Source organism: Henriciella pelagia (genome assembly GCF_002088945.1).
In the GTDB taxonomy this organism is placed as follows: Bacteria; Pseudomonadota; Alphaproteobacteria; order Caulobacterales; family Hyphomonadaceae; genus Henriciella; species Henriciella pelagia.
The window spans coordinates 115,344-229,161 of record NZ_NCSU01000006.1 but is presented as its reverse complement, the minus strand read 5'-3'; the positions used below and the strand labels follow the sequence as shown (position 1 = coordinate 229,161).

General features: G+C 60.0%; 109 protein-coding genes and 1 tRNA gene (1 of these 110 running past the window's edge). 51 read left to right on the top strand and 59 right to left on the bottom strand.

What is annotated here, in order from left to right:
- The first annotated feature begins 981 nt into the window (after positions 1-981).
- The 6 genes from B8746_RS17055 (at position 982) to B8746_RS02245 (ending at position 5,213) form a co-directional block, all read left to right on the top strand.
- Positions 982-1,143, top strand: a complete 162-nt coding sequence (locus tag B8746_RS17055; protein ID WP_158084515.1) for a hypothetical protein — start codon at positions 982-984, stop codon at positions 1,141-1,143.
- 158 nt (positions 1,144-1,301) lie between these two features.
- Entirely contained in the window at positions 1,302-1,478 is a 177-nt protein-coding gene (locus tag B8746_RS17050) for a hypothetical protein (RefSeq protein WP_158084514.1), read from the top strand.
- A 172-nt stretch (positions 1,479-1,650) separates the two neighbouring features.
- A complete protein-coding gene (locus B8746_RS02260) occupies positions 1,651-2,166 on the top strand; it encodes a GNAT family N-acetyltransferase (protein ID WP_084391600.1) in 516 nt (171 codons plus the stop codon).
- 184 nt (positions 2,167-2,350) lie between these two features.
- Positions 2,351-4,405 (top strand): hypothetical protein, encoded by a 2,055-nt coding sequence (locus B8746_RS02255; RefSeq protein WP_084391599.1) that lies wholly within the window; start codon positions 2,351-2,353, stop codon positions 4,403-4,405.
- Positions 4,406-4,439: 34 nt separating this feature from the next.
- The gene (locus B8746_RS02250) at positions 4,440-4,865 is read left to right on the top strand and encodes a DUF411 domain-containing protein (protein ID WP_084391598.1); all 426 of its coding nucleotides are present in this window, start codon (positions 4,440-4,442) and stop codon (positions 4,863-4,865) included.
- A gap of 9 nt (positions 4,866-4,874) precedes the next feature.
- Positions 4,875-5,213, top strand: a complete 339-nt coding sequence (locus B8746_RS02245) for a DUF6665 family protein (RefSeq protein WP_084391597.1) — start codon at positions 4,875-4,877, stop codon at positions 5,211-5,213.
- Positions 5,214-5,222: 9 nt separating this feature from the next.
- Here the strand turns inward: B8746_RS02245 and B8746_RS02240 are convergent, their stop codons facing one another.
- Positions 5,223-5,933: a hypothetical protein gene (locus B8746_RS02240; RefSeq protein WP_084391596.1), complete on the bottom strand. Its 711-nt coding sequence runs from the start codon at positions 5,931-5,933 to the stop codon at positions 5,223-5,225.
- Between the two features lie 103 nt (positions 5,934-6,036).
- Positions 6,037-7,638, bottom strand: coding sequence for a peptide chain release factor 3 (locus tag B8746_RS02235; protein WP_084391595.1), 1,602 nt, complete (start codon positions 7,636-7,638; stop codon positions 6,037-6,039).
- Positions 7,639-7,760: 122 nt separating this feature from the next.
- Between B8746_RS02235 and B8746_RS02230 the strand changes: the two genes are divergently transcribed.
- Positions 7,761-9,359 carry an AbgT family transporter gene (locus tag B8746_RS02230; protein WP_084391594.1) on the top strand — a complete coding sequence of 533 codons (1,599 nt, stop codon included), beginning with the start codon at positions 7,761-7,763 and terminating at the stop codon, positions 9,357-9,359.
- A gap of 8 nt (positions 9,360-9,367) precedes the next feature.
- Here the strand turns inward: B8746_RS02230 and B8746_RS02225 are convergent, their stop codons facing one another.
- Together B8746_RS02225 and gcvA are read right to left on the bottom strand one after the other, a co-directional pair.
- Positions 9,368-9,748 (bottom strand): hypothetical protein, encoded by a 381-nt coding sequence (locus tag B8746_RS02225; RefSeq protein ID WP_084391593.1) that lies wholly within the window; start codon positions 9,746-9,748, stop codon positions 9,368-9,370.
- Positions 9,749-9,844: 96 nt separating this feature from the next.
- Positions 9,845-10,780: a transcriptional regulator GcvA gene (gcvA, locus tag B8746_RS02220; protein ID WP_084391592.1), complete on the bottom strand. Its 936-nt coding sequence runs from the start codon at positions 10,778-10,780 to the stop codon at positions 9,845-9,847.
- 119 nt (positions 10,781-10,899) lie between these two features.
- On the opposite strand from gcvA, the gene cysG reads away from it, so the two are divergent.
- The 8 genes from cysG (at position 10,900) to B8746_RS02180 (ending at position 17,590) form a co-directional block, all read left to right on the top strand.
- Complete coding sequence (gene cysG / locus B8746_RS02215; protein WP_084391591.1) at positions 10,900-12,300, top strand: siroheme synthase CysG; 1,401 nt, start codon at positions 10,900-10,902, stop codon at positions 12,298-12,300.
- Positions 12,297-12,584, top strand: a complete 288-nt coding sequence (locus B8746_RS02210) for a DUF2849 domain-containing protein (RefSeq protein ID WP_084391590.1) — start codon at positions 12,297-12,299, stop codon at positions 12,582-12,584. The genes cysG and B8746_RS02210 overlap by 4 nt, the downstream gene beginning before the upstream one ends.
- Before the next feature lie 23 nt (positions 12,585-12,607).
- Positions 12,608-13,219, top strand: a complete 612-nt coding sequence (locus B8746_RS02205) for a glutathione S-transferase family protein (protein ID WP_084391589.1) — start codon at positions 12,608-12,610, stop codon at positions 13,217-13,219.
- Positions 13,212-14,873: a nitrite/sulfite reductase gene (locus B8746_RS02200; protein WP_084391588.1), complete on the top strand. Its 1,662-nt coding sequence runs from the start codon at positions 13,212-13,214 to the stop codon at positions 14,871-14,873. Before B8746_RS02205 ends, B8746_RS02200 begins: the two co-directional genes overlap by 8 nt.
- Positions 14,860-15,351, top strand: coding sequence for a DUF934 domain-containing protein (locus B8746_RS02195; RefSeq protein ID WP_084391587.1), 492 nt, complete (start codon positions 14,860-14,862; stop codon positions 15,349-15,351). Before B8746_RS02200 ends, B8746_RS02195 begins: the two co-directional genes overlap by 14 nt.
- Positions 15,352-15,360: 9 nt before the next feature.
- A complete protein-coding gene (locus B8746_RS02190; RefSeq protein WP_084391586.1) occupies positions 15,361-16,104 on the top strand; it encodes a phosphoadenylyl-sulfate reductase in 744 nt (247 codons plus the stop codon).
- 97 nt (positions 16,105-16,201) lie between these two features.
- Positions 16,202-16,873, top strand: a complete 672-nt coding sequence (locus B8746_RS02185; RefSeq protein WP_084391585.1) for a GOLPH3/VPS74 family protein — start codon at positions 16,202-16,204, stop codon at positions 16,871-16,873.
- Between the two features lie 84 nt (positions 16,874-16,957).
- Positions 16,958-17,590 carry a murein L,D-transpeptidase catalytic domain family protein gene (locus tag B8746_RS02180; RefSeq protein ID WP_084391584.1) on the top strand — a complete coding sequence of 211 codons (633 nt, stop codon included), beginning with the start codon at positions 16,958-16,960 and terminating at the stop codon, positions 17,588-17,590.
- Positions 17,591-17,610: 20 nt separating this feature from the next.
- On the opposite strand, the gene panC is transcribed toward B8746_RS02180, so the two are convergent.
- A complete protein-coding gene (gene panC, locus B8746_RS02175; protein ID WP_188657377.1) occupies positions 17,611-18,474 on the bottom strand; it encodes a pantoate--beta-alanine ligase in 864 nt (287 codons plus the stop codon).
- A gap of 82 nt (positions 18,475-18,556) precedes the next feature.
- Between panC and B8746_RS02170 the strand changes: the two genes are divergently transcribed.
- Positions 18,557-19,003 (top strand): hypothetical protein, encoded by a 447-nt coding sequence (locus B8746_RS02170; protein WP_084391583.1) that lies wholly within the window; start codon positions 18,557-18,559, stop codon positions 19,001-19,003.
- Between the two features lie 46 nt (positions 19,004-19,049).
- A complete protein-coding gene (locus B8746_RS02165) occupies positions 19,050-19,943 on the top strand; it encodes a division plane positioning ATPase MipZ (RefSeq protein WP_084391582.1) in 894 nt (297 codons plus the stop codon).
- Between the two features lie 105 nt (positions 19,944-20,048).
- On the opposite strand, the gene B8746_RS02160 is transcribed toward B8746_RS02165, so the two are convergent.
- Entirely contained in the window at positions 20,049-21,044 is a 996-nt protein-coding gene (locus B8746_RS02160) for a D-alanyl-D-alanine carboxypeptidase family protein (protein ID WP_084391581.1), read from the bottom strand.
- A gap of 204 nt (positions 21,045-21,248) precedes the next feature.
- On the opposite strand from B8746_RS02160, the gene B8746_RS02155 reads away from it, so the two are divergent.
- The 4 genes from B8746_RS02155 (at position 21,249) to clpA (ending at position 24,974) form a co-directional block, all read left to right on the top strand.
- Complete coding sequence (locus B8746_RS02155; protein ID WP_158084513.1) at positions 21,249-21,674, top strand: phasin family protein; 426 nt, start codon at positions 21,249-21,251, stop codon at positions 21,672-21,674.
- A gap of 128 nt (positions 21,675-21,802) precedes the next feature.
- Positions 21,803-22,213, top strand: coding sequence for a DUF1499 domain-containing protein (locus B8746_RS02150; protein WP_084391579.1), 411 nt, complete (start codon positions 21,803-21,805; stop codon positions 22,211-22,213).
- Positions 22,214-22,272: 59 nt separating this feature from the next.
- Positions 22,273-22,644, top strand: coding sequence for an ATP-dependent Clp protease adapter ClpS (gene clpS / locus B8746_RS02145; RefSeq protein WP_084391578.1), 372 nt, complete (start codon positions 22,273-22,275; stop codon positions 22,642-22,644).
- Between the two features lie 5 nt (positions 22,645-22,649).
- On the top strand, positions 22,650-24,974 hold the full coding sequence (gene clpA / locus B8746_RS02140; protein WP_084391577.1) for an ATP-dependent Clp protease ATP-binding subunit ClpA: 2,325 nt from the start codon (positions 22,650-22,652) through the stop codon (positions 24,972-24,974).
- Positions 24,975-25,093: 119 nt separating this feature from the next.
- Here the strand turns inward: clpA and B8746_RS02135 are convergent, their stop codons facing one another.
- The 4 genes from B8746_RS02135 to B8746_RS02120 form a co-directional block, all read right to left on the bottom strand.
- Positions 25,094-25,510 (bottom strand): DUF1489 family protein, encoded by a 417-nt coding sequence (locus B8746_RS02135; protein ID WP_084391576.1) that lies wholly within the window; start codon positions 25,508-25,510, stop codon positions 25,094-25,096.
- Between the two features lie 10 nt (positions 25,511-25,520).
- Positions 25,521-26,255 carry a hypothetical protein gene (locus B8746_RS02130; RefSeq protein WP_084391575.1) on the bottom strand — a complete coding sequence of 245 codons (735 nt, stop codon included), beginning with the start codon at positions 26,253-26,255 and terminating at the stop codon, positions 25,521-25,523.
- Between the two features lie 93 nt (positions 26,256-26,348).
- Positions 26,349-28,265 carry an acetyl/propionyl/methylcrotonyl-CoA carboxylase subunit alpha gene (locus B8746_RS02125; protein ID WP_084391574.1) on the bottom strand — a complete coding sequence of 639 codons (1,917 nt, stop codon included), beginning with the start codon at positions 28,263-28,265 and terminating at the stop codon, positions 26,349-26,351.
- Positions 28,231-29,112: a DUF817 domain-containing protein gene (locus B8746_RS02120; RefSeq protein ID WP_084391673.1), complete on the bottom strand. Its 882-nt coding sequence runs from the start codon at positions 29,110-29,112 to the stop codon at positions 28,231-28,233. The genes B8746_RS02125 and B8746_RS02120 overlap by 35 nt, the downstream gene beginning before the upstream one ends.
- Positions 29,113-29,232: 120 nt before the next feature.
- Here B8746_RS02120 and B8746_RS02115 point away from each other — a divergent pair, with 120 nt between their 5' ends.
- A complete protein-coding gene (locus tag B8746_RS02115) occupies positions 29,233-29,577 on the top strand; it encodes a hypothetical protein (protein ID WP_084391573.1) in 345 nt (114 codons plus the stop codon).
- On the opposite strand, the gene B8746_RS02110 is transcribed toward B8746_RS02115, so the two are convergent.
- The 5 genes from B8746_RS02110 to B8746_RS02090 form a co-directional block, all read right to left on the bottom strand.
- On the bottom strand, positions 29,578-30,372 hold the full coding sequence (locus tag B8746_RS02110; RefSeq protein WP_084391572.1) for an enoyl-CoA hydratase-related protein: 795 nt from the start codon (positions 30,370-30,372) through the stop codon (positions 29,578-29,580). It abuts the gene before it with no gap.
- Between the two features lie 56 nt (positions 30,373-30,428).
- Entirely contained in the window at positions 30,429-31,430 is a 1,002-nt protein-coding gene (locus tag B8746_RS02105) for an acyltransferase family protein (protein WP_084391571.1), read from the bottom strand.
- Between the two features lie 150 nt (positions 31,431-31,580).
- Positions 31,581-31,898: an EF-hand domain-containing protein gene (locus B8746_RS02100; protein ID WP_084391570.1), complete on the bottom strand. Its 318-nt coding sequence runs from the start codon at positions 31,896-31,898 to the stop codon at positions 31,581-31,583.
- Positions 31,899-32,112: 214 nt separating this feature from the next.
- Complete coding sequence (locus B8746_RS02095; protein ID WP_084391569.1) at positions 32,113-32,331, bottom strand: hypothetical protein; 219 nt, start codon at positions 32,329-32,331, stop codon at positions 32,113-32,115.
- Positions 32,332-32,438: 107 nt separating this feature from the next.
- Entirely contained in the window at positions 32,439-34,046 is a 1,608-nt protein-coding gene (locus B8746_RS02090) for a carboxyl transferase domain-containing protein (protein WP_084391568.1), read from the bottom strand.
- A 70-nt stretch (positions 34,047-34,116) separates the two neighbouring features.
- On the opposite strand from B8746_RS02090, the gene B8746_RS02085 reads away from it, so the two are divergent.
- Complete coding sequence (locus tag B8746_RS02085) at positions 34,117-36,015, top strand: patatin-like phospholipase family protein (protein WP_233123834.1); 1,899 nt, start codon at positions 34,117-34,119, stop codon at positions 36,013-36,015.
- A 13-nt stretch (positions 36,016-36,028) separates the two neighbouring features.
- On the opposite strand, the gene B8746_RS02080 is transcribed toward B8746_RS02085, so the two are convergent.
- Both B8746_RS02080 and B8746_RS02075 read right to left on the bottom strand, forming a co-directional pair.
- Positions 36,029-36,862 carry an aldo/keto reductase gene (locus B8746_RS02080; RefSeq protein ID WP_084391567.1) on the bottom strand — a complete coding sequence of 278 codons (834 nt, stop codon included), beginning with the start codon at positions 36,860-36,862 and terminating at the stop codon, positions 36,029-36,031.
- 77 nt (positions 36,863-36,939) lie between these two features.
- On the bottom strand, positions 36,940-37,305 hold the full coding sequence (locus B8746_RS02075) for an MmcQ/YjbR family DNA-binding protein (protein WP_084391566.1): 366 nt from the start codon (positions 37,303-37,305) through the stop codon (positions 36,940-36,942).
- 112 nt (positions 37,306-37,417) lie between these two features.
- Here B8746_RS02075 and B8746_RS02070 point away from each other — a divergent pair, with 112 nt between their 5' ends.
- Entirely contained in the window at positions 37,418-39,364 is a 1,947-nt protein-coding gene (locus B8746_RS02070; protein WP_084391565.1) for an ATP-binding protein, read from the top strand.
- Here B8746_RS02070 and B8746_RS02065 read toward each other — a convergent pair.
- The 4 genes from B8746_RS02065 to B8746_RS02050 all read right to left on the bottom strand — a co-directional run bounded on the left by B8746_RS02065 (position 39,361) and on the right by B8746_RS02050 (position 43,443).
- Positions 39,361-40,533, bottom strand: coding sequence for an isovaleryl-CoA dehydrogenase (locus B8746_RS02065; RefSeq protein WP_084391564.1), 1,173 nt, complete (start codon positions 40,531-40,533; stop codon positions 39,361-39,363). The two genes, B8746_RS02070 and B8746_RS02065, sit on opposite strands and share 4 nt — an antisense overlap.
- 59 nt (positions 40,534-40,592) lie before the next feature.
- On the bottom strand, positions 40,593-41,822 hold the full coding sequence (locus B8746_RS02060) for a lysozyme (RefSeq protein WP_084391563.1): 1,230 nt from the start codon (positions 41,820-41,822) through the stop codon (positions 40,593-40,595).
- Positions 41,823-41,904: 82 nt separating this feature from the next.
- Positions 41,905-43,296 carry a magnesium transporter gene (gene mgtE, locus B8746_RS02055; RefSeq protein ID WP_084391562.1) on the bottom strand — a complete coding sequence of 464 codons (1,392 nt, stop codon included), beginning with the start codon at positions 43,294-43,296 and terminating at the stop codon, positions 41,905-41,907.
- Positions 43,297-43,358: 62 nt separating this feature from the next.
- Positions 43,359-43,443 (bottom strand) — tRNA-Leu (locus B8746_RS02050).
- 83 nt (positions 43,444-43,526) lie between these two features.
- On the opposite strand from B8746_RS02050, the gene lipB reads away from it, so the two are divergent.
- Entirely contained in the window at positions 43,527-44,246 is a 720-nt protein-coding gene (gene lipB / locus B8746_RS02045) for a lipoyl(octanoyl) transferase LipB (protein WP_084391671.1), read from the top strand.
- On the opposite strand, the gene B8746_RS02040 is transcribed toward lipB, so the two are convergent.
- The 5 genes from B8746_RS02040 to B8746_RS02020 all read right to left on the bottom strand — a co-directional run bounded on the left by B8746_RS02040 (position 44,234) and on the right by B8746_RS02020 (position 49,359).
- Positions 44,234-45,028 carry a DUF805 domain-containing protein gene (locus B8746_RS02040; RefSeq protein ID WP_084391561.1) on the bottom strand — a complete coding sequence of 265 codons (795 nt, stop codon included), beginning with the start codon at positions 45,026-45,028 and terminating at the stop codon, positions 44,234-44,236. The genes lipB and B8746_RS02040 overlap by 13 nt on opposite strands.
- An 89-nt stretch (positions 45,029-45,117) precedes the next feature.
- Positions 45,118-45,654 (bottom strand): DUF805 domain-containing protein, encoded by a 537-nt coding sequence (locus B8746_RS02035; protein ID WP_084391560.1) that lies wholly within the window; start codon positions 45,652-45,654, stop codon positions 45,118-45,120.
- 60 nt (positions 45,655-45,714) lie between these two features.
- Entirely contained in the window at positions 45,715-47,712 is a 1,998-nt protein-coding gene (locus B8746_RS02030) for an acetyl-CoA carboxylase biotin carboxylase subunit (RefSeq protein ID WP_084391559.1), read from the bottom strand.
- Positions 47,713-47,847: 135 nt separating this feature from the next.
- Positions 47,848-48,840 carry a hypothetical protein gene (locus B8746_RS02025; protein WP_084391558.1) on the bottom strand — a complete coding sequence of 331 codons (993 nt, stop codon included), beginning with the start codon at positions 48,838-48,840 and terminating at the stop codon, positions 47,848-47,850.
- A 75-nt stretch (positions 48,841-48,915) separates the two neighbouring features.
- The gene (locus B8746_RS02020) at positions 48,916-49,359 is read right to left on the bottom strand and encodes a BLUF domain-containing protein (protein ID WP_233123831.1); all 444 of its coding nucleotides are present in this window, start codon (positions 49,357-49,359) and stop codon (positions 48,916-48,918) included.
- 235 nt (positions 49,360-49,594) lie between these two features.
- Here B8746_RS02020 and B8746_RS02015 point away from each other — a divergent pair, with 235 nt between their 5' ends.
- Both B8746_RS02015 and B8746_RS02010 read left to right on the top strand, forming a co-directional pair.
- The gene (locus B8746_RS02015) at positions 49,595-51,286 is read left to right on the top strand and encodes a class I adenylate-forming enzyme family protein (protein WP_084391557.1); all 1,692 of its coding nucleotides are present in this window, start codon (positions 49,595-49,597) and stop codon (positions 51,284-51,286) included.
- A gap of 278 nt (positions 51,287-51,564) precedes the next feature.
- On the top strand, positions 51,565-51,774 hold the full coding sequence (locus B8746_RS02010) for a cold-shock protein (protein ID WP_084391556.1): 210 nt from the start codon (positions 51,565-51,567) through the stop codon (positions 51,772-51,774).
- A 168-nt stretch (positions 51,775-51,942) separates the two neighbouring features.
- On the opposite strand, the gene B8746_RS02005 is transcribed toward B8746_RS02010, so the two are convergent.
- Entirely contained in the window at positions 51,943-52,332 is a 390-nt protein-coding gene (locus B8746_RS02005; protein ID WP_084391555.1) for a hypothetical protein, read from the bottom strand.
- Positions 52,333-53,144: 812 nt separating this feature from the next.
- Between B8746_RS02005 and B8746_RS01995 the strand changes: the two genes are divergently transcribed.
- A complete protein-coding gene (locus B8746_RS01995; RefSeq protein ID WP_084391553.1) occupies positions 53,145-55,934 on the top strand; it encodes a TrlF family AAA-like ATPase in 2,790 nt (929 codons plus the stop codon).
- Here the strand turns inward: B8746_RS01995 and B8746_RS01990 are convergent, their stop codons facing one another.
- The 9 genes from B8746_RS01990 to B8746_RS01955 all read right to left on the bottom strand — a co-directional run bounded on the left by B8746_RS01990 (position 55,935) and on the right by B8746_RS01955 (position 62,929).
- Complete coding sequence (locus B8746_RS01990; RefSeq protein WP_084391552.1) at positions 55,935-57,467, bottom strand: acyl-CoA carboxylase subunit beta; 1,533 nt, start codon at positions 57,465-57,467, stop codon at positions 55,935-55,937.
- A gap of 151 nt (positions 57,468-57,618) precedes the next feature.
- Positions 57,619-58,182 carry a hypothetical protein gene (locus B8746_RS01985; protein WP_143434503.1) on the bottom strand — a complete coding sequence of 188 codons (564 nt, stop codon included), beginning with the start codon at positions 58,180-58,182 and terminating at the stop codon, positions 57,619-57,621.
- Between the two features lie 152 nt (positions 58,183-58,334).
- Entirely contained in the window at positions 58,335-58,970 is a 636-nt protein-coding gene (locus tag B8746_RS01980) for a hypothetical protein (protein WP_084391550.1), read from the bottom strand.
- A 77-nt stretch (positions 58,971-59,047) separates the two neighbouring features.
- Positions 59,048-59,773: an ATP12 family chaperone protein gene (locus B8746_RS01975; RefSeq protein ID WP_084391549.1), complete on the bottom strand. Its 726-nt coding sequence runs from the start codon at positions 59,771-59,773 to the stop codon at positions 59,048-59,050.
- 52 nt (positions 59,774-59,825) lie between these two features.
- Complete coding sequence (locus B8746_RS01970; protein WP_143434502.1) at positions 59,826-60,269, bottom strand: hypothetical protein; 444 nt, start codon at positions 60,267-60,269, stop codon at positions 59,826-59,828.
- A 165-nt stretch (positions 60,270-60,434) separates the two neighbouring features.
- Positions 60,435-60,584 (bottom strand): hypothetical protein, encoded by a 150-nt coding sequence (locus tag B8746_RS17215; protein WP_188657379.1) that lies wholly within the window; start codon positions 60,582-60,584, stop codon positions 60,435-60,437.
- Between the two features lie 62 nt (positions 60,585-60,646).
- Entirely contained in the window at positions 60,647-61,321 is a 675-nt protein-coding gene (locus tag B8746_RS01965) for an HAD-IA family hydrolase (protein WP_084391547.1), read from the bottom strand.
- A 226-nt stretch (positions 61,322-61,547) separates the two neighbouring features.
- Positions 61,548-62,543: an RluA family pseudouridine synthase gene (locus B8746_RS01960; protein WP_084391546.1), complete on the bottom strand. Its 996-nt coding sequence runs from the start codon at positions 62,541-62,543 to the stop codon at positions 61,548-61,550.
- Entirely contained in the window at positions 62,540-62,929 is a 390-nt protein-coding gene (locus B8746_RS01955) for a fluoride efflux transporter FluC (RefSeq protein WP_084391669.1), read from the bottom strand. Before B8746_RS01955 ends, B8746_RS01960 begins: the two co-directional genes overlap by 4 nt.
- Positions 62,930-63,073: 144 nt before the next feature.
- Here B8746_RS01955 and B8746_RS01950 point away from each other — a divergent pair, with 144 nt between their 5' ends.
- Genes B8746_RS01950 through B8746_RS01940 form a run of 3 tightly spaced genes read left to right on the top strand, consistent with a single transcriptional unit; the run spans position 63,074 to position 65,743 of the window.
- Positions 63,074-64,303 carry an FAD-dependent oxidoreductase gene (locus tag B8746_RS01950; protein ID WP_233123829.1) on the top strand — a complete coding sequence of 410 codons (1,230 nt, stop codon included), beginning with the start codon at positions 63,074-63,076 and terminating at the stop codon, positions 64,301-64,303.
- Positions 64,300-64,674 (top strand): nuclear transport factor 2 family protein, encoded by a 375-nt coding sequence (locus B8746_RS01945; protein WP_233123827.1) that lies wholly within the window; start codon positions 64,300-64,302, stop codon positions 64,672-64,674. Before B8746_RS01950 ends, B8746_RS01945 begins: the two co-directional genes overlap by 4 nt.
- The gene (locus tag B8746_RS01940; protein WP_158084512.1) at positions 64,667-65,743 is read left to right on the top strand and encodes a phosphotransferase; all 1,077 of its coding nucleotides are present in this window, start codon (positions 64,667-64,669) and stop codon (positions 65,741-65,743) included. The genes B8746_RS01945 and B8746_RS01940 overlap by 8 nt, the downstream gene beginning before the upstream one ends.
- Before the next feature lie 25 nt (positions 65,744-65,768).
- On the opposite strand, the gene B8746_RS01935 is transcribed toward B8746_RS01940, so the two are convergent.
- From B8746_RS01935 to B8746_RS01920, 4 genes are all read right to left on the bottom strand, one after another.
- The gene (locus tag B8746_RS01935; protein ID WP_084391666.1) at positions 65,769-66,500 is read right to left on the bottom strand and encodes an RluA family pseudouridine synthase; all 732 of its coding nucleotides are present in this window, start codon (positions 66,498-66,500) and stop codon (positions 65,769-65,771) included.
- An 89-nt stretch (positions 66,501-66,589) separates the two neighbouring features.
- Positions 66,590-69,634, bottom strand: coding sequence for a TonB-dependent receptor domain-containing protein (locus B8746_RS01930; RefSeq protein ID WP_143434501.1), 3,045 nt, complete (start codon positions 69,632-69,634; stop codon positions 66,590-66,592).
- Positions 69,635-69,939: 305 nt separating this feature from the next.
- Positions 69,940-70,965: a DUF3667 domain-containing protein gene (locus B8746_RS01925; RefSeq protein ID WP_084391543.1), complete on the bottom strand. Its 1,026-nt coding sequence runs from the start codon at positions 70,963-70,965 to the stop codon at positions 69,940-69,942.
- Between the two features lie 24 nt (positions 70,966-70,989).
- The gene (locus B8746_RS01920; RefSeq protein ID WP_084391542.1) at positions 70,990-72,648 is read right to left on the bottom strand and encodes a peptide ABC transporter substrate-binding protein; all 1,659 of its coding nucleotides are present in this window, start codon (positions 72,646-72,648) and stop codon (positions 70,990-70,992) included.
- Positions 72,649-72,751: 103 nt separating this feature from the next.
- Here B8746_RS01920 and B8746_RS01915 point away from each other — a divergent pair, with 103 nt between their 5' ends.
- On the top strand, positions 72,752-73,285 hold the full coding sequence (locus tag B8746_RS01915; RefSeq protein WP_084391541.1) for a hypothetical protein: 534 nt from the start codon (positions 72,752-72,754) through the stop codon (positions 73,283-73,285).
- A gap of 24 nt (positions 73,286-73,309) precedes the next feature.
- On the opposite strand, the gene B8746_RS01910 is transcribed toward B8746_RS01915, so the two are convergent.
- The 3 genes from B8746_RS01910 to B8746_RS01900 all read right to left on the bottom strand — a co-directional run bounded on the left by B8746_RS01910 (position 73,310) and on the right by B8746_RS01900 (position 77,133).
- The gene (locus tag B8746_RS01910) at positions 73,310-73,963 is read right to left on the bottom strand and encodes a redoxin family protein (RefSeq protein ID WP_084391540.1); all 654 of its coding nucleotides are present in this window, start codon (positions 73,961-73,963) and stop codon (positions 73,310-73,312) included.
- Positions 73,964-73,974: 11 nt separating this feature from the next.
- Positions 73,975-76,119 (bottom strand): protein-disulfide reductase DsbD family protein, encoded by a 2,145-nt coding sequence (locus B8746_RS01905; RefSeq protein WP_158084511.1) that lies wholly within the window; start codon positions 76,117-76,119, stop codon positions 73,975-73,977.
- 171 nt (positions 76,120-76,290) lie between these two features.
- A complete protein-coding gene (locus B8746_RS01900; RefSeq protein WP_084391538.1) occupies positions 76,291-77,133 on the bottom strand; it encodes a SapC family protein in 843 nt (280 codons plus the stop codon).
- 131 nt (positions 77,134-77,264) lie between these two features.
- Here B8746_RS01900 and B8746_RS01895 point away from each other — a divergent pair, with 131 nt between their 5' ends.
- The gene (locus tag B8746_RS01895; RefSeq protein ID WP_158084510.1) at positions 77,265-79,163 is read left to right on the top strand and encodes a DUF885 domain-containing protein; all 1,899 of its coding nucleotides are present in this window, start codon (positions 77,265-77,267) and stop codon (positions 79,161-79,163) included.
- Positions 79,164-79,210: 47 nt separating this feature from the next.
- Here the strand turns inward: B8746_RS01895 and B8746_RS01890 are convergent, their stop codons facing one another.
- A complete protein-coding gene (locus B8746_RS01890) occupies positions 79,211-79,558 on the bottom strand; it encodes a hypothetical protein (RefSeq protein ID WP_084391536.1) in 348 nt (115 codons plus the stop codon).
- A 333-nt stretch (positions 79,559-79,891) separates the two neighbouring features.
- On the opposite strand from B8746_RS01890, the gene nadA reads away from it, so the two are divergent.
- From nadA to B8746_RS01855, 7 genes are all read left to right on the top strand, one after another.
- A complete protein-coding gene (gene nadA / locus B8746_RS01885; RefSeq protein ID WP_084391535.1) occupies positions 79,892-81,040 on the top strand; it encodes a quinolinate synthase NadA in 1,149 nt (382 codons plus the stop codon).
- An 81-nt stretch (positions 81,041-81,121) separates the two neighbouring features.
- Positions 81,122-81,577: a hypothetical protein gene (locus B8746_RS01880; protein ID WP_084391534.1), complete on the top strand. Its 456-nt coding sequence runs from the start codon at positions 81,122-81,124 to the stop codon at positions 81,575-81,577.
- The gene (locus B8746_RS01875; RefSeq protein WP_084391533.1) at positions 81,574-82,017 is read left to right on the top strand and encodes a hypothetical protein; all 444 of its coding nucleotides are present in this window, start codon (positions 81,574-81,576) and stop codon (positions 82,015-82,017) included. Before B8746_RS01880 ends, B8746_RS01875 begins: the two co-directional genes overlap by 4 nt.
- Positions 82,018-82,035: 18 nt before the next feature.
- Complete coding sequence (locus B8746_RS01870; protein ID WP_084391532.1) at positions 82,036-83,583, top strand: L-aspartate oxidase; 1,548 nt, start codon at positions 82,036-82,038, stop codon at positions 83,581-83,583.
- Positions 83,580-84,431: a carboxylating nicotinate-nucleotide diphosphorylase gene (nadC, locus tag B8746_RS01865; RefSeq protein ID WP_084391531.1), complete on the top strand. Its 852-nt coding sequence runs from the start codon at positions 83,580-83,582 to the stop codon at positions 84,429-84,431. The genes B8746_RS01870 and nadC overlap by 4 nt, the downstream gene beginning before the upstream one ends.
- 56 nt (positions 84,432-84,487) lie before the next feature.
- The gene (locus tag B8746_RS01860) at positions 84,488-85,297 is read left to right on the top strand and encodes an SDR family oxidoreductase (RefSeq protein ID WP_084391530.1); all 810 of its coding nucleotides are present in this window, start codon (positions 84,488-84,490) and stop codon (positions 85,295-85,297) included.
- Between the two features lie 96 nt (positions 85,298-85,393).
- Complete coding sequence (locus B8746_RS01855) at positions 85,394-86,611, top strand: hypothetical protein (RefSeq protein WP_084391529.1); 1,218 nt, start codon at positions 85,394-85,396, stop codon at positions 86,609-86,611.
- A 33-nt stretch (positions 86,612-86,644) separates the two neighbouring features.
- Here the strand turns inward: B8746_RS01855 and B8746_RS01850 are convergent, their stop codons facing one another.
- From B8746_RS01850 to B8746_RS01805, 11 genes are all read right to left on the bottom strand, one after another.
- Positions 86,645-87,304 (bottom strand): O-methyltransferase, encoded by a 660-nt coding sequence (locus B8746_RS01850; RefSeq protein ID WP_084391528.1) that lies wholly within the window; start codon positions 87,302-87,304, stop codon positions 86,645-86,647.
- A 12-nt stretch (positions 87,305-87,316) separates the two neighbouring features.
- On the bottom strand, positions 87,317-88,312 hold the full coding sequence (locus B8746_RS01845) for a cell wall hydrolase (protein WP_084391527.1): 996 nt from the start codon (positions 88,310-88,312) through the stop codon (positions 87,317-87,319).
- A 365-nt stretch (positions 88,313-88,677) separates the two neighbouring features.
- A complete protein-coding gene (gene ppdK / locus B8746_RS01840) occupies positions 88,678-91,371 on the bottom strand; it encodes a pyruvate, phosphate dikinase (protein ID WP_084391526.1) in 2,694 nt (897 codons plus the stop codon).
- Complete coding sequence (locus B8746_RS01835; RefSeq protein ID WP_084391525.1) at positions 91,364-91,771, bottom strand: hypothetical protein; 408 nt, start codon at positions 91,769-91,771, stop codon at positions 91,364-91,366. Before B8746_RS01835 ends, ppdK begins: the two co-directional genes overlap by 8 nt.
- 18 nt (positions 91,772-91,789) lie before the next feature.
- On the bottom strand, positions 91,790-94,312 hold the full coding sequence (glyS, locus tag B8746_RS01830; RefSeq protein WP_084391524.1) for a glycine--tRNA ligase subunit beta: 2,523 nt from the start codon (positions 94,310-94,312) through the stop codon (positions 91,790-91,792).
- Positions 94,313-94,360: 48 nt separating this feature from the next.
- On the bottom strand, positions 94,361-94,885 hold the full coding sequence (locus tag B8746_RS01825; RefSeq protein ID WP_143434500.1) for a hypothetical protein: 525 nt from the start codon (positions 94,883-94,885) through the stop codon (positions 94,361-94,363).
- Positions 94,878-95,351 (bottom strand): hypothetical protein, encoded by a 474-nt coding sequence (locus B8746_RS01820; RefSeq protein WP_084391522.1) that lies wholly within the window; start codon positions 95,349-95,351, stop codon positions 94,878-94,880. The genes B8746_RS01825 and B8746_RS01820 overlap by 8 nt, the downstream gene beginning before the upstream one ends.
- Positions 95,351-96,250, bottom strand: a complete 900-nt coding sequence (locus B8746_RS01815) for a glycine--tRNA ligase subunit alpha (protein WP_084391521.1) — start codon at positions 96,248-96,250, stop codon at positions 95,351-95,353. The genes B8746_RS01820 and B8746_RS01815 overlap by 1 nt, the downstream gene beginning before the upstream one ends.
- An 84-nt stretch (positions 96,251-96,334) precedes the next feature.
- Complete coding sequence (locus B8746_RS17045; RefSeq protein ID WP_158084509.1) at positions 96,335-96,478, bottom strand: hypothetical protein; 144 nt, start codon at positions 96,476-96,478, stop codon at positions 96,335-96,337.
- 192 nt (positions 96,479-96,670) lie between these two features.
- Positions 96,671-97,414, bottom strand: coding sequence for a tRNA1(Val) (adenine(37)-N6)-methyltransferase (locus B8746_RS01810; protein ID WP_084391520.1), 744 nt, complete (start codon positions 97,412-97,414; stop codon positions 96,671-96,673).
- Positions 97,407-97,616 (bottom strand): putative signal transducing protein, encoded by a 210-nt coding sequence (locus B8746_RS01805; RefSeq protein ID WP_084391519.1) that lies wholly within the window; start codon positions 97,614-97,616, stop codon positions 97,407-97,409. The genes B8746_RS01810 and B8746_RS01805 overlap by 8 nt, the downstream gene beginning before the upstream one ends.
- Positions 97,617-97,718: 102 nt before the next feature.
- Here B8746_RS01805 and B8746_RS01800 point away from each other — a divergent pair, with 102 nt between their 5' ends.
- The 5 genes from B8746_RS01800 to B8746_RS01780 all read left to right on the top strand — a co-directional run bounded on the left by B8746_RS01800 (position 97,719) and on the right by B8746_RS01780 (position 104,554).
- The gene (locus tag B8746_RS01800; protein WP_084391518.1) at positions 97,719-98,732 is read left to right on the top strand and encodes a polyprenyl synthetase family protein; all 1,014 of its coding nucleotides are present in this window, start codon (positions 97,719-97,721) and stop codon (positions 98,730-98,732) included.
- 130 nt (positions 98,733-98,862) lie between these two features.
- Entirely contained in the window at positions 98,863-100,812 is a 1,950-nt protein-coding gene (locus B8746_RS01795; RefSeq protein WP_084391517.1) for a tetratricopeptide repeat protein, read from the top strand.
- An 84-nt stretch (positions 100,813-100,896) separates the two neighbouring features.
- Positions 100,897-102,633 carry a tetratricopeptide repeat protein gene (locus tag B8746_RS01790; protein ID WP_084391516.1) on the top strand — a complete coding sequence of 579 codons (1,737 nt, stop codon included), beginning with the start codon at positions 100,897-100,899 and terminating at the stop codon, positions 102,631-102,633.
- Positions 102,633-103,502: a 4-(cytidine 5'-diphospho)-2-C-methyl-D-erythritol kinase gene (locus tag B8746_RS01785; protein ID WP_158084508.1), complete on the top strand. Its 870-nt coding sequence runs from the start codon at positions 102,633-102,635 to the stop codon at positions 103,500-103,502. The genes B8746_RS01790 and B8746_RS01785 overlap by 1 nt, the downstream gene beginning before the upstream one ends.
- Positions 103,499-104,554, top strand: a complete 1,056-nt coding sequence (locus B8746_RS01780; protein ID WP_158084507.1) for a glycosyltransferase family 4 protein — start codon at positions 103,499-103,501, stop codon at positions 104,552-104,554. The genes B8746_RS01785 and B8746_RS01780 overlap by 4 nt, the downstream gene beginning before the upstream one ends.
- Here B8746_RS01780 and B8746_RS01775 read toward each other — a convergent pair.
- Positions 104,450-105,061 carry a hypothetical protein gene (locus B8746_RS01775; protein WP_084391513.1) on the bottom strand — a complete coding sequence of 204 codons (612 nt, stop codon included), beginning with the start codon at positions 105,059-105,061 and terminating at the stop codon, positions 104,450-104,452. The two genes, B8746_RS01780 and B8746_RS01775, sit on opposite strands and share 105 nt — an antisense overlap.
- A 33-nt stretch (positions 105,062-105,094) precedes the next feature.
- On the bottom strand, positions 105,095-106,783 hold the full coding sequence (locus B8746_RS01770; RefSeq protein ID WP_084391512.1) for an electron transfer flavoprotein-ubiquinone oxidoreductase: 1,689 nt from the start codon (positions 106,781-106,783) through the stop codon (positions 105,095-105,097).
- 96 nt (positions 106,784-106,879) lie between these two features.
- Between B8746_RS01770 and B8746_RS01765 the strand changes: the two genes are divergently transcribed.
- The gene (locus B8746_RS01765; protein ID WP_084391511.1) at positions 106,880-107,674 is read left to right on the top strand and encodes a uracil-DNA glycosylase; all 795 of its coding nucleotides are present in this window, start codon (positions 106,880-106,882) and stop codon (positions 107,672-107,674) included.
- A 1,424-nt stretch (positions 107,675-109,098) separates the two neighbouring features.
- On the opposite strand, the gene B8746_RS01755 is transcribed toward B8746_RS01765, so the two are convergent.
- Positions 109,099-109,575: a hemerythrin domain-containing protein gene (locus B8746_RS01755; RefSeq protein ID WP_084391509.1), complete on the bottom strand. Its 477-nt coding sequence runs from the start codon at positions 109,573-109,575 to the stop codon at positions 109,099-109,101.
- Positions 109,576-109,688: 113 nt separating this feature from the next.
- Between B8746_RS01755 and B8746_RS01750 the strand changes: the two genes are divergently transcribed.
- Positions 109,689-110,372: a TIGR04283 family arsenosugar biosynthesis glycosyltransferase gene (locus B8746_RS01750; RefSeq protein ID WP_084391508.1), complete on the top strand. Its 684-nt coding sequence runs from the start codon at positions 109,689-109,691 to the stop codon at positions 110,370-110,372.
- Positions 110,373-110,472: 100 nt separating this feature from the next.
- On the top strand, positions 110,473-111,237 hold the full coding sequence (locus tag B8746_RS01745) for a hypothetical protein (protein ID WP_084391507.1): 765 nt from the start codon (positions 110,473-110,475) through the stop codon (positions 111,235-111,237).
- 68 nt (positions 111,238-111,305) lie between these two features.
- Here B8746_RS01745 and B8746_RS01740 read toward each other — a convergent pair whose 3' ends face one another.
- A complete protein-coding gene (locus B8746_RS01740) occupies positions 111,306-111,869 on the bottom strand; it encodes a hypothetical protein (RefSeq protein ID WP_084391506.1) in 564 nt (187 codons plus the stop codon).
- 62 nt (positions 111,870-111,931) lie between these two features.
- Between B8746_RS01740 and B8746_RS01735 the strand changes: the two genes are divergently transcribed.
- From B8746_RS01735 to B8746_RS01725, 3 genes are all read left to right on the top strand, one after another.
- On the top strand, positions 111,932-112,543 hold the full coding sequence (locus tag B8746_RS01735; RefSeq protein ID WP_084391505.1) for a TIGR04282 family arsenosugar biosynthesis glycosyltransferase: 612 nt from the start codon (positions 111,932-111,934) through the stop codon (positions 112,541-112,543).
- A 75-nt stretch (positions 112,544-112,618) separates the two neighbouring features.
- Positions 112,619-113,032, top strand: a complete 414-nt coding sequence (locus B8746_RS01730) for a BLUF domain-containing protein (RefSeq protein WP_158084506.1) — start codon at positions 112,619-112,621, stop codon at positions 113,030-113,032.
- Between the two features lie 92 nt (positions 113,033-113,124).
- Positions 113,125-113,818, top strand: the 5' portion of a protein-coding gene (locus B8746_RS01725) for a PA0069 family radical SAM protein (RefSeq protein WP_084391503.1). Its footprint extends 440 nt past the window's final position; the window shows 694 of its 1,134 coding nt (coding positions 1-694); its start codon is at positions 113,125-113,127; its stop codon lies off the right edge, out of view.

Here is a 113,818-nt window from a genome sequence, read left to right as displayed (position 1 = left end):
CGGACTCGCCTGAGACGCGAACTGGCTTGTCCACAGGCTTGTCTTAAATCTGTGAAATTTTGCTTGAAACGGCTCGACTCACCCCGGGTTTTAAGACATCGTTAATGAACGCCAACGCAAGCCGGGCGGGGAGCAGACCCCGCAAGATGGCACGCTGGCGAGACCATCGCCCCCGATGTGTCGATCAGGTCAGGAGCAAAGCGGCGAGAGCTGCAGCGTAAAGGGCCGGATGCAGGCAGGCGGGACAAAGCAGGTGATGGCCGCAGGCGGGTTTTCGAAGCCCAGAACTGCGGGGCCGTAAGTCGCGACCGGGGCACGATCCGAAGCGCGATGCCAAAGGCGGAACGAGCTTTCTTTAGAGAGCTTTGCCGGCGGCGGCCAAAGGACGTCGTTTCTCGCGAGACGGGAATCGGGCGCCGGAGGCGGACAGACGCAGCGCATCCAGTGCACAATGGGATACGAGGCGGATGAACGTCGAAGGTGGTCGACCCTGATCACAGAAGTTGATCGGCCCGCGGCACAGGCTAGCAGGGTGATGGCTCTGGAAAGCCGGACTGGATGCCAGGTCTTTGGACCGGCGGACGGAAAAGCGGACCAGAGGTGACCCAAAGGCCTGGAACGATCGGCATGCCGGCCCGGTGGGCCCAATTCCGGACCGGCCTGTCAGATCAAAAATGGGTAGCTGGATCTCGACCAGGCAGTCAGGCGTCAAAGCCTCAATGACTGGAAAAGGAAAAGGCGCCCAAGGTGCTCGGACCCGGGACGCCTCATATCGCTGTCACAGGCTGTGTGGTTAAACGATTCGAAGCACAATGGAAAGACGCGGAGTCCCGTCAAACGGACGACGCGTCTTTCTTCTTTTGGGGCAACCAGCCGGTTGCCGCGCGCCGGCCACCCGAAAATCCGCCTGCTGCGCGCAACCCGTTCCCGCATGGCGCGTTATTCGCTCATCTCAAACCCATGTGAAAAAGGATGAGCCACATGAAGATGACGAAAAGCCTTCTGCTGGCGGGCATTCTGGGAAGCAGTTTCCTCATGTCCGGTTGCGTCGCAGCCGCCCTCGGCGCCGCCTATGTGGTTGGCGAGGAAGTCAATGAGAATGATGGCGATTTCGACCCGCTTGACGAGATTGTCGACGGCTAGGACACCCCGCATCTCAGGCGCAAGGTGCGCCGAGACGATTGAACGGCCCGGACCCAGATCCCGGGCCGTTTCGCATTTCATGGACCTCTTTTAATCGAACAGAGCCGCGTCTTCCGCGTTGCATCTGTCAGGCTGACACAGACAGGAAAGGACGCCCCATGAAGATCGACCTGCAGACACTCGACCCGAAACCGCTGATCCTCGCCGGCATTCTCGGCGCCAGCGTCTCCCTCACCGGCTGCCTCGCGGCAGCGGCAGGCGCAGGCTATGTCGCCGGCGAAGAAATCTCTGAAGACGATGGCGATTTCGACCCGCTCGATGAAGTGGATGAGTAGGAAAGCACTCGCCAGACCTGAATGACCGAAAGGGCCCGGACATCCGGGCCCTTTGCATTAAAATCCCCCCATCTTGGTGGCTTCCTGCCCTTACAGCTATTCCATCTTGCGGAATCCGCGCTACAAAACCGCCCCGTCCTTTCCGTCCAACCAGAATGGTGGCTGCTGGTAGATGTTTGAACTTGTCGCGTTGCACGAGACCGATCCGAAACGGGTCGCGCATTTCCTTGAGATCAATCGCGAGCGGTTCCAGCCCTTCGCCCCGACGCGCACCGACCACTATTTCACCGACCGGCACTGGCGCGAGGCCTGCAAGCTCGCCAAGAGCGAGTGGAAGGAAGACCGGGCTTACCGCTTCTGCATCATTCACAAGGGCGAGGAAGTAATCGGCAAGGTCGATCTCGACCAGATCATCCGCGGCCCGTTCCAGTCGGCTGTGCTCGGCTACATGCTGGACCGGCGCCATGAGGGCCAGTCAGTCATGCGCCGCGCCCTCGACGATGTGCTGGACCTTGCCTTTGGCGAATTCGAGCTGCACCGCGTCCAGGCCGCGATCATGCCGCACAATGAGCGCTCGCGAACGCTGATCAAGCGGCTGGGTTTCCGTGAAATCGGTCTCGCCGAGCGCCACCTGCTGCTCGACGGCGAATGGAAAGATCACATACTTTACGAGAAAATCGCGCGCTAGATTCCCGTTTTGGGAGTAAAAAGCCCGAAATCACCCCGTTCAGCCCCCATTAAAGCGGCATAATGTATGCATGCATGGGTTGACCGCTCCGACCGTGACTGTCCAAATGGCAATTGAGGGACTGGGGCCATTGCCTGTGACTTTTTGGTCGCAGGTTTGTCGAGTATCGAGTAGATTGGCCGCCATGGATGACACCCGCCCCCCCCGCCCAGAGTCGCTCCCGACCGTGACGCCGATCCAGTCGGCGCCCGCCCCATCGCGCCATCTGGCCGCTCTGGAGGAGGCCCGCGACAGGGGCCGCGCCTTTGGCTGGCTTGGCCTGGGCCTTGCCCTGGCATGGTGGATCGCCGCCTTTGGTGGCGTCGTCGCGCTGGTCGGGCTCGACCAATTGTCGGAATATTCCGCTGCCGTTGTGGCCGCTGGCGCAGTTGCGCTCGCCATTCCGGGTTTCATGATCCTGCTGGCCGGCATGCTCGCGCGTGAGAATGCCCGCGCCGCTTCAACCAATGCCGTCGTGCTGGAAGCGGCTGCCCGCCTGCTGACACCGATGGAGAAAGCCGGGTCTGATGCGACGGTGTTTGCCGATCACATGAAGAAATCGGCCGCCGAAGTTGACCGGTCCATGGCGCACGCGCTCTCGGCCATGAAAGCGATGGCCGGCGAGATTTCCGATGAAAGACAACGCCTTGAGAGCGTTTCATACGTCACCGCGGATAATGCCAAGGATCTCTCCGGACGGCTTGGCGAAGAGCGCAAGGCGCTTGAAACGCTGGCGTCTGATATTCGCAAGCAGACCGAAATGATGGGCGAGGCGATCCCGCGCCAGGCCGCGCAGATGCGCGACTCGGCCCGTGCGGCAGCGTCCGATATCGCCCAGGCCGACCAGGCCCTCGAAATCCGTCTGGAAACCCTGAACTCGGCCAGCGCAAGCCTGACCGAGAAAGTCGCATCGCTCGACACAATGTCGGTCGAGGCCGCCAAGCGCAGCGAGGAGCTGATCTTCGCCGTGACGCGCATGGAAGAGAAGCTGGAACAGTCCCGCAAGATGGTCGAGCAGGCCCTTCGCGCCGGCGAAATGGTGGCCGCAAGTGCATCCACCACCGGTGACCGGCTGACCGATGCGGTCAATTCGGCCCTGGAACGCGCCCGCCTCGCATCCCGCGACATCCAGGCAGAGGCGCTGGAAGCGTCCGAAAAGGCTGCGAAGTCGCTTGCGGCGCTGAAGGCGGCAAGCCTGGATGCCACCGCCGCAGCGCGCCAGCTACAGGCTGAAGCGAGCCTGAACGACGCCCATGCCCACACATCTGTATCCCGTCTCGAAGTATCGCCAGACCCTTACCTGCACGAGGAGCGCGCAAGCCAGCCGGCACAGCCGACCGCTTCGCGCGGCCCATCGCAGCCAACGCTGGAGGAAGACGATGTCTTCGATCAGCCGACTGCGATGAGCACGCAACAGGATCGTGCACCGCAGCCTGTGAGCGATGATGGCGACCTTTTCGAAGCACCGGACAAGCCCCGTCAGGCCAGCCCTGCCGCGACGCCTGCTCCGCATGCCGTTGAAGCGGTGAATGAGAATGAAGCCGAGCGCGCTCCGTCTCCTAGCGAACCGGTCCAGTTCCGCCGCCGCGCGAGCGACCGCACGCCAAACTATCTGAAGCCGGTCGGCGGTCGTCAGGCGGCCAACCTCGCTGCTGCCGAAGACTATGCTGAAGACGAAGAGGCCGAGAACCTGACCGATGACATCGTCGAGGAACAGGTTGAGGAAGAGATTGATATCGAAACGGCAGTCGAACCGGCCCCGGACGCCCCTGCTGCGATGCAAGTTGCCGAACCGCGCGTCGACCGTCAGCAGTGGCGGGATATCATCGCGGACATGGAGCGCGACGAGCACGAGGCCCTGCCGCGCGAAGAGAATGCTGAAGAAATCATCCACCGGCTGATGGATTCCGGCATCCGTCTCGGCGAAATCTTCCGCCCCCGCGACAAGAAACGTATCGCCAACGCCGCAAGAAAGAGCGAAGGCTTGCGGCGCAAGGCCATTGTCGATGCTGCCTCCCGCCAGGTCCAGCGCGTACAGAAGCGCCTCGATGCCGATCGGGAGCTGATGTCCATGGCCCGCGAATTCCTCACCATGGAAGAGCCTGACGCCCTGATGGCACTCGACAAGACCTGCCACTCATCGAAATCGGCGAGCCCGCGACTGTCTGCCTTCTTGCTGATTGATGCTGCGCTTGGCTAGGTTTGTCCGGCCATCATTCTTGCCGGAGACAGACATGAAACGGTTATTCTCGCTCGCCCTTGTCGCGTTGATGACGCCAATGATGGCGCTCGCCCAGTCGGCAACCATGTACCGGACGCCCTATTGCGGCTGCTGCTTGGGCCATGCGGACTATCTGCGCAGCCTCGGATTTGAGGTCGACATTGTCGAGCTGCAGCCAGAAGCCCTCGCGGCAATGAAGGCCGGGCATGCCATCCCGGCAGCGCAGCAAGGCTGCCACACGCTGATGGTCGAGGGCTATGTCGTTGAAGGCCATGTGCCCGTAGAGGCGATCAACAAGCTGCTCGAAGAGCGTCCGGACATCGTCGGCATTAGCCTCCCAGGCATGCCCATGGGTTCGCCGGGCATGGGCGGACAGAAGGCGGAGCCATTCAAGGTGATGGTCATCGGCGAAGACGACGAAATTTTCGCGATCATCTAGGTTGGCATCATGGCCATCAAGGCACCGAACCTGACCTTCGATCGGATTCAGGCGGCGCGCGCCAGAAGTTCGCTGGAAGACGAGATTGCGCAGGAGCGGGCCGCTGCACTCGGACGCGCCGGACGGGCACTCGCCAGGGCCGTCGCAGCCCTTGACGACAGGACGCGGAACGAAGACCGCGAAACCCTGCTCCTCGACGCGGCCGAAAAGGCTCAGGGCTATTTCATCCAGCGCGAAATGCTGGGCATTCGTGACCACAGCGAAATCATTCGGGAATATGAGATCCCGAGCGCCGTTATCGGGCGCATCGGTATCATGCGCCGGGTACATTCACGCACCCACCACTAGCAGCGATCCCTATTTGCGGAAGAAGCGAGCCACGCCGAACAGGCCGGCAAGCAGCGAGCCGATCCCGCCCAGCACCATGAACAGCGGATCAAACTGGTCGGCGGCGGCAATCACCTGGCCGAGCCGCGAGACCTTCACCTCGACATTGTCAGAGAAGGTGCGGATGGGTAGCGCTTCATTGTTTTCCAGCGCGAAAAGTTCGATCCGCAGGGTCTGCATGCCGGTTTCGAGCGGCGTTACTTTCCAGCGCCAGACATTTTCCGTCACCGTCGACACGGTCTGGATGGATGGCGAAATCGGCTGAATGTCGAACGCCGGGCCGGACAGGATGGCCTGCGCCTTTTCCAGCACCTGAGCTTCTCCCTCGACAATATTGCCATCGCCGGGAAGCGCATCGGCTGCGGTCGTGTCGCCCGTTGCATCGAGGGCGACCGTAACCTCGAAGCTTCGATTGTAACGCGCCGAGGATGGGGTTTCGTGTGCGATGGGTACATTGCGCAGACGGCTCATCATGCTGCTGCGCGTGCTGGCTGTCGAGAAAGTGTCATCGTCGCTCGCGGCGCGGAAGGACTCAGCGGGCGCTGAATGCATCTCCACCGATTTCGGGGCGGACTCGTCTACCGCTTCGGACGGTTGCACCACGCCGACGTAACGCATGGCGCCCCATCCAACCAGGGCGAGGCCTGCGAGTACCAGAAGCAGGGAAATGAACCTGATCATGAGAGCGTCCCCTTCTTGCCTGTCCGGGAGGTGCGGACATCATGTTCACTCTATTGGGGAGCCTTGTCCAGCCAGCCTGAATCCCCGCTGAACGGCGGGTTGCCTAGACCATCCGCTCCTTGGTGGCGGTGAATTTGAGGTCGGGATTCTTTTCCTGCGCATAGCCGACATCCCAGGCATTCTTGGCGAGATAGACGGGCGCGCCATCGAGGTCGACGCCTGTGCTGCCGCGGTTCTTTTCAAGAAAGGCTTCGAGCTTGGCCGGGTCGTCAGACGCGATCCAGCGCGCGACATTGTAGGCGGCCTGTTCGAAGACGACTTCCAGATTGTATTCGGCAGCAACCCGCTCTGCCATCACGTCAATTTGCAGCGCGCCGACGGCGCCAACAATCATGTCCGAGCCAAGCGACGGGGTGAAAAGCTGGGTGACACCCTCTTCCGCGAGGCTTTCGAGCGCCTTGCGAAGGTGTTTCGACTTCATCGGGTCCTTCGGACGCGCGCGGCGCAGGATTTCCGGCGCGAAGTTCGGAATGCCCTGGAACTTGATGTCGCCATTCTCGCTCAAACTGTCGCCAACGCGCAGCTGGCCATGGTTCGGCACGCCGATCACATCGCCAGCATAGGCAGTCTCGGCGATCTCGCGGTCCTGGGCGAGAAACATGAGCGGATTGTGGATATTGATCTGCTTGTTCTCTGTCGTCTTGAGGCGCATGCCGCGCTTGAACTCGCCCGAGCACAGGCGAAGGAAGGCCACGCGGTCGCGGTGGTTCGGGTCCATATTCGCCTGGATCTTGAACACGAAGCCGGCAACAGGCTTGTCGGCGCGGTCGATGGTGATCTTCTGGCCGTTCTTTTCGGCCGTCTGCGGGCGCGGTGCTGGCGCGAATTCGGCGAGGGTGGAGAGCAGCTCGTTCACGCCGAAATGGCGCAGCGCCGAGCCGAACACGACAGGCGTCATGTGCCCTTCGCGAAAGGCCTGTTCATCAAAGTCCGGCAGGGCTTCAGAGGCGAGGTCTGCGCCCTCTTCCAGCTCGTCCATCACCATCGCATCAAGCGTGTCGCGCGCTTCCTGCATGCCAATGCGGTCGCTTGGGCCGGGCTGAACGCCCTCTTCGGCGGTTTTCTTGCGGAAGGAAACGAAGTCACCCTTGCGCAGATCCTTCATACCGGAAAAACGCTGGCCCGACGCAGCCGGCCAGTAAAGCGGCGAGGTGTCGAGCTGCAGCTTGTCCTGGATCTCGTCGAGAAGCTCCAGCGGGTCGAGCGCCTCTCGGTCCATCTTGTTGATGAAGGTGATGATTGGAATATCTCGCATGCGGCAGACTTCGAACAGTTTCAACGTCTGCGGCTCGATACCCTTCGCTGCGTCGAGCACCATGACGGCAGAATCCGCCGCCGTCAGCGTGCGGTAAGTGTCTTCGGAAAAGTCTTCGTGGCCCGGCGTGTCGAGCAGGTTGAACATTAGATCATCATGTTCGAACGTCATCACCGATGCGGAGACGGAGATGCCGCGGTCGCGTTCGATCTTCATCCAGTCCGAGCTGGTACGGCGGCGTTCACCGCGCGCGGCGACCTGGCCTGCAAGGCGGATCGCACCGCCGGCCAGAAGCAGGTTTTCGGTCAGCGTCGTCTTGCCGGCGTCCGGGTGCGAAATGATGGCGAATGTGCGCCTGCGGGCGGCTTCTTCTGCGGGGGTCGAACTCATGCGCGCCGATTAGAAGGGAACGCAAGGTTTGTCGAGGTGGCAGACGAAGTTGGCTCACCAGCGCTATTGCCTTCACAAGCGAGCTGCGACTAGTTTTGCCGGAAATTCAAAGGGAGTCGGGCATGTCAGATCAGAGCACTGCGAGCGTGCAGAAAGGTTTTCTCGGCTGGGTCGAGAAAACGGGCAACAAGTTGCCAGACCCGGTCTTCATCTTCTTCTACCTGATCATCGCGCTGATGATCATCTCGCAGATCTGCGCATGGCTTGACGTTTCCGCCTTCCATCCCAGCCTCAAGAATCCTGATGGCACGCCGCAGCTTGAAGAGGCTGTCAGCCTTTTCGCGCCGGAGAATATCCAGCGGCTCTGGGTCGAGATGCCGGCCACATTCACCCATTTCCACCCGCTCGGCTATGTGCTTGTCGTGATGCTGGGCGCGGGCGTGGCAGAGCGCTCCGGCCTGTTCGGCAGCGCCATTCGGGCCGCCGTGCGCGGTGCGCCGAAAGCCATGCTGACACCGCTCGTCGCGCTGATCGCGATGCTGTCCAATCATGCGGCCGATGCAGGCTATGTCGTCATGATCCCGCTCGCGGCCATCATCTTTGCATCTGCGGGACGTCATCCGCTCGCAGGGATCGCAGCCGCGTTCGCAGGCGTGTCCGGCGGTTTCTCGGCAAATATCACTCCGGGCCAGCTCGACGCGCTTCTGTTTGGCATCACCGAAAGCGCCTATGGCGCCAGCAACATCGACGCTGGCTGGGCGGTGAACTTTGCGGGCAACTGGTACTTCATTGGCGCCCTGCTCTTCATCTACCTGCCCGTCATCTGGTTTGTTACAGACAAGGTCATCGAGCCTCGCCTCGGCAAGTGGAAGCCGGATGCCGGCAGCGACATGCAGAATTATGGCGATGAGGACAAGCCGCTCACCGAGGGCGAGCGCAAGGGGCTTGGCCGCGCAGGCCTTGCAATTCTTGGCGTCGCCGCCCTCTGGGTGTTCATGACGGTCGGGCCGGGCACCCCGCTTCTGGCGGACGGCCCCGGCAATGAGGACGCCGCCTGGTATGTGCAGGCCGGACCGCTCTTCCGGTCTCTGGTCGCCGCCTTCCTGATTATTTTTCTGGCCGCCGGCTGGGCCTATGGCTCGGCCGCCGGGACGATCAAGAACCATCGCGACCTCGTCGAGATGATGGCGAGCGGCATGAAGGACATGGCCTACTACCTCGTCCTCGCCTTTGCCGCCGCGCACTTCGTGGCGATGTTCGGCTGGTCGAACCTCGGCCTGATCACCGCTGTGCACGGCGCCGACGCGATCCAGAATAGCGGCCTGCCGCTGCCGGTTGTGCTGGGGCTGATCGTGTTGTTCTCGGCGGCTCTGAACCTGTTTGTCGGCTCGGCGAGTGCGAAATGGGCGCTCCTCGCGCCGGTGCTTGTGCCAATGCTGATGCTGGTCGGGATCAGCCCGGATGGCGCAACAGCCGCCTATCGTGTGGGCGACGGCGCGACCAATATCATCACGCCGCTCATGGTCTATTTCCCGCTGATCCTGGTCTTTGCCCAGCGCTGGCAGAAGAATTTCGGCCTTGGCAGCCTGACGGCGATGATGATCCCTTATTCGGTCTGGATGCTGATCACTGGCGTCATCCTGATGATGGTCTGGCTGTTCCTCGGCATAGATCTTGGACCAGGCGCACCAGCGCACATGGAAATCCCGGGGTCGAATTAGGAATCAGCCTAGCTGAGCGCGCGGCGAGGCTCTGTCCCGATTTGCGGTGCGGAGCCTTCGTCATTCGCGGCACCCCGGGCATAGACCTCGAGAACCTGATGCGGAATGATCTTAAGCTGGGGCTCTGTTGAACCATCTTCAGCCTGGCGCAGGATCAGGCTGTTGGCCCCCGTCCGCGCGATAATCAGCGAGGCGAGGTCGCACGCTTCCTGATAGTCGACGCCGCGAACAAAAAAGCGCGCCTGTTCGAGACGCGCATGGACAAAATTGACAACATCTTTCGCACGAAAGGCATGCGGCTTCCCGCAGCCCATTCGACGCCATCGGCGTTCCAGACGCATCTCTGGAATGTCCACATCGACAATCTGATCGTTTAGCAGAAACAACATCTGCCCGGACCCCCGATAAGCCTTGAGACCATGTGTCAGCGATTTGGTCTTAACAGCCGGTTACCGGGGCATGCTGGCGCGAGACCGAGGGGTGGCCTAGACGCCGTGAATTTCGCCAGCGGCCGCTTCAGCCTTCACCCATTTTATGAAGGCGCGAACGTCTTCGGAAAGGTGGCGCCCCTTCGGCCAGACCAGCCAGTAGCCGAAGTCGATGCTGGTCGAACCATCGGCAAAGGGCGCGACCAAACGGCCTGCCGCCATGTCGGACGAAGCGATGGCGCGCTTGGCGAGAACAACGCCCCGCCCGGAGGCCGCCGCTTCAATCGCGAGCGATGACTGGTTGAACCGCGGCCCGCGTGTCGCGTCTATGCCGCTTGTCACACCGCGAGCCGCCAGCCAGCTTGTCCAGTCCGGACAGGACGGATCTTTCTCTGTGCTCTCATCATGGATCAGGGTGTGCCTGGCGAGGTCTTCCGGCTTGCGGATCGCGTCGGAGCCTTCGAGCAGGCGCGGCGAGCAAACCGGAAGTACGGTTTCATCCATCAGTTTTTCTGACTTTAGCCCCTCATAGTTGCCCCGCCCGTAACGGATAGCGAAGTCGGCATCGGCCGTGGTGAAATCTGTGATCGTCATGTCAGCCGACACCCAGGCTTCTATTCCCGGATTTGACAAGTGGAACCGGTCGAGCCGGGTCGCCAGCCATTTTGCGGCAAAGCTTGGCGCGCAGGACACCATCACCCTGCCCTTGCGTGCGGGCTGCTGCATGATGCGACCAGATTCAGCTATCTTCGCAAACGCTTCGCGTACAAGTGGCAGGCTCGCTTGCGCGGCATCGGTCAGCAGAACACTGCGCCCCGTGCGCTTGAACAGCGGCGTACCAGCATACTCTTCGAGTTGGCGGATGTGCTGCGAAATGGCGCCCGGTGTCACGTTGAGTTCGTCTGCAGCCTTGCTGAAAGAGAGCCGGCGGGCAGCAGCTTCGAAGGCGCGTAGCGCATTCAGAGGAGGAAGGCGGTCATTATTGTCGGCCATCTTGCGGGCCCTTCATAGTTTATCTAAACGATCGGATCAGGGGTCTACGCTTGCTGAGAGGGGCCCACAAGCCCCATTTTCCTAGCCTGAGAACGATACTGCGAGAAGCGACCCCTCCCATGCGCCAGTTTCCAGCCTTCTTCCTGATGGATGATGCCCATGTGGTCATCTTCGGCGATGGCATCAATGCTGAGCGCAAGGCGAGGCTTGTCGCCAAGACGAATGCCAGCATCCGTCTGATTACCGATACTGCTCCTGACTGGGCAGCGGAGTATCGCGACCGGCTGGAGATGTTCAGCAGTGACCAGGCGGAAAATGCCCTGTTCGGCGCGCGATTTGCCATTGTTGCACTCGACGGTGACGCAGAGGCCGAAGCAGCCGTAGCGCTGGCGCACGCGCAGGGTGTCCCGGTCAATGCGGTCGACCGCAAGCATCTCTGCGACTTTACGGTGCCGAGCATCCTTGATCGCGGCGACATTGTTGCAGCCGTCGCGACAGGCGGCGCCGCGCCGGTACTCGCAAAGGATATTCGCGCAAAGCTTGAGACGCTGTTGCCCGAACGGATCGGAGACCTCGCATCCCTCGCCCAGCGCTGGCGCCCCGCCGTCAAGGCGGCGATCGAAGATGAAACGCGCCGTCGCCATTTCTGGGAGAGCACCCTTCGCGGCGCTGTGGCCGAAGCCGTCCATGCTGGCGATGACGCACGCGCCGAAGCGCTGATGGCAGAAACGCTGGAGCAGTTCAGCCAGTCAGACCAGACCCCGGTCGGCGCTGTCCACATTGTGGGGGCCGGCCCTGGCGACCCGGAACTGCTGACGCTGAAGGCTTTCCGCCTTATCCAGCAGGCCGATATTGTATTCTACGACAAGCTTGTCTCGCCCGAAATCCTCGACATGGTGCGCCGCGACGCCGAGCGCGTGCCCGTCGGAAAATCCAAGGGCGAACACCTCGTGCCACAGGATGGTATTCACGAACTCTTGATCGCTGCAGCGCGCGAAGGAAAGCGCGTTGTCCGCCTGAAGGGCGGCGATCCGTTCATTTTCGGGCGCGGCGGAGAGGAAGTCGACGCGCTCCGCGAAGCTGGCATAGAGGCCGATGTCGTACCCGGCATCACGTCTGCGCTCGGTTGTGCCGCCTCGGCAAGGCTGCCCTTGACCCATCGCGACCACGCCCAGTCCGTCACCTTTGTGACCGGACACGCGCAAAAAGGCGGCGTGCCGGATCTCGACTGGCCCGCCCTCGCCAGGCCGCACCAGACCGTCGTCGTTTTCATGGGCGTCGGCACCGCAGGCATCATTTCGGAAAAGCTGCGCGAAGCCGGCCTTCCGGGCGATACGCCGGTCGCTGTCATCGAAAACGGAACTCGCGAGAACGAGAAACGCGCCTTCGGCCAGATCGCCGACCTCTCCAGCGTCATCGAAGCGCGCGGTATCAAGGGCCCGGCCCTGCTGATAATCGGCGCGGTCGCAAGCCTTCCGCGAGAAGCACAAACCCTCATCATTGAAAAGGCGCTGGCATGACGTCCGTCCGTCCAAAACTCAAACCGGAGCAACCCAAGACCGTCACCGCGTGGGAAACCGCGACGGGCCGCGTCGTCTGGATGAACCAGTCCGGCGAATGGACCAATGATCCATCGGACATCGGCGTGTTCACCGGCGAAGACGCTGAAGCGCGCCTCAAGCAGGCCGCAAGCGATGAAGGACGGGTGACCGATCCGTATTTCATGGAAGTTTCTGACAATGGCGATATAGCCGGACGCGAGACCCTGCGTGAGTCCATTCGCGCCAACGGTCCGACCGTTTAACTCGAGCCACAAAGAGCACCAGAATGATCCGCATTTACGGCGACAGCATTTCAGGCAACTGCCTGAAAGTGAAATGGGTCGCAGAACGCCTCGGCATTGAGCATGAGTGGGTCGAGATCGACATCATGAAGGGCGAGACGCGCACAGACGCGTTTCTTGCCATCAACCCGTTCGGGCAAGTCCCAGTTGTCGAATTCCCGAACGGGAAAACGCTTGCCCAGTCGAATGCCATCATCTCTTACCTGGCAGATGGCAGCGATCTTGTTCCGGAAGACAGCTTCGAACGCGCAAAGGTGCTGGAGTGGCAGTTCTGGGAGCAATACTCACACGAAACGGCCATCGCGGTTCGCCGTTTCCAGAAGCACTATGAAAAGAAATCCGACGAGGAAATCGATCCGCACCTGATGGGCAAGGGGCGCCGTGCGCTTGGCCGGATGGAGCTTGCCCTGCTCGGCAATGAGTGGATCGCAGGCGGCGAGGCAATGACGCTCGCCGATATTTCCCTTCTCGCTTATACCCGCCTCGCCCATGAAGGCGGGTTTGACGTGTCCGAGTTTCCGGCCGTCCAGGCCTGGATTGCGCGCTGCGAGCGCGAACTCGGCCTTCCCCATCTCCACGAGGTAACTGATGTATAGATATGATGAGTTTGACGCTCAGATCGTCCGCGATCGCGTTGAACAGTTCAGGGGCCAAGTGGCCCGCCGCCTGTCGGGCGAGCTGAAGGAAGACGAGTTCAAGCCACTGCGCCTGCAGAACGGCGTCTACCTGCAGCTGCATGCCTACATGCTGCGGATCGCGATTCCGTATGGCCAGCTGAACCCGACGCAGATGCGCAAGCTGGCGCGGATCGCCCGCGTATACGACCGCGGCTATGGCCACTTCACGACCCGCCAGAATGTGCAGTTCAACTGGGTCGCGCTGAAGGATATTCCCGACGTGCTGGCGGAACTGGCCGAAGTCGAGATGCACGCCATCCAGACCTCCGGCAACTGCATCCGCAACACGACGAGCGACCATTTTGCAGGGGCTGCCAAGGATGAGATCATGGATCCGCGTCCATGGTGCGAGATCATCCGCCAGTGGTCGACCTTCCACCCGGAATTCGCCTTCCTTCCTCGCAAGTTCAAGATTGCGGTGACGGCCGCCGAGCACGATCGCGCAGCGATCCGTGTCCACGATATCGGCCTGCACATGCGCGAGCGCGGCGGCGAGGTTGGCTTCGAAGTCCATGTCGGCGGCGGCCAGGGCCGCACGCCCCATGTCGCGGCGAAGATCGCGGATTTCGTGCCCGAAGCCCAGCTTCTCGATTATCTCGAGGCGATCATGCGGGTCTATAACCGCTTCGGCCGCCGCGACAACAAGTACAAGGCGCGGATCAAGATCCTTGTTTCCGAAACCGGCGAGGAAGAGTTTACCCGCCTTGTCGAGGCGGAGTTCGCAGCCCAGCGCGACGCCGAGAAGATTGCGCTGCCTCAGGCAGAAATCGACCGTATCCACGCCTATTTCGCGCCGCCAGAACTGCCGGAGCGCCCGGAAGCGGCGCAGAAGCTTCACGATGCAATGGCGCAGGACGATACCGGCCTTGCCCGCTGGGTGCGCGTCAATACGCATCCGCACAAGGTGAATGGCTACACGTCCATCACGATCAGCCTGAAGCCGAATGGCGTCGCCACGGGCGATGCGACGGACGCGCAGATGATGGTCGTCGCTCACCTTGCCGAGACCTACGGGCATGATGATGTACGCGTCACGCATACGCAGAATCTCATCCTGCCGCATGTTGCCCTCGATGACCTGCCTGCAATTTATGCCGAGCTGAAAGCTGCCGGGCTCGCAACGCCGAATGAAGGGCTGATCTCGGACATGATTGTCTGCCCGGGCCTCGACTATTGCAACCTCGCCAATGCTCGCTCCATTCCGGTGGGCATGGCCATTCAGGACGCCTTTACTGATCCGGACGACCAGGAAGATATTGGCAAGTTCCACATCAATATTTCCGGCTGCATCAATGCCTGCGGACACCACCATGTCGGCCATGTCGGCATTCTCGGCGTCGACCGGAAAGGTGAGGAATACTACCAGATCACGCTTGGTGGCCGCGCTGACGAGAAGGCCCGGATTGGAGACATTGCCGGCCCGGGACTGAAAGCCGACGAAGTGCCGGACGCGCTGAAGCGGATCGTCAATCGCTACCGCGAACTGCGTACCAGCAAGGATGAACCCTTCATCGAAACCTTCGAACGTGAAGGCATGGAACCATTCAAGGAGGCGATCTATGCCGCTCATTAAGGATGGCCGCGAAATCGACGATGTCTGGGCATTCCTGCCAGACGATGCGCCCCTGTCTCCTGGTGGTTGCATTACAGTGTCGCTGGGCCGCTTTCGCAGCGAAACCGAGCTCCTGCTCGCCCGCAATACAGACGTGGGCGTGCGCCTCGAGCCGGCCGATGACCCGCACGAACTGGAGGAGTTTCTCGACAGGCTCGCCCTGATCGAGGTGAGTTTCCCGAAATATACCGATGGTCGTGGCTACTCGCAGGCGCAGCTGCTTCGCCGCCGCCTGGGGTATCAGGGCGAGCTTCGCGCGGTGGGCCACGTGTTAAGAGATCAGATTCTCTATATGAACCGTTCAGGGTTCGATGCTTTCGAGACCGAGCGCGCTGACCTACCTAGTGTTGTAGAGGCGCTGAATGAATATTCCGCGTTCTATCAACCCGGCGCGGACGGCTCCGTTTCAGTGTTCGCCCGCCGCCACCAGAAGGATTAGAGGCGCTTTATGCCCTATGCGGACTACGAAACACGGGCGGCACAGCCTGTCGACGAGCGGCTTGCCCGTCTGAACGGCGAACTTCGCGACGCTTCCGCGACGACAATCCTGCGCGTGTCGTTCCTTCGCGAGTGGGAAAACAAGATCACCTATGTGTCGAGCTTTGGTGCCGAAAGCGCAGTCATGCTCGCGCTGATCGCGGACGTGGCACCTGACCTTCCGATCGTCTTCCTTGAAACCGGCATGCACTTCCCGCAGACGCTGGACTACAAGGAAGAACTGACCGAGCGGCTCGGCCTGACCAATGTGCGCGACATTCCGCCCAGCGAAACCGAGCGCAAGATTCTCGACCCGAAGAACACGCTCTGGAAATCCGATCCCGACGCCTGCTGCGCACTGCGCAAGGTGCGTCCGCTTGAGCCGGCACTCGAAGGGTTCGATGCCTGGATCACCGGTCGCAAGCGCTTCCATGGCGGTGCGCGCCTAAGCCTCCCCGTCTTTGAGTTTTCTCAGGGCCGGTTCAAGGTGAACCCGCTGGCAAGCTGGACCCAGGATGATGTGAACAGCTTCCTTGAGCGGCGCAATCTGCCCAAGCATCCGCTGGTCGCCCAGGGTTATCCCTCGATTGGCTGCTGGCCGTGCACCAAGCCGGCCGCAGATCCGGGCGACATCCGCTCGGGCCGCTGGGCTGGACAGGCGAAAACCGAGTGCGGCCTGCATGTCGACAAGACGGAACGCCCGCGCGTTTTCTGATCCAGAGGGACCAAACCCGCCCCGGAATTATTGAAAAACGATAACATTCCTCTTATCTTTATTCTTCGAGGAAGGATGAGATGAGAGGTTTTTTGTCGTGACGCTGACCATTCCCGAAGCGCTGATGCTGCTATCGCGCAAGAATGATACGGGCGAGAAGCAGGGCCAGTTTGTGGAGTATGCGCTGGCTGGGGGCGCGCTGGTCGAACTTGTATTGCGCAAGCGTCTGGTGCCGCAGGACGAGGCAGCGAAGAAGTTCAATCTCGTTGATACAAGCCCAACAGGCGACAGCTTTCTCGATGGCTGCCTGGCCGTTCTCGAATCCAGAGGGTCGGGGCGGACCGCAACGCGCTATGTGCAGTGTCTCGCCGGCAAGTCAAAGCTGATGCGCGAGCAGGCAAAATCCCTTGTGCGCAAGGGCGTCCTGGAAGAACGGGAAAAGTCTTTCCTCATATTTAACTGGACCAATTACCCGGAACGCGACAGCGCGCCCGAGGCGCTGATGGTGCAGCATCTTGAGAAGGCGATTGCTGGGGATATTGCTTTGTCCACACAGGATCGCGCCGCAATCGCGCTCGCCGACAAGACGGGCCTCTTGCGCAAGAATTTCGACAAGGCGCTCCTGTCTGCCAACAAGAAGCGCATCAAGTCGATTGCCAAAGGTGCGGAAGGCCCGACGAAAGCCGCGATGAACGCGATTGATGCCGTAATTGCGTCGATTGCGGCGTCGACAGCCGCCGTTGCTGCAGCGGGGGCATCCAGCGGCTGACAGCAATGCGGTAATTGCAGATTCTGATGGTGTTGTAATGGAACCCATCTTTTTCCTGCCAGATTTTTCTGCGATGTTGGAACCATGAAACAAATCGCACGTTGCTATCTGGTTTCCCTCCTCCTCGCCCTTCTCCCGGCCAGCTTCGCCTCCGCGAAATCGGCCGATGAAGCGATGGGCGCTGACCTCTGGGGTGAAGCACTCGCCGCGAAAGCCGCCCATCAGGAGCGGATCAAGAATGACGACATGATGATCGTCATCGATTATGGAAAGCATTCAGGCGAGCCGCGCTTCTTCCTGATCGACATGACAACCATGCAGGCAGAAGCCTTTCTGGTCTCGCATGGCCGCGGCTCTGACGCCGATCATGACGGGATCGCCGACACTTTTTCAAATGTCATGGGGTCGAAGATGACCTCGCTCGGCACCTATGTCACCGCTGAAACCTATTATGGAAAGCACGGCCTGTCGCTTCGACTCGACGGTCTCGACAAGGAAAATTCAAGGGCACGCGATCGTGCGATCGTCATCCACGGCGCAGATTATGTCACGCCAGACCGCACCAAGATGGGCCGCAGCTGGGGCTGCCCCGCGCTGGAGCGCAAGGTGGCCGAGCGTCTCATTCCGGCCATTGCCAATGGCGTTCTGATCTATATTCGCGGCGACGCACCAAACCAGCAATATGCAAGCGTCGGCAAGGCCAAGGGGTCGCGCTAACCTGCCTTCTCCTCGCGAATTCAGACGCCGAGATTGTCGATCAGACGCGTCGAGCCCATCCAGGCCGCCGCCAGCAACCTGCACCCCTGCCCTTCGGACAGCGGACCATCCGGCAAGTCCTGCAAGGTCGCAGGATCGACGGCGCTCACATAGTCCAGTTTTGAGAAACCTGCCGTAAGAATGGACGTCCTCGCTTCTCTGACCGCTGTCTCGACAGGTGCGCCGATCCGGATGCGTGCGGCGGCCCGGTGCAGGGCAGAATGGATCTCGCTGGCGCGTGTGCGCTCTTCCTCGCTCAGATAGGCATTTCGCGAGGACTGGGCGAGACCGTCCGCATCACGCCAGGTCCTGCCGCCGATGATCTCGATCCCGAAGCCGAGGTCGCGCACCATGCGTTTGATGATCTGCAGCTGCTGGTAATCCTTCTCTCCAAACACGGCGACGTCCGGCTGCACATGGATGAAGAGCCGCGCCACAACAGTCGCGACGCCATAGAAGAAGTGAGGCCGGTAGATGCCATCCAGCAGGTCGGACATCTGCTCAACGCGCACATTGGTGAGGGAGCCTTCCGGATACATCTCCTCGACACTCGGACAATAAACGAGATTGCAGCCCGCTGCGCTGAGGCGGGCGACGTCCCCTTCCTCGTCTCGCGGATAGCGGTCGAGGTCTTCGCCCGGCGCGAACTGGGTCGGATTCACGAAAATGCTCGCCACGACGCACTGACATTTATCCCCAGCTTTTTCGACGAGCGAAATGTGGCCGTCATGCAGTGCGCCCATCGTGGGTACGAACCCGATTTTCTTGCCTTTTTGCCGTTCTGCCGCCACCGCGTCGCGCAGCTCAGCACGCGTCCTGACGATCCTGGCCGTCTGATTGTTCACTTGGAGAAGCCTCCGAATTCTGATTTCGTAAACGACCTGTTAACCATTTCGCTTGATTTGTTCACTTATGAGAAAGCTCATCATGCCTCGACTGAAAGCCATGCTGGCGGTTGCCAGCCTCTCCTCTTTCACCCGCAAGGCTGCCAAGCCTCGCGCCGATTTCGCGCATGAGCCTATCCGGCGTCCGCTCGATGATTGCAAGGCCGATGTGCAAGATGACTGGCTGTTCGATGCTGACCATGAGCGCTCCGCACATAGCGACGCGCTGAATGCACTGAGCGCCTCTCTCGGGCGACTGCGTGAAGCGATTTCGCGAGTCTCGGTCGAATCGCCGATCGTGGTTGAAGCTGAGCCGGCCATGAGCCTTGGCCAGATGAGTTTCGACAGCGATCTCTTCGATGGCGAGCCGATGATGGTCCACGCCCATGAGGCAAGCCCTTTCGATACTCTTCTTTTCGACGAACAGGCGTCGACCGTTTCCTATGCAGGTAAAGCGGACACTCAGGGCCTGTTCCGTCAGGCAGCCTGATTTTGAACCGTATCCGTGACGCACGGCGAATGTGGAGTAACCCCGAATGCCAGCAGATGGATTCAGAACGGTGGATGCGCCGGATAGTCCGTTGACATTGCGGCAGTCGCCAGAGGGCGAGTGCCGCGTCATCGTTGTAGGCAATGAAAAAGGCGGCGCCGGCAAATCGACTGTGTCGATGCACCTGGCGGTCGCCCTGATGCGCATGGAGCAGCGGGTCGGCATTATCGACCTTGATGTACGCCAGCGCACCCTCACACGCTATCTCGAGAACCGCCTGCGCTGGATGCAGTCGACGGGCTCCAAGCTTCCAATGCCGGAAATCATCCGGGTGGACGCCAGCACCGAACGAGATCTCGATACGGCTGAGCGTGAGGAAACCGAACGCCTGATGGGCGCGATCGAGCGCCTGAAGCAGGTCAGCGACTTCATCATCATCGATGCGCCAGGCGGCGACACATTCCTGTCGCGCCTCGCTCATACGAGCGCGGACACGCTGATCACGCCGCTGAATGACAGCTTTGTGGACTTCGACCTGCTGGGCGATGTGAACCCCCAGACGCTGGAAGTGATCCGGCCGAGCTTCTATTCCGAAATGGTCTGGAACTGCCGCAAGAAAAAAGCACAGGCGTCGCGCAAGCCGATTGACTGGGTTGTCATGCGCAACCGCGTCTCACCGCTTGAGGCACGCAACAAGCAGAAAGTCGGCGAAGCGCTTAGCAATCTGTCCAAACGGATCGGGTTCCGTCTTGCGCCCGGCCTGTCGGAGCGCGTGATCTATCGTGAGCTCTTCCCGGCCGGACTGACGCTTCTGGATCTCACAGAACGCGGCTCCAATGTCGCTTTCACAATGAGCCATGTTGCAGCCCGTCAGGAGCTGCGGGACCTTCTCATCCTGCTCCAGCTACCCAGCCTGGCCGGCGCGGAGATTGCTTTCTAGGAATTGCTGAACTCGTCCTGTTTGGATGAGTCAAAAACGAAGGGCGCTCCTGTCTGGAGCGCCCTTCCTTGTACTTGCCAAAAGGTGTGGCCGACGGCCTGCGCCCTACTCCGTCAAAGCCGGAACCAGTTCCTCGAAGGTACCGCTCTCATCGCCTTCACCGCGCGGATTATTGGCGTTGAAAACCTGCCCGTTCAGCATCGGCAGGGCGGCACCGTCCGGGTCAATCGGTGACTGCAGTGCGCTGAAGGCATAGCTTGCTTTCAGTTCGTCCGGCTCATTGTTCTCATCGAAGCTTTTATAGGCCGCCTCGATCAGGTCAGTGACGTGCGCGTCGCGCGATTTGGCGGTCGACCCGCCGAACATCACGGCGATCACTCGGCGTCCGTCCCGTTTGGCCGACGACATCAGATTGAAGCCGGAGGCGCGCGTATAGCCGGTCTTGATGCCGTCCACGCCGGCAACGTTCTTCAGGAGGTTGTTGTGGTTCTTGTAGGACCGTCCGCCCCAGGAAAAGCTGGCGCGTGAGAAATAGTGGTAATAGTCGGCATGGTCCTCGAGCAGGCGTTCGGCCAGAATTGCCATGTCCCGCGCCGTCGAAAGCTGGCGCGTGTCGGGCAGCCCCGACGCATTGCGGAAGGTTGTATTGTTCATGCCGAGGGATTTCGCCTTGGCGGTCATCAGGGTCGCGAAACGTGATTCGCTGCCGCCGAGTCGTTCTCCGACTGCCGCAGCAACATCATTCGCAGACTTCGTGACCAGCGCATCAATGGCATCACGGACGCTGATGGTCGAACCGGCCTTCAGACGAAGCGCCGATGGTGGCTGACTTGCGGCATGGCTGGAAACATGGATGCGTTCGTTGAGCGTGACCTCGCCGGACTTCAGCGCGTCGAACAACATATAGAGGGTCATGGCCTTGGTCAGGGATGCCGGAAAGCGCGGTTCATCTGCATGACGCGCGTGCAGCACTTCATTCGTGTCAGCGTCCACGACGATGGATGCATACTTCTCTGCAATCGCCGCAGGAGCCAATGCTATGAGCATGACCGCCGCACCTAATGCTGCCCGGATATTCTTCCCGCCAGCGAAAATAGCCATGTACGTCCCTCCGTTATAAACGTTACGAACCCCGGCCCTCCAGGGACTGGAGCATAGAGTGGCCTATTTCTATTATCCACCCGTTAAGAACATTTCCATGCAGGAACCATTCCGCTGCCCAAAAGTTAATTTTGTGCACTGCACAATAATATGTTGCATCCGCGAAGAGAATGCGCTATATACTGGTCATCGAAGGAGTTCACCATGGCTAAAACCGAAACCAACATGTTTGGAGCTTTTGCTCCAGAAAACCTTGTCAAAGCTTTCCCATTTGCTTCGTCTTTCGGCGACATGGGCAAGGACGCGATGACTGCAAGCTCCGAGAGCGCGAAAGCCTCTGTGAAGAGCTTCCAGGATGCAAGCGCTGCCGTGATGCGTCAGGCTCAGGACCGCATGAGCATGACCGTTGAAACCGGCAAGACGCTGGCCGGCGCGAAGACCGTTGAAGAAGCAATGGAAATCCAGTCTGACTTCATGAAAACCGCTTTCAAGGCCCATATGGACGGCCTCAGCGAACTTGCTGGCATCTATTCCAGCGCCATGAAGGATTGCATGGAGCCATTCGCCGGCTACACGAAGGACATGATTGCAGAGACCAAGAAAGCCGCCACGAAAGCGAAAGCTTCCTAAGCGCTTCACCGATTCTGAACGGATCCCGAGGGGCCGGCTGTATCGACAGCCGGCCCCTTTTCGTTTCAGGCATTCATATCCTGCAGCAAGTCTGCAAAGATGAAGCTCCAGCCTTTTGCGAGCACACCATGGCAACCGACATCCGGACGATTGAACGCCCCTCATCGCCAAACACCTATCTGATGGCACCCCAAGGCTACTGCTCGACAGCACAGCCGGATGCCGACAGTCCGGTTTTCGATGCCAGCGCCGAAGTGCTGTTCGACGCCCTGCTCGGCTACATTGCAAACCAGTCGGGCTGGAAAATTACAGAGGCTGATCGCGCCCACTGCCATATCGACCTTGTCGCTGCCACGAAACTTCTCAAATTCAAGGATGATGTGACCATAGACACACTGATTGTGGAAAATATGCCGGGGAAATCCAGATTGGCCATCTATTCACGCTCGCGAGTCGGTTATCATGACTTTGGAGCGAACAGAAAACGTGTCAGCAAACTGGTGAAGGCAATTGAAGGCGAACTGGGAATTTCAGCTTGAACAGTAAGCGCCCTTCCGTCAGGCTTAAAATTGCCCCATCGCGACCATATCTTGGGACCATGACCGCTAGAAACTACAGACCGAGACTTTCCGATCCGGACGACCCGAAAGGGCCAGCCCGGACCGATGATGATAAAGGGACCGGTCTTGCGACGGAAACGCGGGTCAAGACGAAGAAACCGTCAATGTACCGCGTGCTGCTCCTGAATGACGACTACACGCCGATGGAATTTGTGGTCTTCATACTGGAACAGTTCTTCAACAAGAGCCGTGAGCAGGCGACACGCATCATGCTTCATGTGCACCAGAAAGGCGTCGGTGTCTGTGGAGTGTACACTTTCGAAGTCGCTGAGACGAAAGTGGCCCAGGTCATGGACCTGGCGCGACGTAACGAACATCCTCTGCAGTGCACGATGGAAAAGGAGGATTAGAACATATGCCTTCGCTGACCGATAGCCTAGAAAGCGCACTCGAAAAGGCTCTTAACCTGGCCGGCGAGCGCTCTCACGAGTACTCAACGCTTGAGCACTTGCTGCTCGCACTGACTGAAGACACGGACGCGGTCGAAGTGATGACCGCCTGCAAGGTCGACATCAAGCAGCTGCGCGAGGCGCTGACCCAGTATATCGATGAAGAGCTTTCCAGCCTGATCACCGAAAATCCGGGTGCCAGCGTGCAACCCACAGCGGCCTTCCAGCGCGTCGTGCAACGCGCGATCCTGCACGTCGAAAGTTCCGGCCGCGACGAAGTCTCAGGCGCGAATGTGCTCATCTCGATTTTCTCCGAGCGCGAAAGCCATGCCGCATACTTCCTGCAGGAGCAGGACATGACCCGCTATGACGCGGTGAACTTCGTTTCGCACGGGCTTGCAAAATCGCCCGGCATGTCACGCAGCTCCACCCCGCGCGGCGCTGAGGAAACCGAACAGCAGAGCAAGCCTGGCCCGGCCAAGGAGGCGCTCGAAGCCTATTGCGTGAACCTCAACGAGAAGGCCATGCAAGGCAAGATCGACCCTCTGATCGGCCGCAACTTCGAGATTGAGCGCTGCATCGAAGTGCTGTGCCGCCGCTCCAAGAACAATCCGATTCTGGTGGGTGATCCGGGCGTCGGGAAGACGGCCATTGCCGAAGGTCTCGCCAAGAAGATCGTAGATGGCGAAGTTCCGGAAATTCTGGAAGACGCCACGATCTGGGCGCTCGACATGGGCGCACTCCTGGCCGGCACCCGCTATCGCGGCGACTTTGAGGAGCGCCTCAAGGCCGTGATGAAAGAGATAGCAGAGCAGGAAAAAGGTATCCTGTTCATCGACGAAATTCACACGGTAATTGGTGCTGGTGCGACCTCTGGCGGCGCGATGGATGCGTCCAACCTGCTGAAGCCCGCCCTGCAGAGCGGCGAGGTTCGCTGCATGGGATCGACCACCTTCAAGGAGTACAAGCAGCACTTCGAGAAGGACCGGGCCCTTGCCCGCCGGTTCCGCAAGATCGATGTCGTTGAGCCGACCGTGCCGGACGCCGTCAAGATCCTCACCGGCCTCAAGCCGACCTTCGAGGAGTTCCACGGCCTTCGGTACACGAATGAAGCGATCAAGGCGGCTGTCGAACTGTCTGCCCGCTACATCACCGACCGCAAGCTGCCGGACAAAGCCATCGACGTGATCGACGAAGCGGGCGCGACGCAGTGGCTGGTCCCTGAAAGCCGCCGCCGCAAGCAGATTGGCGTGCGCGAGATCGAGGCGATCATCGCCAAGATCGCCCGCATCCCGCCGAAACAGGTCACCAAGGACGATGCAACCGCGCTAAAGAATCTTCAGCCGGACCTCAAGCGCGTTGTCTACGGCCAGGATGAAGCCATTGAGGCGCTTTCGTCTTCGATCAAGCTCGCCCGGGCTGGCCTGCGCGAACCGAACAAGCCAATCGGCTCTTACCTCTTCACCGGCCCGACCGGCGTCGGCAAGACCGAGGTGGCCCGCCAGCTCGCCTCCATCATGGGCGTCGAGTTGCTGCGCTTCGACATGTCGGAATATATGGAGCGGCATACCGTCTCCCGGCTGATCGGCGCGCCTCCGGGCTATGTCGGTTTTGACCAGGGCGGCCTGCTTACCGATGGCGTGATGCAGCATCCGCACTGCGTGCTCCTGCTCGATGAGATCGAGAAGGCGCATCAGGACCTGTTCAACATCCTGCTTCAGGTCATGGACAATGGTTCGCTGACGGATGCGAATGGCCGCAAGGTCGACTTCCGGAACGTGATCCTGATCATGACGACGAATGCCGGCGCAGCAGACGCAGCGAAGAACTCCATCGGCTTCGGCCGCGGCAAGAAGCAGGACGAGCAGGAAGACGCCCTGAAACGCCTGTTCACGCCGGAGTTCCGCAACCGTCTCGACGCGACCATCACCTTCGGTGGCCTCACGCCAGAGATCATCGAGCGCGTGGTCGAGAAGTTCGTGCTGCAGCTCGAAGTTCAGCTGGCTGACCGCAATGTCACGATCGAACTGTCTGACGATGCGCGCGACTGGCTCGCCAAGCGCGGCTTCGATGAGGAGTTTGGCGCACGGCCTCTGGCACGCACCATCCAGGAGCATGTGAAGAAGCCGATGGCCGAGGAACTCCTCTTCGGTAAGCTTGCCAAGGGCGGCGCGGTGAAGATCTCGGTCGACAAGAAAGACCCGGAAAAGCTCGCCTTCCAGTTCATCGAGGACAAAGGCAAGAAGCAGAAGCCGAAGAAGAAAAAGGATAATCCGGAACAGGTCGACTGATAGGCGTATACTTCACAGCCCTCATGGTGAGCGAAACCGAACCAAGAGGGCGAGCGGGAAATATCAAAACCCTCGTCCTTCGACTTCGCTCAGGATGAGGGTTTTTTATTGCGCGCTGATCACCAGACCATCGCGTCTTTCAGCTTGGCATGCAGGTCCGGCGGAATGCCCTCGCCTGCGCTGCCGGCCTTCAGGTCCGATGGGGCTTCGCTGGCTTTCAAATATCGCCAGCCCTGAAACGGACGTTTGGGCATGGGGTCGACGGGAACAATTTCTGGGTCGAGCACCAGTTCGCAAGCTCGCTTGCCGTGCCGGTCGTCGATGATGCGCATGTCGGTTAAAGACTGGCGGACCTGGATGACCCCCTTGATCACCCAGTAGATCGAGCCGCCATCGAGGAGTTCATCAATCCGCTTGGGCACCATGCGCGTATGATGAACGGGCGCGGGCAGCGTCTTCATCAGGCGCTTTTGCCAGTTGATCAGGTCGCTGACGTCTTCTGCGCCAACGCAAAGTTTCACCATGTTCAAGGCCACGAGGGAAAGTTTAGCGCTCTGCGAGCGTTCGGCCAGAGGCGCGTTGCTGCTGGGCTTCAAATTTTTCTTCGGCGTCGGGACTTGAGAAGAAAAACTCGATGGACGTCACCGTTGCCATGTAATCGCGGTTGATCGTCTGAAAGCCGCCCTTGCCTTCAAAGCCCATTGTATAGGCCACGATGTAGGACAGGCCCCATGTCGGGTCGCTCTCGAGGAAGTAGGACTGCTGAAACCGGGTGAGCCGTCCACCATCCGGGCCGCGAACCGAACGCGGCAGGCTGTAATCGAGGCGGAGGAACCGGCCGGACACCGGGTCCAGCCAGGCATCGGCATCGACGCGCTCTGCGATCCAGACGTCGAGTTCGCCATCATTCAGGGAAGGCTTGTGCTTGAAGCGGACGCGCCAGGCGGCTCCGAAGTCCTGCACATCGACCTGCTGGCCAACGCTCGGTCGCAGATCATCCGGAAAGAGGCGGCCATCGGGCGCCGGTTCGCTTGCCCAGGCAGCGACGGCTTCATCAAGATCGTCATCCTCGCCGCGCGCCTCGAGCAGCTCCCAGCGCTTTGCCCCCTGCTTGCGCGGATCAAAGCTGAACGTGCGGACCGCCTTCGGGCTCTTCAGGGTGACGGTGAAGGCGGCGCGGAACGTGTCCGGCGTTTCAGTGGCCTTCAGCGCGGCATCAACCGGCCCGCTTGATGCGGACAATTGATAGGCAAGCGAAACTATGAGTGCAGAGACCGGCAAACTACCCCTTCCAGCGCCATGTGTCGCGGCGCAATCCTCGGTGAATCAAAGACTATCAGCAGGCGCATTTACAGCGTCTGAATAAGGCTGAATTCAGGCATCTTCCAATTCGACGAGGACGACGCCCTCGCCGACCTGTTCACCCAGCTCGGCGCCGACGGTTTTAACCACGCCGTCACGCGGGGCTTTCAGGCTGTGCTCCATCTTCATGGCCTCCATGACGGCAACCGTCTGGTCCTTGGTGACGCTGTCGCCAGCCTTGACGCGAAGGTCGATCACCTTGCCGGGCATGGGCGCGGCGACGCGGTCGCCACCGGCGATGGCTTCGGCTTCGGCCTCGTAATCGGGGACTTCAACAAGCCAGGTTTCACCGTTGACACCAACCGCAAAGCGAGTCTCAGACAGGCCGATGGCCTGCCAGTCATCGGTCAGATGAACGTCACCGGGAGAGGCTTCCACAATATCTTCCCCGACCAGGAGACGGATTGATCGGCGCGGCACTGCATTCATCCTCCATCCGTCTTTTTCATCCCACGGGCCATCGTCATCCGGCGACAGAAGGATCCCCGCAACAAGCGATGCAGCCAGTCGCGCACCGCCTGTATCGGGCGAAGCCAGCGCGTCGATTTCTTCGGCGATCCAGTTCACATGATGGTCGCCCTGCCGGAAAACTTCATTGTCGAGGCATCGCTTGAGGAAGCCGATGTTCGATGGGATACCCGCAACGATCGACTGACCGAGCTGTTCGGACAATGCGCTGGTTGCGCTTCCACGGTCCCAACTCTTGATGATCATTTTGGCGATCATGGAATCGTAAGTGGCTGGCACCGTGCCGCCCGCTTCGAAGCCAGCATCAAGCCTATAGTGAAGCTCATCCGCATCGGGCGTCTCGCCAGCGAACAGGTCCGGTTCACCAAGATCAAATGCGGCCAGCCGCCCAGCGCCCGGACGGAAATCATTCGCCGGGTCTTCGGCGCATATCCGGGCCTCGATGGCGTGTCCGCTTAGCGGTATATCCTTCTGTTCCAGCGGCAGTTTTTCCCCGGACGCGACACGCAGCTGCCACTCGACAAGGTCTGTTCCGGTGATGAGTTCTGTGACTGGGTGCTCGACCTGCAGGCGCGTATTCATCTCGAGGAACCAGAACGTGTCCTTGGCCAGCGGGCGGGCGCCATCGACAATGAATTCTACCGTCCCTGCCCCTTCATAGCCAACCGCTTTGGCGAGCTTCACGGCCGCGCCGGTCATCGCCTCGCGCACGTCTTCCGGCATGCCGGGGGCGGGCGCTTCCTCGACCACTTTCTGGCGGCGGCGCTGCAGCGAGCAGTCGCGCTCATAGAGGTGGACCGCGCCGCCATGGCTGTCGCCGAAGACCTGCACCTCGATATGGCGGGGTTGCTCGACGAGCTTTTCCAGCATGACGCGGCCATCGCCAAAGGCGGACTTTGCCTCGCGCACGGCGCTTTCGAGCTCGCTGGAGAGATCCGACTTCCTGGAGACAAGTCGGATACCCCTGCCCCCGCCGCCCGCGACGGCCTTGATCAGGATCGGATAGCCAATCTTGTCGGCTTCCTCTTCGAGCGTCTTTGCGTCCTGCGCCTCGCCGCGATAGCCGGGCAGCACGGGGACGCCCGCCTCTTCTGCGATACGTTTGGCTTCGTCCTTGAGACCCATCTCGCGGATGGTCTCCGCTTTCGGGCCGACCCAGATCAGGCCAGCTTTTTCGACGGCGTCAGCAAAGTCTGCATTCTCCGAGAGGAAACCATAGCCAGGATGGATCGCCTCCGCGCCTGATGCCTTGGCCGCTTCGATGATGCGATCACCGTCGAGATAGCTCTCGGCTGCCGGGGCCGCGCCGATGTGGATGGCGTCGTCGGCTTCACGGACATGTTTGGCGTAGGTGTCTGCGTCGGAATAGACAGCGATCGTGCGAATACCGAGCCGGCGGCACGTCGCCATGATCCGGCAGGCGATCTCACCGCGATTGGCTATCAAGAGGCTCTTCAGCATGGCGTCCTTCCCGTGTGCGGTGGAGAAACGCCACCAGCACGAAACTTATTATCATGAGCAGGTACCAAGAACCGAATTTTGCCGGAGAAACAAGTTTCCACGCTGCTTCCTGCCCCGGATAGGTCCAGGCGCGGGCCAGCGTTCCAAGGTTTTCCGCAAACCAGATGAAGAGCGCTACAAGGCCGAAGCCCAGAAGAAGCGGCATCTTTCGGTCGGTCTCGTCAGGACGGAAGTTCACCCAGGTGCGCCAGTAGACCAGTGCACAGGCGGCGAACAGGGTGTAGCGGATGTCGACCAGATAATGATGGGCAAAGAAGTTCACATAGATGGCGGCAGCGAGCAGGCCCTGCTGCCAGAGCGGCGGGAAATGATCAAAACGGAAATGGAAGATGCGCCAGACACGGGCGAGATAGCTGCCGACAGCCGCGTACATGAAGCCAGAGAAGAGCGGCACACCGCCAATGCGGAGCAGATTCTCTTCCGGATAGATCCAGCTGCCCGCGCTGGTCTTGAAGATTTCCATAACGGTGCCGACCACATGAAAGACGAAAATGATGCGCGCTTCTTCCAGCGACTCTAGCCCCGTCGCGAGCAGGACGAGCTGGATCACGACGGCCGCGATGACGAGAAAGTCGTAGCGGCTGACCGGGGCGTTCGATGGGTACCAGAGGTGGGTCGCCAGGATGAGGGCAAGCAGCAGGCCACCGAAAATACAGGCCCAGCCCTGCTTGATGCCAAAGCTGACAAATTCGAAGACCCCGCTGCTGACCGGTCCGGTCACGAAGCGGCCACGCAACGCTTCACGCTGCGAACTCAGCCAGTCGGAGATGGTCGAAAACTTCGGCATGTCTCCGCTATTTCCTCCCATCATGGCAGCAAGACGTCAGATTCTGCGCCATTTTCTGATGCCTAGGTTTTTGCGGAAAGCTGGTCTAGGTTCGTGGTTAATGCGTGAAGGGGATGTTTGATGGCGTATATGGACAACAAGAATATGAGCGTGCTGGCTGGTGTCGTCGCCGGCGGAATCGGTGCCTATCTCGGTTATGAGCAGGCTGGCGCGACCGGCGTCAATCCGTTTCTCGGTGCGGCGATCTATGGCGGTGCCGGCTTCGTGATCGGGGCGGCCGGTGCCTTCCTCCTGAAATCGCTGTCCCAGTTTCTCGTCTTCATCCTCCTGATTGCCGCCATTCTCTATGTTGCGCGTGACCCGATCGAGCAGATGACCGGCATGGACCCGGTCGACGCCGTCATCACGACCCTTCAGGGCTGGGGCATACCGGTGGGCGGCTTTGCCCCAGCCGGCGGCGACTGATCAGGACTGCGCCCAGGAGGGTTTGCGCTTTTCGAGGAAGGCGCTCAATCCTTCCCTGCCCTCCTCGCTGGCGCGTCTTGCGGCAATCCGCTTGGCTGTTTCGTGGCTGAGATCGCTATCGATCTCTGCGCCATAGAGATCGATCACGAGCCGCTTCGACGCCGTGATGGCGCCCGGCGCGGCCTGCATGGCGAGATCGGCGAGGTATTCCTCCATCTCCGTCAGGCCCGCCTGGTCTTCAACGACGTACTGCACCAGGCCAATCCGTTCGGCGAAGGCCGCGTCGAAGCTTTCGGCGGAGACGAAGAGCGCCTTTGCCCAGCGCGGGCCAATGGCATTGATGACGTGCGGGCTGATCGTGGCGGGGGTGAGGCCGAGGCGGACTTCGGAGAAGCGGAACCTGGTGTCCTTCAGTGCAACCGCGATATCGCACGCGGCCACCAGCCCAGCGCCGCCGCCCATGGCCGCACCCTGTACCAGCGCGACGGTCATCTGCGGCAGTTCGGCAAGCTTGCGGAGCATTTCGGCAAGCTTGTAGGCGTCTTCCTCATTCTCATGACGGGTATAATCGGCGGCGGCCTTCATCCATTCGAGGTCGGCGCCCGCAGAGAAACTTTTCCCATTACCACGCAGGATGACCATCCGGATGGTCGTCTGTTCCTCCAGTGTTTCGAGCGCATCGGTCAGTTCCTCGATCACCTGCGCGTTGAACGCATTGTGCTTGTCCGGGCGGTTCAGGGTGAGCACGGCAATGCCACCGGGCGTCGCGTCGAGCTGGATTGTTTCGTAAGCCATAAGGGTCTCCTGTTGCCACCAAGCCTACGCCTTTGATCGCACTTTGAAAATGTCGCTCAGGCGGCTTCGGAGACTTTGCGGTAGTGGCTGTCACGGCGTAGCGCCGGTTTCTCCACAAGATGCCAGAGAAGCAGGCTCGCAAGCAGCACAGTAAAGGTCGAAATGGCGATGGACAGAGCAAAGCCGAACGACGCAAACAGGCCGAGCATGATCATGCCCTGCAGGATGGGAAAGTGGGTGATGTAGAGACCATAGCTCACATCCCCAAACCGCGCGGCGTCGAGCCGGGGACCTGGCGCGAAGGCGGCACATGCGATGAGTCCGGCAAGCCCTGCTGCGCGAAGAAACTCCGCAAGGGGATGCGCAAAAGACAGGGCCAGCAGAAACGCACCGACGAGACCGAACATTCCGGGCTTCGCCTTGGCAGTATCCCACAGCTGCCAGAGCGCCATGCCGCTCGCGAAGAATGCCATCTGGCCCGGCAGCTGGCGTGCGATCTCCGGCGCCAGCTCATGATCCAGAAGCATGGGCATGCCCATGCTCCAGGCCACGCCGCCGCTATAGAGGAGAAGGAGCCCGACCCACCAGGCCTTGCCGAACAGTCGCAGAACCTGGGCGATCACAGGCAAGGCGATGTAGAACATGACCTCGATCTTGAGTGTCCAGAGCGCACCGTTCACTTCGGTGAAGCGCCGGCCTTCAAACAGGCCCGGCAGGTCTGGCGCAAGAAAGTTCAGAAAGACGAGATTGGCAGTGAGGTATTTCGCGACTGCTACGGGTGCGGCCCAGCCGGTGAGAAAGCCGCTTATCACCGCAGGTGTGATCACCACGACCGCATAGGCAGGGTACAACCGCCGCACGCGCTTTTCAGCATATTCCCCAAGCGATGCCGAACGGTCCAGCGAACCAAGAACCAGCGCGCCCGATACGATGAAAAATCCCTGGATGGAGATTTCGGCAAGCACGCCAAGCTGCGTTTCCAGGTCTCCGAACGGAGCTATGCCAGCGAGCGCCCAGGCGTGGAACACGAAGACGCAAAAGGCGAAGAGAAGCCGCAGGAAATCAAATCTGTTGGCTGTCAGCGCCCTGCTCCGCTTCGATCATTCATCCGATGGCGTTCGCACGAGTTCAACTCCGTGACAAGTAAAAGGGGCCTGCCGAAGCAGGCCCCTCAGGGTGGATGCAAGAGGGGTAGTCAGGGGGAGGGACTAGTAACCTGAGTCAGACTCGGTATCGATCTCGACATCCACTTCCGCATCGGCCTTCTCTGCTTTCCAGGCTTCCACGGCAGCCGTCAGTTCGGCTTCAGTGACGACGCCGTCATAATCGGCGTCAATTTTCGCGAACTTTTCGGCGGCTTCTGCCTCCGTCACTTCGCCATCTGCGGTCTTGTATGCGGTGAACTCTGCTTCGGTCACCTGACCATCGGCATCAGTGTCGATGTCGGCGAATGCCACCATCTCGCCAGCGGAAGCGGCAAAGGCACCCGTGGCAGCAGCGGCAGCAATAAATGCAAAGCGTTTCATGAGTTACTCCATGTGTTACGCGCCAATTTCTGAGGCGCACCCTATAGACGCACAGAATGACGCCGAGGGTGCATTACGCTTCGGTCAGGCGCGGAAACATGTGTCCGCGCCTCCATTTTTATCCTTAATTTTCAAAGCTTAATCGCGACATTAAGATTGCGTCAATCATGCCCTCTGGGCTCATTTGCTGGCTACGGGATGAAACGTGGCACAATCAGTCGAGCGACAGAAATCCCGTTTCAGCCATCCAGGCTGAGACCGGCTCTTCTTGAGTGCGCGGGGCTTTCGCCGCCTTGTCAGCGAGCGGCACGAAAGCCTCTGTACCTCTCAGCTCTCCCTCGGCTTCAAGGCCTGAAATGTCCGGGAAGATGCTCGAATGCGCCATCAGGGCGGTTGCAAAGGCAGCGGCAACAATAAAAGGGGTATGGGACATGGAATTCTCTCCTTTATGCTGAAATCCGCTCTTCCGGCGGATGGAGAGACAATAGTCCAGAGCTGTCGGGAGGTGGCGTGAATTCGAGTTCACGCAGGTCGAGAACCCTACATGCGAAAGACGCCGAAGCCGCGTTCGCCGAGCCGGGCGTTCAGGGTCGCTGACAGGGCAAGCCCCAGCACGCGTCGCGTATCGGCCGGGTCGATGATGCCATCATCCCAGAGACGCGCCGTGGAGAAATATGGGCTGCCCTCACGCTCATAAAGGTCGCGGATCGGTGCCTTGAAGGCTTCCTCTTCATTCGCGCTCCAGTCTTCTCCGCGGCGTTCCATGCCGTCGCGCTTGACGGTTGCGAGAACCGAGGCGGCCTGCTCGCCGCCCATGACAGAGATGCGCGCATTCGGCCACATGAAGAGGAAGCGCGGGGAATAGGCTCGCCCGCACATGCCGTAATTGCCAGCGCCGAAGCTGCCACCGGTCACTACGGTAAGCTTGGGAACGGACGCCGTCGCGACCGCGGTGACCATCTTGGCGCCATCCTTGGCGATGCCGCCCGCTTCGTATTTTGAGCCTACCATGAAGCCGGTAATGTTCTGCAGGAAGATGAGCGGCGTGCGGCGCTGGTCTGCCAACTCGATGAAGTGAGCGGCCTTCTGCGCGCTTTCGGAAAACAGAATGCCATTATTGGCGAGGATGGCGACGGGCATGCCATAAATACGGGCAAAGCCACAGACCAGCGTTTCACCGTAAAGGTGCTTGAACTCATGGAAGTCTGAGCCATCCACAGTGCGGGCGATGACTTCGCGTGCGTCATAGGGCTCGCGAACATCCTGCGGCACCAGACCGTGCAATTCCTGCGGGTTGTAGAGGGGCTCGGCAGGTGCTGTGAGTCCGACCGTGTCCGGCTTTGGCATGTGAAGCGTGCGAATGATCGATCGGACAATGGCGAGCGCGTGGTCGTCACTGGCAGCATAATGGTCTGCGACGCCCGATTTGCGCGCATGCACGTCGGCGCCGCCAAGGTCTTCGGCTGAGATCTCCTCGCCGGTCGCCGCCTTCACGAGCGGCGGGCCACCAAGGAAGATGGTGCCCTGTTTGCGGACGATGATCGTCTCATCCGACATGGCCGGCACGTAGGCGCCGCCCGCCGTACATGAGCCCATGACCGAAGCGATCTGGGGAATGCCCATCGCGCTCATCTGCGCCTGATTGTAGAAAATGCGGCCGAAATGCTCACGGTCAGGGAAGACTTCGGACTGATGCGGCAGGTTCGCGCCGCCACTGTCGACGAGGTAAATGCAAGGCAGATGATTCTGCATCGCGATTTCCTGCGCGCGCAAATGCTTCTTCACTGTGATCGGAAAATACGCCCCGCCCTTTACCGTCGCATCATTGCAGACGATCATGCATTCGCGGCCCTCGACCCGGCCGATACCTGTAATGATGCCTGCACCGGGCGCTTCATCATCATACATTCCGTTGGCGGCGAGGGCGCCGATTTCGAGAAATGGCGTTCCAGGGTCCAGCAGGCGCTCGACACGTTCGCGTGGCAACAGTTTGCCGCGTTCTGTGTGACGCTCCCGCGCACGATCCGATCCTCCCTTCGCCGCATTAGCAGTCTTTTCACGCAATTCGGCGACAAGTGATTCCATGGCCAGCCGATTGGAAGAAAATTTCGTGCTTGCAACGTCGAGCTTGGATTTCAGTACGGGCATATGCCCTCCCTTGGACTGTTTCTTGCACAATTATCGCCGCATTGAGGGAATGTCATCCTGAAGCATGAGCATGTTCAAACCGATTAAGCCACCCGGGCTCACAAAATCCAGCAAGGCCTTTTCAGATGGCTTCGGGATGAACACATTCAGAGACATGAGTCTCGACATTGCGCCAACGCTGAAATCCATTCCTTTCCTGGGTGACGTTCCCAAGCGAGCGCTGAAGGCGGCTGGGCGCGAGGCACGCTGGTTTTCTCTGCCGGCGGGGTGGGAGCTGTTCAAGACAGGGGACATTTCCAGCTCCATCTACTTCGTCCTGTCAGGGTCGCTTGGCGCGTTCAGCACAACGCCTGACGGCCGCAGCGAATTCATCGGCCACATCCGGGCCGGCGAGCCCGTCGGGGAAATGGCGCTGTTCGAAGGCGCGATCGATGAAGACGGCGATGGTATCGCAGACAATGCCCCCCATACGAGTTCGGTCTATGCCCTTCGCGACACGGAAATTCTCGAAATCTCCCGCGCTGGCTTCGACAGGATCGTCAAGGCTGAACCGGAAATCCTGAACTCGATGATCCGGCTGATGCTGACGCGGCTGCGCGAAGGGCGAAAACCCAACCGCCGCAATGCCCCGAAGGTCTTCGCGCTTGTCGCAACATCCCCAACCATCGATCTCAGCCTGCGGGCGCGGGCGCTCAAAGCGTCGCTAGACCGGCTGGGCTTGACGTCCCACATTGTCGGAGAAAGCGAAGGCGACGAGAAACCAGCCCGCTTTTTCGATGACCTCGAAGCCAATAATGATGTCGTCATACTCATCTCCTCGGTCGGCGCGTCCTCCTGGTATCGATTGTCCATCCGTCAGGCGGACCGTATCTGGGTGGTCGGCCGCGCCGATGCGCGCCCCTCCATTCCGCTCATGCCGCCGGACAATTCACCAGCGCGCTCGTTAAAGCTGATCGACGTTCTGCTCCTGCATCACGGCACTGAACGCGAAGTCTCCAGACCGGGCGAATGGCTCGATGCAGCAGGTGCCGCCCGTATTTTCCACTGGCGCGGCATGGATGATGCCGCATGCGACCGCCTGGCACGTGTGATGGCGGGCCGCTCTGTGGGGCTTGTCCTGTCCGGCGGCGGCGCGCGTGCTTACGCTCACATAGGCGTCGTCCGCGCTTTCCGCGAAGCCAATATTCCAATCGACTTTATTGGCGGGGCATCCATGGGGGCGGTCGTTGCCGGCTGTGTGGCCATGGGCTGGGATGACGAGGAGATCGACCAGCGCATCCGCAAGGCGTTTGTCGAGACCAATCCGCTCGGCGATTACAATCTTCCTGTTGTCGGCATGGTGCGCGGCAAGCGGGTGAACAATCGCCTGCATGAACATTTTGGCGATGCCGAGATCAGCGACCTGGAAGTGCCATTCTTTGCGGTGTCGACCAATCTTACGGACGGCACCTATCGCATTCACCGGCGCGGCCTGCTGCGCAAGGCCCTTCGTGCGACGATTTCCCTGCCCGGTATCCTGCCGCCGGTGGTGGATGACGGAGAGGTTCTGGTTGACGGTGCCGTACTCAACAATTTCCCCACCGATGTGATGCGGGAGCTGCACCGCGGCATTGTCGTCGGCTCAGATGTTGCGCGAGCCCCGGAGGGCCTGAAGGCGGATGACTTCGTCAATCCTCCCGGCTTTCTCAGCTGGGTTTGGCGCAATGGATTTTCCGCAGCGCCCCCGATTGCCGGACTGCTGATGCGATCCGCCACGATCAGCGTCAATCCGATTGCCGGACGCGAACTCGTTGACATGCTTGTCCTGCCGGAACTGCGCGATATCGAGCTTCGCGACTGGGAAGCCTATGACGAGGCCGTGGAGGCCGGATACAAAGCAGCCAGGGCGGCGATCCAGTCGGGAAAGCTGCATGATTTCTGCTACGGCCCTTCCAACAATATTCCCAGCGTCCAGATGGAACCAGTCTGACTCCAAGAACAGCTCAGGCCGCCCTGTCCCATTCGGGTGCCCAGCTCGGATTAATCAGTCTTTCATTGATGGCGTTCAGGGCCGTGATGCGACCCATTTCATCGGCCGTCAGTTCAAAGTCGAGCACATCATTGTTCGATGCAATATGGTCCGGCGACGACGAACGCGGAATAGTGATCACGCCCGGTTGCTGCGCACACCATCTGATAACGATCTGGGCTGGTGTCTTGCCATGCGCCTCGCCGATCTCGTTCAGCACGGGATCATCGAAGATCCTGCCCTGCGCCAACGGGGAGTAAGCCGTTACCGATGAGCCAAGGGCGTGCGCTGCTTCCAGGATGGGGGTCTGGTTGATGAAGGGGTGATACTCGACCTGGTTTGTCAGGATCGGTGCCCTGGAGAGTTTCACCGCCTGGCCGAGCTGCGCCGATGTGAAGTTGGACACACCGATATTCCGGGTCAGCCCCTTGTCATGCACATCATTCAGCGCGCCGAGCGTCTCCTCGAGCGGCACGTCCGGATTGGGCCAGTGCAACAGGATGAGATCGCAATAATCCGTACTCAGCCTTTCGACACTCCGGGCAACGGCATCCTGCAGGTCACCATCCTTGAACTCCGACATCCAGACCTTGGTCGTGACGAAAAGCTCCTCCCGTGGCAGCTGTGCATCTGCGATGCCCCGGCCCACATGCGTTTCGTTCTCATAGGCTTGTGCTGTATCGATCATGCGATAGCCCGCTTCGATGGCTTTCGATACTGCCATCTGGGCGGTCTCGTCCCTGAGTTTCCACGTGCCAAATCCGATTTTTGGAATATCCACGCCGAAATGCCTGGTCGTGAGGGTCATGCAGTCTCCTTGCCTGATCAGTCTAGTCTCCTGACGAAACGGGCACCTGATTTCGTGAGTTCCATCGGGCGCTGCACCTACTGGTTCAGCCCGAGCTCCTTCTGCAGCTTCCGAGTCAGACCGAGAGAAACGAGGCGGTAGCTCTCGGCGAGATAGTCCTTCAGGGCCGCATCATCCATGCTCTCGTCCGAATATCTCTGGATCCATTTCATTCCGCGCGAAGCAAGATGAGGTGCCCCTTTGCATCCTGGCTGTTCCCTGAGAATGTCGAAGGCCAGTTCCGAGACCTTGAAACTCGCCCTGAAGGTGCCCCCCTCCTCAGTGTCGTGAGCGATCGCGAAGACCTTCCCGCCAATCTTCCAGACATGGGCCCCGCCCCATTGCACGACATGTGTGGAATGCGTCAGGGACGCGCAGAATGCGTTGTATTCATCCAGGGTCATCTGTTTCAGTCCCTACAGTGGTGGCTGGGCTGCATCGGGTCGGTGTAGCTAACACCGTCTTAACACTATCAGGTCAGTTAATGAGCGTGGGTGCACCAGAAAGGCCAATGCCATGTACTCGGACCTGTTTGACAAGTTACCAATCGTCATCTGCGAAGTCGTGCCTATTCGCAATAAAGATGGCGAGATCATCGATTTCGAATGGAGTCAGGCCAACGCTCTGACAAACAGGTCGATTCTCCCCGATGGCGGAAGCGTGGTGGGTCGCCGGATCTTCGAATTCGATCCGAGTTACCGCGATTCAGAGATGGTTCGTTGTGTCAGGAAGGCGCTGGAGACCGGCGAAACGGTCACCATGATAACGCAGGAAGGCAGGGCCGCCTCTCACCTCAAGAAGGTGCTCAAGACGACGATCACGCCAACCGAGCGCGGCGTGCTGTGCTCCTCTCACGAGATTACTGACATCGCCCGCGAACGCGACGAAGCGATCGATACGGCCGGCCTCCTTCGCATGGCTTGCGACAACACTTCCTACGGCATCACCGTGGCCGATGCGAATGCCAGAATCCAGTATGTGAACGATGCCATGCTTGCGCTGACAGGCTATGCCCGCGAAGAGCTGATCGGCGAGAGCGCCTTCATATTCGATGGCCTTCGCAACAAGTCCACCGTTGCCGAAATCCAAGCGAAAATTGCTGAAGGTGGCACGTTCCACTATACGACCGACGATACTATCCTGGCCAAGGATGGCAGTGAGATCCATGTGGAGGTCGCGCTGGACAATGGTTTCTTGCCGGTCACGGGCGAACAGGTGTTCATCTCGCATTTCAGGGATATCCGCGAAGAACGCCGCAAGGCGCACGAACTGAAGACCGCGCTGAACGCTGCGGAGCAGGCGACGCGCCTGAAGTCGGAATTTCTCGCCAATATGAGCCACGAAATCCGGACGCCCCTCAACGGTGTGCTCGGTATGGCCCAGACGCTCTACAATGATGAGCTGTCACCTGCGCAGAAGGAACAGGTCGAAATTATCCTGGAGTCGGGCCAGACCTTGATGTCGCTCCTGAACGATATTCTCGATCTCTCCAAGATTGAGGCAGACAAGGTCGAAGTGTCGCCTGTCGCAACGGACCTGCGCCACAAGATGAGCAATATTGAGCGCCTTTACCAGCCAATGGCCGAAGAGAAGGGCCTGAAGCTCTCGGTCCATGTGTCGCCGGATGTTCCGTCTTCGCTGCAGCTGGATCCGGTACGGGTGCGCCAGTGCATCAGCAATCTTGTTTCCAATGCGATCAAGTTCACCGCAGAAGGCGAGATTCTGATCGTTGTAACAAGCGCCAGGAAAGATGATGGCCGACATGTAGTGACGGTCCATGTGCGCGACACAGGCTGTGGCATCTCCCCTCAGGCGCTTGAGCGCATCTTCGAGTCGTTCGAACAGGAAGACGGCTCGATCACCCGCAGGTTCGGCGGGACCGGTCTGGGCCTTGCCATCACACGCCGGCTTGCTCGCCTCATGGGCGGCGATCTCAGCGTGGTCAGCAAGCTGGGCGAAGGCTCGGTCTTCACGTTGAATGTAGAGTCCGCTGAAAATGCCTACACGCCCGTATCGCAGCTACCCAGTCGCAATCAGGCAGCGCGCACGCCTTCTCGTGTGGTCACAGCACGCACCGCGCTGGTCGTGGATGACAATCTCATCAATCGGCGCGTCGCCCGCTCCTTTCTGGAGCAGATGGGAATTGAAGTTGTCGAGGCGGTCGACGGTCAGGACGCCTTGAACACGCTCGCCCATACGCCTGTCGACATAGTCCTGATGGACATTCACATGCCGACGCTCGATGGTAGCCGCGCCTTCAGGATGCTGCGGGACTCGTCGGGACCGAACAAGGATGTTCCCGTCATCGCGCTCACCGCCGATGGGATGGCGGGTGACAAGCAGAAATACCTGGCGCAGGGCTTTGACGCCTATGTCAGCAAGCCTGTCGATGAGCGTGAGCTATCAACCATTATCGGACAGGTGCTGAACGAGGCCCGAGGTCGCCTTCAGTCCGTCGGTTAGGCCGTCTCGCCAAACAGCTCACGTCCAATCAGCCAGCGGCGGATCTCGCTCGTGCCTGCCCCAATCTCGTAGAGCTTCGCATCACGTAGCAGGCGGCCCGTCGGGTACTCGTTGATGTAGCCATTGCCGCCGAGGAGCTGGATCGCGTCGAGCGCGAGCTTCGTTGCTGTCTCAGCCGCATACAGGATCGCACCAGCGGCGTCCTTGCGGGCCGTCTCACCACGGTCACAGGCCTTGGCGACGGTGTAGACATAGGCCTTTGCGGCATTCATCTGGACATACATGTCGGCGATCTTGCCCTGGACGAGCTGGAACTCTCCGATCGACTGGCCGAACTGTTTGCGGTCGTGAATGTATGGGATCACGACATCCATACAGGCCTGCATGATGCCTGTGGGGCCGGCTGACAGCACGGCGCGCTCATAGTCGAGCCCGCTCATCAGCACTTCGACGCCGCCATTCAGCGGGCCCATGACGTTCTCCTCCGGGACTTCGCAATCCTCGAAGACAAGCTCGCCCGTCTCGGAGCCGCGCATGCCGAGCTTGTCGAGCTTCTGGGCGACTGAAAAGCCTTTCATGCCCCGCTCAATGATGAAGGCAGTGATGCCGCGGGATTTCTTCTCAGGCTCTGTCTTGGCGTAGACGATCAGCGTGTCGGCGTCCGGCGAATTGGTAATCCACATCTTCGAGCCGTTGAGAACGTATCGGTCGCCCTTTTTCTCTGCCTTCAGCTTCATGGAGACGACGTCAGAGCCGGCGCCGCTTTCCGACATGGCGAGCCCGCCCAGATGCTCGCCAGTGACGAGCTTCTCGAGATAGCGCTGCTTCTGGTCATCATTGCCCCAGCGGCGCAGCTGGTTCACGCAAAGATTCGAGTGCGCGCCATAGGACAGGCCGACTGAGGCGGACGCGCGGGAAATCTCTTCCATCGCGACGACGTGCTCAAGATAGCCGAGGCCGCTGCCGCCCCATTCTTCCTCGACTGTGATACCGAGCAGGCCCAGCTCGCCCATCTTCGGAAGGAGATGGCGCGGAAAGACATCCGTCCGGTCAATTTCTGCAGCGATTGGTGCGATGTGGTCGGAGGCAAAACTTTGCACCGTATCGCGGATCATGTCGGCTGTTTCGCCGAGATCGAAGTTCAATGTGGGATATGTGTTCGGGATCATTTGCCCGATTTAGCTGGACTTTGCGCACTTGCCAATGTGCAGAGCAGCATTCGCGAGCCCTAGTCGCGTGGCCCCATGAAGGCGCGGACCGCATAGTAGGCCATGATCACAAAGAGCAGGCCGCCCGCGAGCAGCAGGAAGGGCGGGAGGTAAGTCATCGCGCCTTCAAATTCTGCGGCTTCCAAGCCGAACCAGCCGAACCTGGCTGCGCCGCCATAGGCAAAAAGCCCCGTCCCCAGCAGCGCAACCAGGCCGAACAGGAAAATCTCGACCGGCCCCTCATTCCGGTCGGTTTCCCGTGTGGCTAGCTCAACGAGTTCCGGATCGACTTCAGCAGGTGTCACATCGTCGATCAAAATGCGTCCATTACGCTCGCTCGAAGGCGCATCCTCCAGGCCGAGACTTTCCGGGTGCAGCCCGTCATCGGCCGGGGCGCGCCGACGCGGCGTGTCCTCAAGCGTGATTTCTTCAAGGTCGATGTCGCCCGTCGCCGGCGACGCCGTTTCAGGCCTGTCGTCAAAATCGTCGACCAGCGCAGAAATCGCCGCGCGTATCTCTTCAACGCTGGCTTCCTCGGAAACTGGTCTGGACGGCCGGGCCGGTTGCTCTGTGTTCGTGACGCGGCTTTCTTCCTCGCCCAAAATGCGCGTCAAACGCTCACGCACCTTGCGGGCAGCCGCTTCCGGCGCCGTCTCTTCGTCGCGCGAATGATCAAATGCAGGGGTGGGCCTGGACCGTTCTGTTGCCGGATCACCAAACCGCCGGGCCGGCTGGACAGTTTCGTCGTCGATGAGCGGGCGGAACCGGCTGGACGACGCGAGCGGCACAGCGCCACTGGTCTTCAGGAAAAGCGCCTTCTCATCGGCGCGGCGGCGTACGAGCGGGTCTACAATCATGTCGCGCGTGCCGACGCGAGCCTTGCGCCAGCTCTCCATAGCGGCGGCGGCCTTCAGCTTGTCACCGGCATTGATGTGCGCGAGGACGTCGGAATTCTCGAACTGGTCGAGCCCGATATTGAAGGCGAAGGACACCAGCGCATCGAACTCGGTCTGGCTGACCGGGACGAGCAACAGGTCGTCGAGTGCTTTCTCGATGGGCGGGAGGTCATATTCGCGAAGGATCGCGGCGGCTTCCGGCTGGCTGACACGCAGGTTCGCTCTTGCCGCCCGGGTATGCCCATAGCCGATCACCCAGCCACCATCCGGCAGCTGCTTCGACACGGGCCGAAAGCCCTCATATGACATGATCAGCTTCAGTCCAGCCTCGGACGTACGAAGATCTGACCTCATTACATGCTCCAAAGCGGCACATCCCACTTGCTTCACGGCGAAGCGGTGCAAGCTGCACGCCGACTAATGCTCAGGCCTGCCATTACAGCAGGATGAGTGTGGCAAGACCGAGGAAACTGAAGAAGGCCATGACGTCGGTGAGTGTCAGCACGAATACCGAAGACGCGACCGCTGGGTCTGCCCCCATCCTGCGCAGGGCGAGCGGTACGATGACGCCCGAAAAGCCAGCCCAGACGAAAGTTGCGAACATTGCGATGCCGATGGTGAGGGCGAGACCAACGCTCTGGAACCAGAAGCCGGCGATGGCTGCCACACCGATTGCGAAAATGACGCCATTGGCAAGACCGGTCAGCGTTTCGCGCACGATCGCGCGGCGGCTCGCATCGCCGTCCATTTCGCGCTCTGCAATGGCCCGCACCGCAACCGCGAGCCCCTGACTGCCTGCATTGCCGCCAAGGGCCGCAACAACCGGCATCAGGATGGCCAGCTGCACGATCTGGTCGATCGTGCCCTCAAAGAGGGAAATGATCCCCGAAGCGATGAATGCCGTGACAAGGTTCACGGCCAGCCACGGCGCGCGCGCCTTTACCGAATCGAGCACCGTGTCAGACCCATCGGCCGAGTTCACGCCGGACAGCGCCAGGAGGTCTTCGGTATTCTCTTCCTGTATGACATCGACCACGTCATCAACTGTGAGCATGCCGAGCAGGCGGTCGGCATCGTCCGTGACAGGCGCGGACGCCAGTGAGTATTTCTGGAACTGGTAGGCCGCTTCTTCCTGGTCCATGTCGACGCTGATGTTCGACTGCACTTCTTCCATGATATCGGCGAGCTTCACATCGCGCGGCGTGCGCAGCAGCGTTGCCAGCGGCACCTGCCCTTTCAGCCGGTGTGTCGGATCAATCACGTAGACTTCGTAGAATTCATCGGGAAGGTCATCGGCATTTTCGCGCGCATGATCAATGGCATGCCCGACCGTCCAGAACTCAGGCGCAGCAAAGTATTCGCGCTGCATGAGGCGTCCGGCCGTGTCTTCCGCATAGGCAAAGCCCTGCTCCAGCGACGCCCGGTCTTCCGGCGCCAATTCATCCAGGATGCGTTCGCGCCGGTCATCCTCGAGGTCTTCGAGAATCGTCGTGACGTCATCGGAATCCAGCTCTTCCAGAACAGCGGCTACCGCCTCGTCCGGCAGCACATCAACCGCCTCCTCGCGATACTCATCACGAAGCTCGATGATGATATCGGTGGGCAGCTGACCATGCAGCAGCTTCACCGCTTCGGCAAAATCATCCGTCGAAAGCTGTTCAAGAAGGTCGGCAGCATCGGCCGGGTGCAGGCGAGTCAGCGTGCGGGAAAGCCAGCGCGTATCCTGTTCCCATACTGCTTCGCGCACATCCTGTTCAAGCGCCAGGTGAGCCTCGCGTTCGGGCTCGTCTACCTGTTCATCGGTCTGGAGGTCTGGCAGGTCGGACATAGGGTGAGATCTCCTCTTGTCCGGGCGCTTGCGCAACCCCCTGCCTGAAACTTCCCACGGGATGGTGCGGTCGAGAGGACTCGAACCTCCACGGATTGCTCCACAGCGACCTCAACGCTGCGCGTCTACCAGTTCCGCCACGACCGCACGTATCCCATGCGGGAAGTCCGCGCGGTATAAGTGCGCAAAGAAGCTTTGTGAAGCCCTTCCTGCACCTCTATATGCGGGAAATGACAGAAATTCCAAACGTCGAATGGGCTGTGAGCCGGGAGCTGGTTGATTATCAGGCTGCTGTGGCTTTCATGGAACGCAGGGTGCGCGAAATCCGCGAAGCGGGTGCGCCCGAGCTTGTCTGGCTGCTCGAGCACCCGCCGCTCTACACTGCGGGTACCAGCGCCAAGGCGGACGACCTCAAGGATGCGAGCCGTTTCCCGGTCTTCGAGACCAGCCGCGGCGGGCAATACACCTATCACGGCCCCGGCCAGCGCGTGGCCTATGTCATGCTGGATGTCGCCGCGAGAGGCCGCGATGTTCGCGACTTCGTGCGCAAGCTGGAAAGCTGGGTCATTACGGCGCTTGATTCGTTCAATGTGAAAGGCGAGGTCCGGTGCGGACGGGTTGGTGTCTGGGTCGACCGGACACAGCTTGGCGGACCGACCCGCGAGGACAAGATCGCTGCCATCGGCCTTCGTCTTAAGCGGTGGGTCAGCTTCCATGGCATCAGCCTGAATGTGGAGCCAGACCTCACACATTTCGGCGGCATCACACCCTGCGGCATCGCAGAAGACGGCCTTGGTGTGACCAGCCTGGTCGATCTTGGCCTGCCCGTAACGATGGACGATGCGGACGCGGCCCTGAAAAAGGCCTTTGAGGCCATCTTCGCTTCCGATCTGTCGGAAACCGAACCACCCTTGCTGAAAGCGGCGCCTTCGTCTGACTATGCGCGGTAGTCCGGATCGCCCGGATAAGTTCCGAAGAAAGGCACCCGCGCAACCCAGAGCAGGCTCCAGATCGCAATCAGGGCGCTCAGTGGAATCATGATCCGCTGAATGGTCGGCAGTGAAGCCTTGAGCACTGTTTCGGCCTTTGGTGGCAGCGGCTTGTCAACGCCGCCCCCCTGATCGGCCTGTCCCCGTCCCCCCGGAGGCGGTCCGCGGCGCTGCTGCGGTGCCGCTTCGCCATTGGCTTCAGCTTCGGCAGCCCTCTGGCGAGCGGCTGCCTGCGCCTCGCGGCTCTCCTGGAGCTGTCTCTCAAGATAGGCATCCGGATCTGCAAGGTATTGCTGGCGTTGTTCGAAACGCTGATCATATTTCTGAATTTCGCCCATCGCGGTCGCCATGAAGGCTGCGAGGGCAAGCAGCAGAGGCACCAGCGGAACCAGCGCGAGGATTGGCCACTTGCCGGCATCATTCAGCCTGCGCGAATGAATGATATAGGAGATCAGCGTCGTGATCACGAAGACGACAGGCGTGGCATACACACCGAATGTGCCAATCGGTGAACCGTCGCCGCCCGCAAAGTTGACGACCGTCGCGATGGCGAAAGGCACCAGGATCACAATCGTCTGAAGTGTGAACAGCAAGGTCCAGGCCCGCGTAAAGTGCAGGCGCGGCGATTCGCCGGTCGGGTCGAAGAGCGTGTGGAGCCAGTTCATGTGCCCCGGCAGCTCCCGCTCATCGGTGAGCCAGGGGCGTTTGGGGTCCAGCACTTGGCCGCTGCTTGTGTCTGACATAACCGGGAGGCCTTCTCGTTCTTATCGAAAAACGCTTATACGCGCTTTTTGGATTTTATCAATAAACGATAAGAAAAAAGGCGCAGGCCCTAGAAATCCTGCCATTCCTCACCCGGAACCGGGCCGTGCTTGTTCTGGCCGGGCTGGGTTTTCAGCGATCCGACGATGAAGCCCATGACAACGGCGCTGACCACAATCGTGATGAGCGTGAGCGGTAGAACCATTTCGGCGAGGGCGGTCGACGCCTCAATCGCAACCATGAATTCCCCCTGGGCGAGCCGCTCAGCGACTTCGGCTTCAATCGCCGCGCCGCGCTCACCAAGGAAGACTGAGCCGAACAGCTGGCTCATGATCATGCTGATGATGAAAGACCCGACCCAGACGGCGAGAATCCACCACGCTGTGGTGCCTGCATCATGGAAGCGCTTCGCGTAGACGCAGACTTCCGCATAAAGCAGCAACAGCCCGAGCAGGAAGAAAACGGTCATGCCGCCCACACCGAGCGCTGGGCCCAGCCTCACCTGAAAGGCCTGAAACAGCACGGACGCGACGGTGAGGATTACCAGCCCCTGCCAGAAACGGTGCTTCAGGATCCGGCCCTGGGGATTGAAAAGCAGATTGCCCATGATGGAGCCTCCTGAACTGAACGTTCAGTCTAGATGAGTTTCTCGATTCGGCGAAACAGCCTATTCGAACTCGACCATGATCTCGTCCGCGGCGACGCTGTCGCCCGCGCCGACATTGATCGCCTTCACGACGCCGGTCGCCTCCGCACGGATGATGTTCTGCATCTTCATCGCCTCGACGATGCAGACCGCCTCACCCTCTTCCACAGTCTGGCCTATTTCCACGTCAACCGAGACGACCAGTCCCGGCATTGGAGAAATGATCAGCTTGGACGTATCCGGCTTCGGCTTTTCAGGCAGGCGCGCATGCAGGCTGGCCGTCAGAGGCGTGCAGACCAGCGCCCGCACCGCAACGCCGCGATGGCGGAAGACATAGCCTTCAGTCCTGTCGGAGAATTTGACGGCAAATGGCTCGCCATCAAGGTGCCCTTCAAAGAGATGCGTGCCGGGCCACCAGTCGGTGACGAGCGTATGGTCGGTGCCATCAATCGTTATTGTCGCTTCGCCGTCGCCAAGCTCAAGCTCGACATCCTGATGCTTGTCGCCAAGAATAACGACCCAGTCGCGGCGTTGCTCGCCAGGCTCGGTCATGCGGCCGGAAATCTGCTCGGCGCGGCGGGCAAAAAGCCCGTGCACATAAGCGGCAGACGCCGTCAGGATCAGCGTCTGGTAATCCGTCGCCGGAACGCCTTCAAAGCCGTCCGGAAACTCGTCCTTGATATAGGCTGTCGTGATGTCTCCGGAGCGGAACCGGGCCTCATCCATGACCGCGGCCACGAACGGGATATTGTCCTGAATACCTTCGATGTGGAAGCGGTCGAGCGCTGCAGCCTGAACGTTGAGCGCCTGGTCGCGGTCCTTGCCGTGCGTGATCAGCTTGGCGATCATCGGGTCATAGAACATCGAGATCTCATCGCCTTCGCGCACACCAGAATCGAGGCGTACCGTGCCGCCATTCAGCGGTCCTTCCACAGGCGGATGGAAACGCTTCAGGCGTCCGATGGATGGCAAGAACTTGCGGTAAGGGTCTTCGGCGTATACGCGGCTTTCGACCGCCCAGCCGTTGATCTTCAGGTCACTCTGCTTGATGCTCAGCGTCTCACCATAAGCGACGCGAAGCATCTGCTCGACGAGGTCGACACCCGAGATCATTTCCGTGACCGGGTGCTCCACCTGCAGACGGGTGTTCATTTCAAGGAAATAGAAGCTCTTGTCGACGCCGGACGCGACAAACTCGACCGTGCCGGCACTGTCATAGTTCACAGCCTTGGCCAGTGCGACGGCCTGTTCACCCATCTTCTTGCGGGTTGCCTCATCGAGCAGAGGGCTCGGCGCTTCCTCGATGACTTTCTGGTTGCGGCGCTGGATCGAGCATTCGCGCTCGAACAGGTAGATGCAGTTGCCGTGCTTGTCGCCCAACACCTGGATTTCGATGTGGCGTGGGTCGAGGATGAACTTCTCGATGAAGACGCGGTCATCGCCGAAGGAAGACTTGGCTTCGGCCTTCACAGCCGGAAAACCCTCTTCGACTTCCTTGTCATTGGAGGCGACTCGTATACCCTTGCCGCCGCCGCCCGCAGACGCCTTGATCATCACCGGATAGCCGATGTCCTTCGAGATCTTCACCGCTTCCTTGGTGCTCTCGATGAGCCCCATATGACCAGGCACAGTGGACACGCCAGCTTCGGCGGCAAGCTTCTTGGAACTGATCTTGTCGCCCATCGCCTCAATGGCGTGCGCATTCGGGCCGATGAAGACGATATTCTCTTTCTTCAAGCGCTCTGCGAAGGCCGGGTTCTCGGAAAGAAAGCCGAAGCCGGGGTGAACCGCTTCGGCGCCGGTCTGCTTCACCGCATCGACGATCTTGTCCATGACAAGATAGGACTCTGAAGCTGCGGAAGGGCCGATATGGACGGCCTCATCGGCCATCTCGACAGCCATGGAATCCGCGTCGGCATCGGAATAGACGACGACAGTTTTCACCCCAAGACGTTTACACGTCTTGATGACCCGCACGGCGATCTCGCCACGATTGGCGATCAGGATCTTCTTGAACAAACCTGCCCCCTGAAACAGCAGTTACACATTGACTGCAGTGGCTTATCGCCCACGGAACGCAATGTCTATGAGGTGACGTAGGGAAAGCGCGACCAAATGCTCCGGCTTTTCCGGCAAACAGGCCCGGTATCGCAATCAGGCCGCTTCGATCGATTTCGTTGCTTCCTGCAGGCCCTGGGCAAATCCAGGGGCTTCGCTCTTCAAAAGGTCGACCAGGGCGCGTTCAGCCGGACTGACCGTCTTGTCCCATCCGAGACGGCGCAGGAACCAGTTCTGCTCGTCATCAGTGACGACGGCGCCTTTTTTGTGGGCCGACTCCTTCGCCTTGTAGCGGGCGCGGGCCGCGGCTTCTTCATTGTAGCTGATCTTGTCGAACCAGGTGCCGCTCGTGAAGGCATTGACCATCCGGCCGAAAAAGCCGCTGACGCTGGTATTGGTATCCTTGAGCCAGGCTTCGCGCCGCAGCGCCTCGGCTTCGCTGACAGGGTCGGGATGCGCCGCAGCGACAAGGTGGTTGAGCACCGCTTTTGCAAACATGGTGTTCCAAACCATGGCATTTGGGGCATTGGCGACAGCGTCATTGGTCTGGAACAGGATCGTGGCCTCGTGCCGACTGACGAACAGGCTGCTTTCACCTGCGGGCGCAAACAGGATGCGGCGCATGCGCTCGGTCATTGCCTCATCAGCCACGCCATTCTTTATGATCCGCCGCGATATCGCTTCGAGGCAATAGCGCGAGAGCGATTCGGGCGCGCCGTCTGCGTATCGAAGCAAGGTCAGCATCAGGTCGATTTCGCTGGCAGTCTCGATATGGCCGTCGGCGCTCATCTGTGCGATCAGCCAGTCAGCTTCATCATCGGTGATCCAGCCTTCCGGCGCTTCGCGCGTGAGCAGGAAATCCTTGATCGCCTCAATGAAGCGTTCAACCCATACAGGATCGCGTTCGGCGAGCTGATTGTTCAGGCGAAACAGCGTCTCGGCTTCGTCTCGACTGACAATGCCATCCTTGTAAATCTCGTTAACGATGCGGCGAGCTTCGGCTTCGCTGATCTCGCCGATATGGGCGATGCGCGCCATCATCAGCTGCATCTCGTTTTCCATCGATTCCCCAAGAGCTGTATTCGTCATAATACGCGGTAGCCTTCCAGAAATCTGTTTCCAGAGCGTTAGCAGCGCAAAGTTAATGAAATCAGGCTGCCGGGCTCAGCGTATGCGGATGAATTTCGAGAACAGATACAAAAGGTCCCGCGGCATGTCGGCACTCAGCAAGGCATCAATGGAATCGTCATTGCGGATGACCATGGTCGAGGCACCGCCCTGATTGTCGACCCGATGATAGTTCATGCTCCACTCGGGAAAGGCCCGGCAGGACACAGGCTCACCGATAATCTGCGTTACACCGGTATGACGGTCGTCCTTTGTAATGCGGCGATAGATATCCTGCACCTCATCGCGAGCTCCCTCGAGCGCCTGCATGAAGGCCTTGCCATTATGCGCAAGGAAGCCGGTGATGTAGCGCTCGTCATTATTGCTCTGCGAGACGTTCAGAATGCTCTCAATATCTTGATCGGTGAGACTGTCGACAGCAGTGCTTACATAGACCAGACGGTACAACTCCTCCGGGTCTTCCTTCATCCTGCGGGTCATCCTGTTTCGCTCGTCCGATGCCCTGAATTTTCACAAATTTTCTCTTCTTTCAACATTGTACAAGTTTGGCGTGTGCAATCACCAGGATCATGCAATTAAGCGGCGCGAAGTCACAGCCTGCCGCCTGCTGCGAGGCACGCATTGGGTTGGTAAGGGACGGGTTTCCGCAAGGTTCGCCATTTCTCCCGGCGCGAGGATGTGTATGGTCGCAAAAAATCACCATACGGGGAGCAGGATGTACTACGCAGAACTGGCGAAAGCGCGAGACCAACTGACCGGACCTGGCGGCGACTTCGAAATTGTCGAGGCAAATGTGCTGGGAAACCGGATCCGGACATTCAAGAACGCACCGCCCAGTATTCGCGACGTCTGGCTCGCCACGCAGGAATTCTCGGACCGGGACTATCTCGTCTACGAAGATGAACGCCTCACCTATGGCGACGCGCATGCGCAGGTCGCAGCCATTGCGTCATGGCTGTTCGCGCAGGGCGTCCAGCCTGGCGACCGCGTCGCGATCTCGATGCGCAATTACCCGGAATGGATGCTGGTCTACTGGGCCTGTGTATCGGTGGGCATCACCGTAGTGGGCATGAATGCCTGGTGGACCGCCGAAGAGATGAGCTATGCGCTTGCCGATTCCGAGCCAAAGGTCTTCTTCCTCGACTCTGAACGCCTGGCCCGGGTTCGCGAAAAGCCTGCAATGGTCGACGGTGTCAAACTGGTCGGCGTCCGCCTCGACGAGACAACGGACAACATCACGCCCTGGTCTGACGTCATCGCCCATGGCGGCGCCCTGCCCGACGCAGAGGTCGATCCGGATTCGGACGCCTGCATCTTCTACACATCCGGCACGACCGGCTTTCCAAAGGGCGCGCAGCTCACCCATCGTGGCTGCATCGCGAATTTGATGAACTTGATGTATTCGCGCGTATCCTCGGCAGCGGCGGTCTTCATGGCCACCGGCGAAGCGCCTCCTGACCCGCCGCCCGTTCCGAATGGCCTGATCACGACCCCGCTCTTCCATGTGACCGCCAATAATTGCGGCGCCTATGCGGTCACGGCAGCAGGCGGCAAGATGGTCCTGATGTACCGCTGGGATGCCGGCGAAGCCCTGCGCATTATCGAGCGCGAAAAGATCACCTCGATGAGCGGCGTTCCGGTGATGGCCCGCGAAATCATCAACCATCCCGACTTCGACAAGACCGACACGTCCAGCCTGATGACGCTGGGCGGGGGCGGCGCGCAGGTCCCGCCAGACCTCGTACAGAAGATCGAGGACAAGGTCGCCACGGCTCGCCCGAATACCGGCTATGGCATGACAGAGACCTGCGGCATCATCACCTCGATCGCCGCAGACTTCTATGTCGACAAGCCTGACAGTGCCGGCCCCGCCATGCCGAATTTCGAGGTCAAGTGCGTCGACGACCTTGGCAATGAAGTGCCGCAGGGCGAGCTTGGCGAGCTCTGGGTCAAGGGCTCCTCCGTCATCAAGGGCTATCTCAACCGCCCCGACGCCACGGCCGAAGCCATCACCGATGGCTGGCTGCACACGGGCGACGTGGCCCGCATCGACGAGAACGGCTTCATCTATCTTGTCGACCGCAAGAAGGACATGGTCCTGCGCGGCGGGGAGAATGTGTACTGCGCCGAAGTCGAAGCCGGCATCTACCGGCATGATGCGGTGGCCGAGTGCTGCGTGTTTGGTGTGCCGGATGACCGGCTCGGCGAGGAAGTCGGCGTGGTCATCGTTCTGAAACCGGGCGAGACGCTGAGCGAGGCTGCCCTGCGCGAGCACTGCTCTGCCGTGATGGCCAAGCACAAGGTGCCGCGCTTCATCTGGTTCCAGGATGACCTCCTGCCCCGCAATGCAAGCGGCAAGTTCCTGAAGAAGGATCTGCGCCAGAAATTCGTTCCGGCCACCGCCTAGCCCGGCGGGCGTGACAGGGGCAGGCCTCTGGCCCTCGCGAAGGGGGCCCAGGCCTTGCCCGGCCCATGACAAATGCATCAGGGCAGTGGTTTCCCCTTGCACAAGTGCACGAAACCGTAGAGAGAAGCTGCTTCGACCCTTTCGCCGGACTATCAGGCCTTGTTTGCGGTTGCCCTGTGAAGGGGTCTGCTGCGCTCTCGACTTCGACCACTCCTAAAAAAGTTTCGACCCCCCTGCTCGCAATGTCGCGTGTGGGTAATGCTTATAGGAGTTCTTTCATGACCCCAGGCACCGTAAAATTCTTCAACGACCAAAAAGGTTTTGGTTTCATTCAGCCCGACCAGGGCGGCACTGACGTGTTCGTGCATGTGAGCGCGCTTGAGCGCTGCGGCATGCGTTCGCTCTCCGAAGGCCAGAAAGTGCAGTACAGCACGGCCATCGACCCGCGCAAAGGCAAGGAAGCCGTCGACCAGATCGAAGCGGCTTAAATCCAGCTTTAAAGGGCCGGGCTCGCTCGGCCCTTGCAGCATGAAGAACGCCAGTGGGTCTCCCGCTGGCGTTTTTTTTGTGCCCGCCCCTCGAAAAGACCTGAACGGGCGGCCGCAGAGTCGGGGGACTTGCGGCGTTCTCAGATTGGTTTCGAGAGGATGGGCGCGCTAGCCGGGGTCGAGCAGGAGCGGGCCGGTGGCAGGCCGATCATGGGCCGATACCAGGCCGATGTCTGGTTGATGGCAGGTCAGCGCCGGATGCGCCGTGCCCGAATTGTCTGAATGGGCCGAGGCGAGGCGTGTGAGATCGAGCCGGAGCCACGGCGCGCGCGGGGCATGCGCCGTCCAGTCGTTTTCTTGTGGCCGGTCGCCGGCGCTCTGCAGCCTGATGATGATGCGCCCGGTCTGCGTGACGCCAATGGCGAGAAGGCCGACCGGGTTCGCCGCCCGATAGGCGCGGCAATAGCGCTCGAACCACCAGACCTCCCAGAAGAAGACCGGCCAGTAGACAAGCGGCAGCTTGTCCAGAATGTCGAGAATCCAGGCGCGGGTCAGCATGGTGGGGAGTATGCGCCGGTCTGAAGGGGTGTGGGATGGATTCGATCTGTCAGGCGGTTCACCGTGGCCTGCCTGCCCCCGCGAAGGCTGGGGACCACAGTGTCCATCTCCCTCCGTATCAGCAAGGCGACAGGGCCGGAGATGGACCCTGGATCAGGTCCGGGGCGGCGCAGAATTGTTGGGTGTATGATTGCCGAAGATACCTGCGAAGGCAGGTATCCATGATCCGTTCTTTTGAAGGCAGCCCGTCGGCGAGATGGTTCGCCATGGACCCCTGCCTGCGCAGGGGTCTGCGGCAAACCTGACCGCCACTCTTTCCCGCGAAGGCCGGGATCTCGTGAGGAAAACGCTGCACTTAGATTGGCTGAGATCCCGGCCTTCGCCGGGATGAGCACATACTGAGAGGGCGCGTGTCCGATCTGGATTTGCCCGTCTTCGGAGCGCCCGAAAATCAGTCCAGTGGACTGATTTCAGCGCAGAAGGCCACGGCAGTGGCTCTGCGTGTCCGACCTGTTTCAGGCCCTCAAGGCCAGGCGGCCCTCATCCTGAGCTTGTCGAAGGACGCCGTGCCTGCGGCAGCCTTGACCGCCTGAACCAGATCGGAAGAGGCTTGCTATGGCCAAATGGCAGAATCTGCCATTTGGCGTGAGGGCAAACTAAATAGCGAGCCACAGCTGGTCCGGACTCCCCGGTCAGGCCGTAGGATGGAAGAGGTTATAAACGGGGCGCGAGAGACGGGGATGGAATTAGAGATTGTCAACACAGTCGAATTATTTCTTCTACCAAAGAGAGATAATTAGGAAGAAAGCAGAATGATAGATTACGCTGGCGCTCGCTTTTTTAAGTGCGATCTTCAAATGCAAACTCCAGCCGATGCTAAGCATTGGATGGGTGAAAAATATGACATGTCCGTGGACGCTCCGAAAGCAGCTGCCGAATATATCAGCCGCTGCTTGGCAGAGTCTTTGGAAGTTATTGCAATCACTGATCACAACTTTGCTTCAAAAGACTTCATTCCATTGCTCCGGAGGGAAGCATCATCTCAGGCGAAGGGCGCGCCTATAACAATATTTCCGGGATTTGAATTTACGGCGAATGTAGGTAAAGGAGTGCATGTTTTAGCGCTGTTCGATCCGGACAAAGATTTGAACGAGATCGATCACATTCTGACAGAGTGCGGCGTACCTAATCCGAGACAGTCGTCGTCTGGCGACCATCTGCCGTCGTCGAAACCACTCTCCGAAATATTGGACATCGTTCAAGGCAAGCACAAGGGGATTGTCATCCTACCCCATGTACAAAGCAACGATGGCATATTCGACAACAACAAGATCGCTGAATGGCTTCAAGCAGATGAGTTCAGGCGTGAGCAACTGTTGGCGGTCGAAATTCCAAAATCGGTTTCGAAGATGAGTCAAGGGTTTCAAAATTTGCTGAGTAATGGCCCTCTTTGCGATCCAGCTTGGAAGAGAGTTCGCCCTATAGCCAAGCTTATGTCTTCGGACTGCAAATCGATAAATCCGTCCGACAAAACTCCAAATCACATCGGTCACAGATTTTCTTGGATTAGGATGTCGAAGCCGTCGATTGAATCTCTGCGACAAGCATTTTTGGACGAGTCTTCTCGAATAAGAATTTCAGACGATCATGATAGCTGCCCTGATAAGTCGATTGGGCATCCGCACATAAGCAGCATTTCAGTAAAGGGCGCACAGTTTCTCTCTGATACGGCTATAAAGTTCTCTCCGCACCTAAATGCATTCATCGGCGGCAGAGGAACAGGAAAGTCAACTCTACTCGAATATCTACGTATTGCGCTTGGACGAACCTCTGAAGTCCCCGAAGCTCTCCGAGCCGATTTCGAGTCTCTGCAATCCACGCTACAAAATGGTGGCTCAGTATCAATAACTTACTGGACCGGCTCCGATTACGAACAAGACGAGTGGCAACTGGACTGCTTCAATGGAAGAGAGCCAACAGTAAATGGTGACGCCGAAGTCGGAAGATTGGACAGCTTCTTTCCCGCAAGAGTGTATAGCAGAAGCCAAATCGAAGAGATAGCTAACGATCCAAAACGCCAACGTGATATCCTCGACGACCTCAATGGCGCGGAACTGCAGAAATTGGAAGGTATAGAAAGGGAATTGGTATCCACGCTGCAGTCAAAGAATTCAGCGCTAAGTCAATACTCTGATCTTCAAAGAGAGCAAGCTGAGTTGCGCTCTCAAATTTTGACGCTGCAGGCAAGAATAAAAAAAGTCCAAGATAAGTCCGCAGCACTTGATGGTTGGCAGAATTGGGAACGAGAAAAGCGGCTGATCAGCCGATTTGAAGCACTTTTGGAAGAGCGCCTGGCGCAACTTTCCAGTGTTGCGGCGCAGCTACCACTTCAACTTCTAATAACTGACCTAGAGAGTCCTCAGAAGGACATAGTAGCCCGCGTGCAGGCTCAAATCCAAAAGATATCGGCAGAACTTAAGATCAATGTTGCCCAAGCAATTGACTCGGCGCGCACAAAGGCTGCGGCAGCGAAAGACGACACCGAACGGCAAAAATGGGAGGACGGACTCAAAAAGGCTGAAGAGCAGTACGAAACGGCTCTGGCAAGTTTGGAAGCAGATGGAGTGGATCCAAATGATCACAAACGGAATGTAGAACTGCTTGACAGCTTGCAGCAACGCCTAGCTGCCGTGTCCAAAAAACTAGAAGGAATCGACAAGCTTCGCACGGAAATCCGCGAATTGGTCACGAGCGAACTGGCCCAAGTATGGCGTGCTCAGTTCGAAGTTCGGGTTTCAGCCGCAAAGCAATTGAATGAAGCGGTACCACGAACCAATAGCGGCGCTCCAACCGTCAAATGCGAGGTCTTGAAGCATGGAGACCTAGGTTCGTTCCTGAATCAAATGAAGCACATCCCACAAGACAATAGAAGAGTCAGCAAAGAAGACTGGCGACTAGTATTGGAGGCGGCTTTTTCCAAAGGGCTCACCGACGACTTGCCGCCTGTGCTAATTTTGGAAGAGTGGATCAACCAATATTCTAAGGGCCAATCTAACATTCCCGGTTTCCCCAGTGACGTGTCCAGAAAGAAACTAGAAACTATCGCCGATTGGATGCCAGAAGAAGTGATCAACACGTGCCTATTCACGCGAATTCCCGACGCAGTCACAGTGGCACTTCATCGAAGAGAAGATGGGAAAAAGGTAGGAGAGCTACGCGGTCGTAACCTATCAGCAGGGCAGAAATCGACGACTGTGTTGTCAATGATACTCGCCGCGGGGTCTGAGCCGGTGTTAATCGATCAACCCGAAGACGACTTGGACAATGAATTTGTTTACGAACAACTCGTGCCTCTGCTCAGAGAGCGAAAAGAAGAACGGCAAATCATAGTTGTGTCACACAACGCCAACATCCCAGTTAATGGAGATGCCGAGCTAATTATTCCTCTCGAAGTCGCCAATAGTCGAGGCGCGATTAAGACGCTCAAAGGCATCCCTTGCATCGGCGCATTGGACAGGTCGGAAACGCGAGATTCCGTTGAACTCATACTCGAAGGTAGTGCTGACGCATTTAGAAGGAGAAGAGAGAAATACGGCTTCTGATTAAAGCGGAATATTATCGTGCTTTTTCCAGGGGTTTTCGAGTTCCTTGGTGCGGAGGGTTCTGAGCGCCTTGATGACGCGCTTGCGGGTTGAGTGCGGCATGATGATGTCGTCGATATAGCCCTTTTTCGCGGCCACATAGGGGTTCGCGAAATTGTCCTCATACATCTTGGTGTGCTCGGCGATCTTCTTCTCGTCGCCAATATCCTTGCGGAAGATGATCTCGACCGCGCCCTTGGCGCCCATCACGGCGATCTCTGCCGTCGGCCAGGCATAGTTCACATCGCCGCGCAGGTGCTTGGAGCTCATCACGTCATAAGCGCCGCCATAGGCCTTGCGCGTGATGACGGTGACCTTCGGCACGGTCGCTTCGGCATAGGCAAAGAGAAGCTTGGCGCCATGCTTGATGAGGCCGCCATATTCCTGCTTGGTGCCCGGCATGAAGCCCGGCACGTCCACGAAGGTGACGATCGGGATGTTGAAACAGTCGCAGAAGCGGACAAAGCGGGCCGCCTTGCGGGAGCTGTCAATGTCGAGCACGCCGGCGAGCGTCATTGGCTGGTTGGCGACCACACCAACGGTCGAGCCTTCCATACGGCCAAAGCCGCAGATGATGTTCGCGCCGAAATCCGGGCTGATCTCGAAGAAGTCGCCCTCGTCCACCGTCTTCTCGATCAGCTCCTTCATATCGTAAGGCGTGTTCGGATTGGCGGGGATGAGCGAGTCGAGGCTTGGCTCGATCCGCTCCGGGTCATCAAAGCTTGGGCGCACCGGCGCGGCATCGCGGTTGGAGAGCGGCAGGAAGTCGATCAGCCGGCGCATCTGGATAAGCGTCTCGATATCATTCTCGAAGGCGCCATCGACCACGCCGGACTTCTTGGCGTGCACGGACGCGCCGCCAAGGGTCTCGTGGGTAACTTCCTCATTGGTAACGGTCTTCACGACATCCGGGCCGGTCACATACATGTAGGAGGTGTCCTTCACCATGAAGATGAAGTCTGTCATGGCCGGGGAGTAGACGTCACCGCCGGCGCACGGGCCCATGATCACGGAGATCTGCGGAATGACGCCGGAGGAGAGGACATTCTCCATGAAGATGTCGGCATAGCCGGCGAGCGAATCGACGCCCTCCTGGATGCGTGCGCCGCCTGCGTCAAAGATGCCGATGACCGGTGCACCATTCTTTGCGGCCATCTTCTGGATCTTCACGATCTTTTCCGACTGTGCCTTGGACAGCGAGCCGCCGAAGACGGTGAAATCCTTGGAGAAGACATAGACGAGGCGGCCATTGACCGTGCCCCAACCCGTCACCACGCCGTCGCCCGGGATACGCTGTTCTTCCATGCCGAAATCATTGGAGCGGTGCTCCACGAACATGTCGGTTTCCTCGAAACTGCCTTCATCGAGCAGCATGGTGACGCGTTCGCGCGCCGTCAGCTTGCCCTTTTCATGCTGGCGCTCGATCCGCTTCTTGCCGCCGCCAAGGCGAGCCTCTTCACGCTTTGCCTCAAGGGCTTCGATGACGTCCTTCATGCCGCTCTACTCCATCAGTCCGTGTACCGTCGCATGTGTTACGCATGGCGGGCGCTCTAGGCAAGCAGAAGGGCAGGCTTCCCTTAGGAAACCTGCCCTCTGGCGTGTTCCGGCCTGCTTTTTTGTCAGGTGATCGGCCCTGAAGGCGCGGCTAGCTTCCGGGGCGACCGCCGCGAAGGCCACGGTCATAGCGATGATGCCAGTCATCGTAGCGATAGTCGTCATGGCCGCGGTGGTAGCCGTGACCACGGCCCGGCTGCGGAATGCCGGAGATGGACTCGATCCGGCCACGGCGGACAATGCAGGTCACATCGCGCTCAAACTCGCGCCGACGGCCTTCGAACTCGACATCGTCCAGCCGCACCTGGAAGGCATAGCGGCCAATCTGGCGGGTGCGGATATCATCGTCGACATCGACATCGCGGAAGCCGGCGCGATAACCGGCACGGTTGACGGCGCGCACGCACATCTGGCGGGCTTCCCGGCGCATCTGGCGGACTTCCCACGGGGCCTGTCCGTAGCGCGAGCGATTATGATAGCGCCCATCGCGGTCACGCCAGCGATCATGCCCCACCGAAACGTAGAGCGATGCATCGCCAAGATTCACCGAAACGGCCGGGCTGGCCGCAGCGTGTCTGCCCGGTGCGTCCGCGAGCGCCGGGGCCGCGAAGAGTGGAGTTGCCGCCAAAGCCAGCGCCGCCACTCGGGGGGTCATGATGCGTTTCATCATGGCTGCAGGAAAACACAGGCCGCCTCAACCCGGCCTGACCGGCCCATTCGGGTTCGGTTCAGGAAGGTGTCGCTGGTTTGTCAGGGCCCTGGAGGCCGCGCAGGAGGGGGACGTCACCGCCCTGCACGGCCCGGTTTTCAGGCGCAGCCTTCAACATAGCTGACGGCCGGTTCGACGCCGTAGCGCCAGGCGCGGACAGTGCCATCCTCGCCTTCTTCGAAGATGCCGAACACGCCATCGCCCAGTTCGACTTTCAGGACTTCGATGTCGGCATTGTACTTGTTGGGGGTACGGCTGGTGGTGTCATAAAGCGCCTCGACCTCATCCAGCGGCATGCCGACAGCCGCGCCAGCATTGCTGGACACGCTCGCGTCACGGATATCAATGCGCTGCATGGTGCCTTCGGCGATCATGAAGAGGACATTGTAATTGTCCTCGCCGGTGCGCAGGTAATAGCAGGACGTGTTCTCCGTCATGTCGCCGATGAGCTCTCCCTCATAGGCGTCGCGGACTTCAGTCTCTGTCATGCCGAAAGTGACATTGCAGAAGCCGTCGGCGGACATGACCGTGCAGTCAGCGTTGGACGGTGTTGCACTTGTCTCGGCCGGCTCCTCGGGCAGGACCGGGGCTGCGCCATCGGCCGGCACGCGAGGTGCAGACTCTTCGATGGTCGGCGGTGGAACCTCTGCTGCGCGCTCATCAGTGTCGGGGCCGCCGCAGGCGCTGAGCGCGATAAGAGCAGCGGGAATGCAGGTCAGAACTCGGTTTTTCATGAGGATACCTCCTGTCGCTAAACGCTGATCGCGCAAAGCGGTTCATCGGTATCGCAAATTAAATTGGCGCTGGCGTGTCAGCGAAGGGACCGGAAGAAGGCGCCGAGCGCTTCGGCGTCGCGGCGGCGGGCCCTGGCCGCCTCGGCGGCTTCTTCATCCTCGCCCCATTGTTCGATCTGCCAGTCTTCATCGATGCGCGAGAGGTCAAAGGCGGTGCCAGCATCGACCTCACCTTCCAGGACCGCATAGGCCAGGACGCACGAGCCGTAGAGCCCGCAGGCCCAGGCAAGCCCGGTCAGCGTCAGGTCATCGCGCGACAGGGCATGGTCATGCGCCGCCTGCAGCGATGCTTGCGGCTGCGGCGATGCGATGATGCCTTCGACCGGCACCAGCACGATATCGAGCTTTTTTCCGGCCCATTCGCGCAGCGGCCGCCAGCCAGCTTCCTGACGCTCGCGCAAGCCTGCGGGGCTGTCGGCGAGATGGCAAACCAGATCGGTCTCGGCATATTTCGCGACTTCGGCGGCGAGCTCTTCGCGTGCAGCGGGCGTGCGGTCCAGCGCGACGTTGACCAGCCGGGTAAGAGGCATGGTGGCGGGGTCGATATGGTCGCCCTGCCCGGCCCATTCCTTCGCGACCAGGCCGGCCAGCGCGTCGTTCGGCAGGACGAGATCCTGCTTGGCCGGCGTTTTCAGCGGTCGCCCGTCCAGTTCGACGCGCCAGCCGCCTTCGACAGCGGCTGCGCCCGCGGACTTGTAGAATTTCTTTGGAAGGCCGGCGGCCCGGTCAGGTGCAGGTGTCATGGCCTGCTTCCTGACACGGGCCGGACGGAAATGAAACGGGACTTGTCAGAATTCAGCCGGATGTTGCCTGCGTGGCCTCTGCAAAACTCGTCCGGTCGAGGCGCATCGTATCGATAACGGTGCGGCTTTCGCGGTCCATCAATGCGATGGTCCGGCCGATCCTCACGGTCTTGAGGGCGTCGGGCTTGCGCGGCATGTTGAGCGAAGCGCGCCATTCGAGAGCCAGCGGATACATGGTGTCGGGAAAGCGTTCGCCCTTCACAATATTGTTCTCGAGGCTGGACGATGAAAAGCACAGGCCGTGATCGGCAAAGCCGACCTCGCAGGTCTGGTCCCCATAAGTGAAATTGCGATCAAAAGCGGCATAGTCAGCTTCGGTGAACCGCGTTTCCATCGGATTGGTGTTCGGGCTGGACCAGGCTGAAAGTGACAGGACCCCTCCGCCGGCTGCAGCGATTGCCATGCCCGCCAGTAGATGATCAATGCCGAATTTCATGTGAGTGCCCTTGCTGTCAATGAATGTTGCCCAAGCAACGCAGCCGGGATGAAAGCGATCCATGGAAACTGCATTTAACATCATGAAAACAGCACATTGGACCAGAATCGCGAAGGGCCGCCCCTATCCGGGACGGCCCTTCTGAAACTTCTGTCGGGCGGCTATCTAGTCGACCGAATCTTCGACATCATCTGCCGCTTCATCCATTTCTTCACCGGCTTCTTCCAGTGGACCATCATTGCTGTCACAGGCGGCGAGTGCGGACGTGCCAACAGCACCCATTGCGAACAGCAGTGCGAGAAGTGGTTTTTTCATTGAGGTTCCCCTTGTTTGCCTTGGTAACCGCGTGACTAACGCTGCACCTGCGAAGGGGTTCCCTATTTTTCTGAACTGGCGAAGGCGAACTGATCCAGGCCAGCATTCAGGCTGGCAAAATCATGGTGGATTTCATGCGCGCCGACGGCTTCCAGTTCGCTCGCCTCGCCAAATCCCCAACTGACACCGATTGTGTGAATGCCGGCATTGCGCCCCATTGCAATGTCGTGGATCGCATCGCCGATAATCAGAGACTGGTGGGCGTCCGCGCCCAGGGCATTCATGGCCTGCTCGACCATGAAAGGGTGTGGTTTGCCCGGGCCGTCATCGGCGCACCAGATCGTATCGAAATACTGTTCCAGCGGATGCATCTCGAAGATCGCGCGGATACCGCGATGGGACTTGCCCGTCGCCATGGCGATCAGCCAGTTGTCATTTGCGAGACGCTCCAGCGTTTCCATCGCGCCGTCATAGAGCGGCTCCTTGAAGTCCTCCTCCTGGCGGCGGAGGACGAATGCTTCCTTGTAGGCAAGCGAGAGGCCCGGAATGTCGTGATAATCCGGCGCAAGCGTCTGGCAGACTTCTTCAAGGCCAAGTCCGATGGTCTTGCGGAGGTCGTCATAGTGCGGCTCTGGCAGGCCGCACGCCTCGAAGGCGCGGCACATGGCCGTACGGATGACATCCCGGCTGTCGACTATGGTACCGTCCATGTCCCAGATGGCGAGCTTGAAGGTCATGCGGGGGTCTTCCAATGATTCTCTCGAGCGAGCCTAATTATCAAAGTTTCGAGACTGCTCAAAAATACTTTAAGTACAGAATGATAGAGTGCCCCCTTCGACCGCTTCGCGGCCACTTCCCCCGCAGGCGGGGGAAGACGGCGACTGTCATCTGCGTCTTGATATCCTCCCCCGTTGACGGGGGAGGTGCCGGCAGGCGGAGGGGGACGCCGGGTGGTGCTCACTCTCAGAGAAACAACTCAAACGGGTCGTTTCCGGCTTCTTCCTCAAGGAAGCCGAGCGTCTTGAACGTCTCTTTCATATGACCTGACAAAGGCGCCTTCAGGAGCAGCGGCTTCTTGTTCGGGCGCGGGATGAGGAGGGCACGGGCATGCAGGTGCAGGCCGGAGGCGACGCCCTGCGGAATCTCGCGCCGGGTCACGTATTTGTCGTCGCCGAGAATGGACGTGCCGATTTCGTGCATGTGAAAGCGCAGCTGGTGCATGCGGCCCGTCTGCGGGCGCAGCGCGACCCATGCAGCCTTCTGGGCAGCCTGTGAAACAGTGACGTAATCGGTGACGGCGTGGCGGGCACCTTCGTCATTTTGCGCGCACTGGACCATGCGTTCGCGGCCTTCCGGTCCCTGCCCCTTGGTCATCCAGCAGCGGACCTGACCGGCTGGCGGCTTCGGCGCACCGACGGTGACGGCCCAGTAGGCCTTCTCCATGTCGCGCGAGCGGAAGAGTTCGCCGAGACGCGCAGCCGATGCCGGGTGACGGGCGATGAGAAGCAGGCCCGATGTTTCCTTGTCGAGCCGGTGGACCAGTTTCGGGCGATATTCGCCGTCCGAGAGAATGTCCAGCATGCCGTCGATATGGCGCCCGCCCTGCTTGGTGCCGCCCTGGACGGCGATGCCTGCAGGCTTGTTCAGCGCGAACATGTCATCATCCTCATAGATGACCATTTCCCGCATGAACTGCTCATCGCGCGAGGACGCCTTGCCGGGCTTGTAGGCTTTCTTTTCTTCCGCGGTGGGCTGGTGGACAGGTGGCAGGCGCACAACCATACCGGCCTCAAGGCGCGTATTGGCCTTGGCGCGGCTGCCATCGACACGGATCTGGCCGGAGCGAAGCAGCTTTTCGAGCTGGCCCTGCGTGACCTGAAGACGGCGCTTCACCCAGCGGTCGAGGCGAACGCCTTCTTCCTTCGGGCTGACGGTTTCGTTGATGACTTGCTGGTTCATGCGAGGACTTTCCGCATGATCAACATGCCGGTGAGAACGAGAGCGAGACCAAGGATGACCGAGAGGCCCGCATAGGCAATCGCCCGGGTCCAGTCATCCTTCTGGACATATTCGGCAATCTCCAGGGAGAAGGCCGAGAAAGTGGTGAAGCCGCCGAGCAGGCCGGTGGCCAGGAAAAGACGCGTGCCTTGCCCGCCGCCGAGCCCCTCGCCCTTGAAGGCAAGGAAGCCGATCAGCAGGCCCATAAGGAGACTGCCCAGCAGGTTTACAAAGAAGGTGGCCCAGGGCCAGCCGCCAAGACCGAAGCGCACAGCTGCGAGCCCCGCGCCATGACGCAGGCTTGCGCCGAGCGCGCCACCGAGAGCCACATAGACAAATCCGTTCATGGGCGGGCTTTTACGTCGATTGCGGGCGAAACGATAGTCCACACACTCAGGGAAGCTGACGCGGCGTCGTGGCTTGCCAGCCTCGTCGCTGCCGGTACGCTCCCTTTCACATCATGCCCGCCAAGAGGCGTGAGGGAGGAAAAATTGAGCTACGACCTGATCATCATCGGAGGTGGGATTGGCGGCTCTGCCCTGGCGGCGACCATGGCGAAGGCCGGACACTCCGTGCTGCTGCTCGAAAAGTCCGAAACCTATGAAGACCGTGTGCGCGGGGAATGGATTGCGCCTTGGGGTGTTGTCGAGACAAAGACGCTCGGCCTGTATGACCTGCTCTGCCAGGCGGGCGGCCATCACATTCGTCAGCACGTTACATATGATGAAAGCTATGACCCGGCGACCGCCGAGGCGACGGCCCTGCCTCTGGAAATCTTCGCTGAAGGCGTGCCAGGCCCGCTCGCCATCGGACATCCGCATCACTGTCAGACGCTGTTTGACGAAGCTGTCCGCAATGGCGCGGAGGCCCTGCGCGGCGTCAATGTCACCGACATAAAGCTGGGGCGTGCACCCGCTGTCACCTATGAAGTGGGCGGTGAAACCTACACGGCCCGCGCGCCGCTCATCGTCGGCGCGGAAGGCCGCCAGTCGCCGGTTCGCAAGGCAGCCGACATCAAGCTGCATCAGGACAAGCCGCATCACTGGTTCGCCGGGCTTCTCGTTGAAGGGGTCAGAGGCTGGATCGACACGAAACAGGCCATCGGCACGGAAGGCAATTTCGGCTTTCTCGCCTTCCCTCAGGGCGGTGACCGCGTCCGCGTCTATGGTGGTTATGCGCTGGAAGAAAAAGGCCGGTTTGCCGGCGAGGACGGCGCACTGAAGTTCCTGGAAGCGTTCCGCATGAATTGCGCCCCCGGCAATGAGGCGATTGCGGAGGGAACGCCGGCCGGGCCGCTGTTTTCCTATTTCAACAATGACAGCTGGACCGATGAACCGTTTGCGGAAGGTTGCGTGCTGATCGGCGATGCGGCTGGCTGGAATGATCCGATCAATGGGCTCGGCCTTTCAATCACCTATCGCGATGTGCGCATGGTGTCGGATATCCTGAAGGCGACGCCAAAGAGCCGACGGCCTGACTTCACCGCCTATGCCGAAGAACGCGCCGAACGCATGCGCCGTCTTCGCTTTGCCGGCCAGCTGCAGGCGGCCCTCGATATGGAGTTTGACGAGACGGCCCGCGCCCGCCGCAAGCGATACCATGAGCGCAAGGCGCTGGACCCGACGCTCGGTATTCATGGCGCGGCGATCATGGGCGGGCCGGAAACGGTTCCCGCCGACATGTTTACCGAAGAACACAGGCAAAAGGTGTTGAACGGATGAGCCCGATGGATTGCGAACGCTTCAATGCAGACTGGCTGAAAGCCTGGAGCGACAAGGATGTCGAACGGCTTGTCGGCTTCTATGCCCCGGACTGCGTCTATAAGGACCCGCAGACGACCGAAGGCCTGAATGGCCGGGACGCTCTGCGCACCTATCTTGAAGGCCTGTTCGGCTCGACGCCGCCGATGACCTACACACCGGAGACAGTCTGGGCGATCAATGGCGGGTTCTGCGGCCGCTGGTATTGCGACATTGGCGAGAATGGCGAAGGCGGCCGGATGCGCGGCTTTGATCTCGTCATCCTGAAAGACGGCCTGATCGCGCACAATGAAGTCTATGTTCATCCCCTCGGAGAGCTCGCCAATGCCTGACATTCGAGAATGGAGAGACATTGATGCGGACTGGCTGACCGCTGCCCTGCAGAGCGGGGGCGTTGAGGCCAGGGTCCGCGCCTTCGAGGCCGGCCAGGTCGGCACCGGCCAGATTGGCGACTGCGTGCGCTTCAAGCTGGACTATGAACGCGCCGGGCCCGATGCGCCAAAGACGCTTGTCGGAAAGTTCCCGTCCGACGGCGCGGAGAGCCGCGCGACCGGCATCCAGCTGATGAACTATTATCGGGAAGTGAAGTTCTACCAGCTGCTCCAGCCGCAGGCCCGCATCTCGACGCCGCGCTGCTATTTCACCGACCTTGATGAAGAGACGCACGATTTTGTGCTGATCATGGGCGATCTTGCGCCGGCCGAACAGGGCGACCAGCTTGCCGGGACAAGCCTCGAAGCAACTCGCCTCGTCCTGAAGGAAGCGGCCAAGCTGCATTCGGCTTTCTGGGAGGATGAGACACTGGACCGGTATCATTGGGTATCGGGCACGACGAATGCGCCCAACCCGATTTCACCGGAGCTGGTCGCCGGTCTCTGGGATGGATTCAAGGCCCGCTATGGCGCACGCGTAGCGGGCCAGGCAAGGCAGATCGGCGATGCGATGAGCCGCAATCTCGAAGCCAATGAAACGATCCGGACCGGCCAGCGCTGCCTCATCCATTCCGACTTCCGGCCGGACAACATGCTGTTCGACCTGTCGAACACTGAAAAGCCTGTGACCGTCGTCGACTGGCAGAGTTTCGGCTACGGGCCGGGCGGCGCCGATGTCGGCTATTTCATTGCCGGTGCGATTGACCCGGCAACGCGAAGAGAGCACGAATCTGCCCTGCTCGACCTTTACCTTGAAAATCTCGATGCGCTTGGAGTCAGCACTTATTCGCGGGGTGACTTCACCCGTCACTATGTTTCTGGCGCCTACCAGCATTTCCTGACCGCCTTTTTCGCCGCCATGGTCGTCACCCAGACAGAACGCGGCGACAACATGTTCTTCCGTATGCTGAACGGTGCCGTCGATCTCATTGCCGATCATGATGCCGTCGACTGGTTCGCAGCGGCCTGATGTTTGTGACCCCGGCAGCCGATCGCTAGGTTCGGAGGCCAAGCCCGCTGGCCTTTGCCAGAAAATCATCCGAAAGCGGCGCTTCAAGGCTGAGGCGGCTGCCATTGGGGTGCTCGATGTCGAGCCTGGCGGCGTGCAGCATCAACCGGTCGGCGGAAAGCTTGCCAGTGCCATAGATCCGGTCGCCCAGAATAGGACAGCCGAGAATGGCCATGTGCGCCCTGATCTGATGCATGCGGCCCGTCTCCGGTCTTGCCTCGATGAGGGCGTAATTACCGGACCTTGAAAGAATGCTCCAGGCGGTTGTCGCCGACTGGGCTCCTGCTTCACCCGCCCTCGCCGCGATCATTTTTTCGCGCCCGCCCCTGTCTGAGGGAACTTTTTTCAGTGGCGTCGAGAGGACCCCGGCGTTGTCGGCGGGAACGTCGCCGGACACGATGGCGAGATAGGTCTTTTCGGTCGTACGGCTGGCGAACTGTTCGGAGAGGTGCGCGGCGGCAGGCTTGGTCCGTGCGACCACGAGAACACCGGAGGTGCCGGAATCGATCCGGTGGACGAGTTTCGGGCGCTTGCCATTGGATTTAGCAAACGCCCAGAGCAGGAAATCAAGCGACTGGCCGCGCCCGCCCGCTGTCTGGACCGGCAGGCCAGACGGCTTGTTGAAGGCCAGCACCTGGTCATCTTCGTGAATGAGCAGCGAGCGGATGAAAGCCGCATCATCAGGTTTGATAGTCGGAATGGGTCGATTGCGCGTCACGCCTGCCACCTACCTGCTCTCTACCCGTCACGCAAAAGAAAAGGGCGGCCCAAGGACCGCCCTTCCCGATTTCAGTTTCGATAACCGACCTAGAAGTCGATCGTCGCACCCATGAAGATGTAGCGACCCATTGCGTCGTACACTTGTGGGTAGGTGTTACCGTTACCTGGTGCCGTACCAACCACGGAGGACAGTGGCGGATCTTCGTCGGTGATGTTGTTCACACCGAAGCGGACCGTCGTGTTGTCCAGCAGGTTGTAGCGAGCCGACAGGTCCAGATAGTTCTGGGAGTCGAGCGTCGCGTTGATTGGATCAGGTGCGGCGTTTTCCTGAGCGACTTCGTCGTAGTAACGCCACGTACCGGTCAGGAAGAGTTTCCCACCAACTGGCGACCAGGTCACGCTTGCCTTGTGGCGATACTCTGGGTTTGCACCCGTACCGAAGTTCGTCTGACAACGACCGGCATAGAGGCCGGCACAGTCGACGACTGGCGTAACGCTAGCATCTGGCAGCGACTGGAACTCGAGGCTTTCGAGGATCGTGCCGACATAGTCGAAGTTGAACGAGCCGTAAGCACCGCTGTCATACAGGTAGTTGGCCTGGATGTCGTAGCCGCTGGTTGCGAGGCTACCGGTGTTTAGGTTCGTTGCGGTGATGAAGCCGGTTTGACCAGCCCACAGCGTGCCGCCAGTACCACGGTTGACGAGCGAACAGAAGAACGGATCGCCTGTCAGACCACACTGGGTCAGGGAGGTCTCTTCTGGCACCGTGTTGATGTAACCTTCCACTTCGATGTCGAAGTAGTCGACCGACACCGTCAGGCCGTCAACGAAGCTTGGCGTCGCAACGAAGCCAAACGTGATCGTGTCGGACTCTTCCGGCTCAAGATCCGGGTTACCCCCGCCGAAGGTGTTGTACTGACCGGCTGGGTTGATCAGGCCGGCAGAACCGTAGTTCGCTGGATCAAGACCGGTGTTCACACACTGAGCTTCCGTGAAGATCGGCGTTTCGCCTGGAAGCGCACCACATGGATCACCATCGTCGAGGTCGAACAGACCGATCGACTGTGCTGTGAACAGTTCGAAGATGTTCGCTGCACGGACCGCACGCTGGTACGAAGCGCGGAAGCGGACGTCAGCGGTTGGTGCGTAGTCAAGACCGAACTTGTACGCGTCGGAGTCTACGTTGTCATAGAACGACTTACGATAGGCCGTGTCGAAACCGAGGGTGTAGATACCCGGACGGTCCTGGATCAGCGGAACGTTAAGTTCGGCAAACACGTCGATCACGTTCTGAGCGCCGGAAATGGCAGTCGTTGGACCACCCTGACCTGCACCATCACCGGACTGGTAGTTGGCATCCGGATTGGAATCGAGCGTGTCGCGGCGATACTCGGCACCGAAGGCCCAGCCTGGTGCATCTGCAGCCATAGGCGAAACGATACCCCAGTCAGCCATGGAGCCGAACAGTTTGCCGGAGATCACAGTCTGCGTGGTGTCGCCGCTGCGGTTCAGCGGAGAAACGATGTAAGCGATCGCCGCAGGATCAGGCGCGTTGCCCGACCAGATGTCGTACGGTACGCAGTTTGGATCATCGTTGAGCGGGTCTGCGTCAACGTTGACGTTACAGACAACGTTGCCGCTGCCATCGTCAACCGCATAAAGCGCGTTGGACATCTTCCGGATTGACAGGTCGTTGTTGTAGACTTCGTCACGAACCACTTTGGAGAACGACGCGTAGACATCGTAGCCAACTGAGGTACCTTCGAGGTCACCGCGGATACCGATCACATTCCGGAATGTCGTGTGACGGATGTCCTGGTTACGAGGACCACCCTCTACGTTACGACGAAGCGCAAGCAGGGAGCCGTCGGCACCAACAACTGCGTCAGGGGCAAGACCGGTACAACCGATGAAGTCGCGCTGTTGAGCGGACAGGTATGGGTTGTCACAGTTCAGGCCACCATTTGCACCGGCAACACCGTAACCGAACACACCAGAAGGTGCGATCTGGGAGTTCGTTTCGTTCTGAACGAACATGAACTCGCCATAGGCTTCGATATTCTCGGTAATATCGTAGTTGATGAACGTACCGAAGTTGTACTTCTCGTTCGGACGCTGGAAGTGGTTGTACGGATTGAAGTTGAACGTGTCGGACACGAAGTCGCGTGCCGCAAAAGTACCATTGGTCGGGTCAACGCGTGCCCAGACGCCCGTCGGCAGAGAGCCGGACAGGTCAAGCAGGTTCGTGAACTGGTTCGTGGACGAACCTGAGCAGGTGAACTCGGTGCCGCTATTGCGGGTACCAAGAGCACACTGGGAGTAGTCACGGTTGCCCTGCAGGACTTCGTTGACGTTCTGGTAGCCAGCATAAGCCATTGCGTGGCCCTTGCCGTTGTCGAAGTAGCCGCCAGCCATCAATGTGATGTCTACCGCTTCGCCATCAACGGTGCTGCCCGAAGGCACATCATACTGGCTTGGGTTTGCAGCAGAGAACTCTTCCAGGAGGCCCTGAAGCTCACCATCATTGTTGTGCTGGAAGAAGCTGTAATTGCCGTCGATGCGGAAGCCTTCAAAATCGTCATTCATGACGAAGTTGACAACACCGGACACAGCGTCGGAACCGTAAGTCGCCGAAGCACCACCGGTCAGCACGTCAACGCGCTCGACCAGCTGGGTCGGGATCGAGTTGATGTCCGGAGCGGCGATATTGAGCGAGCCGTAAGGCAGGCGGCGACCGTTCATCAGGACCAGCGTACGGGACGAACCCAGACCACGCAGGTTGATGGAAGCAGTACCAGTACCACCGTTCGCAAGGTTGGAGCCCTGTGCTCCAAATGCCTGTGGCAGAGTGTTAATGAGATCTTCGGCTTTCAGCGTACCGCGGATTGCGAACTGCTCGGCACCGATCTCGGTGACCGGGCTGGTCGCAACCAGGTTGCCTGACGACGGAATGAGAGAGCCGGTTACGACAACCGTTTCCTGCCGCGCTACTTCGTCTTCATCAATTGCTGAAACGGCTGGCACCGTCTCTACGTCATCCTGCGCAAACGACGGTGCTGCGACAAGCGTCATCGACGCTCCAGCAAACACTGCCGAAGAGAGCAGGTGCTTCTTGAGTATATTCCCGTTCACTATGGAACCTCCAACATTAACTCGTTTAGCCTGAATGGCAGCCGCATTCCCCTGAAAGAGCACGGCTTAGCTTTAACGGTTATGGAGGGGCCTGACAGGGGTCAACGAAAAGTGACAAAACCAAGACAAGATGGTGGAAACGTGTTGCAAAACTGTTTCAGTTGAGACCATCCTTGCCGTGATCGCGGGAAACTAGAGCAAATCCCACCCGTTATTTCGGCCCCTCTAACTTAGAGTAATTTCTACTCAACTTCGCGGAACAAGTATAGAATTGTAGACCGCGCCTATTCGCAATTAACAGGAAACTATACCGAAAATACACTTGCGATGAAGGTGAAGGCGGTGAGCAGGGTGAGCCCCACCGACCAGACCGTAAACAGCAGGCACATTCTCAGGAAGCCCATAATGAAGCCGGTGCCGTAGGCTCCGCGCAGGCTCAGTATGACGTAAATCGGCATGATGATGACAAACACGGCCCACACGCCCGGACCTGTCACCTGCGAGACAAGGACGGTGAGAGCGCCGGCAAGATACATCCATGTATGCAGATGGAAGGCATGTATGGCGTGATTATAGGTGTAGAGCCTGCGCTTCCAGAAATACATCAGGGCAAGCGTGAGCATGGTCAGTGGAACCAGCAGCAGGCTGAGACGCGGCGCCCAGTCCTGGATCGCCATGAAGAGAAGCTTCGGATTGTCCGCGATGCGCCTCAGCCGCTCCTCAATCTCGCTTGTCTCTTCTTCGCTATCGGCATCTGTCGGCGAACCCTCTGGGGCCGAAGCGGCTTCAGGAGACTCGAGGCCGGCGCTGGCGTTCTCTTCTCCTGAGTCGAGCTTGAAGAAGGACCCGCTGGTCCCAATGCCCGCTTCGTTCAGCTGCTTCTCAAGTTCCGCCATTTCTTCGTCGGTGAGTTCACGCTGCGCGTCGCCATTGATGTTGATCGGATCACTCGTCCAGGACTGGCCGTCGAGCAGCGCGAACACGATGAAATAGAAGATCAGGCTGGAGAGCAGAAAGAGCCGGAATGGCGGAACATAGCGCGCGCGCTTGCCCTCATTATAGCGCCGGGTCAGCACACCCGGGCGGAACAGCAGAAGCGGCAGCGTCCTCGATATGCGGCCATCGAGCGCCATGGCATCATTGATGCTTTCGAAGATCAACGAGATGAAGGGCCGGTGAAAGCTTGCCGCAAGCTGGCCGCAGCGCGGACAGTGGCGCTGCTCGACCATCTCCCCGCAATTGCGGCACGGCTGACCGGACAGGTCAGCCGTGCGCGTGGTGGACAGGGAGCCGACAGATGCGGCTCCCAGGGTTTCCAGCTCAGAACTCATTCCCCCCTCCCAGCAACAGTCAGACTATTCGTCTGACGGTGCCTCGCTTTCGGCGCTGACTGTTGCCGCGTCCGCCCGGCACATCCACCGGGACAGGTGATCGTCCTGGGCGTTCTCGCCCCATCCGGTAATGTCAGGGTCGACGAGATTCTTGGTGACCTGGACCCACATTGGCGTGATCGGATAATCCTCCAGCATCAGGGCTTCGGCCTCTGCGAAGATCGCGGCGCGCGCGTCAAGGTCCCGCTCCTGGCTCGCCCGTGCAAGCAGATTGTCATATTCCGGGTTGCTGTAACGGCCATAGTTCTGCTGACCCGTCGTGGAATCGAGCAGGTAGAGGAAGTTGATCGGGTCGTCGAAATCGGCGACCCAGGCACCGTCAGCCGCCTCGAAATCGCTCTGGCGAAGACGCGCATAGAGCACTTTGGTGTCCTGCTTCAGAATGTCCGCCCGCACCCAGGGAGCGATTTCCTGCCAGTTCGCCTGCGCCACCGGCGCAACTTTCGGATTGTCGTCCGTCGAGCGATAGATGAACTCGAAATTCAATGGATTGCCCGGCCCGTATCCGGCCTCTTCCAGAAGCGATCTCGCTTGGGCGAGGCGCTCTTCACGGCTGAGGTCGACGAAGCTCACTTCAGGCCGGTCAACCTCGTAATTGCTCATCGTTGGCGGCACGAAGGAGTAGGCTGGAATATAGCCCGGCGTCAGGACTTTCTCGACGATAAATTCGCGGTCGAGCGCCATGGCGAGCGCCTTGCGCACACGCACATCGGTGAACGGCTCCTGGCTTGTGTTCAGCGTCCAGTAGGTGGTGATCAGGCTCGGCGCGGTGCGTACCCAGCCCGGGAATTTCTTTTCCAGCTCGACAGTGCGTCCGCCATCGAACCCGTTATTGATATCCAGTTCACCGGATTCGATGCGGCGCTCGACCGCCGAGGCATCCTCGATCTCGAAATAGGCGACGCGGTCAAAGCAGACATCGTCGGCCTCATAGAAGAGTGGGTTCTTTTCCGAGACCAGCTGGTCACCTGTGCGCCAGTAGGCCAGTTTGTAGGGCCCGTTGACCTCGATATTCTCCGGCTGGATCCACGCTTCGCCATACTGCTCGACGATGTGCTTCGGCACCGGATAGGTGGTGTAGTGGGTCAGGAGGCCAAGCAGGTAAGGGGCCGGCTCTTCCAGCGTGATCTCGAAGGTATAATCGTCGACCGCGCGCACACCGAGCTCTTCCGGTGGAAGTTCGCCCGCGTTCACCTGCGCCGCATTCTTCACGATGTAGAGAAGCGAGGAATACTGGGACGCGATGGCCGGGTCCTGGATGCGGCGGAAGGCATAGACGAAATCCTCTGCGGTGACAGGTTCGCCATCAGACCACACCGTCTCCTTCAGCTTGAATGTCCAGGTCAGGCCGTCTTCACTCGTCTCCCAGCTTTCTGCGACGCCTGGAATCACGTCCCGTTCGGGCGTGATCGTCATCAGGCCGACAATCATGTCGGAGATCACGATGTTCTCCCATTTCGCCGAAGACCGATGCGGGTCGAGCGTGTCGACCTTGGCCGAGATGCCCCGGCGCAGCACTTTCGCGCCATCATCGGAGGATGAGCCGCCGCCACAGGCAGCAAGTGTCATGACAAGCCCGGCAGCAGATGCTGCCAGAAGCGACGTCTTCAGTGATCTGATCATGTGTTTGCGTGACTTTCCCTATTTAACCATCTCGTCATAGTGTCTCAGACGAGCGCGCTCTTGGAAAGAGAGCGCGGCAGAGCTGAGCAGGAGATGAACGATAATGAAGTATATTTTGCTCGCAGCAGGGGCAGCAATGGGAATATCCATGCCGTCCAGTGCCGACGAATCGACCGGTAACGCGTCCACAGCCAGCGTTTATGCCTGCTCCAATATTGCAGGCGATAGCGAACGCCTCACCTGTTACGATGCGGCCGTCGGACGGCTGAAAGCGGCCGAAGATGCCGGAGACGTCGTCACCGTGACACGCGAACAGGTTGAAGAGGTGAAGCGCGACTCCTTCGGCTTCTCGCTCCCCAGCCTGCCGAAGCTTGTCATGCCCGCTCTTGGGGGAGACGACAAAGACAATGAGCTCACGGAAATTACCTCACCGGTCGCCCGGGTCTCCTCGACGTCCGACGGAAAGTTCGTCATCTATCTGGAGAACGGACAGGTCTGGCAACAGACCGACAATAAGCGGGTCTACTATTCGCGCAAAGTCGGCGTCGACAATGCAACGGTCAGGTCCGCCGCCCTCGGCAGCTTCATGATGAAGCTCGATGACGGCGTCCTCTTCCGGGTACGCCGCATCGAGTGATTTGTGCGGACCGGTTGACCCGGACTAGTATTTGACGGAGCAGCCATAAGGCTTGGAGGATGCGACCTGAACCGGCTCGCCGGCCTCAACCGCACCCAGCGCTGCACGGACATAATTGTCTGCAGTCTCGATATCCTCGACCCGTGCCGAGCGGATCGAATCGATGGCGCCGGCATAGGCGATCTCGCTGTCGCCCTTGATCACGAACATGTGCGGCGTGGTCTTGGCATCATACAGACGGCCAATATCGCCTGACGGGTCGAGAATGACATGGTCTGGCGTTGCGCCGCGGCCTTCATTGATCGCGTTGGCTTCGGCGCCCGAGACATAGCCCTGCGAGCCGGGCTTGGACGAAATGATCTGGAGCCAGACCACATCGTCACCCGCCGCGTCTTCACTTTGCAGGGTCTGCATGTTCTTCGGCGGCTCAGCATAGTGCTTCTTCACAAAAGGGCAGCCATCATTTGTCCATTCGAGAACGACGGTCTTGCCGGCAAAATCCGAAAGCGACACTTCCTCGCCCGTGCTGGTCGTGCCCGTGAAGGCTGGCGCGACATTGCCCGGCTCTGCTGCCGGTGACGCATCGGCAGAAAATGCGATCAGGGCACCGGCGCTGAGCGCGACGGCGGCGGCCATGCCGGAGGCGAGGCTGATTTCGCGGCGGGTAATCTTTGACATGAGCGAACTCCCTAGTTGTCTTCCAGTCCGGCGGTTTCGAAGGCGCCGAGTTTCCGTTTCATCATGCCCGGATTGAGCAAAGTTGGCAAAATTTCTGGCTCACTCTCGCCGGGCGCATAGAGAAGGTATAGCGGAATGCCGGGGCTTCCGCGCTTCTTGAGTTCTGCCGCAATCTCTTCATTCGGCCTAGTGAAATCGGCGACAAGGAAGTTCACATTCGCTTGAGCCATCGCATCGAGCACATCTGGCTTGGTAAGTGTCGTGCGCTTGTTCACCTGGCAGGTCGCGCACCAGGTCGCGGTGAAGTCGACGAATACCCCCTCGCCCGCCGCAATGAGCTCTGCGACGCGCTCATTCGACCATGGCTCAGGTGTTACTGACGCGTAGGATTTCACACTGGTATCGGCCGGGGCATCCCTGAAGCCTGCCATGACCGGCCAGCCAATCGCGAACACACTGAGCGCCGCGCCTGCGGCAAGCACCGGCACTTTCAGCTTGCCACCGGAAACGCTCATCAGCCAAACGCCGAAAGCGAGGATGACGGCACCGAAAGCAGTCGCTCCGGCGGCGGGATGATTGCCGAGCACAGTGATGAGCCAGGCCGCCGTCAGGAACATCGGGAAGGCGAATGCCTGCTTCAGACGCTCCATCCACGCGCCGGGCTTCGGCAGTGCCTTGTGAAGACCCGGCACGAAACTGAGCACGAGGAAAGGCAGGGCGAGACCAAGTCCAAGCGCGAGGAAGACCGCCATGACGATGGGCCATGGCTTGTCGAGCACAGCACCAAGAGCCACGCCAACGAAGGGGCCAACGCAAGGCGCCCCAACGACTGCTGCGAGAACACCGGTGAAGAATGCGCCGGAATTGCCACGCTTGCTGGCAAGCCCCGACCCGACATTCTGGACAGATGTGCCGAGATGAAAGACGCCGAGCAGCCACAGGCCGATCAGGACCATGACCAGGGCCAGCGCCGCCACGACCGCCGGATACTGGAGCTGGAAGCCAAGACTGACGAACTGGCCTGCTGCACGTAGCGTGAGGAATGCAGCGGCCGTCGCGGCAAAGGACAGGAGGACACCCACCGTGTACCAGATGCCATGTTCGCGAAGATGCGATTTCTCCCCCTGGGCTGCCGCCTGGACCATGCCGATTGCCTTGATTGACAGGACTGGCAGTACGCACGGCATGAGGTTGAGGACCAGCCCGCCCAGCAGCGCCAGCGATAGCATGACGACAAGATTGATCCCGCCACTCGCGCCAGAACTTTCCGTCCGGCCGGAGCCGCTGGCACCAGCAATGCCTGTCGTGCCTTCCAGCGCGTCGCCCGGTACAGCGTCGATGTTCACGGCTATCGGATCGCCGCCCCCTGCCGGGTGGATTGCAAGTATACCGGCCAGCGTTTCGGGAAGTTCGTCGCTATCGGGCGTCAGGGTGAGGCGAACACCCGCCTCGCCAAACTCATGCGGCTGGTCAGCCGAGTGCACGATGTCGTGGGTTTCAGGAAAGAAGCGGGCGTCCCCGGTGATGCCTGCAATCTGGTCGCCGGTGACAGAGAGGACCCAGGTATCACCATCCTGGGTAAGACGCGCCTCACCATCGAGTTCGGGCGGCACTTGTGCCAGCGCATCCGCAATGCGTTCTGCGCCGTCCATGTCGGGGACCTGCGTGTCGCCGACTTCTAGATAAAGCGTGAGCTCCACCCGTTCGGGAATGCAGATGTCCTCGCAGATAAGATAGTCCAGCGTGCCATCGAAGCGGATCGTGTCGTCAGCGTCGTCTGGGATGGTCACCGGAAATGGCAGGACCACGCGGTCGCTATAGCCATAATCCATGATCTCGCCTTCAACGACGGGGATGAGTTCGGGTCGCGGCCAGCTGATCTCGCCAATGGCCGCCTCGTCGATGGTGGTCTCGTCGGACCAGAACATTTCTGGCGGAATCCCCGCATCCCCCGCATTCAGCCAGTAAATGTGCCATTTGGGGTCCATCTCGAAATCAAAGCCGAGCCAGACGGTTTCACCGGGAATGGCGACTTCCCGTTCGCTGATGAAGTCGACACGGGCGTGCCCTCCATCAACCGGTTCGGCGACGCCCGGCACCGCAGCGCTCAATGTGGCAAGACACAGTGCGAAGAGCTGGATCAGTTTTTTCATCATGCGAATTGAATAGTCACTCAGAGTTATCGTTCTGCGAAGCCATATGCTGCAATTGGCATCGAATGAAACCACCTCTCTAAAACGTGAGGACCTTGTTTGAACAAAAAAGCGGCCCGGCAATTTGCCGAGCCGCCTTGTTGTGTCCTGCATCAGAATGACGCCGGAAACCGACTAGATCTGGAAGCTCGGGCCTTCTGATCCGCCTTGCGGCTGCGGCTGCTGGTTGGCGGAATCGATTTCCGACGACTGGGTCTTGATGGCGCGGTTGATCACGCGGGACCAGTTCAGCAGGGAAATCGAGCAGGCCGCGCAGGCTGCGATGATGCCATTGCGGTTCAGCTCTTCCACCTTGTCGGCAGGAAGTGCCTGAAGCTTGGCATCGTCGATGGCCCAGTATTCGGCGAGCGTCTGTTGCGGGCCGGACTCATTGCCCTGCGCATCACGCGGCTGGAACGCGGCCGTCTTCTTGGTGAAGAGGTCAAGGTCGCGCAGCGTGCGAACGAAGGCTTCGGTGTTCTGGCGCTGACGTTCGAACTCCTGGCAGAATTCCATGGCGTTGTTGGTGAACTGGCTCGGCTGTCCGTTCTCGAAGAAGGGAACTTCAGGCTGGTTGGTCACCATTGGCGCATCCCGGTCGACGCAGAGCAGCAGGCGCTGGCCTTGCTGGTCATTGGCGAAAACGAAGGGATAACGACGCGCAAAGGCAGGCACATAGAAATCCGGGTCAACCGTGCCGTCCTTGGACACGAACAGGTTCTCGTTCTGGCGGATGCCCATCGCGCCGATTGGCGTGCGATCCTCGCCGACGAAGAGGATCGGATAGGAGGTCGCCGCGAGGCCAAACTCATTCACGGTCAGCGGCACAGCATGCGCCTTGCCAAGAAACGCGAATGGCTTTTCCACTTGCTTGATACCAAGACCACCGTGCTTCTCCGAGGAAAGCGGCTGGGGATTGGAATAGAAGAGAACTTGCCCGCTGAGCGGCGCAGTCTGTGCTGGCTGAGTATTTTCCACGGGAAACTCCTGTTAATTAGACCGGCGGGGTTTATCGAATATGATTACCACTCACAACCGCCGAACAGCGATTATGCTGAGAGTTTAATCATACTGTCATGTTGCGAAGACCGAACCGGAACAGCTTTTTGATGCGCTTTTTCACCTCGAACCACGTTGGCCTTGTCACCCTGGCTGTATGCGCTGCTACAGCCTGTTCAGCACCGGTGAATGAAGACGGGATCGCCCGGCGCACGGTGCAGGAGATCGACCAGACCTTTCGTGACACCGCCTTTGCCGAACTCGCCCTGTCTCCGGAAACCGCGAGCCGGCTCGGCCTTGAAGAGACGCGGATCGGCCAGCCCTTCCAGAGCACGCTCGACGACCGCTCGCAGGCGCGCTTTGAAAGAAAGCGGCTGCTGCGGCTGGAATTACTGGAGCGTCTCAACGCGGCCCCCGCCCTGCCGGATGACAGCCGGCTGGCGCGCCATCTCGACATCATCCGCGATCAGTATGAAGCGCTGACGCGGCTCGAATCCTATGGATTTGGCCGATATGAGCCGGGTCTGGCCCGGCCGTATGCGGTTGACCAGCTGAGCGGTGCCTGGGTCGATGTGCCGGACCTTCTGATTTCGAGCCAGCCACTCAGTTCGTACAGGGAGGCTGACAATTTCCTCGCGAGGCTCTCGGCCCTGCCTGGCGCTGTCGAGGACGAGAGAAGACGCCTCGTTTCAGACGCCGCGAACGGAATCCTTCCGCCACGCATCGTCCTCGATAAACTTGAGCAGCGCCTGCGCCAGTTCGCCGGGCAGGCCGTTGACGAGCACCCGTTGATCGTTCGCTTCGACGCAGTGATTGGCGGCCTCGATGAGGGCGAGGAATATTCCGCTGAGGACTATCGGGCCACTGTCCGGCGCCTGATGACAGACAGGGTCTTTCCAGCCTATCTCGACTTTGCAGACACAGTGAAGCGACTGGCCCTCGATGCCTCCACCGCACCCGGAATCGAGCTGTCCGACAATAGCGCCCCGATGGCCGGAAACGGCGTGGCCGCAGCCAATGCCTATTACCGCGACATTCTCGGTTTCTATACTGAAGCGGGCATTGATCCCGACTTCCTGCACCAGGAAGGCCTCAGGGCGATGACCGACATACAGTCGGAAATTGATGACGCGTTTGCGATGATTGGACTGACAGATGGGAGCGTCGCTGAGCGGCTGCGACTGCTTTCAGCGTCGCCAGGGCAAATCCTTGCAGATGATGATGAAGGTACGGCGCGAGAACAGGTGCTCGCCCGGCTACGCCAGCACTTGCGCGCGGCGGCCGAGATCATGCCCCGCCTCCTGGAATCGCCGCCGCAGGCCAGCCTCGTGATCACCCGCATGCCGGCCTATAAGGAAGATGCGTTTGCCGGCGCATCCTACGTCCCGGCGGCGGCCAATGGGTCCAACCCTGCCCTCTTCCAGATCAATCTTTCCGACCTCAGCCAGTGGCCGGACTTCACCCTGGCGACCCTGCTGCATCATGAGGGCATTCCCGGCCATCACATCGAAAGCGCCAGCGTGGCCCAGTCGAGCCGCATGCCGCTGCTGCGCCAGATGATCTGGAATACAGCCTATGGTGAAGGCTGGGCGGTGTATGCCGAGGATCTTGCCGATGGCATAGGCCTCTATACCGGCGACCCGTATGGCCGGATCGGCTATCTTCAGTCCATCCTGCTGCGGGCTGCGCGGCTCGTGGTCGATACCGGCATTCACTCGCAAGGCTGGAGTTTTGATGAGGCGGTGACCTATCTCACCGAAACGACCGGATTTCCACGTGAGGCGATGGAAGAGGAAGTGGCGCGCTATGCCGTCTGGCCGGGACAGGCATCGGCCTATTTCTATGGGCGCAACCGTATCCTGGACATGCGCAGCCGCGCCGAAGCCGTGCTGACCGGCCGGTTCTCCGAGCAGGGCTTCAACACGGCCGTGCTGAGGGGTGGACCACGCCCACTCTCAATGGTCGAACAGGATATCGAGGCCTGGTATGGCGAGCGGCTCGAACAATAAAACGGGGTGCCGGCACCGACTGGTGAAAAGTGCCAGCACCCCCTCCTCTACGCCGCGAGGCGCAAGCTTTCGGGCTGAGCACCGGTAAAAGCCGGGAAGACCGGGCTCAGCCCTGCTTCGAGGTCACTCATCAGGGCGCGACGGACCTCGAAATCGGTTTCATCATGGACGAAGATGGCAGAGGCACCGTAGCGCTTGGCGTCAAGCTCTGCCCAGAACGGTTGGACGTCATGCATGCGGCCGGTCATTTCGACCATGCGGACAATGCGCCAGCCATAGGTGTCACGGGACGCAAAGAGCGCCACACCAGCATGTCTCGCCCATGCGCTGTCGGATGCCATTCTGGTGAAAGCAACGAGGCGACCAGAGCGTCCGCGAAAATTGACACATTCCATGTTGTTCTCCTTCCGTTCCGATCCCTATATTCTCTTTTTGTTCCGCTGCGCAATCGTTTTTTGGTAAACAGAATCTTAATTTTGAAACAAGGCTCTGACTCTTCAGGGATTCTTTTTTGCGCCGTCGGAACAGATCAGGGCGGACGCTTTGTCACAAAATCGACATTGCCCTTGCCAATCGGAAATTTGACGATTACACCGCCTTTTGCTCACCCCGCCTATAAGGGGTGGCGAGGGTCAGGTTTCTTTCGTTCCATGGTGGAAGGTCTTGAAATCGGGCAGTTGCATACCCAACTAATGCTCAGATTGAGCAAAAGCGTGGAGGACTACACCATGGCCAGACTTATTGACTCCGGACCAAGCTGTCCGACCCCGACGCCGCTTCGCGCTGCCAATGCCGCTGAAGCCCGCGGCCTGAAATATGATGATGCCGTCAAGGCCGAAACCGACGCGCTTTACCCGCTCGTATCGGACTTCATCACTCCCATGGAATGGCCCGCCGTTGCGCCGCTCGTGGCCGAGATCAACCGCCTCAAGAAAGAGAAGAATGCGGTTATCCTGGCGCACAATTACATGACGCCGGATATCTTCCGTCTCGTCGGCGACTTCCGCGGTGACAGCCTTCAACTTGCCCGTGAAGCTTCGCAGGTCGAGCAGGACGTGATCGTCCAGGCCGGCGTCCATTTCATGGCGGAAACATCGAAGATCCTGGCGCCCGAGAAGACGGTGCTGATCCCGAGCCTCGAAGCGGGCTGTTCGCTCGCCGCTTCGATCACCGGCGCCGATGTTCGCCTTATCAAGGAAAAGTATCCCGACTATCCGGTCGTCACCTATGTGAACACAACCGCGGACGTGAAGGCCGAGTGCCACATCACCTGCACCAGTTCGAATGCCGCGCAGGTGGTTGAGGCAGTCGCGAAGGAATGGAAGACCGACACGGTCATTCTCGTGCCGGACCAGTATCTCGCCAAGAATGTCGCCGCCCAGACCGATATCCGCATCATCACCTGGCCGGGCGCATGCGAAGTGCATGAACTGTTCAGCGCTGACGATGTAAACCAGCTGCGTGAAGCGCATCCGGGCGTTGTCATCCTGGCTCACCCGGAATGCCCGCCGGATGTTCTCGAGGCGGCAGACTTTGCCGGCTCGACCTCGGCGCTCGCCAACTATGTGAAAGATGAGAGCCCGAACAAGGTCGTGCTGCTGACCGAATGCTCGATGAGCGACAATGTCGCCGCTGAAAATCCCGGCGTGAACTTCATCCGCCCATGTAATCTCTGTCCGCACATGAAGCGCATCACGCTCGAGAACATCCTCGATTGCCTGATCGACATGGAGCATGAGGTGAAAATCGAGGAATCGGTGCGGGTGAAGGCCAAGCAAGCCATCGATGCGATGCTGGCCCTGCCCAAGACGGAAAAGCCGCTCGCCTTCGAAACCGGCCTCAAGCCGCTGGAGATCGAGGTCATTTCGGCCGCCTGATGCCTTGAAGTCGCCGCTTTGGCGGGGTTTGCTCGACCACAGCAACCCCGCTTCAGCTCTTTCCCCCCGGAGACCTGCCCCATGCGACCTGTCCTGATGGCTTGCCTTGCAGCACTTCTGATGGTTGCCACGCCGACCGCCGGAGCCACGGAAAATCGCGACCCAAGCGACATTCTCGGAAACTGGACCTTCCAGACCAAACCCTATCGCGAAGGCCAGTGCCTGATGAGCGGTACAGCGCGCCTGACCCCCAATCCGGAAGAAGGCGTCTATGACTGCGAACTCACCGCGGTGGAAGTCTGCTCCCTCTGGGGCCGGTCAGTTGTCCTGCAGACATGCACGGCCCGGCGGTTCGGCAACCAGGTGTCCATCCGCTCGGTGATCGACCAGTTCCTTGAGTCGAAGATCGAAGGCCTGACCTATGTGCCGGACAATTTCGCCCTGACGATACAGAGCTCGCAGCGCATGTACGGTTCGCTCGTGTCTGCCGCAACAGCGCCAGTGGTGTTCATCCGGTCCGAAGAGGGCATTTCGTGATCCGCACCGCTGCCCTCCTGTCTCTCGCCTGTCTGACTGGGCAGGTCGCCTTCAGCCAGACGACCGAGCCAGCACCCAATATTGCCGGCATCTGGATGTTTGAAGCCGAGGTTCATCCGGTCTGCAGCTTCAGCGGGCAGGCCCGCCTGATGCCGGGCGATGACCCCGACAGATATGACTGCGAACTGACAGCACGCCAGGATTGCCCGTCTGCCGATGTCCTCTACACGGTCGAGCAAAGCTGTTCGGCATCGGTCGATGGTGACCAGCTCACCGTGTTTTCGACGATCGTCAATTTTCTCGAAGGCGAGCCAACCGACAGCTATCTGCCCGACCACTTCCAGCTCGTCATCAAGGACGCCTCATCCATGGATGGCGTGCTGCTGGGGAGCGGGGCCTACCCCGCCATATGGCGGCGGGCGGAAGGCGCCATATCCTGATGAAGGGCGGGGGCTGACATGAACCACTCGACGCGCATCAAGGCGGGTGAACCTGGCCCGGGCGACGATATCCTCATCGTCGGCGCGGGCCTTGCTGGCCTGTTCCTCGCACTGCGGCTCGCCCCGCGCAAATGCACCGTTATCGCCCCTGCCCCACTCGGTGAAGCGGCCTCCTCTGCCTGGGCGCAGGGCGGACTCGCGGCCGCCCTTGACCCGCTCGACACGGCAGAGTCGCATGCTGCCGATACGGTTGCGGCGGGCGCCGGTCTCGTTGACCCGATCATCGCCCGCCTCATCGCCGAAGAAGGCCCAGCCCGGGTGCTGGACCTCATCGAAATGGGCGTGCCCTTTGACCGGACCGATGAAGGCGCGCTCGCCCTGTCGCTGGAGGCCGCTCATTCGGTTCCGCGCGTGGCGCGGGTTGCCGGAGACCTCGCGGGCAAGGCCATTATGGGTGCGTTGACCGCTGCTGTTCAGGCCGCTGGCAATATCACGCTGAAATGGCCGTTCCGCGCCGTTGGCCTTCTGCAGGATGAGAATGGCCAGATTGCCGGGGCGGTGGTGCGCGACCGAAAGGGAAACCTGTCGCCGCTAACCGCGCGCGAAACGATTTTCTGTACAGGCGGGTCCGGCGGTCTGTTTCGGGTAACGACCAACCCGCCGCAGTCACGCGGCGACGCTCTCGCCATGGCCTGGTCAGCTGGTGCGCTGATTGCCGATCCTGAATTTGTCCAGTTCCACCCGACCGCCATGGATGTGGGCCTCGACCCCGCGCCGCTCGCAACCGAAGCCCTGCGCGGCGAAGGGGCTGTCCTGCTCGATCGCAAGGGGCAGCCTTTCATGCATCGCTATCATGAGGACGCTGAACTGGCCCCGCGCGATGAAGTTGCGCGTGCGATCCATTCCGAACGCATGGCTGGGCGCGGCGCGTTCCTCGATGCGCGCGAGGCCGTCGGCAATGAATTTCCGGCGCACTTTCCCACGGTATTCGCGGCCTGCATGGCGGCCGGCATAGACCCGCGGGTCAAACCCATCCCTGTCGCACCCGCCGCGCACTATCACATGGGTGGTGTCGTGGCAGACATGTGGGGGCGGTCCACGCTGGACGGGTTGTCTGTGTGCGGCGAATGCGCCTCGACCGGTGCGCACGGCGCGAACCGGCTCGCGTCCAATTCCCTGCTTGAGGCGGTGGTTTTCGCCTCACGCATTGCAGACAGGCTGCGCGAAGCCGACCTTAACCAGCCGTCGCACTCTTCCGGTGACGTACCAGACGAACTGCCCCCTGACGCCCTGCAGGCCCTTCGCCTTGGCATGGCCGAGAAATGCGGCGTGGTGCGTGACGCGGACGGCCTTGCCAGCCTGCTGGAAGACATCGACATAATGAGCGTACAGCACGGCGATGCCCGCGCGCTTACAGCATCGCGTCTGATCGCTGCGGCGGCCCTCAGCCGCGAAGAAAGCCGCGGTGGACATTACCGCTCCGACTTTACTGAAACGATGGACGAAGCGCGGCGCAGCTTTGTACGCCTGCCGTCCGAGCCCGCCAAGGAAGAAGCCACCCTATGATTGCACCCCCACCGTTGCCTGATCTGGTCCTGGACCCGATCGTCCGTCTTGCGCTGTCGGAAGACCTTGGCCGAGCCGGCGACCTGACCACGGATGCAACGATCAAGCCGGGCACGATGATCGAGGCGAAGATTGCCGCGCGCAAGCCGGGGCGCCTGGCCGGCATGGATGCTGCCGCATACGCGCTGAAGCTCGTCGACCCCGCTGTGACACTCGACCAGAGCAAGCAGGATGGCGATGCGCTTTCGCCCGGCGATATGATTGCAACCCTGTCTGGCGAGGCACGCTCCATCCTGATTGCCGAGCGGACCATGCTGAATTTTCTGGGCCGCCTGTCCGGCATTGCGACCCTGACGGCGACCTTCGTGGACAAAGTCTCGCACACGGATGCAACCATCGTCTGCACGCGCAAGACGACGCCGGGCCACCGCGCCGTCGAGAAGCGGGCCGTGCGCTGCGGCGGCGGCACATCCCATCGCTACGGCCTCGATGACGCGATCCTGATCAAGGACAACCATATCGCGGCCTGTGGGTCGATCACCGAAGCGCTGAAGCGGGCGCACGACTATGCCGGGCACCTTCGCATGATCGAGATTGAGGTCGACAATCTGCAGCAGCTCGAAGAAGCGCTGCCGCTGAAGCCGCATGCTGTGCTCCTGGACAATATGGACAATGACACGCTGCGCCGCGCCGTGGAGATGATCGATGGGGCGTGCAAGGCCGAAGCGTCGGGCGGCGTCAATCTCGATACGGTCGCCGGAATCGCCGAAACTGGCGTCGATTATATTTCCGTCGGTGCGCTAACTCACTCTGCGTCAAATCTTGACGTCGGCCTCGACCTGCCGTGAACCTGTTTCCTGACTGACCGCCTCAAACGAAACGGCGGCAAATGGGAGGACTGGACATGGGCGAGTGTATCGGCCGCAAGAGCATCTTCATCACCGGAGCCGCATCCGGCATCGGCGCAGCAACGGCAAAACTGTTTGCTGACCGCAGCTGGTTTGTCGGCCTCTACGACATCAATGAAGCCGGCCTGAAGAAAGTGGCGGCCGAGATCGGCGAAGAGAACTGCATTTCGGGCAAGCTCGATGTACGCAGCCGCGATGACTGGAAGCGCTGCATGGATGATTTCGCCAAGGCAACCGATGGCAGGCTGAACGTTCTTTTCAACAATGCCGGGATTGGCCGACATGGCTGGTTCGAAGACATTTCCGGCGAGGACAATGACGCCATTGTCGACATCAATGTGAAGGGTGTCATCAATGGCGTGCAGGCGGCGCTTCCCCTGCTGCGTCAGACCAAAGGGTCGCGCATCGTCAATACCGCCTCGACCGCTGGCGTGTTCGGTGCACCGAAGCTGGCGGTCTATGTTGCAACCAAGTTCGCCGTGCGCGGCCTCACAGAAGCGCTCGATATCGAGTTTTCGAATATCGGGATCCGGGTCACCTCCCTCATGCCCTGGTTCATCGATACGCCGATCCTCGATATGGGCGCCAAGGACGGCGCAAATGTGAAAATGAGCGACATGATCCGGGAGTCAGGCTCCGAAGTCTATCCGGTCGAACTGGCGGCTGAACGCGCCTGGGACGCTGCGCATGGCAAGGAAGTTCACTATATGGCCGGCAAGATGGCTGAACGCACCCGCTTTGCGGCGCGGTTCATGCCGAAGCGGCTGAAGAAGCAGCTTGAGAAGACTCTCGGCCCTCGCACCTAGGACGCTTTCAACTGGTCGAGCGAGTTCGAAAGTCTTTCGCGTCCCATCCTATACATGATATCTTTTCCCCGTTGCACTGTGGGAAGGAGGGACGCCATGGAACTGCCTCAGAAGGTAGCAGCCTCACTTGTGATGATGGTCGCGGGGCTTGCCCCTGCCGCCATAGCCGAGCCGCCCGAAAAATCTGGCGGCAAGGCGGTTTTGACCAAGCCGACAATCAGGCCGGGGACGCTAAAGATAGACCCATCCATTGCCATACCTCTGACCACCGCCCGAATGACAGACTTCGACCCGGTGGCGGACGGCTTCAGATTCATAAATACCTTCAAGACGGTAACCGGTGTGTTCGACGTCACCACCAGCGGGCTGTGCGGCGGCATGGTGTATGCCGCGCTTGATTACTGGCGTGCCGGGAAGCCGATCCCGCGGCAGGACTATACACCCGTCAACGGTACGACCCTGCAAAGCTATCTCTACGCCCGCAACATGACAGCGCTAGAAGCGCACATGGATAAGTGGGTCGAACTTCACATGAACCCGCTCGGCATTCGCGATGACGAGTTCTTCCGCTGGGGGCTCCAGGGCACCAATGGGGGCCGCCTTGAGGAACTGCGCGAGAAGATAGACGCCGGCCGGCCAGTGCCGCTCGGCCTGAAATCCCTGTCGGGTGATCCTGGGGCAGACCATGTCGTCCTCGCCTATGGCTATGACATGGGCCGCTACAAGGGTGATCTTGGCGAGCACAAGGAAGACCTGAAGATCTTCATCTACGAACCAAATTACGGGGCACGAAAGGTGACCATGGTTCCGAAACCGGAACGCAATGCCTGGTGCAACCTTGAGCGCAACCGTGTCGGCGATGAAGTCTGTTGGCGAACCTGGTTTGTTCAACAGAACTACACCCCCCGCAACGCGCCATCAGTGCCGGACTCACCGCGTGAAATCATTCTCGACATCAAGACAGGTGGAGACGACTTGCGCGGGGGGAATGACAATGTCCACGCCACCGTGCGCCTGCGCGGCGGCGGCGTTGTCGCGGCGAACAATCTTAACCAGGGGCAACGCTGGATCGACCACACCTGGCAAACTGTCGGTATTTCACTGCCCGAGGGGACGTCTGCAGCCGATGTGGAATCCATCAGCCTGCGCACCACTTTCAGCGGCGGATGGAATGGCGACAATTGGAACGTCGACGTATTCACTGCAAACTTCAGTGAGAATGGACGCCAGACTGCCCGCTGCCACAAGACTGGTGAACCGCTGAAACGCTTCACGGGCGATGATCAGCGCTGGACAACCCGCTTTCCCTGCTGAGTGAGCCTGCGGCCGACGCAGGACTCCGTACCGTCAGTCCTTCACCCGGGCCACAGCGAGGCCGTCATGGCCCTTTATGCCGACCTGCTGGAGCACGATGGCCTCAAGCTGCGGATGGCTGGCAAGCGCCTGGTTGAAGGCGGCCGCGCCAATGGCATTCGCGTCGACGGATGATGGCTTCAGCACCGCCCCTTCCCGCACGACATTGTCGGCCACGATCAGTCCGCCCGGACGGGTCAGCCTGACCGCCTGCTTCAGATAGGCAGGATAGCCATCCTTGTTGGCATCGAGAAAAACCATGTCGAAGGCCGGCTGGAGACCGCTGAGCACGTCGAGCGCCTTGCCTTCGATCACCTCACAGTGATCGGCAAGACCGGCATCCTGCAGCGTTTCGCGAGCAACTTTGACATGCGCCGGTTCGAGTTCCACCGTTATCAGCTTGCCGTCCTTGGGAAGCGCACGGCCGAGCCAGACCGTCGAATAGCCGCCGAGCGTGCCGACTTCGAGGACCCGCCTGGCGCCGATCATCTTTGCGAGGAGGTAGATCAGCTTGCCCTGTCCGGGCGACACCTGGATTTCCGGCAGTCCGGCAGCGGTCGCGCGCGTGATGGCGCGTTCCAGCACAGGATCATCTTCGACGAACAGGCTGTTTATATAAGTGTCGACTGCCTCAAACAGACTATCTTCACTCATACAAATCGATCCTTATGGCGCGGGGCTGAGGACGCTCAATGACTTGGCGTTGAGATCTTCAGTGCTCGATTCGCCCGTGATTGTCATGATGGACGAGTCGCCCCCCTCAATGCCGCTTGCTTCACGGTCGAAGCGGGCCTGCTGGGCAGCTCGGGCACTTGCCCACTCTGCTCCCCGCGGGAAGCGGTAAAAGATGTGCGTGCCGATCTTCGAGGTCTTGATCAGGCCGGAATTCCAGACCGGATTGACGTAGGTCGCGTGATAGTGCGTTGCGCCAGCCGTGCGCTTTTCATCCAGGTTGAGATAGATGTGGGCCGCAATGGCCTTGGCAGCTTCCCATTTCGATCCGCGCGGCTTGCGCTCCAGCGCACCGTCACAGGTGAAAGTGAACTGACAGCCCGTCGTGCGCGTGGCGCCCTGATAGACCACATCGCACGCCGTGTTCGGATAGCGGTGATCCTTGACGCGGTTCATGATGACTTCAGCGACAGCAAGCTGGCCGGCGGTCGATTCGCTGCGGGCCTCATAATAGACGGCTTCGGCGAGACACTTCATCTGGCGGCTCATATCCTCGGCCTTGTCGAGGTGAACCGGGTCGAAGCTCTTCATGCCGGCGAGAACGGCGGAGTCACGCTCCAGCCCGCCATAACGGCTGAGCGCCTGTTCAGGATTACGCTCCAGCGAGAATTCGACATTGCGCAGCCATTCATGGCGCATCAGTTCTGGAGCCTTCGGATCTGCGCGGACCGCTTCGCCGGCATCCTGCACGGCTGCAAAGCGTTCTGTCTGGGCGCGATACTCGGCCTCGGCCTGCTTCTGCACATTGATCGAGGAAATCATCGGCAGGGCGACAACCAGGCCAGCCGCAAAGGTTGAGACGAGCGCTGAGCGCGTCACGAAGGTCCGCTGCTCGGCATCGCTCTTGGCCAGCCACCAGCGGCCAATTTTGCCGCGGAGGGAGGTATCCGCGAAAATTCGCGGGCTCTGTTTTGCCGTTCTGAGTGACATCACCTGTCCCCTCTGATTGCCGGTTTAAGCCATCCAAGCAGTAATCAGGCCAAACCGGCCCTGCTGCCCATTCCCTGATGTTTCCGGCTTTTCGTTTGGACTAAATATTGAACTCGAGCGGCACATAGCAATCAAATCGCTGCTTCGCTGACTTACATTTCTGTGAGCCTCGGAACCCATGCGCACCGGCCTGCGTTTTACCGCTCAGGACTGAGGGCAAAAAGTCCTGCCATTTCAACACCTCACGGGGCATAGTTAACACCCACCTCGTTTCGGCATCGAAACGCAGTGTTGCTGAAATACAACGGTTCCATCGGTCAGGAAGCCGGGTCTGAGGTGCCCAATCGGGCAGAATCTGACCCGTTTCAGGCCTCGTTTTGCTGCAACGCAGCATGTGCCGCTGCGAGTCTGGCGATGGGCACCCGGTAAGGCGAGCAGGACACATAATCCAGTCCCAGATGGTGACAGAAGATCACCGATGCCGGGTCACCGCCATGTTCGCCGCAAATGCCGAGCTTGATCTCGGGCCGGGTCTTGCGACCACGCTCCGCTGCGATCTTCACCAGCTCGCCGACGCCATCCTGGTCCAGTGTCACGAACGGGTCCTTCTCATAGATGCCCTGCTCCTCATAGGATTTGAGGAAGCGGGCCGCGTCATCGCGCGAAATGCCGAGCGTTGTCTGCGTGAGGTCGTTCGTACCGAATGAGAAGAAGGCTGCCGATTCTGCAATCTGGCCAGCCTGCAGGGCTGCGCGCGGCAGCTCGATCATGGTGCCGACGAGGTATTCCAGCGTCGTGCCGGTCTCCTCAAAGACTGCCTTGGCCGTCGCGTCGATCCGCTCCTTCAGGATATCGATCTCCTTGCGGGTTGCCGCGAGCGGGATCATCACTTCAGGGACGGGGCTATATCCGGTTTCCCTGGCAATCTGCACCGCCGCCTCAAAGATGGCGCGGGCCTGCATCTCGTAGATTTCCGGATAGGTGATCCCGAGGCGGCAGCCACGATGGCCGAGCATCGGATTGCTCTCGTGCAGATCGTCGGCCTGACGCTTCAGGACGGCAACATCGACACCGGCAGACGCGGCGACTTCCGCCATTTCAGCTTCTGAATGCGGCAGGAATTCGTGCAGCGGCGGGTCAAGCAGGCGGATGGTGCAGGGGCGGTCTTCCATGATGCGGAAGATTTCCGCGAAGTCTGCACGCTGCATCGGTAGCAGTTTCGAAAGCGCCGCCTCACGGCCCTTCTTGTCGCCGGCGAGGATCATCGAACGCACGACCGGGATGCGGTCAGCGTCAAAGAACATATGTTCGGTACGGCAGAGGCCGATGCCTTCCGCGCCGAACTGCTTGGCAGTTTCGACATCATGCGGGGTCTCGGCATTGGTGCGCACTTTCAGTTTGCGGGCGCGGTCTGCCCACTCCATCAGCTTGCCGAAATCACCCGAAAGGTCCGGCTTCACCATATCGATCGCGCCGAGAAGGACTTCGCCTTCCGCGCCATCAATGGTGACGAGATCGCCCTTCTTGAACTCACGGCCGCCGGAGCGGAAAATGCCGTTTGCCGGATCGATCTGCAGGCCGCCGGCACCGCAGACGCAAGGCCGGCCCATGCCGCGAGCGACCACAGCCGCATGCGAGGTCATGCCGCCGCGCGAGGTGACGATGGCGCGGGCTGCATGCATGCCGTGAATGTCTTCCGGGCTGGTTTCGACGCGCATCAGGATGACGTCTTCACCCTTTTCTGCGAGCGCCGCTGCTTCATCGGAATCAAAGACGACCTTGCCGACAGCCGCGCCAGGGCTGGCCGGCAGGCCTTTCACGATCACGTCGCGTTTCGCATCTGGGGCAATGGTCGGGTGCAGCAGCTGGTCGAGCTGGTTTGGCATCAGGCGAAGCACGGCCTCTTCCTCACTGATCAGGCCTTCCTGTGCCATGTCGACAGCGATCTTGAGGGCGGCGGCAGCGGTGCGTTTGCCGCTGCGCGTCTGCAGCATGTAGAGCTTGTTGTCCTCGACCGTAAACTCGATGTCCTGCATGTCGCGATAGTGGCTTTCGAGCTTGTTCGCGACAGCGACCAGTTCCTCATAGACGGCCGGCATGGCCTCTTCGAGCGGGGCTTCGTCGGATGACAGCGCATCGGCGCGTGAGCGTGAGATCGGCGCTGGCGTGCGGATGCCGGCCACAACGTCCTCGCCCTGCGCATTGATCAGAAACTCGCCATAGAAGGTCTTCTCGCCAGTCGACGGGTCACGCGTGAAGGCAACACCGGTTGCCGAGGTGTCGCCCATATTGCCGAACACCATGGACTGGACGTTGACCGCCGTGCCCCAGGCGGCCGGGATGTCGTTGAGCTTGCGATAGAGGATCGCGCGGTCATTCATCCAGGAGCCGAACACGGCGCCGATCGCGCCCCAGAGCTGTTCCTTCGGATCGTCCGGGAATGGCTTGCCGAGCTGTTTCTCGACGGCCGCCTTGTACTGGGAGATGATCTCTTTCCAGTCATCGGCCGTCATTTCGGTGTCGAGGCTGTAATCCTGGCGCTCTTTATAGTCGTCGAGGATGTGTTCGAACGTGTCGTGCTTCAGGCCGAGGACGACATTGCAGTACATCTGGATGAAGCGGCGATACGAATCATAGGCGAACCGCTCGCCAGCCTTCTGGGCGAGGCCCTTCACCGTCACTTCGGAGAGGCCAAGATTGAGAACCGTGTCCATCATGCCCGGCATGGAGGCGCGGGCCCCTGACCGCACGGAGACGAGCAGCGGGTTTTCCGGATCACCGAACACCTTGCCGGTTTCGGCTTCGACGGCCTTCAGCGCGGCATCGACCTGCGCTTCCAGACCGGCCGGGTATTTTTCGCCAAGATCGTAATAGGCGGTACAGACAGCTGTTGTGAGTGTGAAGCCCGGAGGGACCGGAAGACCGAGGCGCGCCATTTCGGCGAGGTTGGCGCCCTTGCCGCCGAGGAGATTCTTCATCGTGGTGTCGCCATCGGCCGTGCCACCACCGAAGGAATAGACCCATTGATCCCTGGTCATCGTTTCAGCACTGTCAGCCATGATTTGTATTCTCCAGACTCAATTTCTCTTGGGCGAGGCTTTCGGCCAGTCGCGCAGCGTCGTTTGTTAGGCGATAGCGCCCGGGTTCGAAAGACACCAGAAGTTTCAGTTGCGGCAAACGGACCCCCAGCTCTGTCCGGTCGTCCAGGCATGCAGGTTTCAAGCCAAATTCTTCCGTGATTTCCGGGTCCAGCGGGCGATTCTGAATAGCCTTCAGCATGAAATCATTCGTTCCGAAACGCCGATGCAAGGCAAGCACGAAGGCGCGGTCACGATCAGACACTTCCGAAGGTGCCGGTCCGTGCGCGTCAAATATGTCCCGTGCCTGCTTCGAAGGCATCTTGGCTAGGCTCCACATCCACAAGGCCAGAAGGCCGAACAGGAGCGGGATGATCAGCATGTGTCCCCTCCCGCAATATTATGCCGCCAGTTTGGAAAAATCCGCGACGCGTTGCAAAGCGTCACGAATGGAATTCAGAATCAATAGGCGGTTTTGCCTCAGTTCTGGTTTCTCGGCATTCACCTGAATATGTTCGAAGAAGGCATCGACGGGCGCACGCAGGGCCGCGAGCGCCGCCATGGCCCTCTCAAAGTCCTCGGCCTTCAGGGCCGCATCGGCCTCTGCCGAAGATGCTTCGATGGCAGCGTACAGGGCCTTCTCCTCGTCCTGTTCGAACAGTGATGTGTCGGGCGTGCCTGCAAATTCTGCGCCGTCTTTTTTCTCTTCCGCCCTGAGAATGTTGACCGCGCGTTTGTAGCCCGCCTGAAGGTTTGCGCCGTCTTCGGTCTCAAGGAACGCGCCGAGCGCCTCGACCCGCTTTACGATGAGGACGAGATCATCCTCGCCAAGCGCAAAGACCGCATCAATAAGGTCATAACGCGCGCCGGCGTCGCGGAGGTATTGTTTGAGGCGGTCAGCGAAGAAGGCGAGGAGGTCAGTTCTTTGAACCTCTGTTCTCCCTGCCAAATTTAATTGGGCTCCCTCATTATCCTCAAGAAAGTACTTCTTAGGTTCACCTGGGTGATTTCGGTGTATAAAAGCCCATGCTTCATCTGGGTGATTTGCAGCAGATATATCTATCGGCAACTGACGGACGTAATCATAGTTTTGAGGGACGTCAGAAAGATGCACTGCTTTAGCAAGTTCCATTACGTCAAACTGACCGTTCTCATTCGACAAGAAATCATGGACAAGTTTGAACTTAAACTCGTGTCTTCTGATGAGGTGCTCGACATCAGAAAGCGCCGTTTCGGACGACCTCGATGAAATATAGTCAGCAAAAGGAATCGATATCAGGATGTTGAATGTCTTCAAGATATCATCCTGAAGATTCAGCCGAACCTCATTCTCCAGAATGATCCGCACGACGCCCAGTGCCGCGCGGCGCAGCGCGAACGGGTCTTTCGATCCGGTGGGTTTTTCGTCGATGGCCCAGAAGCCGACCAGTGTGTCGAGCTTGTCGGCGAGGGCGACGGCGATGCTGACAGGCTCTGTCGGCACCTCGTCTGACGGGCCTTGCGGCTTGTAGTGCATCGCGATGGCGTCGGCGATGGCGCGCACGCTGGCTTCATCAAGCCTGTCCACAAATCCCGTCATCCCGGAAAGCTCGTCAGAGCTTGTCCGGGCCCCAGACTCTTCTGCTGCTGACTGGGTCCCGGATCGCTTTGCGTCCGGTATGACGCCGGCGCGTTTACCGGCTTCCAGCGCATAATACCGGCCCATCACGCCCTGAAGTTCAGGGAATTCGAACACCATTTCGGAGACGAGGTCCGCCTTGGCCAGCCTGGCGGCTTTTTCCGCAAGGTCCGGATCCGCGCCGACTTTCGGGGCGAGTTCGCGCGCGAGGGCTGCGACGCGCTCCACCTTGTCGGCAATGGTGCCCAGCTCTTTCTTGAAGTCGATCGTCGAGAGTTTCCCGGCCATCTTTTCGAGCGGCGTATTGCGGTCATTGTCCCAGAAGAAGCGCGCATCATCGAGACGCGCCGACAGCACCTTGCGATTGCCCGCCGCGATGGCCTTGCCGCCATCCTTTGCTTCGATATTGGCCACCACAACGAAATGAGGCGCGAGATTTCCGGTTTTCGGGTCGCGCACGGCGAAATATTTCTGGTGCGTGCGCATGGAGAGCTGGATGACCTCGCCCGGCAGGTCGAGGAAAGCAGGGTCCATGTCGCCAAGGATGACCACCGGCCATTCAGCAAGACCGGTCACTTCTTCGAGCAGGCCCTTGTCTTCGACCAGTTCCAGGCCAGCCTCGGCGCAGACCTTGTGGGCCTGTTCCTCAATCAGCAGGCGGCGGTCTTCGCGCGACAGCACGACAGAGCCTTCCTGCTGCAGCTTTGTGCGGTACTCGTCCAGGGACGAGACAGTGAACGGACCGCGCCCCTGGACGCGGTGGCCTTCGGTTTCATTGCCGGATTTGAGGCCATCAATCTCGAACTCGACGGTCTTGCCGTTGAAAACGCAGACAATTCTCTGGAGCGGGCGCACCCAGCGCAGCTCTCCGCGTCCCCAGCGCATGGATTTCGGCCAGTGGAATCCGCGCACGATCTGCGGCACGAGTTCTGCAATGATGTCTTCCAGCGGACGACCCGGAATTTCGCGCACGGCGACGTAGAAGTCGCCCTTTTTCGGGTCGCTCCGCACTTCGGCCTGATCGATCGAGGTAAGGCCTGCCCCGCGCAGGAAGCCCTGCACTGCCTGTTCCGGCGCGCCGACCTTTGGGCCTTTTTTCTCTTCGCTGACATCAGCCGATTTCTCTGGCAGACCGTCAATTGCAATGGCGAGGCGGCGCGGGCCGGACAGGGCCGTCACTTCACCGAACTCAACGCCGGCTTCGGTCAGGCCCCTGGTCAGCGCGTCGCGCAGATCGCTTTCGGCCTTTGCCTGCATGCGTGCCGGAATCTCTTCCGAAAAGAGTTCGAGGAGAAGTTCAGCCATGACGTGGAAATCGTCCTGTGTTTCGTGTCCGCGTGATGCCGCAGGCGGTCAGACGCCGCAACTGCCTTTTACGCCCATTTTCTCAGTTTCGACCGGTTCGATGATGGCCATCGTGCCTTCATAGTCGGTATGTTCGACACCGCCATCGACCGGTTTCAGTTGCAGTTCGACCAGAATGCCGCGGTCCTCGGACCGGTATCGCCAGGTCTCGACCCCTTCGGCGTCCTCGGTCTTTCTCTCTTCACTGAAGGCCAGCACCTCGTCATTGATCCTGATTCGCGCCGGCGGGGCCTCGCCTTCGGCTTCGCTCAGGAAGACGAAGCGCCAGGTGTCCGGGTCGTCATAGACGAACTCATGGGCAGCCTGCATCAGCGTGCAATAGGCGGCTGTGTCCGGCTCATGCATCATGCCGATGGCGAGCGCCTGCGGGTCTGTCTCTGCGACATCCTCAGCCGGCGGGGCCGGATCGTCGATGCTGGTATTGTATTGCGGCGCCCCGGCAGGTTCGCTCGCCCGCTCGGCGCAGGCGGAGACCATGACCCCGGCCAGCAATGCGAAGATATATCTATTCATGGGCGTCTCCGGCATAGGCACAGCGGCCTTCAAATTTCACCGCATCCCCCTCGACCGGGAAGATTGAGCGCACGGATCCGGTATAGGAGACAGCCTCTTCGGACTCGCCCGCCTCCAGCAGGATCACTTCCAGCTCGACGCTCTCATCATCCGTCACATAGCGGCGCGTTTCGATGCCCGCGCCAAAGCCGGCCTCCACTTCGGTGAGCCGGGTGGTCTCGCCATCGAGCCTGGCATAGCCGTGATAGACGCTCTCGCCCATGCTGGTGACGAAGACATAGCCGCCTTCGGGTGCGCCGCCTTCTGCCGTGAAGGTGCAGAATGGGTCTTCGACGGGCAGTTCCATGTCCGCGCCGATGACCGGGGCCGGAACGGTCGTCGATGGCGCGGTCTCGCCGTCCGAAGCGGGGTCGCCGCCACAGGCGGTGAGCGCCAGCAGAACCACAAACGGGAACGCGCGAAGCATCAGGCCGCCCGCTCCTCTTCCTGCTTGGCCCAGAGCTCTGCGGCGCCGCGGGCAAGATCGCGGACGCGGGCGATGAAGGCCTGGCGCTCTGTCGGCGAAATCGCGCCGCGCGCATCGATCAGATTGAAGACGTGGGAGGCTTTCAGCGCATAGTCATAGGCTGGCAGCGGCTTTCCGGCTTCGCGCAGGGCCTTTGATTGGCTCTCGCAACCGGTGAACCAGGTCTGCAGCATCTCAACATCGGCGAGTTCGAAGTTGAAGGCCGATTGTTCGCGCTCATTCTGCAGGAAGACGTCGCCATAGGAGAGCGGCACGGCAGAGGCCGGGTCGTTGAACGGCAGATCGTAGACATTGTCGACGCCGAACACATACATGGCGAGGCGTTCGAGGCCGTAGGTCAGCTCGCCCGAGACCGGGAACACGTCGAGGCCGCCGACCTGCTGGAAATAAGTGTACTGGCTGACTTCCATCCCGTCGCACCAGACTTCCCAGCCGAGGCCCCAGGCGCCGACGGTCGGGTTCTCCCAGTCATCTTCGACGAAGCGGATATCGTGCACCATCGGGTCGATACCGATCTCGTAAAGCGAGTTGAGATAAAGGTCCTGTAGGTTTGCCGGGTTCGGCTTCAGGATGACTTGATACTGGTAGTAATGGCCGAGCCGGTTCGGATTCTCGCCATAGCGGCCATCGGCCGGGCGGCGGGACGGCTGCACATAGGCGGCGCGCCAGTCCTTGGGCCCGAGGGCGCGGAGGACCGTCGCCGGATGCAACGTGCCGGCGCCCACTTCCATGTCATAAGGCTGCAGGATCGCGCAGCCCTGCGCGGCCCAATAGGCCTGCAGGCGCAGGATCAGGTCCTGAAAGGAAGCGGGTTTTTCACGGGCGGTCGGGGCTGACATGGCAGGCCTTGAATCGAGAGCTGAAGTTCAGCGCAACCGCCTACCGCCAGACGGGCGATTTCGCAACTGCGGGGGTGTCACGCCCTAATCGATCGAATGCTCATGGTCGGCGCTGTCTGCGCGTTTCTTGCGGAAGACGGCGGCGTAGAATTTCGGGTGGGCGAGCGCACCCATGGCGAGGCCGGCGAGGCTGCCGACAATCATCAGCATGGTGAACAGGTTCTGCATGGCTCCCTCTCCTCTGTTGCCATCCTACGCCTCATCCCGAGCAAAGTCGAAGGATGAGTGGATTCTGGAGCCTTGCAGATTGATCCGACGACGCCTGCGAAGGCAGGCGTCCATGGAGAAACGTTCAGGCGTCAACACTCGTTGAAAGTACACATTATGGATACCTGCCTTCGCAGGTATCGGCGGATGTATTCAGCCCCAGTCCAGACCCGCGTCGGATCGCGCGATGCGCTCGAGCAGCTCGGTACGGTCCCCGCCTTTCGATTTGTAGATGTCGATGCCGGAGAGGAGCCGCATCTCACCGGAGCGGAGCCCCTTGCGCGCACGCACGATGACACGCTTGGCGTCTGCGCCGGGGTGCGAGCGCACGGGCATCACCTCGATCTGGCCGGTGCGCCGCTCGATCAAGGCGAGGATGCGCGCAAGCTCGCAGGCGCGGTGAATCATCACGAACCGCCCGCGCGGCTTGAGGCTGTGCAGCATGCCCCAGATCCAGTCTTTCAGGGGGACGCTTTCCAGATAGGCCTCATGCTTGCGTTCGCCGGGCTGGGTGATCGAGCCGGTGCGGAAATAGGGTGGATTGGAAAAGACGAGATCGAAGCGGTTTTCCCAGTCATGCGGGATGTTGCCGACATTCTGCTCCTGCACCTGAACGCGCCCTGCAAGGTCATTTTCCGCGATCCCCTGACGGGCAAGATCGAGCATGAGAGGGTCAAGCTCCAGTCCGGTAAAGCTTACATCCTTCAGTCGCCACGCCGCCGGAAAGAGCGCGCCCCCTGCCCCGCAGCCGAACTCGGCCGCCGTGCCCGTCATGGACGGGTCGAGCGCCGCGGCGAGCAGCACGCTGTCCGTGCCGGCCCGAAACCCCTTCTTCGGCTGCAGGACGGTGACGAGCCCGCCGAGAAAGGCATCGCGTGTGAACGCCGTCTCAGCCATCCTGGTCGAGATCTTTCAGTTCGAGCCGGGCGCGATCGGCATCATCTTCGTGGACGACGACACGGATGGGGACCATCGGCCCGCGACCGTCAATATAAGCGGTATGCTCATCAAGGATGTAGACCTCGATCCCTGCCTCGGCCATGAGATGACGAATATAGCTCAGCTTGACGGGGTCATTGGTGCGGAACACTTCTTCCATAGACATCCTTATCCTATATGCGGCCCTGTACCGCAGAGGTGGACCTGAGCCCGCCTGTTATCCATATGGGAATGTCTGAGCGACCGGAATAGGAAATCCCTCGTGAGCATATCGGCTACAGCACGTGACATCGCAAAGAACGCCACAGTCGTGGACCAGCTCCAGTCGCTGCTGGAATCGGACCTCACGGCGGTGGAGACCCTGCTGAAAGCCCGCGCGGCAAGCCCGGTCGACATTATTCCCGACCTCTCCCAGTACATCGTTACGGCCGGCGGAAAGCGCCTGCGCCCGATCATTACGCTCGCGGCTGCACATGCCGTCGGCAAGGCGAAGAGCTCCACCCATGCGCTGGCGGCGGCGGTCGAGTTCATTCACACCGCGACGCTGCTGCATGATGATGTGGTCGATGAGAGCGACCTTCGCCGCGGCAAGCCTGCGGCAAAATCGGTATGGGGCAATTCCGCCTCCATCCTGGTCGGCGATTTTCTTTTCGCGCGCGCCTTCACGCTGATGGTCGACACCGGATCGCTGGAGATTCTCGGCATCCTGTCCAATGCCTCATCCGTGATTGCAGAGGGCGAAGTTCGCCAGCTCGCGGCGCAGGGCAAGCTCGACCTGCCGACAGAAGACTATCTCGCCATCATCGAAGCCAAGACGGCAGCGCTGTTCGAGGCGGCCAGCCGCGCTGGCGCACTCTCGGGGGGCAGCAGCGAGCACGCTGACGCGCTGGCGAGCTATGGCAAGAATCTCGGCCTCGCCTTCCAGATTGTCGACGATGTCCTCGATTATGGCGGTACGACCTCGGTGATCGGCAAAGTGGTCGGCGACGATTTCCGGGAAGGCAAGGTCACTCTCCCTGTGATCATTGCGCGTCGCCGTGGCAAGACAGAAGATCACGCCTTCTGGGCGCGCGCGCTGAATGTCGAAACGCAGGAAGAAAGCGACCTTGCCCGCGCCATCCATCTCATCCGGACAACCGGTGCCGCCGAAGCGACCATTGCCGAAGCCGAAGCCTATGCGGGCCTCGCCAAGTCTGCGCTTGCGGACCTTCCGGATACGCAGTGGAAGTCACTTCTCGGTCAACTCGCCGATTTCTGCGTCAAGCGCGCACATTAATTGACGGCGAAATGCCCCGTTCTGGCAGATTTCATGTCAGACTGACGCCACACTTGTCGCGTCTTATCTTGCAGGCTGGACAGGGGCCCGCCGCGCCTGCACACTCTGAGGTGACATAGAAGGGCATTTCATGACGTCCAAAGCTTCTCTCGCTATCCTTGCTGCAGCGCTGTTCGTGTCCGGGTGTGCCAGCCAGTCGGCACCGTCGAATTTTACTGACGCCGAACGGGCCGAATTCGATGCCCGCAAGCAGGAAGTGCTCGGTGCGCTGTCTGCCTATAGCGGCGATTACGAAGTGTCGGATGCGGCAATGAAGACAGCCGTTCGCGGCGAAGATGGGCGCCCGGTGGGCCTGCTGGCCTATGAGTCGCCGGTCGACGCCGTGAAGGCTGGTGACATCGCCGCCTTTATCGCCTCCATGCAGACCAATTCGGTCCGCGACGGTACGCCGAGCCCGTTCGCAGCAGTGGTGCTGTCCATCGATGCCGCAGCGGCCGGTGACTATGATCGTGCGCTTGCGACCGTCAAGACGGCCGTGGAAAGCGATGACATGACGATCATGGGCGGCTTTCTGGAGGCCTGGTATCTTGCGCTGAATGGCCAAAGCGACGCCGCTGTCGATGCGCATCGAGCCGTGGGCGCAGCCCTGCCGGGCCTGACTGGCGACCTGTCCCTTGCCGCCATGCTGGAAGTTGTCGGGCGCGAACAGGAAGCCCTCGCAGTCTATTCCTCGATCACGCCGACAAAGATCACGGCCCCGGAGCATGAGTTTGATCCGCAGAACCTGCTCTATGGACATGTGAAGCTGGTGGTCGCGCGCCAGGCGATCCTGCTGCGCAAGCTCGGACGAATCGAAGAGGCAAAGGATCTCTACACCCGCCTCGCTGCGGCCGAACCTGAAGAGGCGGTATCCTATCAGGCTGCGCTCGAACAGCTGGAAACCGGGCGCGGTATCGACGACGAGACGATGACGGCCAGCGCCGCCTTTGCGCGGTCGCTGAGCGATTACTCGCTGGCGCTTTCCTATCAGCGGCTGATCCGCTCAGCCTTTGTCGGCGAGCGTGTGCGCGGGTTTGATGACACCAAATCGGTGTTTGACCAGCTCGCTCTCATCAATGATCCGGGCAATGAAGATCTGCGCCTCGCCATTGTCGGCGACCTCTATGACGAAACCTATTTCGACGCCGCCATCCATGTCGCAACGGCTGCGCCAGAACCAACAGCTGGCCTGAAGCTCGCCGAAGCGCAGGCCTGTCTACGTCTGGAACAGCCAGAAAAATCACATGCCGCCCTCGATGAAGCGATCAGGCTGGCCGAGGAAGATGAAGAGCTTGGCACCTATTCGAGCGCCATGCTGATCTATGCCCTGCTCGACGACAAGAAGAAGGCGACCGATCTTGCCGAGAAAACGCCCGAGCTGGCCCTGACAGATGCCGAACGCGCGAGTGCGCACGGCACAAGCTCTGCCATCTATGCCCAGTTCGGCGAGTTTGAGCAGGCCCTCGTCCACGCCAAGGCGGCGCGCAATCTCGATGATACGCATGACCGGCGCATGGCGCTCGCCAATGCGCTGGCCGAAGCCGATGAGATCGATGAGGCGCTGCGCCTGATCCGTACCGAGTCCCTGGCACGCCCGAATGATCCCTACATGCTGAATACGCTCGGCTACTTTCTCGTCGAACATACTGACAGGTATGCCGAAGCTTATCGTGTCCTCGCCCGCGCAAATGCCCTGGCACCTGCCGACCCCTATATCAGCGACAGTTTCGGATGGGCCCGCTACAAGCTGGGCGACCTCGAAGGGGCGCGGCGCTACATCGAGCAGAGCCGTAATGAGATCGCCCCCAATGTCCATTGGGAGATCGAGGATCATCTCGGCGACATCTACTGGCATCTCGGTGACAAGGACGCTGCCCGTGCCGCCTGGCGCACAGCGCTGAATGACTATCCGTCAGAGACCAAACGCGCCGAAATACAGGAAAAGCTCGACAATGGCCTGGCCGGTCCGCCACCTGAAAAACAGCCCCTGCCCAAGGTTTCACTTGGCGATGAAGGCGAAATCGGGCGTCAGGACATCTGATAGCGGTCAATGCTGATCGAAACTCAAGAAATGTGAGCGAAGAAATTGCGTTCTTCTCCGGTTTCGACCATCAACAAAACTGATATGCTCAGGGTCAGTCTCTCAGTTCTCGCGCTTGCCGGCCTGGCGGCTTGCTCCAGCGTGGACACGTCTAACGCTTCGCTAAACCAGCGACTCGCCATTGCGCGCGCGGATGCGGAAACCAATGCAATCGCAGAAGACTACAGCCAGTTTCTCGTCGCGCGGTACGCATCGCTGATCAATGACCCCGGACAGGCGGCGAGAAAATATGCGCTGGTCGCGCGGTCGAGCCCGCATGACCAGTCGATCATGGAGCGTGCTGTCTTCTCGGCGCTTCTTGCCAATAATTTTCCGCTCGCGCTTTCAATCTCGAACAAGGCGAGCGCTGAAACGCTGCAAGAAACCAGCCTGCCGCGACTGACCCTGGCGGCGCAGGCGCTGATCAGCGGACATGGCGACCGGCTCTCTAGAATTCTGGAGGGCAGTGATCCAGGCCTGTTCAACAGCCTGATCATGACCTCGCTCGAGGCCTGGGCCCTGCTCGACCAGGGCAAGCCCGGTGATGCGCAGCTGAAACTGCTCTCGGCGTCCCAGGGCGATCCCTATCTGGACACGATCGTGATGAACCTGCTCGGCCTTATGGAAACGGCGATGGGCGATGACGAAGCCGCGCTCAAAACCTTCAGCCGGATTGACAAGAATGGCGCGCTCACAGCGACGGCCGCTGACACATATGCGCGGCAGCTCGCCAGCCAGGGCGATGTGGAGAAAGCCATTGATGTGCTGGACCGGTTCAGGAGTAGCGCGGGCCATAACCCCGTCATCACACAACTGATCGAAGACCTGCAGGCCGGCGCTGTGCCCGCAGTGCACCGTCTCAGCGTGCGTGAGGGTGCCGCCCTTTCGGTCTACGTGCCCGCAGCCGCGCTCGGCGCTCAGTCGCAGAATGATCTTCCGGGCGTCTATTATTCGATTGCCCTGCGCCTTGATCCTGACCTTGACGCGGCCAAGGCCCTCTGGGCCGACGCGCTCGACCAGGCCGGTCGCAGCGAAGAGTCGATCAACATGCTGCAGACGATTCCTGTGAGCTCACCCTATTACTCCACGGCGCGGGGACAGCTGGCCTGGGCGCTGCGCCGTGACCAGCAGAATGCGAAGGCCTATGAACTGGTCCGGACGACGCTCGGTGGCGACCCCGGCCGCGACCTCAAGATACAGATGGCGGATCTCCTGCGTGCGCTTGACCGCAACGGAGAAGCGCTGACGGTCTTCGACGAGCTGATCGAAGACGACAAGGCAAGAAAATCGCCGGACTGGCGTCTCTATTTTGCGCGCGGTGCCATCCACGAAGAGATGGGGTCCTGGCCCCTGGCCGAGGCGGACCTCAAGACGGCCAAGGGGCTCAACGCAACCTCGCCGGACGTGCTGAATTATCTCGGCTATAGCTGGGTCGATCGGGGCATCAACCTCGAAGAAGGACTTGAGCTCATCCGCATGGCGCTTTCCCTGCGGCCGGGCAGCGGGGCGATCACCGACAGTCTCGGCTGGGCCTATTACAAGATTGGCCGCTATGAGGAGGCCATCTCCTATCTCGAACGCGCGGTCGAACTGGAACCAGGCCTGGCTGAGATCAATGAACATCTTGGCGATGCCTACTGGATGGCAGGCCGCAAGCTGGAAGCGCGCTATCAATGGCAGCGGACAATTTCCCTGCTGGAGGACAAGCGCGAAATCGACGTCGTGCAGCGCAAGATCCTGACAGGCCCACCCCTTGTCGGCGCGCAGGCGCACCTTCCCTGATGCTGGCCCCCGCGAAGGTCAATCTGTTCCTGCACGTTGACCGGGTGAAGCCAAACGGTCGGCACGATCTCGATTCCCTTGTCGTCTTTGCAGGCGCCGAAGCCGCAGACAGGCTGGAAGCACGCCGTGCGAGCGAATTGTCGCTGAGCCTGAAGGGCCCGTTTGCGAGTCTCGAATTGTCGTCCCCTGAAAACCTCGTCCTTCGCGCCATCTCGGCCTGCGAAGCAAAGGGCCTCACCATTCCGCCCCTTTCCTTAACCCTGCACAAATCCATTCCGGTTGCGGCCGGCCTGGGTGGCGGATCGGCAGATGCCGGCGCAATGCTTCGCACGCTCATCCAGATGGGAACGCTCACCGCTCCAGTGGCGCTAACCATTGCGCGGGGGCTTGGCGGCGATGTACCGGTCAGCCTTCGTTCGGCCACCAGCTATATGCGCGGTGAAGGCGAGCGGCTTGAACCGGCAAATGCCCTGCCTGCCCTGCCTGCCATTCTGGTCAATCCCGGCGTGCCCTGCCCGACCGGCGCTGTCTTCAACGCCTATGACAAGGCCGGCGGCGGAGACGGCTTCAGGCTGACGGACATGCCGGATTTCGATACTGTCGAAAGCATCTCGGCATTTCTCTCCGGTGAAACCCGCAATGACCTTGAAGCGGCTGCGATCAATCTCGTCCCGACCATTGGCGCGGTCCTTGAGCGGCTGCGCGCCCTTCCCGGCAACCGGCTTGCGCGCATGTCCGGTTCAGGCGCGTCATGCTTTGCGCTTTTCTCAAGCCTGCGCGAGGCAAAGGCGGCAGAAAAAGCCCTGCAGGCCAGCCAGCCGCACTGGTGGGTGAAGGCGACTCTGCTCAATGGCCATGCGCAGACATGACCATTCTCGTTTCCATCGCACTCGTCGGGCTCAGCTTCTTCGCCTCCTATATCCTCTGCGAGGCCACAAAGCGGACAGGCGTCGTCGATGCGCCGGATGGCCAGCGTAAACTCCAGGATCGGCCCATACCCAGGCTGGGCGGTGTTGGCATCCTGGCAGCGGTGGCACTGGTGATGCTGGTCGCGGGGGCGGTCCACACCCTGTCACCACTCTGGCTGGGGGGGGACTGGCTGCCGGGCCGCGTTCCTGACGTCTGGTTCGCGCTCGGCCTTACCTTCCTGTTCGGCGCTGTCGGCGCGGCGGACGATGTTTTCGACCTTAATCCGGTTGTGAAGCTCGCCCTCCTCCTTGCGCTTTGTGTTGCTGCCCCACTCCTCGGCATAGCTGCGACGGAGCTTGCCTCGCCATTTGGAACAGTGACGCTGCCAGCCATCCTGATTGCCGGATCGGCCACCTGGCTTCTCGTTTTCATCAACGCTTCGAACTTCATGGATGGCAGCAATGGGCTGTCACTTGGATCGCTCGCCTTCATGCTGGCGGGCCTCGGCCTCAGCCTGATGCTGTCCGGGCGGGGCGGGTTTCCGATGGGCCTCGCCTGTATCATTGCAACTATTGGCGGTTTCCTGATCCACAATCTGCGCGGTGAGCTCTATGCCGGCGACGCAGGCGCTTTCGGGGTTGGAGCGATCTTCGCCACATTCGGTCTTATCTCGGGCCTGCCGGTTTGGACCATTGCAACACTCGCCCTGCCCTTACTGATCGACGTGCTGCTGACGCTTGTGTCCCGCACCCACAGGGGCCAGCCCCTCTTCACGGCGCACCGCGATCATGCCTACCAGTCGCTGATCAAGGCGGGCTGGAGCCATATCGAAGTGGCGATGGTGTGGTGGGGCCTGAGCGCCGCATGCGGGATCGCCGCAGCCGTCGGCGCGGTTGGCGGCGGCGCGCTACCCTTTATCCTGTTCTGGGTTTTTGCCGCCCTCTTCACCAGTGGCTGGCTGTTCATTCACCGACAGGCGGGACAAGAGGTCCCTGGCCAGGCTGACCGGTAGGAGGAGCGGCGGCGCCCACGGCCTGTAGGACCAGGCGAGCCAGGCGCCAAAGGCGACAAAGCCGAGACTGAAGAGAAGCGCGAAGCCGACTTTCGCGTCGCGGACTGCGTCGAAAGCAATACTGGCCAGCACGATCAGGCCAAACACAGCCGCGACCGCGCCTATGATGAACATGGCCCAGCGAATGGCACCGCCGGCACCAATCGTTACCTGCAGGCCTGGCTTGCGCTCGGCGAGATCCGTCAGCACCGCGGCGCAAAGGGCGCGAAACTGCCGGTTGCTGTCATCGCCCGCCGGCATGTTGCAGGAGACGCGGTGCACCCGCCCGGGCACGGTGAGCTCGAACCACTCCGAATGGGTGTGCTTCACGCTCATCTCGGCATAGCGCAGCGCGGTGACGCGCTCCAGGGAACAGAACGGTTCGCCATTGTGCGTCACCAGACCACTGTCCAGAGTCCAGTTATCACGTCCCCGCATCAGGGCCGGCTTGAATTCAAAGGTCTGCATTGCCTCTCCCCGCCAGCGGGCGAAGCGGCCTGCCTACATGTTCGGATAGGCCGGACCGCCGCCACCTTCCGGCGTGACCCAGTTGATGTTCTGGTTCGGATCCTTGATGTCGCACGTCTTGCAGTGAATGCAGTTCTGCGAGTTGATCTGGAAGCGGGGCTCCTTGCCGTCTTCCTCGACCCACTCATAGACACCGGCCGGGCAATAGCGCTCGGACGGGCCCGCGAACACGTCATGTTCGGACTTCAGCTGCAGCTCCGTATCCTTCACGATCAGGTGGACCGGCTGGTCCTCTGCATGGTTGGTGTTGGTGAAGGAGACATTGGTCAGCTTGTCGAAGCTGAGCTTGCCGTCGGGTTTCGGATACTCGATCTTCGCGCAATCCTTGGCCGGTTTCAGATAGGCATAGTCCGGCTTCTTGTGCTTCAGCGTCGGCAGGTAGCCGAAACCGAAGAGATAGCGCAGCCACATGTCCGGCATGCCGAGCACGGCACCGACCATGGTTCCGAAGCGGCTCATCAGAGGCTTCACGTTGCGCACACGGCCAAGGTCGGTTTTGACCCAGCTGTTTTCATAGGCCTCTTCATAGGCACCCAGCGTATCGCTCTGGCGGCCATCCTTGATTGCGGCCACCGCAGCCTCGGCGGCGAGCATGCCGGTCTTCATGGCATTGTGCGTGCCCTTGATGCGCGGCAGGTTCACGAAACCGGCCGAGCAGCCAATGAGAGCGCCGCCCGGGAAGGCAAGTTTCGGCACGGACTGAACACCACCCGAAGTGATCGCCCGGGCTCCATAGGCGACGCGCTTGCCGCCCTCGAGAAATTTCCTGATCTCGTCATGGTGCTTGTAGCGCTGGAACTCCTGGTACGGAGACAGCCACGGGTTCTTGTAGTTCAGGTGAACCACATAGCCGACGGAGACGTAATTCTCGCCGCCTTCGGAGAAGTGGTAGAGAAAGCCGCCGCCATTGCCGTCCTTGTCCTTCACCGGCCAGCCGAATGTGTGCTGGACATAGCCCGCCTCGAAATTCGGGTGATCGGCAGGAACGGACCAGACTTCCTTCAGGCCGATGCCGTATTTCTGCGGGTCGCTATCGGCTTCCAGGTCATACTTGACCTTGAGCTGCTTGGTCAGCGAGCCGCGCGCACCTTCTGCGAAGAGGACGTATTTGCCGAGAAGCTCCATGCCTGGCTCGAATTCGGACTTTTTCGATCCGTCAGCCGCAAGGCCCATCACGCCAGCGATCACGCCTTTGACTTCACCGCCGTCGCCATAGACGATCTCAGAGGCGGCAAAGCCGGGAAACACGTTGATGCCGAGATTTTCGGCTTCTTCGCCCAGCCAGCGGCAGACATTTGCAAGCGAGCCGATGAAGCAGCCGTGATTGTGCATGAAGGGTGGGAAGCCAAAGGTTGGCATGCCCATCGAACCGTTCGGACCAAGAAGCTTGTACTTGTCCTTGGTGACTTCTGTGTAGATCGGCTTGTTGTCACGTGTGCGCCAGTCGGGAATGAGCTCGTCGAGCGCCTTCGGGTCGAGCACCAGGCCGGAGAGAATATGAGCGCCGATTTCGCCGCCCTTTTCCAGCACGACGACTTCCAGTTCGTCACCGGCTTCATTGGCCAGTTGCTTGGCGCGAATGGCAGCGGCAAGACCGGCAGGGCCTCCGCCGACGATCACCAGATCGAACTCCATTGATTCGCGTTCTACGGCTTCACTCATCTAAAAACTCCCAGCTGTGGCGGCGCGTGACAGCCTGCCCTATACATGTTCCGCACCCGGTCTACATTCGATTTAACTGAATTCCAAAGGGTCTCAATGTCCCAGCCTGCATCTTCCCTTGCGTTAAAAGCCCTCCAGGAGTGGTGGGGCGATATGGGCGTGGAGGTGGACGAGGTCGAAATGCGGGCGCTGAAGAAGGCAGCCGAATCGCGCACGGTGGCTGCTCCTGCGGATGATGAAGCGCCGAAACCGCGACGGCTGAAGCGCGCCAAGACACATGAAGACTGGGTCAATGATGCGAGACAACTGGCCAGAAAGGCCGACAGCCTCGACGCGCTGAAAGCGGCCATAGAGGGCTTTGACGGCTGCATCCTGAAAGAGGCGGCGCGCAATACGGTCTGCTTTGACGGTGTTCAGGGCGCGCCCGTCATGGTGATCGGTGAGGGCCCGGGTGCAGAAGAGGATGTGAAAGGCCTGCCATTCGTGGGCCGCGCCGGACAATTGCTCGACAAGATGCTGGCGGCGATCAACCTGTCGCGGACCGAGAACACCTTCATCACCAATGTGAATTACTGGCGGCCTCCTGGGAACAGGAACCCGTCTGATGAAGAGCTGGAGCTGTGCCGGCCCTTTGTGGACCGGATGGTGGAGCTTGGCGCACCGAAGCTGGTCATCGTTGCCGGCGGCGTGGCCGCAAAATCACTGCTCCAGACGCGCGACGGCATCATGAAGCTACGCGGCACCGAACAGGTGCTGAAAACGCCAAGCGGTTTTGAAGCGCCGATGTTCCCGATGTTCCACCCGGCCTTCCTGCTGCGCCGCCCGGAGGAAAAGAGCCGGGCCTGGCGGGACCTGTTGCAGATTCAGGCCAAGCTCGAATCACTTGCCTGATCCTTATGCCGTCGCCTTCGCAGAAATAGTCACGCTTCTATATCCCTTTTCACGAAGGTGACTAAGAAATGTCCGGAGATCATCCGCTGTCACACCTGGTAATCCTGAACCAGCTCGAACTGCGAGGCGCTTCGCTCATTCCCCCGATTCAGAAGTAGGGGGTATGAACTTGCGCAGGATTTGGAGTCCTCAGGTCGTCGAGCGGCTGCTCGCTCAGCAAACTGGTCCGCGGACTGTGGGGTAATCGGCACAAACACTTCAACGTCGCCGGCAGATGATTTAAAGGTTACTGGCCCGCCAACCGTGAACTCAGTGAAGTCGCTGGCGGTCCCACGATATGGCCTTCCATTGATCAGCGGGAGCCTTGGGCTGCTGGGCGTCCTCCACAAAGCGCTGGAGGGCCGAGAAGAAGACGGGCTGGGACTGATCTAGTCGTCCATTCTGTCCAGTATCTCCTGCGCCATCTCTTCGGTCAGGCCGGGTAAGTGGTTCACGGGACCGGATGCGCGCGATGAAGGCGTCTGTGTCTGGCGTTCCAGCGTCGCTCCCTCCCGGAGCGTCTGGGGCCGTGCCTGACGGGATGACGCCTCTTGACCTGTGGATGGTTGCCCCGTCTCGGAGGATATAGAACTGACCTTCATCCGTTTCATGATACTCGTATCCTTCGGCTGCGGCACGCGACAGCATTCCGCGATAAAGGTGGAGGTGGCCAAGCCTCTCGGCCTCTCGTAAATCTTCATCAGTGTAGGGCGGGCCGGAATATAAGAATGGGCAGGCCGCGACATGTTTTCAATGTCATGCTCAAGGGTCGCGGCCAGAAGGACGGGTAGCCGCTGGGCATCCTCAACGCTGAGCTGGCCAGTACCCGGAGCGTAAATATCCCCGCCCCGATCTCGATCCCTGAGACGTCTGAGCGGCGTCCATTCGACTTCCGGCATCCCCAGTTCATTCGGAACAATCGAAACCACGACCGCAAAATCTTCTGTAAGCCGGAACCCGTATTGGCGAGAGGAGGCGGGCTCGCCGGGCACGGTGTCGGTTTCGACATGACGGTCAAACCACTCCCGGCGATGCGTAGCTCATTCCTCCGATTCAGAAGAAGGGGGTATGAACTTGCGCAGGGTTTGGAGTCCTCAGGTCGTCGAGCGGCTGCTCGCTCAGCAAACTGGTCCGCGGCCTGTGGGGTATTCGTCACAAGGTTACTGGCCCGCCAACCGTGAACTCAGTGAAGTCACTATTTTCCACACTTCAGGCTTGAAGCGCTAGCTCCGCCGCAAAAATCCACAAAAAAGCCCGGTGCGCTGAGGAGGGGGAGGTAACGCACCGGGCTTCTGATGGGGGCGGCAAAGGAGGGGGAACTTTGCTCGCCCTGGACTTAAGACGGTCTGGCGGATGTGCAGTCCGGCTCCACGTCCTAACTCAATCTACTCTTCAAGCTTTTCCTCGGCTTTTTCTTCAACAAGCTCGAGTTCAGCTTCCTTACGTTTCTCAAACGCCGAACCGATCTTTCCGGTTCCATCCTTGCCGATATTTTCTTGGGCGACGGGGAAGATGTCTTCTTCTTCCTCGTCAATATGGTGCTCGTAGCGGTCACGCATTTCCTTGAACTTGGCGAGCCAGGCGGGGCTGGAAAACTCGATTTCGTTCAATTCCTCGATCATGTCGTCAATCTCCTTGTGCTCGGCAACGGAGTGACGACCTTCAGGCTGTCCGTCTTCAGTCGAGATCAGTTTCGAATAGAAGGTCTCCTCCTCGGCAGCGGCATGGGCGCTGACATCGTGGAAGAACTTGTCCCACAGCTCGCGGCGCTCTTCTGAATCGCCGCTCGTGTCCGCAATCGACGCCAGGAGCTGGCGGTGGCGGTCGTGATCCTGCTTGAGGGTTTCGTAGATAGTGGACATGTTCGGCGTACTCCTGAAAAGTTGTTACGCTTCCAGAACGCCGAGATGGCGAGCGCGTTCCCGACAGTTTCGCGCACCTCGACGCCCGCTACATTTGCTTTATGAGCGATCCAATGCCTGCCCCGGTCTCAATCATAATTCCGACCCTGAATGCCGCCTCGGACCTGCCGCTTTGTCTTGATGCGCTGATGCCTGGCCTTGAGGCCGGCCTGATCCGCGAGCTCATCGTATCGGATGGCGGCTCTGAAGATGCGACGCCCGCGATCGCCGAGGGCAGCGGCGCGGCGTTCATCAGGGGCGAAAAAGGTCGCGCAAAACAGCTTATCGCGGGCGCTGAAATAGCGCGCGGCGACTGGCTGTTCTTCCTGCACGCAGACACCGCACTCTCTCGAGATTGGCCCGAGCGCGTCCTGGATCATCTGTCGGAGCGACCAGACAAGGCAGCTGTCCTTACCCTGGCCTACCGGTCAGACCATCCGATGGCGAAGCGCATCGCTGCGAGAGCCAACCGCCGGGCCAGATGGCTCGGCCTGCCCTATGGCGACCAGGGCCTGCTCCTGCCACGGGCACTCTATGATGAAGTCGGCGGCTATGAAGACCTGCCACTGATGGAGGATGTGCGCATCGTCCAGAAAATCGGCAAGTCGCGGATATCGATCCTGTCGGCGGAAGCGAGAACGTCGGCCGCCAAATATGAGCGCGACGGCTGGCGCAAGCGCAGCTGGCACAATGCAATGCTGATTTCTCGCTACCTGCTCGGTGCGAGCCCGCAGAAGCTGGCAGCAAAATATCGCTAGGACGCAGTTGCGGGATTTCCTTTGTCAGTGTTTTCGTCACGTCATGAAATAGTGCTAGTCTGTTTCAACCTGCCGCTGCGAAGGATGACGAGGACAAAGCTTGAAGACAATCGCGACAATCCTTGCAGTGTGCGGCGTGTCCGTGTGTCTGTCGACTGGCCTTGCATTCACGTCGCTCGCGGACTCGCCCCGGCAAGACCCATCGACATCTGACAAGATGCCCGAAGCGGTGGTGACCCCACGAGATGATGGAGGCATTATTGCAGATGTCTCACCTGAGGCTGCTGCAGAATTGAAAGCCGCACTGCGAAAGCCGAAGGAAACAGCTTCGCCTGGGCGTCAAAACGGCCTGCCCGCGACCGAACCTGAAGTGTTCGATTATAATAGGGAAATTGACCGAGCGAAGCAGAACGGCACTCCCCAGGATGTCCGCATTCTCACCCTCTGCCGCGACACGCCAACGGGCGGCAAGATCCTCACGCCTGAATACCTGGAGGACAGGATATTGTCGCTCTGCAAGGTCCGAGACTTTGACGTGGAAAGCACGGATACGCTCTGGCGGCCTGAAATTTCGCGCTCTACACCTCCGCCCGGTGCAGGATCGCATGGGGTTTCTGCCAAGGTGGCGGCCTGTCGTGCAGAAACCCGAAAGCACGTCATCACCTGCGCCAAGGTTACCGACTATCAGAATTGCGAACCCTGGGGATGCCCCGAAATTGTCGAATGCGATAAACGGCTGACCAGATGCGACGATCACGGTGCGCCTTATGATCGCTCCGGAACCTTCTATTGCGACACCCGAAACTGGCGTACGCGCGATTTCGATCTTAACGCCCTGCTCGAACGGACCTGTCCGTCAGATTGAAACTTGCGAGATTGGCCCGCTCCTTCCGAGTGGCAGCACGTGTGTGTGTGACGCCGGGGCAGATATCCCTAGAACTCGTTTGCCCGCTCAACCCACCATGCATCCTTCGCGATATCTTTGCCGTGCATGGTGAGGACGAGGCCCTTCATCTGCGTCAGGGAAACAGGCGCGCAGGACGTGATCTTGCCGACTTCGACAGTCCCGCCCTCTGCTTCAAACTGGCTGAGCATGTCTTCATCAGCGTCTTCGCAGTCGAGTGGGGCAATCTCCAGCGTCGCGCCCCGGTCATTTGGCGTGCTGAAGCGCCGGGCCAGACCGTAGGTAAAGCCGGTCTCTTCGTCTTCGGTCAGTTCTGCTTCGGCAAGGAAAACCTGCTTGCCGGCCGACTGCGTCAGGGGTGTGAACCGCAATGTGATTGTGTCGGCGGGGTCGTCAGGCGACTGAGCGAAATAGCCATCCGCCTGGCGCTTGAGGTCAAGACACGGATCCTCGTCCCGCAGGCAGACCACCATGTCGCCATCCATAGGAAGCACCGCCTGGCCCGCATCAATGAGCGACGTCTCCGTCAGGAAACAGGCCGACACAGAAACCAGTGCAAGCGGCAGAATGCAGAATTGCCTGATTTTTTTCATGATCTAAATCCCACCTCGATTGTTGATCCCTTGTAACATTCAGCGTGTTTCTTGTCCTGATTATGACCAGACCGACCCTTATCATATTTGCCAAACCGCCTCGTATCGGCCTTTCAAAGACGCGATTGGCGGACGGGCTGGGCCGATCCGAAGCGAGACGGATTGCACGCTTCACACTGGCGCGAACCATGCGGGCGGCGCGCGACACGGCCTGGGATACGCGGCTCTATGTCGAACCGGCCCTTGCTGTCGGGGACACGCTTGGCGGGCTATGGCCACCGAACATCGCGAAGTATCCGCAGGGCCATGGCCATCTCGGCGACAGGCTGACTCGCGCCATGCTTGAGGCCCCGGTCGGACCGGTCATCTTTGTCGGGGCGGATGCACCGGACATGTCGCATCTGCATCTTCGCCGGGCGGCCACTTCGCTGCGACGGAATGGGCTTGTCTTCGGCCCGGCAGACGATGGCGGCTTCTGGCTGCTGGGGCTCAGCCAGCGTCTGAAATCCCCTGAAGTGTTCAAGGGGGTCCGCTGGTCCACTCCGCACGCCATGGAAGATGTCTGGTCCAACCTTCCTGAACACGCCCGTGTGACTTTGCTGCCGCAACTCATCGACATTGACATCGCCGAGGACTGGAAAAGATATAAAAAACAGCGACGGGGCTTCCGCTGATCAGACATGTTGATCTAAGTTATCGACGCCAAAATCGAGATGCCGCCAAGTCGGCTGAAATCTTTAAGGATGATAATGTACCGACTTGCCTATGTCAGCACAGCGCACAGTGCTGTCTCCTCCCCAGACCTGCAGGATATCCTCGAATCCGCCATCCGGAACAATGGCGAATCGGATGTGACGGGGACGTTGCTGTTCAATGGACCGAATTTTCTTCAGATTCTGGAAGGCCCCGAGGCTGCCGTGTCCGAGGTCTATGACCGGATCTGCGTTGACGCGCGCCACAGTCATGTCGTGACCATCCTTCGGGAAAAGTCCACGCGCCGGATTTTTGAGAATACACCCATGTCGCTGCTGGCCCTGGAATCCGAGGCCGGGACGTTGCCAAACGGGCTGACGGCATCTGAAGAACTCGATCTCTACCTGCCCAGCAGCCTGCCCGCGCATCTGCGGCAGATGCTGAAATCCTTCAACACCCGCAAAATCTGAGACCCACCTGGCCTGGTTGGGCGAACGCAGAAATCCACAGATTTGGCATAATTGTTCTTGTTTTGTTCTGGCTCTCGTGATTTGCTCCTTTCATGCGGCAGACACAAAAACTTTCGAAGAAAGGCCGCGTGACCCTGATTGATGTCGCCGCCGCTGGCGAGCGGTTCGAGCAAAGGGGGCGCGGCGCCATTTCAAACCAGGCGGGCCGTTTCGAGCACGAGACCCATGCGGCCTTCGATGATGGCTGGGGAACGATCGATGATGAGGCGGCACGGCTCAAGACGACCCTCACCCGGGAAGTCGCGAAGACCATCATTACCTATAACCGCTCGCCTGACATTTCATTCGACCGGACGATCAACCCCTATCGCGGCTGCGAGCATGGCTGCGTGTACTGTTTCGCCAGGCCGACGCATGCGTTTCACGGCCTGTCTGCGGGCCTCGATTTCGAAAGCAGGATCTTCTTCAAGCCTGGCGGGCCGGACCTGTTGCGCCGGGAGCTCTCACGGCCATCCTATGTGCCCAAACCGATCGCGCTGGGCATGAATACTGATGCCTACCAGCCCGTCGAACGACAGTTGAAACTGACGCGGACATTTCTGGAAATCCTGTCAGCGCACAATCACCCGGTCACCCTGCTTACCAAGTCTGCACTCATCCAGCGCGATATCGACATCATTGCGCCCATGGCCGCCAAGGGCATTGCGCGGGTCGGCGTATCAATCACGACGCTTGATCCGCGTCTGTCGCGCCGGATGGAGCCGAGAGCGGCCGCGCCGTACAAGC

Coding starts and splice junctions, on each gene's coding strand:
- B8746_RS01970 (WP_143434502.1), bottom strand. CDS start 60,269: ATGAAATTCGGCATTGATCATCTACTGGCGGGCATGGCAATCGCTGCA.
- B8746_RS02085 (WP_233123834.1), top strand. CDS start 34,117: ATGTTCAAACCGATTAAGCCACCCGGGCTCACAAAATCCAGCAAGGCC.
- B8746_RS01980 (WP_084391550.1), bottom strand. CDS start 58,970: ATGAAAAACCGAGTTCTGACCTGCATTCCCGCTGCTCTTATCGCGCTC.
- B8746_RS02110 (WP_084391572.1), bottom strand. CDS start 30,372: ATGGCTTACGAAACAATCCAGCTCGACGCGACGCCCGGTGGCATTGCC.
- clpS (WP_084391578.1), top strand. CDS start 22,273: ATGACCGCTAGAAACTACAGACCGAGACTTTCCGATCCGGACGACCCG.
- B8746_RS01955 (WP_084391669.1), bottom strand. CDS start 62,929: ATGAACGGATTTGTCTATGTGGCTCTCGGTGGCGCGCTCGGCGCAAGC.
- B8746_RS01735 (WP_084391505.1), top strand. CDS start 111,932: ATGACCAGACCGACCCTTATCATATTTGCCAAACCGCCTCGTATCGGC.
- B8746_RS02010 (WP_084391556.1), top strand. CDS start 51,565: ATGACCCCAGGCACCGTAAAATTCTTCAACGACCAAAAAGGTTTTGGT.
- B8746_RS02025 (WP_084391558.1), bottom strand. CDS start 48,840: ATGACGAATACAGCTCTTGGGGAATCGATGGAAAACGAGATGCAGCTG.
- B8746_RS01985 (WP_143434503.1), bottom strand. CDS start 58,182: ATGACCCCCCGAGTGGCGGCGCTGGCTTTGGCGGCAACTCCACTCTTC.
- B8746_RS17045 (WP_158084509.1), bottom strand. CDS start 96,478: ATGCAGAACCTGTTCACCATGCTGATGATTGTCGGCAGCCTCGCCGGC.
- B8746_RS02210 (WP_084391590.1), top strand. CDS start 12,297: ATGACGTCCGTCCGTCCAAAACTCAAACCGGAGCAACCCAAGACCGTC.
- B8746_RS02195 (WP_084391587.1), top strand. CDS start 14,860: ATGCCGCTCATTAAGGATGGCCGCGAAATCGACGATGTCTGGGCATTC.
- B8746_RS02245 (WP_084391597.1), top strand. CDS start 4,875: ATGGCCATCAAGGCACCGAACCTGACCTTCGATCGGATTCAGGCGGCG.
- B8746_RS17215 (WP_188657379.1), bottom strand. CDS start 60,584: ATGAAAAAACCACTTCTCGCACTGCTGTTCGCAATGGGTGCTGTTGGC.
- B8746_RS02260 (WP_084391600.1), top strand. CDS start 1,651: ATGTTTGAACTTGTCGCGTTGCACGAGACCGATCCGAAACGGGTCGCG.
- B8746_RS02090 (WP_084391568.1), bottom strand. CDS start 34,046: ATGCCCGTACTGAAATCCAAGCTCGACGTTGCAAGCACGAAATTTTCT.
- B8746_RS02100 (WP_084391570.1), bottom strand. CDS start 31,898: ATGAAACGCTTTGCATTTATTGCTGCCGCTGCTGCCACGGGTGCCTTT.
- B8746_RS01770 (WP_084391512.1), bottom strand. CDS start 106,783: ATGAGTGAAGCCGTAGAACGCGAATCAATGGAGTTCGATCTGGTGATC.
- mgtE (WP_084391562.1), bottom strand. CDS start 43,296: ATGTCCGACCTGCCAGACCTCCAGACCGATGAACAGGTAGACGAGCCC.
- B8746_RS01965 (WP_084391547.1), bottom strand. CDS start 61,321: ATGACCTTCAAGCTCGCCATCTGGGACATGGACGGTACCATAGTCGAC.
- B8746_RS01910 (WP_084391540.1), bottom strand. CDS start 73,963: ATGTCAAAGATTACCCGCCGCGAAATCAGCCTCGCCTCCGGCATGGCC.
- cysG (WP_084391591.1), top strand. CDS start 10,900: ATGCGCCAGTTTCCAGCCTTCTTCCTGATGGATGATGCCCATGTGGTC.
- B8746_RS02235 (WP_084391595.1), bottom strand. CDS start 7,638: ATGAGTTCGACCCCCGCAGAAGAAGCCGCCCGCAGGCGCACATTCGCC.
- B8746_RS01785 (WP_158084508.1), top strand. CDS start 102,633: ATGCTGGCCCCCGCGAAGGTCAATCTGTTCCTGCACGTTGACCGGGTG.
- B8746_RS01765 (WP_084391511.1), top strand. CDS start 106,880: ATGTCCCAGCCTGCATCTTCCCTTGCGTTAAAAGCCCTCCAGGAGTGG.
- B8746_RS01850 (WP_084391528.1), bottom strand. CDS start 87,304: ATGAGTGAAGATAGTCTGTTTGAGGCAGTCGACACTTATATAAACAGC.
- B8746_RS02080 (WP_084391567.1), bottom strand. CDS start 36,862: ATGACCCTCACGACCAGGCATTTCGGCGTGGATATTCCAAAAATCGGA.
- B8746_RS02250 (WP_084391598.1), top strand. CDS start 4,440: ATGAAACGGTTATTCTCGCTCGCCCTTGTCGCGTTGATGACGCCAATG.
- B8746_RS02120 (WP_084391673.1), bottom strand. CDS start 29,112: ATGCCGAAGTTTTCGACCATCTCCGACTGGCTGAGTTCGCAGCGTGAA.
- B8746_RS01755 (WP_084391509.1), bottom strand. CDS start 109,575: ATGTCCACTATCTACGAAACCCTCAAGCAGGATCACGACCGCCACCGC.
- ppdK (WP_084391526.1), bottom strand. CDS start 91,371: ATGGCTGACAGTGCTGAAACGATGACCAGGGATCAATGGGTCTATTCC.
- B8746_RS01925 (WP_084391543.1), bottom strand. CDS start 70,965: ATGAGTTCTGAGCTGGAAACCCTGGGAGCCGCATCTGTCGGCTCCCTG.
- nadC (WP_084391531.1), top strand. CDS start 83,580: ATGATTGCACCCCCACCGTTGCCTGATCTGGTCCTGGACCCGATCGTC.
- B8746_RS02075 (WP_084391566.1), bottom strand. CDS start 37,305: ATGACCCTGGATGAATACAACGCATTCTGCGCGTCCCTGACGCATTCC.
- B8746_RS01795 (WP_084391517.1), top strand. CDS start 98,863: ATGACGTCCAAAGCTTCTCTCGCTATCCTTGCTGCAGCGCTGTTCGTG.
- gcvA (WP_084391592.1), bottom strand. CDS start 10,780: ATGGCCGACAATAATGACCGCCTTCCTCCTCTGAATGCGCTACGCGCC.
- B8746_RS01810 (WP_084391520.1), bottom strand. CDS start 97,414: ATGGCTGAGACGGCGTTCACACGCGATGCCTTTCTCGGCGGGCTCGTC.
- B8746_RS01880 (WP_084391534.1), top strand. CDS start 81,122: ATGCGACCTGTCCTGATGGCTTGCCTTGCAGCACTTCTGATGGTTGCC.
- B8746_RS01805 (WP_084391519.1), bottom strand. CDS start 97,616: ATGGAAGAAGTGTTCCGCACCAATGACCCCGTCAAGCTGAGCTATATT.
- B8746_RS02200 (WP_084391588.1), top strand. CDS start 13,212: ATGTATAGATATGATGAGTTTGACGCTCAGATCGTCCGCGATCGCGTT.
- B8746_RS01870 (WP_084391532.1), top strand. CDS start 82,036: ATGAACCACTCGACGCGCATCAAGGCGGGTGAACCTGGCCCGGGCGAC.
- B8746_RS02005 (WP_084391555.1), bottom strand. CDS start 52,332: ATGCTGACCCGCGCCTGGATTCTCGACATTCTGGACAAGCTGCCGCTT.
- B8746_RS02065 (WP_084391564.1), bottom strand. CDS start 40,533: ATGATCCCGAACACATATCCCACATTGAACTTCGATCTCGGCGAAACA.
- B8746_RS02205 (WP_084391589.1), top strand. CDS start 12,608: ATGATCCGCATTTACGGCGACAGCATTTCAGGCAACTGCCTGAAAGTG.
- B8746_RS02060 (WP_084391563.1), bottom strand. CDS start 41,822: ATGAGGTCAGATCTTCGTACGTCCGAGGCTGGACTGAAGCTGATCATG.
- B8746_RS02165 (WP_084391582.1), top strand. CDS start 19,050: ATGCCAGCAGATGGATTCAGAACGGTGGATGCGCCGGATAGTCCGTTG.
- B8746_RS01890 (WP_084391536.1), bottom strand. CDS start 79,558: ATGGAATGTGTCAATTTTCGCGGACGCTCTGGTCGCCTCGTTGCTTTC.
- B8746_RS01990 (WP_084391552.1), bottom strand. CDS start 57,467: ATGAAGGACGTCATCGAAGCCCTTGAGGCAAAGCGTGAAGAGGCTCGC.
- B8746_RS01820 (WP_084391522.1), bottom strand. CDS start 95,351: ATGCTTCGCGCGTTCCCGTTTGTGGTTCTGCTGGCGCTCACCGCCTGT.
- B8746_RS01825 (WP_143434500.1), bottom strand. CDS start 94,885: ATGAATAGATATATCTTCGCATTGCTGGCCGGGGTCATGGTCTCCGCC.
- B8746_RS01730 (WP_158084506.1), top strand. CDS start 112,619: ATGTACCGACTTGCCTATGTCAGCACAGCGCACAGTGCTGTCTCCTCC.
- B8746_RS02230 (WP_084391594.1), top strand. CDS start 7,761: ATGTCAGATCAGAGCACTGCGAGCGTGCAGAAAGGTTTTCTCGGCTGG.
- B8746_RS01740 (WP_084391506.1), bottom strand. CDS start 111,869: ATGAAAAAAATCAGGCAATTCTGCATTCTGCCGCTTGCACTGGTTTCT.
- B8746_RS02170 (WP_084391583.1), top strand. CDS start 18,557: ATGCCTCGACTGAAAGCCATGCTGGCGGTTGCCAGCCTCTCCTCTTTC.
- B8746_RS02180 (WP_084391584.1), top strand. CDS start 16,958: ATGAAACAAATCGCACGTTGCTATCTGGTTTCCCTCCTCCTCGCCCTT.
- B8746_RS01845 (WP_084391527.1), bottom strand. CDS start 88,312: ATGTCACTCAGAACGGCAAAACAGAGCCCGCGAATTTTCGCGGATACC.
- B8746_RS01945 (WP_233123827.1), top strand. CDS start 64,300: ATGAGCCCGATGGATTGCGAACGCTTCAATGCAGACTGGCTGAAAGCC.
- B8746_RS02035 (WP_084391560.1), bottom strand. CDS start 45,654: ATGGGCAATCTGCTTTTCAATCCCCAGGGCCGGATCCTGAAGCACCGT.
- B8746_RS02125 (WP_084391574.1), bottom strand. CDS start 28,265: ATGCTGAAGAGCCTCTTGATAGCCAATCGCGGTGAGATCGCCTGCCGG.
- B8746_RS01975 (WP_084391549.1), bottom strand. CDS start 59,773: ATGACACCTGCACCTGACCGGGCCGCCGGCCTTCCAAAGAAATTCTAC.
- B8746_RS01915 (WP_084391541.1), top strand. CDS start 72,752: ATGAAGTATATTTTGCTCGCAGCAGGGGCAGCAATGGGAATATCCATG.
- B8746_RS02095 (WP_084391569.1), bottom strand. CDS start 32,331: ATGTCCCATACCCCTTTTATTGTTGCCGCTGCCTTTGCAACCGCCCTG.
- B8746_RS17055 (WP_158084515.1), top strand. CDS start 982: ATGAAGATGACGAAAAGCCTTCTGCTGGCGGGCATTCTGGGAAGCAGT.
- B8746_RS02160 (WP_084391581.1), bottom strand. CDS start 21,044: ATGGCTATTTTCGCTGGCGGGAAGAATATCCGGGCAGCATTAGGTGCG.
- B8746_RS02155 (WP_158084513.1), top strand. CDS start 21,249: ATGGCTAAAACCGAAACCAACATGTTTGGAGCTTTTGCTCCAGAAAAC.
- B8746_RS02225 (WP_084391593.1), bottom strand. CDS start 9,748: ATGTTGTTTCTGCTAAACGATCAGATTGTCGATGTGGACATTCCAGAG.
- B8746_RS01960 (WP_084391546.1), bottom strand. CDS start 62,543: ATGAACCAGCAAGTCATCAACGAAACCGTCAGCCCGAAGGAAGAAGGC.
- B8746_RS01855 (WP_084391529.1), top strand. CDS start 85,394: ATGGAACTGCCTCAGAAGGTAGCAGCCTCACTTGTGATGATGGTCGCG.
- B8746_RS01920 (WP_084391542.1), bottom strand. CDS start 72,648: ATGATCAGATCACTGAAGACGTCGCTTCTGGCAGCATCTGCTGCCGGG.
- B8746_RS01815 (WP_084391521.1), bottom strand. CDS start 96,250: ATGTCAGCCCCGACCGCCCGTGAAAAACCCGCTTCCTTTCAGGACCTG.
- B8746_RS02240 (WP_084391596.1), bottom strand. CDS start 5,933: ATGATCAGGTTCATTTCCCTGCTTCTGGTACTCGCAGGCCTCGCCCTG.
- B8746_RS02255 (WP_084391599.1), top strand. CDS start 2,351: ATGGATGACACCCGCCCCCCCCGCCCAGAGTCGCTCCCGACCGTGACG.
- B8746_RS01835 (WP_084391525.1), bottom strand. CDS start 91,771: ATGCTGATCATCCCGCTCCTGTTCGGCCTTCTGGCCTTGTGGATGTGG.
- glyS (WP_084391524.1), bottom strand. CDS start 94,312: ATGGCTGAACTTCTCCTCGAACTCTTTTCGGAAGAGATTCCGGCACGC.
- B8746_RS01995 (WP_084391553.1), top strand. CDS start 53,145: ATGATAGATTACGCTGGCGCTCGCTTTTTTAAGTGCGATCTTCAAATG.
- B8746_RS02115 (WP_084391573.1), top strand. CDS start 29,233: ATGGCGTATATGGACAACAAGAATATGAGCGTGCTGGCTGGTGTCGTC.
- B8746_RS17050 (WP_158084514.1), top strand. CDS start 1,302: ATGAAGATCGACCTGCAGACACTCGACCCGAAACCGCTGATCCTCGCC.
- B8746_RS02020 (WP_233123831.1), bottom strand. CDS start 49,359: ATGACCCGCAGGATGAAGGAAGACCCGGAGGAGTTGTACCGTCTGGTC.
- B8746_RS02040 (WP_084391561.1), bottom strand. CDS start 45,028: ATGTCAGACACAAGCAGCGGCCAAGTGCTGGACCCCAAACGCCCCTGG.
- B8746_RS01790 (WP_084391516.1), top strand. CDS start 100,897: ATGCTCAGGGTCAGTCTCTCAGTTCTCGCGCTTGCCGGCCTGGCGGCT.
- B8746_RS01895 (WP_158084510.1), top strand. CDS start 77,265: ATGCGCTTTTTCACCTCGAACCACGTTGGCCTTGTCACCCTGGCTGTA.
- B8746_RS02015 (WP_084391557.1), top strand. CDS start 49,595: ATGTACTACGCAGAACTGGCGAAAGCGCGAGACCAACTGACCGGACCT.
- nadA (WP_084391535.1), top strand. CDS start 79,892: ATGGCCAGACTTATTGACTCCGGACCAAGCTGTCCGACCCCGACGCCG.
- B8746_RS01905 (WP_158084511.1), bottom strand. CDS start 76,119: ATGATGAAAAAACTGATCCAGCTCTTCGCACTGTGTCTTGCCACATTG.
- lipB (WP_084391671.1), top strand. CDS start 43,527: ATGACAGAAATTCCAAACGTCGAATGGGCTGTGAGCCGGGAGCTGGTT.
- B8746_RS02150 (WP_084391579.1), top strand. CDS start 21,803: ATGGCAACCGACATCCGGACGATTGAACGCCCCTCATCGCCAAACACC.
- clpA (WP_084391577.1), top strand. CDS start 22,650: ATGCCTTCGCTGACCGATAGCCTAGAAAGCGCACTCGAAAAGGCTCTT.
- B8746_RS01775 (WP_084391513.1), bottom strand. CDS start 105,061: ATGCAGACCTTTGAATTCAAGCCGGCCCTGATGCGGGGACGTGATAAC.
- B8746_RS01860 (WP_084391530.1), top strand. CDS start 84,488: ATGGGCGAGTGTATCGGCCGCAAGAGCATCTTCATCACCGGAGCCGCA.
- B8746_RS02190 (WP_084391586.1), top strand. CDS start 15,361: ATGCCCTATGCGGACTACGAAACACGGGCGGCACAGCCTGTCGACGAG.
- B8746_RS02070 (WP_084391565.1), top strand. CDS start 37,418: ATGTACTCGGACCTGTTTGACAAGTTACCAATCGTCATCTGCGAAGTC.
- B8746_RS01750 (WP_084391508.1), top strand. CDS start 109,689: ATGCCTGCCCCGGTCTCAATCATAATTCCGACCCTGAATGCCGCCTCG.
- B8746_RS01940 (WP_158084512.1), top strand. CDS start 64,667: ATGCCTGACATTCGAGAATGGAGAGACATTGATGCGGACTGGCTGACC.
- B8746_RS01780 (WP_158084507.1), top strand. CDS start 103,499: ATGACCATTCTCGTTTCCATCGCACTCGTCGGGCTCAGCTTCTTCGCC.